This is a genomic window from Blautia sp. TM10-2 (assembly GCF_003480845.1).
Taxonomy (GTDB): Bacteria; Bacillota; Clostridia; order Lachnospirales; family Lachnospiraceae; genus Fusicatenibacter; species Fusicatenibacter saccharivorans.
Genome location: NZ_QUJZ01000012.1, coordinates 775 through 116117, shown reverse-complemented (window position 1 = coordinate 116117; position 115343 = coordinate 775). Strand labels below are relative to the sequence as shown.

The window sequence follows — 115343 nt, the reverse complement described above, 5'->3', positions numbered from 1 at the left end:
TATGCCTTTTCCAGTTTACGGTATCCTGCCATGAAATCGCCTGCAGGCTGATGGATAAACATCAGATCGATGTAGTCGGTTCCAAGCAGTTCCAGACTCTTTTCTACGGTTCCTTCTGTCAGATACTGGCTTACCCAGATTTTGGTGGAGATGAAAATGTCCTCTCTTGCCACACCGGATCTTTTGATTCCGCGTCCGACCGCGCGCTCATTCATGTAAGCCTGTGCCGTGTCGATCATGCGGTATCCGCAGGCTAATGCGTCCACAACCGCCTGCTCTGCCTGGTCTGGTGTCATCATAAAAGTTCCGATTCCCACTGCCGGGATCTGTACCTGATTGCTTAATGTAAAGTTCATCATCATAACCTCCCTGTTTTATTTTGATGTGTGATATTTTGTTATTTCCCTGTCTTTGTAGCTTTAGCTTATCACCCGGGAGTTGCTACCGATCAAGGACTTTTTTTAAAAAATTTCTAAAATCTAATCGTTCATTCCTATTTCGTATCGACTGAAATATTTACAAAAACGTCATATCATGAATTCCGTTGTCCATGATATGACGTTTTTCCTCTCAGCATTCGGTTTTCTATCTTTTTATCTTTTCAATCCTGCACTCATGTTCTTTCGTCTTTTTATTGTAGTTAATTCCCACCAGAAGAATATTTCCTGTATATTCCAGAATAGAATCCGGATATTTTTTATCCCAGATCTGCTCTATGGCGGTATCTGTGCTTTTGTTCCACTTAAGTTCTACCAGCAGCGCCGGATAACTTGTTCTGTATTCCGGTTTCGGAAGATAAACAAAATCTGCAAAACCGCGTCCGGTCGGCAGCTCTCTTACGGGTTGGAAATAATACTGCATAGAGCTTAAATATGCTATCGTAAGCACGCTGCTCAGGGAATTTTCATCATTATATTGGATCACCGAACTGTACTCCTGATGAATTCGCTCTATCCCATCTGCTACCGCTTTTTCATCCATATCCAGGGTTGCATCCAGCAAATCTGCGGATTCCTTCTGAAAAGTAATCATTTCATTCCATTTATTGCGTTTCACCGCATTGTTTAATTCATGTCTGATTTCCTCATTTGGAATAAAAACCTGCTCCCTGTCCTGATCGTAAGCCAGATATCCCAAGTGGATCAGATACGTCAGTACATCATCCCGGTTGGCGAAGCTTACGGTATCATTCTGGAAAGATGTCACATCCACATCCACGGCGGCCCCCGACATCATTTCTATAATTGCCGCCCGCAGTCCGTCGAAATTCATGTTAATCAGTGGCACGATTGCTTCATAGCTGCCGGTATTGGACCAGTAGCTTTTATATTTTCCATTCAGCATCAGGCTGACAACGGCTTTTGGATTATATACCTGATACCCTTCCAGAGAATATCCATCATACCATAATTTCACCTGCTCATAGATCTGTCCGTACCTGTCGCATAAATCATGCACTTCCTCTTCTGTAAAGCCAACATACGGTGCCATTCTTCCTGCATCCAGCATGGTAAATTCTTCAAAATTGTTGAGGGCGGACTGTGTCTTTAATTTCTTGATCGGCAGAATTCCTGTCAGATACGCCAGTGCAATATATTTTGACGGTTCCGATCCTTTGAACATGCCTCTTAAAAAATCAATATATTCTTCCTGCACTTTATGGTTCTGCGCTTCATCTCGGATCAGTACATCCCATTCATCGATGATGACAACAAATTTGTTTCCCGCAGCAGCCTTAATATAGGACATCGCCCCATAAACCGTCTTCACAGTATCCGGAATCAGTTCTCCGTATTTTTCCTTCAGTTCCTGCAGAATTCCGTTATTGATATATTCCACAACGCAATCCGCATTTCCGGCATCCATCATGCACCACTGGACATCAAAATGAATCACATCATACTGGTTCAGATGTTTTTCAAAGGACTCCGCCTTATGAATCGCATAGTCCGCAAACAGTTCTCTGGAATCACTGCCTTTGCTGTAATATGCCGACAGCATCTCCGCTGTGATTGACTTTCCGAAACGCCTCGGACGGCTGCTGCAGATAAATTTTGATGTAGTACTGATCACTCTGTTGGTATATTCCAGAAGCGGTGTTTTATCTACATAGATTTCTGAATGAATGACTTCCGAAAATGCTTCATTTCCCGGATTTAAAAATCTTCCCATGGCGGCCTCCTTCCTGTTCACATTGTGATCTTTCCTGTATTCATTATACACGGAAAGAACTCCGATGGGTAGACTTTATCCTGCAAAAAATGCTGCACCACAGATTCTCCCAAACAATCAAAAAACAGAGCGAAAATCTCCTGGACTTTCACTCTGCTTTTGCTTCTTTTACAGTTTTGCGCGGAAGAACGCACAGATTTCGTCCCACACTTCCTTCTGGAAGAAACGAAGATCTGCGTGGTCGGCATCCTCGATCGAAAGCAGTGTGACGTCACATCCCGCTTTTTCCAGTTCGTCGTGCAGTTCCTCTCCCTGTCCGAACGGAACAGTATGGTCATTCTCTCCGTGGATGATCAGAAACGGCGGTGCGGCTTTTGTCACGAAGCTGACCGGACAGCATGCGAGTGCTTCTTCCGGATGGCGCATCACGTTTTTGCCCATCAGAAGGGATTCCGGAGATGCCGCACACTGCTCCGGATCACTGTACGGGAATCCGCGGAAATCGGTCGGCGGGTACCACGGGCAGGCGGCCTGTACGGCACTGGAATATTCCAGATTTTCTCCCACATCATAAACGGGATCTGTCGCAAGCGCTGCCATGCAGGTCAGATAACCGCCCGCAGACTCTCCCATCACACCGATGCGGTCCGGATCAATGTTGAAGCGATCGGCATGTGCACGCAGATAACGGATTCCTGCTTTCACATCCTGCAGCGATGCCGGAAATTTTGCCTCATTACTCGTGCGGTATTCTACCGATGCAACAACGAATCCCTGCTGTGCCAGTACGGACAGATAGGCAAGATGTGCCGAGCGGTCCATCTGGATCCAGGCCCCTCCGCAAATCCATACCACACACGGGTATTTTCTGGTGTTATCCCGCGGGTAAATCAAATCCAGCTTCAAATCCTGCACCGTGTTTCCAAACCAGGCATCCGCCTGTGCAAATGTAATTCCTGTTGTGACGCAGAATTGTGGTTTTTCTGCTTCTACCTGAATTCTTCTTCTCATGTAATAAAACCCCCATATTTCTGTTTTCCTGACCGTTTGTCGCAGCCTCTGGCCGGAAATCACCTTTTTTGTTTACTTCTCATCCATTGCTTTTTTGATCGCGCCAAGCAGCTCCTCATACGTCTCATACGCCGGGATCTGCGGATAGTCGGCTTTGATTTTATCGGTCGAGCGGAACAGAAAACCTGCCTTACTTGCCTGAATCATGCCAAGGTCATTGTAGGAATCGCCGCTTGCGATCGTCTCAAATCCGATGGACTGCAGTGCTTTTACGGTGGTGAGCTTCGACTGCTCGACTCTCATCTTAAAACCTGTGATCTCTCCGTCGTCTGCGACTTCCAGGGAGTTGCAGAACAGGGTCGGATAGCCAAGTTTTTTCATCAGCGGTGCGGCAAACTCCGTGAAGGTGTCGCTGATCAGAATCACCTGGGAGAAGGTGCGCAGCTCGTCGAGGAACTCTCTTGCGCCCGGCAGCGGATCAATTTTTTCAATCGTAGCCTGAATTTCTTTCAGTCCAAGGCCATGCTCTTTTAAGATTCCAAGTCTCCATCTCATCAGTTTATCGTAATCCGGCTCGTCGCGTGTCGTTTTTTTAAGTTCCGGGATTCCGCTTGCCTCCGCAAACGCGATCCAGATTTCCGGTACCAGTACTCCTTCTACATCCAGACATGTAATATACATTGTTATGATCCCCTTTCCTGCGCTGCCCGCCTTGTTTGCCGACGGGGTTTTGTTTTTTTTCACAGCATCACTTTACCACACTATATCATAGAATCCATATCACTGCAAATTAAAATCACGTTTTATTTTTTTATACGTATATATCTCTCTAAAATTACATTCTTTTTACAAAATCGTTGTTTTTTACAAATTCATATATTTATTTATATGTTTTTTGACTATTGATTTATTTTTTATATATTTATATAATAATTACAAGCATTTTTATTAATTTTCTATTTTATCATCCATATTAACGAACGAATTTACTTTTCAGATAGTGCACTAATCTAAGGATAAATAAAAAACTAAAACCATCCAACAATACTTATGAAAGGAGACCACTCATCATGAAAAAATTAAAAACATGTCTTGCATTTTTTATTTGTTGTATTCTGTCCTTAAATATGGTAATTTGCAATGTAAAGGCAGATAATAATGTTGTTCTATCTAACAAAGCATATCTATTAAAAACCGGAATGCCACAAAAGGAAATAGAAAAGCTGGATGATGACGTCATGCAGTTCATTGTGGATGACTTAAAAAGTGGAGGTAAACATTTTGAATATATTAATTCAAATATCGAAAATCAAATATCGATACTCAGTAGCGAAACTTTAACCGGTATTTCCTTTACTGCATCAGCTTTTAAAAATGCATCAACCATTTATATCTATCCAACATACGAGTTTACTTCTAATAAACAACCTCGCGGAAAAGACAGTTTTTCTTTTCAATTAGGCGCTGCTATGAGACCGTATGAATATGGTGGAAAATTATGGTACAAAGATAATACTATGAACGATTGGAAAGTCGGTGGAACTCTTACTGCAAATAATCAGCAATTATCTGGTGCTGAATTTTCAGGGAGTCAACTAGGAACACCCGACTATGCCATGAAGCTTAAAGGTGTTACATACTGTCACGCTACTGCAGGTAATAGCAGTGATAAAAGAATTGTAATGGGATACTTATATAATCCCCAGAAAACCGGCTACAGTATCTCTTTTTCCTACAACGGTGGTGGAATTAGCTACTCTCCATCAGGAACAGCCTATACTGCATATAAAACAATGAACCTAAGTTATTAAACTTTCATTCACCACATACAAGTACATTTAATTTCTAATTACTCTTTCAAAGTAACAATTTGCCTATCCAGAAGCACAAATTTCTCTGATAGGCAAATTGTGTTTAAGGTATTTTCAAGTAATTTAAGTAAAATCATGAGCAAGTCGCCATTACTCGTAGAAAAACGGGCAGATTATGAATGTTTTAGGAATTGCAGGAACAAAAAGTACAGAACAACCATTCAAAAAAACTTTTAAATCCGGCATCAACTGAATAAAGCCATAAATAAGAGGTAACTCATTATGAAAAAAATCAAATTTTTATTTTTCACCCTGTTATTCTGTTTTTCTGTTCCAGTCAAAGCAGACACTGCATTCGAAAATGACGATACGGTATTGTGCTCTTTTTTAAAAGAAAACGTACCAGAAAATGCTTCGCCAATAGAATCCAGTTTAGAAAACGAGTATCGAAAAACTTCTTCCAAACCTATCGATTTCTATTTTTTTAAACGATCTGAAAAGACAAAAAGTTTCCAAGATCTGTATGCCGCAAATGTACTCACCTATCAGGAAAAATCAGATCGTTCTTTGTTATATCAGACAGTTTTCGATTTTCAAAATATAACCCAGGTAAGAACTGCGAAAGAAGACTTTATCCGTCTGGAGACAGATCCACTGATGTATCTTTTTGAATTAGAAAAAGCAGAATTGTGGACTCGGAACAGCACGGAAGAACCCTGGACGCTGGAACGGAAAATCACAACGCCTGGAAACCCAGATTTTTATCTTCCTTATAGCCAGTTTTCTTCTGATAAAAAATATTTTCGAATTCTGGCATCTTTTTCCTGGAGCCCGAGCCCTGCTGAGGAAAGCGAAGTTTCTTCGCCAGAATATCATTGCATTTATACCTCTGTGTATCCGGTATATCAGATTCCGGTGAAAGTACTCGTTTTGATATGCGGAGGCGCAGCTTTCTTCTTTCTCTACCGGAGACACAAAAAAAATCATATCTCCCAAAAAGATGTTCCGTAAGCTGCGCCTTTTCAACATGTTTTCGTCACTGTTCAGAGCCAACTTCCAAAATGCTACGCATCTCATCGGTGTGGCTTTATCTGCTTTTCATTGCATCCCGAATCCGCTCCAGTGCCTCGGTCAGGGTTGCGCGCGGGCAGGCAATGTTGATCCGCTGGAAACCGCGTCCGCAGTCTCCGAAGATTTTGCCACTGTCAAGCCACAGCTTCGCCTTGTTGATCATCAGGTCTTCCAGTTCATCAACGGATAGCCCCGTCTCGCGAAAATCGAGCCATACGAGATATGTTCCCTCCAGGTCGATCATCTTCACGCCCGGAAGCTGCTCCTCCACATACTGCTTTGTAAATTCTGCATTTGCCTTCACATAGGAAAGCATTGCCTCATACCACTCCTCGCCCTTGTTATATGCCGTCTCGCATGCCACCAGCCCCATCACGCCAAGCTGGCTCGTTCCGGCTGCGTCAAGCTGTTTCCGGAATTTTGCACGGAGTTCCGGGTTGGCGATAAAGATATTCGACATCATCATACTTGCCAGATTGAACGTCTTGCTCGGTGCCGTGCAGGTGATCGTGATATCCTCGTATTCTTTTTTGATTGCGGCAAACACCTGATGCTCGCCTTTGAAGATGAAATCTCCGTGGATCTCATCACTTACAACCGTCACGCCATACTTTATGCAGAGATCTCCGATTGCCGTCAGCTCCTCTTTCGTCCAGACTCTTCCGACCGGGTTGTGCGGATTGCAGAGGAAAAAGAGCTTCACGTTTTCAGCTTTCAGCTTCTCCTCGAAATCCGCCACATCCATGTGATAGCGGTTATCATCGCCGAGCACCAGCGTGCTGCTGACAACTCTTCTGCCGTTATCCGCAATGACTTCCGAAAATGGATAGTAAACCGGTGACTGGATCAGCACGGCATCCCCAGGCGCGGTGTAAGCTTTGACTGCCATCGCAAGTGCAAACACAACGCCTGGCGTTTTGATCAGCCATTCTTCTTTCGGCTCCCAGTTGTGATGGCGTTTCATCCACCCCGCAACTGCCTCAAAATATGGAGTCTGCGCATCGCTGTAGCCGTAAATGCCCATTTTTACACGCTCCACCAGCGCATCCTCGATGTAGGAGGATGTCTCAAAGTCCATGTCCGCCACCCACAGCGGCAGCACGTCAGCTGGCATACCGCGTTTTACTGCGAAGTCATATTTTAAACAGTCTGTATTTTTTCGGTTGATGATTCTGTCAAAATCAAGATTTCTTTCCGTCATTTTTCTCTTCCTCAATTTCTGCAAAAACCTTCTCAAGCTCGCCGATCAGGTCCTCGATATTTTCAATTCCGACGGAGAAGCGAAGGGTGCTCTCCGTAATTCCGTTCCGCTCACGGATTTCCTTCGGCACATCGGCATGTGTCTGCGTCGTCGGATACGTAACGAGTGTCTCCACGCCGCCGAGGCTCTCTGCGAAACGGATCATTCTTACCTTCTCCAGAATGGCAAGGGCAAACTCTTTGCTCTCGAGCTGGATTGTCAGCATAGCACCGAAGCCTCTTGCCTGTTTTTTCATAATCTCATGGCCCGGGTGATCCGGCAGTCCCGGATAGATCACTCTTGTGACTGCTTTCTGCTTCTGCAGCCATGCAGCGATCTGCTCTGCATTCTCCTGGGAACGCTCCATGCGGATGCCTAAAGTTTTCATGCCGCGCAGCACCAGCCAGCAGTCAAACGGAGCAAGACCTGCACCTGTTGTCTTAATCAGGAAACGCAGTTTTTCCTGAATGTCTTCACGGTTTGTCACGATAAAGCCTGCCAGCGTATCATTGTGGCCGCTTAAGTATTTCGTGCCGCTGTGGATGACAACATCCGCGCCGAGATCGAGCGGGTTCTGGAAGTACGGAGACATGAAGGTGTTGTCCACGATCAGAATCAGGTTGTGGCGTTTTGCAATATCCGCCATCTTTCGGATGTCGGTTACGTTCATCATCGGGTTCGTCGGGGTCTCGATGTAGATGGCTTTTGTATTTTCTTTCACATAGCTTTCCACGTCATCACGGCAGCAGTCGATGCCGGAAAATTCGACGCCGTTTTTCTCGTTCACATGGTGGAACAGACGAATGCTTCCGCCGTACAAATCGGAATCCGCAATGATGTGGTCTCCCGGGCGGAACAGCTCCATCAGAAGTGAGATCGCTGCCATGCCGGAGCTTAATGCAAACGCATCAATTCCGTTTTCCAGCACAGCCACCATCTTCTCCAGATGCTCTCTGGTCGGGTTCTGCAGTCTGCTGTAATCAAATCCGGTGCTCTGTCCTACGCCCGGATGCGCATACGTTGCGGTCTGATAAATCGGGTAGCTGAGTGCGCCGTAGTGGCTACACTGTCCCTCGTCCTCTTCTAAATGGATACATTTTGTGTCAATTCCTCTTGCCATATGAATAATCTCCTGTTATTTCGTAATTTTTCTTTCTATACTAATCTGATAGGTTTTGTAACGTAACCTATCATAACAGAAAATGCGGCGTTTGTATATTCCCTTTTTTCTTTGACTTGTTATAAGTTTTTCCTATAACTATCGTAAAAAAACGCCGCCAGAAGATTTTTCTCCCGGCGGCCGCCTCTTGCATCCATATTTTAAATAAGTTCCGCACAGATCGGATCATGATCAGAAAGGCACACACCGTCCTTCTGCTCCGTCCATTTTTCCACCTTTTTCAGTTCCCAGTCCCCTTTGAGAATGATGTAGTCAATCGAGCACTGCGGATCGTTCGGATCATCGCGATGATAGTTGTGGAAGGTAATGCCGATTCCTTCCGTCGCATTCACAAGACCGGCAGTTTCCCTCAGCGGTTTCATCTCTTCGCTGTCCGGCTCGGCATTGAAGTCGCCGCTAAGAATCACCAGCACATCGGCAAATGCTTTCTCTGCTCTCAGATGTGCGAGAATCTGCTCCAGGCCAAGCTTTCTCGCCCCGGCGCACTCGTGATCCAGATGGGTGTTGATGACGCGGAACACTTTTCCGGTCTCCATATCCTCAAATACCACATCCGTCGCAGTACGCGGGCACATACTCTGTACCGGATAGCGGGATCCCGGCACGTACGGTGTCGGTGACAGCCAGAAGGTTTCCAGGCTCACACTCTGAAAACGTTCTTTCCGATAGGCAATGATCATTGCCTCACCGGTCAGATCCTTTTCTCTTCCACATCCGGCAATGTAATATTCTGTCAGATTTTCCTTCAGCCAGGCAGCCACATGCGGCAGTACCTCCTGAAAACCGATGATATCCGGCTTTTCCTGTCTGATTTTTTCCAGAATCAGCGGTCTGCGGTAGATAAAATTATTGGCTCCATCCTGGCCAAAATCACAGCGAATATTAAATGTTACAAATTTCATGGTAAAACCCTCCTTTTATTTGTTTTCCTAACCCTTATTTTTGCTGGAAAGCGCTGTGCTTTCTCTTCTTTTTCTTCGTATTCACACGGCGCAGACACGCATAGCGCAGCTTCAGCCGCATTTTCCAGCTGCAGCCCGGTACCGGCTCCATCAGCTTTTCCAGAAAATGGTTCAGCGTACGTTCCTCATAAGGAGACAGCAGAATCTCACCGTAGATATGTTTCTCGATCAGATGGCAGACACGCGTATATTCGCCTGGCTCGACCGCCGGAAATCTGCGGGCGAGTTCTGCATCGGTTGCTGCTGTTCCCCAGCCAAGACCGGCATCTATGCCCCACAGACAAAGATACTGGTAAATTCTTGCTTCCGTTCTTCGGATCCGCCTGCCCGGCCGCTCCTTCTGCTGTTTCTTTGCCGCCGGTCCAAGACAGATGATCCGCGCCGCCTCCGCCGCAATCACAAGCAGCGTCAGCAGAATCAGAAGCACGCCAAGCAGCCCGAGAAGAAACAGCGAAACACTGCGCAGTACCGGAAGAACGGCTTCGCCTGCCTTGCTCTTTCGGTTTTCCACACCGGTAATCTGCTCCGCCGACAGCGACTTGTTCTCCAGCACCACATTCTTCTGTACAGAATCTGGACTTCCGACCATTCTCTGAAGAGATGCAACATTATACAGGAACAGTTTGTTTTTTAGGTATTTTCTTTCACTTGTTTTTCTGTTGCTCCTTCCTCCATTTTTTGCTCTGCCTTAACTTCTAAAGACCATCCCAGAAAAACGCAAGTATTTTTAGTACTCCAGATACGCCCCTTTCATCGGGCTTGCTGCGTGGAGGCTGAAAAGACGGAGTACGCCTTTTTTGTATTTCGGCTCGCGCGGTTTCCAGTTTTGGCGGCGTTCTTTTAAGATCGCATCGATTTCTTCCATGGACTTGCGCTCACCGGCGATTCCGATGATGTTAAGTTTTCGTTCCTTCACATCAATCTCAATCAAATCCCCTTCCTCGACGAGTGCGATCGGGCCGCCGTCTACAGCTTCGGGACTGCAGTGGCCGATGACCGGGCCGGTGGAGGCGCCGGAAAAACGGCCGTCGGTGATAAGCGCGATGCTCTTTCCAAGCTCTTTGTCGCTGCTGATTGCCTCGGAAGTATAGAACATCTCCGGCATACCGCTGCCTTTCGGGCCTTCGTAGCGGATGAAGACGGCGTCGCCTTTCTGAACCTTATGTTTCAGCACGGCATCGAGGCACTCCTCCTCGCTGTCGAACGGTCGGGCACGGAGGACGGCGTGGAACATTTCTTTCGGGCAGGCCGTGTGCTTGATGACGGCTCCCTCCGGCGCAAGGTTTCCGCGCAGAACAGCGATGCTGCCGTCCGTTCCGATCGCCTTGTCATACGGGCGGATAATATCTTCTTTTATAATCGAAGTTCCATACCGCTCATTGAATTTTGCGAGCCATCCGCTGCACTTCTCATAAAATCCATTTTCACGAAGCTCCGCCAGATTTTCTCCGAGCGTCTTTCCAGTCACCGTCATCACATTGAGATGCAGATGATCTTTGATTTCTTCCATAATCGCCGGAACGCCGCCCGCATAATAGAAGCACTCTGCCGGCCATCTTCCTGCCGGGCGGACATCGAGCAGATACCGCGCATTGCGGTGCAGACGATCGAATGTGTCGCCGGTGATCTCGATGCCGAACTCATGCGCAATGGCCGGGATGTGCAGCAGGCAGTTTGTGCTTCCCGAAATTGCCGCGTGGACAAGAATCGCATTCTCAAAACTCTCTTTCGTCACAAGATCGCTTGGCCGCATATGCTCCATCTGTGCCAGTTTTACCGCCTGGCGGCCTGCCTCCCGTGCATATGCCAGAAGATCCGGGCTTGTCGCCGGCATCAGAGCGCTTCCAGGCAGGGCGAGGCCGAGTGCCTCCGCCATGATCTGCATCGTGGATGCCGTTCCGATAAACGAACAGGCACCGCAGCTCGGGCAGGCATTGCATTTCGCCCAGTCGAGCTTCTCCTCGTCGAGCTCACCGCGCTCAAATTTTGCGCTGTACATGCCAAGCTGCTCCAGTGTCAGCATCTCCGGTCCCGCATTCATCGTTCCGCCCGGCACAACAACCGCCGGAATATCGACACGCGCAAGGCCGATCAGATTGCCCGGCATACCCTTGTCGCAGCTCGACAGATAGACGCCGCCGTCAAACGGTGTCGCATTCGCGTGGATCTCGATCATATTGGTGATCATCTCGCGGCTCGCAAGACTGTAGTTGATGCCGTCCGTTCCCTGGCTCTCGCCGTCACAGATGTCGGTGCAGAAATACCGCGCCCCGAAGCCCCCCGCTTCCGCAACGCCTTTCCGCACTTCCTCGACCAGCAGATTTAAGTGGCCGCTTCCCGGGTGGCTGTCCCCGTACGTACTCTCCACCATAATCTGCGGTTTTTCAAGATCCTCTTTTTTCCATCCTGTTCCAATCCGGAGCGGATCCATCTCCGGTGCAAGTTTCCGCATTTCCTGACTCTTCAGCATTTCCTTCTCCTCCCGCTGTTTTTTAGGTATTAAAAATACTCTTTCTGCTTTTCACTATAGCAATCCCTGTATTTGATTGCAAGACAAAAAAGCTGCAGTCTGCAGGGATTCCCCACAGACCGCAGCCTCTCTGAACAGCTCACAGATTTCTCTGTTTTCTGTTTGCCTGCTTTCGCAGATAATTTCCAATGCTTGTAAAACTAAGCAGCGTCACAATCAGAAAAACACCCGGGATCAGAATGATCCACCATGCCTTTGTCATCAGCGCTTTTTCCGAAAGTGACAGCATGCTGCCCCAGGAAATCACCTCCAGCGGAAGACCGATTCCCATAAAACTCAGTGTGGATTCTGCTACAATCGCACTTCGGATGTTCATAACCACCATAAACATAATAGACGAAAAAAAGTTCGGTGCCAGATGGTGCCATAAAATATAGAAAAAACTGCCTCCCATACAGCGCGACGCAATCACGTATTCACTGTTCCGGATCTGCCGTACTTCGGTCCGCACAACCTTTGCAATGCTTGTCCAGCTTGTCATTCCGATCACGGCAGAAATCGTAATCACATTGGATTTTCCCGCAGCGGCCAGAAGAAAAATGACAAGAAGAAGATTCGGCACCGACAAAAAGATCTCGGTCAGCCGCATCAGAAGCGCGTCCAGCCACGCCGGTGCACATCCGCTGACTGCGCCGAAGAGAACGGCAATCACAGTGGAAATCAGCGTAGAAAGCAGACCGATCGCCAGCGATATTCTGCCGCCGTACCAGATCATCGAGAAAATATCTCTTCCCATCGTATCGGTTCCAAACAGAAATTCCCGGCACGGCATGACGGAACAGTTTTTCAGATCCATATACGAAGGATCCTTCGTCATAATCTGCCCACAGAAAAGACAGCCCAGCACAAGAAGACCCAGAAAAAACTCTGCTGCCACCGGCCGGTCCTGATACCATTTTTTCTTTTTTTCTGCTTCTGTTTTTTCTGCAGGCCTCTCTCCTGCAAATTGAAATAATTGTGTTTTTTCTGTCACAGCATCATTACCTCCGATGTTTCTGCCGCTTCTTTCTCCCGCATCCGCGGATCAATTCTCTCGTTGATGATCTGTGCCGCCATATTGCACAGAATCACAACGATTCCGGACATCAGGCAAAGCAGCATCAGAAGATTGTAATCTTTGTACCGTGCGCTCTCATACGCCAGCGTTCCGATACCGGGATACGAGAAAACCGTTTCTACAATATAGGTTCCCCCCAGCACATGCGGAACAGAAATGGCCATGATGCCAAGATACGACGGAATCGTATTCCGCAGGCAATGCCGGAACAGAACCGTCTTTCGTTTCAGCCCCTTGGCTCTTGCCAGAAGCACATACTCTTCCCGCACTTCATCCAGAATTTTATTGCGGATCATGTATGCGTAATACCACAAATGACTCAGCACTACGACCGTCATCGGCAGGATCAGATGACAGACACGGTCAGAAAAATCTGCCTGTTTTCCAACAGAGTAGGCACCGGAACTCGGCAGCCATTTGAGCTGCATGGAAAAAACAAGAATCAGAAGCAGCGACAGCCAGAATTCCGGAATACATCCCGTGATGGTTCCCACCTTACAGATGATGCGGTCCAGCCATATATCTTCCTTCCATGCACAGAGAATTCCAAGAAGCAGCGCGAGGGTGAAAATCAGCAGAAATCCAATGCCGCCAAGCACCAGCGTATTTCCAATTCTTCCCTCGATCACGCGCGTTACATCCATTTTATATTTGTACGAAATTCCGAAATCCCCATGCAGCGCATTGCCTGCCCAGCGGATATACTGTACGGAAATGGGATCCTTCAGTCCCAATTTTTCTTCGGCCCACGCTCTTTCTTCGGGCGTCATTTTTTCCACGCGGTCTCCGTAATATGATACCAGCGGATCTCCCGGCGCAAGCCTTGAAATATAAAATACGAGCACAGACAACAGCAGAACACTTGCCAGAAATGCCGCTGCTTTTTTTCCATAGTAAAGCACTCTGTTCCGGCTTTTCATCCTGCATCGCCTCCCTCCATCAGCACAAAATGATCTTTTTCCACTTCCCGCAGTGTTCCCGTCCTGGGAAATTCTGTATTGGAAAAATCCGGTACAGCTCTCGCTCTTTCCCTTCGCGGATCCGGAATCGGAATGGCCGCGATCAGTGCTTTCGTATATGGATGCAGCGGATTTTCAAACACGGCTCGCGCCGGGCCGGTCTCCACCAGTTTTCCATGGTACATCACACCTACTCTGTCACACAGAAATTCGACCATATCCAGATCATGCGCAATAAACAGGAACGAAAAACCGTGCTCCCTCTGCAGATGACGGAACAGATTCACAATCTGTGCCTGTATCGACGCGTCCAGCGATGCAATCGGTTCATCCGCCACCAGAAGCTCCGGCTCCATCGTCAGTGCCCGTGCAATCGCAACGCGCTGCCGCTGTCCGCCGGACAATTCTCCCGGATATTTTTTCAGATATTCCGGATCCAGCCCCACGTATTTCATCTGGAATCTGGCTTCCTCCTCATAGCTTCCCCGCAGCGGCCGGATTTTCTGCACGCGCATCGGCTCCTCAATAATGTCGCGGACCTTCATCCCCTGATTCAGACTGGAACCGGAATCCTGAAAAATCATCTGGCGTGTCGTCTGCAGCATTTTTTTATTTTTCCGGAACTGGCCTCTGTCGCAGGTATCAATCCCTTTATAATAAATCTGGCCGGCATATGGCTGATAAATATTCATCACACAGCGTGCAGCGGTAGATTTTCCGGAACCGGATTCTCCTACCAGTCCAAAAATTTCTCCTCTTCGAATCTGAAACGATACATCATCGACTGCCTTGACTGCTGTTTTCCGGGACAGTGGAAAAATATGGGTCAGATGACGCACATCCAGCAAAATCTCATGTTCCATCTGTGTTTCCTCCTATCGGCGGCACAACCTTCGGTGCTCTCTCATCCAGCAGCCATGTTGCCGCATAATGGCTGTCTGTGACCTGGAACATCGGCGGCTCCTCCTCAAAATCAATTTCCAGCGCATAAGCATTGCGGCTGGCAAAGGCATCGCCCTTCGGCGGATGGAGAAGAGACGGCGGCATTCCCGGGATAGACGGCAGGCTTTCTTTTCCCCTCGAAAACGCCGGTATGGAACGCAGCAGTCCCCACGTATACGGATGACGGGGATCATAGAAAATCTCATCCACGGTTCCAATCTCTACTATTTTTCCCGCATACATGACCGCTACCCGGTCTGCGATCCGCGCTACAACGCCAAGGTCATGTGTGACAAAGACCGTCGCCGTTCCCAGTTTTTTCTGAATTTCCCGAAGCAGGTCCAGAATCTGTGCTTGAATCGTCACATCCAGCGCTGTCGTCGGCTCATCAGCAAACAGAATTTCCGGATTGCCCGCCAGCGCAATCGCCAGTACGATCCGCTGCCGCATTCCGCCGGAAAAGTGATACGGATATGCCTTTTTCCGCTCTTCTGCCTGCTCGATTCCCACCAGCTGCATCAGTTCTGTCACTCTCTGTTCCACTTCTTCTTTTCCCATGTCTTTCTGATGCGCCCGCACTGCCTCTGCAATCTGCGCTCCGACTGTCATCGTCGGATTTAAGGAAGTCATCGGATTCTGGAAAACCATCGAGAACAGTTTTCCCCGCAGTTCCCGCATTCTTCGCTCCCCGTATCCTGCAATTTCTTCTCCATTGACCAGAATTTTTCCGTTTTTGATCTTTGCATTCTCCGGCAGCAGCTTCATAATGCTTTTGCAGAGCACACTTTTTCCGCAGCCTGACTCGCCTACAACAGCGAGCACCTCACCTGCATTCAGGGAAAAGCTGACATCGCGGACCGCCTGTACTTCCCCCTCATCCGTAAAAAAGCTGACGGAAAGATGTTCCACTTTTAATCGTTCCTTCATTCCGTTTTTCTCCTGTACAGACAAAAAGGAGGTAACCATACCTCCTTCGTCTGCTTTTTTGTTTTTATTCTTCGATTGTCCAGTCCTGAATATTCCAGAAAATACCAACGCCGTGGTGGCCCAGCACCGTGTCTTTGGAAATTCCCTGAATACCGGAATCTGCCACATAATTTGCATCAATATAACAGATGAATGCATAGGCCGGATCTTCTGCCAGTTCTTCCTGGAATTTTCCGTAATATTCTTTCCGCACTTCCGGATCGTCACTCTGGCGGGCAAGAGACAGATACTCATCTACTTTTTCATTGGAATAGCTCGAATAATTCGCCCCTTTGTCCGTGCCGAAAACCTTATATGTATGATCGTCCGCATCGAACGGGCTTCCCCAGCCGATCAAACAGGCCATCTGTCCGCCCCAGTCCATCTGTGCCGGAATTTCTACGGTACAGTTGATTCCGGTTTCCCGGAGCTGCTGTGCTGCTGCCTGGGCAATATCAATGCGGTCCTGCTCACCGGACATCACGCTGATGACAAAACCGATTTCTTCGCCGTCCCGCTCATAGAAACCATCGCTGTTTCTGGTGCATCCGGCCGCTTCCAGAATTTCCTGTGCTTTTTCCGGATTGTAATCATAATGTTCTACGTTTTCGTTATTGTAAATGTTCCGCTGCAGCGGACTGTATGCCGCCATTCCCTCGCCAAGAAGCACAGAATCGATAATGGCCTGGCGGTCAATCGAATAACAGACGGCCGGAATGATGTCCCTGTTTTTCGTCCAGTAATCATTTGCAAAGTTAAATAAGATTCCGCGGTAATCTGCCGTTGTCATATCGTAGCAGGTAAAACCGTCTTTTTCTTTGAAATTCTGTGCATTTTTCGGGTCAAGCAGCGCCAGATCCAGTTCGCCGGATTCCAGCTGCATTGCCTGTGCATTATCATCCGGTACAATTTTGAAAATGACCTTGTCAATCTTTGGTGCACCGAGGTAATAATTTTCATTTTTTGTCAGAACGATCGACTGGCCTTCATCCCAGCTTTCCAGCTTGTACGGACCTGTTCCGACCGGTGCTCGGAAGAAATCCGACTCCTGCATATTTTCACCTTCCAGCAGGTGCTTCGGCAGGATGGCCATCGTCATGTATTCCAGGAAAGCCACGTTCGGCTCGGAAAGGCGGAAGGAAACGGTGCTGTCATCTATAACTGTAATCTCTTCTACATCCTCATAATTTGGTGCATTTTCAGATCCGTTTTCCGGATCCATGATCGCTTCGATGGTGAATTTCACATCGTCCGCCGTAAATTTTTCTCCATCATGCCATTGGATGCCGTCCCGGATATGAAAGGTGTAGGTGCAGGTTTCTGCATCGTACTCCCATTTTTCTGCCAGACCCGGAACAATGTTGTCATCCGCATCGTGTGCGGTCAGTCCGTTGAACAGCAGTAGATTAATTTCACCGTGCTCATCCATCGCCGGATTAATCCTGGTATAATCAGCAGAACCGTAAACCAGGGTCGTCTCTTCCTCCCCTGTCTGGCCGGAAGAAGCTTCCGTCTCTGTTTTCGACAAATCTGTACTGTTGCTGTTTTTCCCGCTGTCCTGACCGCATGCCGCAAGGGATGCTGCAAGAGACACCATCAGCATCAAAGATAATATTTTCTTTTTCATCCTTTTCCTCCCATTTTCAGACCGTTTTTACCCGGACTGACCGCTTTTTTGCTTTGTACTCCCATGATCTGCGCGCCTGATCCATGTACTGTTCGTTCATTATATTTGATATTTCAGGCTCTCACAAGCCGGGTGGGGGGATATTTTTTTCTTTTCTTGTAAAGTTAATCGTCTCATGCAGAGGGAGTTGCCCGTTTCTTTTTTGTTATCCTATTTTCTTTATCCTATCACATCCGTAACCGCATTCACCGCTTTCGCCACAAAGCTGATCGTCTTTTCATTGAACACTTCCCCGTCTTTTGAGATCGAAACGTGTGCGAGTCCGATCTCATCTTTCTCGCTCGCTTCGGTGCTGCCCATGAGGGTTGTCCATTTGATATGGACATCGTCGGCAGTGATGGCGTGGTCGCATATTACGATGTACTGTGCTTCATCGAACAGCGGCGAATTGGATTCCGCATAGACGATGATGTCGTTGTTTTTTTCCTGATAGACGCGCACGGTATAATTTACCAGGTCTTTTTCATCCGTAATATAGTCCTTGTTCGGCGATACGGTTTCTTCGCAGATCAGGCTTGCATCTTTTGGAATGGTATTCTTCTCTTTCGTTTTGGTCATCCCGATCATCAGCATACAGTTGCAGAGCGCTGCGATCAGAACTGCAAGCAGCAGGATTTTTATTCTATGTTTCATTGTTTTCTCTTCCTTTTCCCATGTCATAGTTTGTCACTGATGTTTCATTTCCATTATACATGATTCCCCAAAAATAAAAAACGTTAAAATACGTCCGTCCCCATAAAAGCTTTTTTGAAAAAATTTCTCAAAGAAAAAGTTTTCCATTTTGTTCCAAATATGTTATGCTATACTATCCGTTAGGCAATTCTAACTTGATGCACTCTCGCAATAAAGGAGGTCCTGCATGCCTTTAAATTTAACCGTTTTCAATCAGTTTTACGCCATCAATAAAATCTGCGGCCAGGAAAAGCAGCGTCATTATCTGGAGTCGCTGGGGTTTGTTCCCGGGGCCAGGATTTCGATTCTAAAGAAAAAATTTTTACGCTTCTCAATAACAGAAGCGAAGAAAAACAGTACGCCTTTCTGATGACGGATGTCGACAATTTTCATCTGCTCAACGATTACTGGGGTTATGAGACGGGTACGAACATTCTGAATTTCATCCTGAAAAAGCTGGAACTCTTTCCGCAGACACTCTTTGTGAACCGCTATCACTCCGATATCTTTGTCGGCATTATCGATATCACCTGGCAGGATCCGGCCGTGGTGCGGGAAAAGATTTCCGCCTATCACAAGCAGGCGATCCGCTTCTTCCACGACCGGAATATCCGCATTTCCATGGACGATTTTGGGTCTGGATATTCGTCCTTAAATTCGCTGAAGGATATTCTGTTTGATGAAGTTAAAATTGACAAACATTTCCTCTCGGCGGGCCTCTCCGAAAAAGGAAAAATTGTGCTGGAAGAGATGTTCCATCTTTTAAAACGCACAGACAAATGGATTGTCTGCGAGGGTGTAGAGACGAAAGAGATGGTAGATTTTCTGATCGCCGAAGGATGCGACGAGCTGCAGGGATTCTATTATTATAAACCGATGGAACAGAAAAAATTTGAAGAGCTGATCGCTTGACAAAGTCCGAATTCTATACTATGGTTATCTTGCCCGGTAGTTACTACCGATTCAATTCTGTTATCAACTTTGTTGGGAGGTATGCATGATGTATTCCATGAAAGAAGCCTGCATCCAGACAGGCATGTCATATGAAACCCTGAAATTTTACTGCAAAGAAGGCCTCGTCCCGAACGTAAAACGCGACAGCCACAACTACCGCGTTTTCGACGACCGCGACATCAAATGGATCCAGAGCCTCGGCTGCCTGAAGCGCTGCGGCATGACGCTGGCGGAAATGAAAGAATATCTCGCCTACTGCCTCGAAGGTCCATCCTCCATTCCGGAGCGTAAAGAAATTCTCGCGGTAAAAAAAGAAGCGCTGCTCGCATCGATGGAAAAACTGCAGAAAGCCATCGATTATATCGACTGGAAACAGAATTTTTACGATGATGTCCTGTCGGGAAAAATCGAATATCACAGCAATCTGATTTCGGATGAAGAGATTGCACAGAAGGCACAGTAGTCCTTCCTATCCTATGCAAAAAACGGCGCCGATCTTTTTACAGATCAGTGCCGTTTTCTCATTTTTTCTCTTCTTTCCTCCACCGTCTCCATGCGTCGTCTGCGGAGCTGTTCATTTACTTCGGCTGCGGTCCGCATACTCCGTCCGAAATCGACGATGTGCCACAGGATTTTTGCTCCCAGGATAAAGGATCCGTAGATGGCTGCATCCAGCGGGCCGTACCAGAAATGCCAGTAATGTGCCAGCGGCAGCAATGTGATTTCCAGCAGGCAGGTATGCAACTCTGTTGAATTTATCTCGTCAATCATGTCATCATCTCGTCACGTAAGTGACGTGATTAATTTTCTCGAATATTATATGTTTTTCCGTCTCAGATCCGATCCAGCACTTCCCCAATATCCCCTTTAATGCACACCGCTCTGTCACGGATCAGATCCGGGACACGCATATCGCCGGTGTTGATGCAGACATAAAGATTATCTTTATCTTCTGCTGTCATGCTGAAAAATGGATATTTGATGATTCCCGGCGTGTTGTATCCCACGCCGAGTTCCAGATACAGGATATGGCCTCTGTTGTGACGAAGCAGGAAATCGATGCGTCGGCTGGATGCCTCATGCCAGCCTTTATCTTCCACAAACGTGTCATCCGCGCGCAGATTCATGCTCATCGGTTTTCCGCAGTGTGGGCAGTACGGCACCAGTTCGGATGGGATCCGCATGCTCAGGTTTCCGTTCTCCGGCGGAACAAGGCTTCCGTCTTCCAGGATCTGATACCCCTGGGCAAGCAGCATCTTTCGAATGATTTCTTCATTGTCATACTTTTCCTTGCAGCACGGCTCAGAGCACTGAAACAGGCCGTAATCTCCCTGCGTGTAAAACAAACGGTTTTTATCAAATCCGGCTTTCTGGAAGCAGTGGTCTACATTTGTGGTGATGACAAAATAGCTCTTATTTTTCATCAGGCTGAGCAGTTTCTGGTAAACCGGTTTTGGCGCGTCCTGATAACGGTTGATGTAAATGTATCTGCTCCAGTACGCCCAGTATTCTTCCAGCGTATCGTAAGGGTAGAAGCCGCCAGAATACATATCGTGGAAACCGTATTTCTGTTCAAAATCTGCAAAATATTTCCGGAACCGCTCACCGCTGTAGGTAAATCCGGCCGATGTCGAAAGCCCAGCCCCGGCTCCTATTAAAATCGTGTTTTTTTCCTGCAGTGCGGTGCGAAAACGCTCCATCTTTTTTTCAAATTCTCTTTCTTTCCAACTTTCAAACATCACAAATTCACCTCTTCTTTTCTTTCTGCTTTTGTTCCCCATTCTTCAGCGATTACTTTTCTCCCAGCAGCTCCTCATAAATCTCCCGGTCGCGGTCCTTGAACACGTTGAAAATGACCTTCTCCACGCTCGTCTCTTTCTGCGCCAGAAACTCTTTCACCGTCGCAACGGCAATCTCCGCTGCTTTCTCGTTCGGAAAATGAAATTCTCCAGTGGAAATGCAGCAGAACGCCACGCTTTTCAGTCCGTTCTCCGCCGCAAGTGACAGGCACGACCGATAGCAGTCCGCCAGCTGCCGGCAGTGTGTTTCCGTCAGATGGCCGCCCACAATCGGTCCAACCGTGTGGAGCACATAGCGGCACGGCAGATTATACGCCGGCGTGATTTTCGCCTGCCCCGTCGGCTCCGCATGGTCCTGCGCTTCCATCATCTCCTCGCAGTACAGCCGAAGCTGCACACCCGCAAACGTATGGATGCAGTTGTCAATGCACCGGTGATTCGGCACGTAACAGCCAGTCATCCCGCTGTTCGCCGCATTCACAATCGCATCGCACCGGAGCGCGGTGATATCGCCCTGCCAGAGATACAGCCCCTGCTGCACCGGCGTAAGGTCGTCGACATTCGTCACGCCCTTTTTTGCCGTCTCCTCCTGCAGATACGCATCCTGAATGTTCAGAAATTCTGCACTGCTCTTTTTCACCATGCGCACATTCATCAGCCCCCGCAGAAGCTGTCTCTGCCCGGTGCTGTCAGACGGAATCTGCATTCCGCGGTACTCCCGGCTCTCTTCCAGCAATGACTGGATCAGAAAATTTCTTCGTTCACTCTGGTTCATGTTATTCCCTCATTTCCATCGTTTCTATAGACTTTATCTTATCACTATTCCCATAAAATCTGTAGCTAAAATAAGGGGACTACTGCCCTCTTTTGCGAATCGTTCCTCTCGGACACGTCTCCGCGCATCGGCCGCAGTGCAGGCACTGGTGCTGGTCGATGACGGCCGGGATGCGGGTGATGTCGATGCATTTCTGCGGACAGACTGAAAAACAGAGCTTGCAGCCAATGCATTCGTTTCCCACCTCGTACCCAGCCATCGACTGCTCTGCGCCGCCGATCAGGATCGTGTCCCGCACGATATGCGACGGATCGCTGATGTCGAAGTATTCTCCCTCGGCCTCGTACACGCGGAACACCTCAAGTGCCGCGCGTGTATCGCCGGGATAAATTTTCTGCATGTATGGATTTTTTCCGAAAATTTCATCCAGCTTTTCACTGTGGATGTTCTGGATTCTGCCGCGGAGAGAGACTGCTTTTTTATCTTTCGTCGCAGAAATTGCCACATAGCCCTGCTCCATGAGCTGTGCATAAAAGGCTTTTCCTTTTGCCGTCAGAAAATACACTCCTTTCTTGTCCCACAGCATCATATCGATCACACGGGTCTGTGGATGACCGTCTGCACCGATCGTCGCCATCGTGGTTGAGTGCATCTCCTCTACTAACATCTTCAGATAATCATTTCTCTCCATAGCGGCAGATTCCTTTCTCTTTTTACTTCAAATTCATAGCGACAGATTAAAACTCGTACGGCGGGTTTCCGGAAAAGTCTGCGATTACACCGTGTGCATTGTTCAGATAGAATACCTCGAAAATCGGGTTGTCAGCGGTTTGGTACTGGCCTTTTACAATCGGATTTCCCATGCACATTTCTTTTGCAGCCATGTTGTTTTCAAATACAGCTTTTCCGTTCAGACGGATCCATGCATAGGATGGGCTGGAAGTGGAAATTTCAATTTCCGGATTTGCCAGCATATCTTTATAAACATCTTTTGTGTTGTTGGTACAAAACCACAGTTTTCCTTCCATTTCGCCAATAAACATAAACGGACGGCATTTTGCTTTTCCATCGCGCCCTACAGTTGCTAAATACTGTACCGGGTTTTCTTTTAAGAATTCTACTACTTTACTCATGATGATGTCCTCCATTTTCGTTTTTTGATTTTGTTTTTGAGCTTGTTTCTTATGATTTGGTTTCGGCCTTTTTCGAATGCGCTCCAGACCTTTTTTCTCGAAAGGATTGCTTTTTTCTTTCGATGGCTTTATAATAAGCCCAAAGCGTCTTAACGTAAAGTAAGCACAATATTGTGCTGTAGTTACCAAAAGGAAACTATTGTGTAAATACAAGGTTTTCCGTGCTTACTTTTACGAGAAAATCTTTATGAAATGGAGGTTTTTTATGTCAGCTTCTGAAAAAAACGCAATATCTTTAGCCGATCTCCCGGCCTGCCCGGTAGAGACTACCTTAACCTTAATCAGTGATAAATGGAAAGTCCTGATTCTCCGTGATCTGATGCCAGGCACCAAACGTTTTGGCGAATTAAAAAAATCCATCGGTCACGTTTCCCAGAAGGTTCTGACGAGCCAGCTCCGTCAGATGGAACAGAGCGGGCTCGTCAGCCGTAAAGTTTATGCAGAAGTTCCACCGCGGGTAGAATATCCCCTCACCGACCTGGGCTACAGCCTACAGCCAATCATGGATGCCATGTGGAGCTGGGGAGAAAATTATAAGAAAAAACTCTCCGCCGAAGAATCCGAAACCGCCTGATATTCATTTGTTTTTTGCAAAAAAAATGTCTCAAAACCAGTCTTTTGTTTTGAGACATTTTTATTTTTTATTTTTCCCGGAAATTCGGACTGTTTTCTTTCAGCACCACTGTTTCCCAGCTTCCGATTGTTCCATCATACTGTCCGTTCCACACCGGATACTGTTCGACCGGAAGTTTGATTTCCACGGCATTCCGATTAAAGTTCTGTACGAACACATACCGGATTCCATTCTTTTCGCGCGTTGTAACCTCCACGCCATCCGGAATCTCTTTCACCACCGATGTGACACCTGCTTCTTCTGCCAGTTTTCCGCAGAGCTCATCGTACAGACCCTGTTCAAAACCGGCACAGATCTGATATGCTTTTCCTGCGCCATACTGGTTTTCTGTCAGTGCAGGCATTCCTGCATAAAAATCTTTTCCATAAGTCATCAGCACTTCTGCTGTCGATGGTTTCACCAGTTCACAGAGATTGCTGCACCGGTACGTCCGGGTCAGATGCAGACGGTTTTGCGGGACCGGAACTCCTTCGTTCCATTCCCCATCGTACAGGCCGTCAATCTCCATGCTCCGAAGTCCCATTACATCCAGCAGTCCGTGCGGCGTTCCGCCAAGGAAACAAAGATCCGTCTCATCTACAATTCCGGACCAGTACGTTGCCAGGAAAGTGCCGCCTCCGGCCACAAACTGCCGTACTTTTTCCACCCATCCTTCCCGCTGCAGATAAACCACAGGCGCTGCCACGATCTGATAGTCCGAAAGGCCCTGCGTTTCATCGATGACATCAACATCCAAGCCGAGTCTGCGGAAGGCGCGGTATGATTTTTCCACGGTTTCTTTGTAAAACAGGCCCTGATTCCGTGGCCCTGCCGCATCTTCCAGTGCCCACCGGTTTTCGGTGTCATAAATCACAGCCACTTTCGGACTGCAGATGGCACCGGAAAGTTCCTGCATCTGCGCCAGGGTTTCTCCTACCTTTGTCACTTCCCGGAATACACGGGTGTCATCTCCTCCATAATGGTCTATCACCGCTCCATGAAACTTTTCGGAAGCTCCACGACTCTGGCGCATCTGGAAATACAGGACGCTGTCTGATCCGTGCGCCACGGCCTGCATGGATGCGGCATGCAGCATGCCCGGCTTTTTCAGTTTGCTGACCGGCTGCCAGTTTGTTGCGGACGGACAGCTCTCCATCAGATAAAACGGCTTTTTCTGGATACTGCGCATGATATCATGCTGCATCGCCGTATCTGCTGCCGTAACTGCTTCCGCTTCTTTGTGCCAGGTCGGATAATTGTCCCAGGAAACAAAATCAACAATGTCGGCAAACTTGTGATAATCCAGTCCCTTGAAATCATACATCATATTGATGGTCGTAGGCTGTTTGGCACCGGCATCCCGCAGCGCGCTGATCTCCCATTTCACAAAATCGGCTGTCTGATCTGTTACAAATCGTTTCCAGTCCAGATTCAGTCCGTGCAGCGATGCGTCTCCTTTTGGCGACGGACTCTCCACCTGATCAAAACTCTGGTATGTATGACTCCAGAACGCCGTGTTCCATGCATGGTTTAAGGCCTGTAAACTGCCATATTTTTGTTTTACCCAGTTCCGAAATGCCTCCTGGCAGAGCGGACAATGGCACTCTCCGCCTAGTTCATTCGAAATATGCCATGCAATGACACCTGGATGATCCCTGAACGCTTCTGCCAGTTTTGTATTGATCTTTCTCGTTTTTTCCCGGTACACCGGCGAGGTATAGCAATGGTTATGACGCTCTCCGTACAGATTTCTCTGCCGCATCGCATCCATGCGGAGTACTTCCGGATATTTCTGTGCCATCCAGCGCGGTCTTGCCGCTGTCGGTGTAGCCATCATGACAGAAATTCCATTTTCATACAGGCGGTCTACCATTTTTTTGAGCCATTCCAGATCAAACACGCCTTCTTCCGGCTCCAGGAATGCCCAGGAAAAGATGCCGAGGGAAACTTCATTTATTTTCGCTTTTTTGAAATACGCAAGATCCTGTTCCAGAATTTCCGGATATTCCAGCCATTGTTCCGGATTGTAATCTCCGCCATGCAGAAGTTTTCCAAAATTTATATTCTGTCTCATGAAAATCTCCTTTTATTCTCAAATGCCTCGGAATGTAAAGGTAAATTCCAGTTTCTGGTCAACCGGAATCAGGTATTCCGGATGGGTCTGTGCACCCCAGCTGTCGTCTCCTCCGACACCCATCTGCTGTTTTGCCACGCGCACAACGGTGTAATGTACCTGCGGCAGTTCATACGGATGCATCGCATTTTCCAGCTCGTGCGGTGTGTACGGCAGTGCGGAAAATTCCATCTTGTCGCCGCTGAACATCATACCACGGCCCTTGCGGTTCGTCACGGTTGCCCAGCGTACACCAACCTTGTTGCCGCACTCCTGCGGAACGAGATATTTCGCCATATTGTCTTCGACTTTATTCTTATAAACGCCAAGCTTTGCTCCGGCGCAGCGGTCCACATACGTCTCCTCCGGTCCCATGCCATACCAGGTAACGTGGTCGTAATCGGCATCCAGCTTGAACATCACGCCGAATTCCGGCATATCGCCGAGCTCTTTCACCGGATCATACGTCAGCGTCGTCTGAATGCTTCCATCGCCGAAGACACGGTAGGTCAGACGGCACTCACTCGCCGGTGTGGTCGGCATTACATAGCGGTAGCTGACTTCTGCGCAGTCCTCGTGTACTTCGATTTCCGGCGCATACAGTCCCGGATAATGGCTGCCGTTCGGATATTTGTGGGACAGATACATCGAAGCAATCTTCCACTGGCTGTAACGCATCGGCATCAGGCTTCCGCAGTCATTGTCGATCGGCGCACGCCAGAAGTTCGGTTTCGGAATCATTTTGATCATCTCAACGCCGCCGTAACGGTACGATACGAGTCCGCCGTTCAGATCGGAGAACATCACATCGAAATTCTCGCCGCGCACACCAAAATCATGGTTGGAACGGATCACTTCAAATTTCGCCGGTTTTTCTGCTTTCGCCGGTGCTTCCACTTCATAAACGCCCTGTCCAAATGCAACTTCATGGCCGCGCTTGCCCCATACGGTATCTTCTTTCAGGCGGAAGGAAACGGTCACCGCATACTCTCCCGGAAGTGTCTGTACCGCGATCGGCAGCTCCACCGTTTTTTCCGAAAGCGGCTCCACCGAAACTTCCATCGGCACTTCTTTCAGTTTCTTTCCTTCTTTTTCGAGAAGTACTACGCATGCAAATGTATCGGTATTCACAAACAGGTTTTTATTTTTTACAACCGCCTTGTCTTTCTGCACGTCAATGGAAATATTCTGATAGCAGAATTTTACTTCCTGCATCTTCGGGGAAGCATCGCGCTCGCCGCCGTATACAATACCATTTCCGCTGAAATTGTAATCACATGGATGATCGTCAAAATCGCCGCCGTACGCCTGAAATTCTTTTCCGTAGCGGTCTTTTTTGTAGATTGACTGGTCGATATAATCCCAGATAAAGCCGCCCTGGAACAGCGGTTCTTCCTCGGCAAGATCCATATATTTCTTCATGGCGCCGCAGGAATTTCCCATCGCATGCGCATACTCACAGCAGACATACGGTTTTCTTCTGTCTTTCGACAAGAATTCACGGATTTCATTGACCGTCGTGTACATCCGGCTTTCCATATCGCTGGTGTCGTTGTATCTGCGGTCGTCATTAACTCCTTCATAATGAACAAGACGGGTCGGGTCCATCTTCCGGTACAGCTGGGACATTTCAAAAATAACTTTTCCGCCAAACGATTCATTTCCGCAGGACCAGATCAGAATCGCCGGATGGTTTTTGTCTCTCTGATACATCGAATTCACACGGTCGAGCATGCAGTCCATCCACTCCGGGCGGTCGCATGGTACAACACCGGAGAAATCTCCGTTTCGTACGGCATCCGTATCTCTCGTTCCATGGGACTCCATGTTGCACTCCGCGATCATGTAAAGACCGTATTCATCGCACAGATCATAAATGCCGACCGCATCCGGATAATGGCAGGTACGGATTGCATTGATGTTGTTCTGTTTCATCGTTGTCAGGTCTTTGATCAGCTCTTCTCTCGAAACGACACGGCCGGATACGGAGCTGAACTCGTGGCGGTTGACGCCTTTAAAGACAATGCGTTTTCCATTCAGCATCATGATGTGGTCTTTCATCTCAAAGCGGCGGAATCCGACTCTCTGCGGAATCAGTTCCTGCACTGTTCCATCCTCTGCGGTGACTTCCAGCAGAAGATCATACAGCACCGGTGTCTCTGCGGACCACAGTTCCGGGTGATCGACTTTCAGAACAAACTGTGTTTCCCCATCCAGCACACCTTCGGTGCTCTGCAGTGCCGTTCCGTCTTTTGACAGGGTAATTTTCACTTTTCCTTTTCCGATCGTTTTCGTATCAATGACCAGATCTGCCTTCGTAAACGTATCATCCAGCAGCGTCTGTACTTTCAGATCCGAAACGTGAACCTCCGGAATCGTGTACAGATACACATCACGGTAAATACCGGAGAAACGGAAGAAATCCTGATCCTCGCACCAGCTTCCGCTCGTCCATTTGAAAACCTGCGCAGCCAGTTTATTTTCGCCCTCTTTCAGATACGGGGTCAGTTCAAACTCGGACGGAGTAAACGTATCCTCGCTGTAGCCAAGGAACGTTCCGTTCAGCCATACGGCAATACCGCTCTCTGCTCCCTGGAAGGAAACAAAAAGCCGTTTTCCTTTCATCTGATCCGGCACTTCAAAATATTTCACATAGGAAGCCGTCGGATTGAACCGCTCCGGAATCTCGCCCGGCTGGATTTCTTCTCTTCCTTCCCACGGATACTGCACATTGGCATACTGCGGTGCGTCGTATCCCTCCATCTGGATATGCGCCGGCACGCGGATATCATCCCATTTTGTGCAGTCATACTCCGGTGTCTCAAATCCCGGAATCGTGCTCTCGTAGTTCTTTGCATAGTGGAATTTCCACAGTCCATTCAGACTGTGACGGAAGTTTTCCACATGCTGCTCCATTTCTTCCACCGATCCATAATACCTGTGATCGGAATGCGCCGGTACCCGGTTCTCTCCATAATACGTCGGGTCCTTCACTTTTTCATACTGAAATACACCCATTTTTATTTTCCTCCTTCTGGAATTTTATTTTCTTTGATCTTTTGAAAAAAGGTGGATATTCATCCAAATATCCACCTTTTCTGTTCGATTCTTTTTCTTATTTTACAGCACCTGTGATACCTTCTGTGAAGCTCTTCTGGAAGCAGAAGAAAATGATTGCTGTCGGGATCGTACAGATGAATACGCCGAGCATCAGCACGCCATAATCTACAGTGTAGCCGCCGAGCAGGTTCGCTACCAGCATCGGCATGGTAATGGAATCATTGTTCTGCAAGATAACCTTTGGCCACAGATAGTTGTTCCATGCATTCATGAAGGTGATAATCGTTGCTGCCGCATAGGTCGATTTCATGGTCGGCATATACATGCGGAAGAAAATTCCTGTCTCGCTTAAACCATCCAGTCTTGCCGCTTCGATGATATCGTGCGGGAAAGAACGGGAAGCCTGACGGAACATCATAATCATAAACGGAGTGGAAATCGAAGGAAGCATAAATGCTACCATCGTGTTGACCATTTTTAACTGTGAAAACATGCGGAACATCGGGATCATGATTGCTGCAAACGGGATCATCATCGCAGTCAGAAGCACGGTAAATACCGCATCTTTCGCTTTGTCATGATAAATTTCAAATCCATAACCTGCGATTGAGCAGACCAGAAGACAAAGGACCGTCAGTACCGTTGCATTCCGGAACGAGTTCCACAGTGCAAGACGCAGGTTCTGCTGCGCAATCAGTGACTTGAAGTTTTCCATCAGATAAGTACCCGGAATCAGTTTTCCGGCAATAACATCAATACTTCTGTTCGTAGACGCGCAGAACATATAGTACAGCGGAAATACAGAAAGGAGGGATGCTACCGTTAAAACCAGATACATGAAGAATTTCTTTGTTTTTCCCATTATCGCTCGTCACCTACTTTCATCTGAAGCAGTGCCAGAATGGCTACCATGATCAGGATCAGGATGGACATTGCTGCCGCATAGCCAAAGTTCGGGCTCTGTACAAAGGACATATTGTAAATATAATGAGACATGGTCATGGTTGATTTTCCAGGACCTCCGTTTGTCAGGTTCAGGGACTCATCGAACAGCTGCAGAGTACCGTTGGTAGAAGTAATTGTGGTCAGCAAAATCATCGGTTTTAACAGTGGAACGGTGATCTTGAAGAAAGTCTGCAGCGGGCTTGCGCCGTCGATTTTGGCTGCTTCGTAGATCGAATATTCAATGTTCTGCATACCGGAGAGATAGAAGACCATGTTGTATCCGGTCCATCTCCAGATCAGGGCGATGATGATAACCGCACGGGCTGTCCACGCATTGGAGAACCACATGATCGGGTTCATGCCGAGGCCGCGGAGAACGGTGTTGATAAAACCGTCATTTGCAAACAGGGAACGGAAGATCATCGCGTAAGATACGAGAGATGTTGCGCACGGCAGGAAAATGCAGGTACGGAACAGTCCCTTAAAACGCAGATCTTTGTTGTTCAGCATGGAAGCAAACATCAGGCCGAGGATCAGCATGATCGGCACCTGAATAATCAGATAAAAGAAGGTGTTGCTTAAGGTCTGTTTAAAGGTCGGGTCTTTTAAAATACGGGCATAGTTTGCAAATCCGTTGAATTTCAGGTTGATGCCCATACCTGTCTGTAAAGACAGGATGAATGCCTGAATCATCGGATAAAAGCTCATCCATGCGATCAGGATCGTTGCCGGCATCAGGAAAGCCCAGCCGGTAAGATTCTGTTTTCTTTCCAAGTTCATTCCTTTTTTCTTCTGACTGCTCATGGAATCTTCCTTTCTTTTTTTACCTGGCGTGTGTTTGAAAAAATCTTTTTGCAGACAACATTTCATGTTCTCCTGCAGAAATCATTTTTCAAACACACACCGCATAGATACAGAACGGGCCTGCTTCTGTCTGTCCAGGAAGCAGACCCGTTTCTTATCGTCCTACTTTTTTATGTATTGCAGGATATCAGCCACCCATGTTGAACTCTACAGTTTCCTGTGCGGTCTGAAGTTCGCTGTCCATATCTGCTCCTGTCTGGATGATATTGGAAAGTGCGGTTCCGACAGCATCACGTGCATCGTAGTAGAATGCTCCAGTGATGTTGGATGGAGTCTTGGTTGCGAAATCAACGATTTTTGCATAAACCGGGTCATCACTGAAGAATGCAACTGGCTGTGCATATGCTTCGGAATCTCCTGCCGGTGCCCAGGTTGCCAGAGCGCCTTTTGCGATGATGTCATCGTAAAGAGCTGTGCTGCCTGCGAAGGTAGATTTCATAAAGTCAATGGCAAGATCGGTTTTCTTGCAGTTGGAAGAAATTGCCCAGGAAGAACCACCGTTGTTGGAGTAGTTGGTTGCTCCGTCGATGCCGTCCAGTTTTGGCATATTGGTGAGCGCCCATTTACCGGACTGATCTTCGTTTGCTGTGATGGAAGCCATAATCCAGCATCCGTTGATAACGCCTGCTGTGGTTCCGTTGTTGATGGATGCAATGTACTGATCCCAGTCAGTAACCTCTACAAGAGTGCCATCTTTTACCATCTGGCTGTAAATCTCAAGGATTGGTTTCAGTGCTTTGTTGTCTACGATGTTGACAGATCCATCTTCGTTGAAAAGGGACTCACCGCAAGACTGCAGCATTTCCATAACAAGGTCCGGAGATCCGGCCTGAGATGTCAGGATCGGCTGGCCTGTTTTCTCTTTGACAACTTTTGCTTTCTCCATAAAGTCATTCCAGGTGATATCTGTGAAATCATCTACGGTGAAGCCTGCCTGCTCCAGCATATCAGTACGCAGGCACTCGATAACGGCACCATTGTCGAACGGAATTCCGTAGTTCTTCCCATCCAGAGTAGAGTAAGCAACTTTTGCGGATGAGAATTCGCTGAAATCAATTCCGGAATCGGTCAGATCGGTGAAGATGTCCGGATAGTTGGTTGCATATTTCTGGAAGGAGTTATCCTGCATCAGGAAGATATCCGGCAGAGTGCTTAAGTCTCCTGCGGAAACTGCTGTGGTCAGACGGGTTTCAATGTCGTCGGACTGTACTTCGCTGACTTCTACTTTGAATCCTTCGTGATCCTGTGCATAAATTTCAGCTGCTTTCTTGATCGCGTAAACGTTGAAGTTCGGGTCCCAGGTCCATACGGTTAAGGTGTTGTCATCATCAGAGCCGCCCTCTACTACGTCGCTGCTCTCTGATTTTGCAGTGGTTTCACTTGCTGCTGATGCATCGTTTCCGCCGTTGCTGGAACTTGTTGTAGTTCCTCCGCTGGAGCCACATGCAGCCAGTCCAAATACCATTGCTGATGCCATTACGATTGATACAATTTTTCTTTTCATATTGCACATCCTCCTTAAGATGTTATTTTACAACCGGAACCTCCGCACTTTTTACAGCACAGAAATTTTTTGGTTGTTTTGTACATTTTTTATGTTTTTATTCCCTCAACATGTACAAAGTATTACATATTTTCCCGTCGTTTGTGCGCATTTTTAACTCTATGTTATGCATTTTCAACCATTTATAGGCATTTTGACGGACATCACCATCCTTCCTGTGTTTTTATATCAAAATTCAACAATTTTCGTTCATAATGTTCCGGTGCACTTCGCCACTGCTGTGGAGATACACCAAGAATCCGGCGGAAATTACGGTTAAATGTAGAAATTGTTGTGAATCCGCTTCGCATTGCAATCTCATTTACAGAAATATTTGTTTTCCGCAGTTCCTTACATGCCGCCCGGATCCGGACCCAGTTAATGTACTCAACCGGCGTCATCCGCATGGATTCCTGAAAAATACGGCGCAGATGTGTTTCGCTGATATGACATACCTCTGCCAGCTCCTCAATTCGAAGAATCTCTTTATAATTTTCTCCAATATAATCCAGCGCAGGCAGAATCAGAGCGATACTGGCATCATCTACAATAGAATTCTTTTCCTGCTCCTCGTCCCTTTCATTCCATCTGGCAATCTGCATCAGAAGCGCTCTGGTCAGTCCTTTCACTTCCTCGAGATAAAATTCCCGTTTTTCACCCATGCATTTAATGATCAGTTTGATCATCTCCGCGACCTCCGGCCTTTCCTCATTTTTCACAAAATGGGCCTTCTGGTTAATACGCGCAATCAGCTTTTGTGCCATGCGCATATTGCCCTTATACAGCTCTGTAATAAATCCTTCCACATCCACAAACACCCATGCCCAGGAACATACACTGTTTTCTTTTGAGTTTGTTGTATGCGGAAAGTTTTTCGGCACCACCGTAAACATACCGCCATGATACGGCAGTTCCTCATCTTCCAAAACAATCGTTCCCTCACCGTAATAGCAGAAACCGATCTCCATCAGGTTATGAAAATGCAGATAATCAATCTGGTACCCATAATTCTGCAACCATTTTTCTCCCTGCAGCACCAGCACCGGGCATTTTTCCGGCACTTCGTAATAGCGGTATTCCATTCTGGGCTTTTTCTTTCTGCTCATATCCGTACCTGCTTATTCTACTTTTTTCTGAATCATCGCCAGAAACACGAGCGGTTCTTCCCCTGCGCAGGAAACCGCATGGCCGCTGCCGTCCTCGCAGAACGTCGTCATGCCCGCCTGCACCGGGTAGGTTTTGTCGTTATCCTGATACATACCCGCACCGGACAGGATGTGATACGCTTCTGTCTCCCCATGATGCTCATGATACGGAAGCTCATCACCCGGTAAAATCGTTACTTTTGCAAAGAGTGTCACCTTTCCGGAAAGGCGTTCGCCCTCCAGCAATTTTTCTGTTGTGTGTCTGTCTGCCATTGTTCATGTCCTCGTTTTCGTAATCTTTTTTTGTTTTCCCTGTCTCCATCCTACACCAAATAGCGTAAGATTCGATCTTCTCTGTGTTTTTATTATATTCTCTGCTTCACCGGAAGACAATGAGATTCACCAAAAACGAGCAACTTTTTTCCGTCAGCCTACAATCTTTCCTCTGTCAATCTCCACCGTCGTATCGCACAGTGCTGCAATGTCTTCCCGGTTGTGGCTGGCAAGAAGAATGGTTTTTCCTTCGTCTTTCAGTTTCAAAAACAGCTGCCGCATCTCCTGCACGCCCTGGTTGTCGAGACCGTTCATCGGTTCATCCAGAATCAGAAGGGAAGGTTCCTCCATAATCGCCTGTGCAATACCGAGACGCTGGCGCATGCCGAGCGAATACTTGCCGACATGCTTTTTCGCTTCCGGATCCAGTCCGACTTTTCGGATGGCCGCATCGATCTCCTTTTTTCCGATCTTCCTGCGGATGCCGGCGAGAAACTGCAGATTCTGTCTGGCACTGTAGCCCGGAAGAAAGCCCGGTGTCTCGATGATGGCGCCAATACTCTCCGGCGCTTCGATCTCTTTCCCAATCTGTTTTCCATCCACAAAAACCGCGCCATCGTCCACCCGGAGAAATCCGCAGATGCACTTAAACAGTACCGTCTTCCCACTTCCGTTTCTTCCGATCATTCCGTGAATTTTTCCTTTTTCAAAGCTCAGGCTGATCCCGTCCAGCGCCGCGTAGCTGCCAAACTTTTTTGTCACGTTTTCTATTCTTATCTTTTCTTCCATTCTTTCAGATTTCCTCCACAAAGTTCAGATCCTTTTTCCGAATCCCGAGATACGAGAGGATCGTGCATGCGCCGATGACAATCGCAAAGACACTGTAAACATATGCCATCGACGGCCCGTTTCCATACCCCTGCCACTTGTAGCTCGCAATGTTCATCCAAAGCGGCGGCGCGCAGTAATAGCCGATTGTGATGTTGGAAAATTTGCTGAGCAGAAGCGCGGTGAGTGCGATGCCGCAGTTGATGACGATTCCAAATCCCCTGTGTACCAGAAAATTTCCGGCATAACTCACAACGCCTGTCATAACCGACAGGCACCAGATTGCAAGCATTGTGAGCCCCATTGCCTCCTGCGGCGAAAATCGCGAAAGGATCAGATAATCCAACGGTTCCTGGTTAAAGGTATATGCCGCATTCGTCTGAGCCAGCGTACTGATCACCTTCCCCCATCCGGTTTCCCACCCTACATTCGGAAACACAAGCAGTACCGGAATCATACTTAAGCATATGGTGTAAAAAAAGGAAACAACCACAATGTATAGCATGTTTCCCCAAAACCAGCTTTTCCGCCCGACCCGCAGAATCTGCCACCCGCTGTTCGGTTCCAGAAACGGAGCATCACAGAAAAGCAGCAGAGCCCCAAGAACGATGATAATCTGGTCTCCATTATATCTGGTCATAAACGGCAGCATCCAAAAAGTCACATCAACTCCGGTCTGCTCGCAGAAGCCTCGAATACCCGCCGTCATTACATGAAAAAGGATCGCAATCCACAACAGCGCAACATAAAACCGTGGTGTTGTGAATGTTTTCCGCAAACGTATCTGACATACCCGAAGGCTCATCCGTATTCTATCCATTCTGCGCCCTCCTCTTTACCACTCGCACGAAAATTACACCTTCCATTCCTGTCAGAATAAGGAAATAACCAGCTATCACAAAAAAATCCTTAAAATTCCGGATACTTCCCCCATGGAGCTGGTACCATCTCATCTGGCCCGGCAGCTGCAGCGCTTCTGCTACAAGCTGGCTTGCATAATAAAAAAGAGCCGGTGTGCTGACCAGCACAAACAGATTTTTTATTTTTCCCGATATCATAAGCGCAAAAACTGCCATAAATGCATACTTGACAGCCTCAACTCCAAATCTTGCGGCAAGGTAAAACGGCAGAACGAGTCCATTTCCATAGCTTAAACTGCCTGTTAATGTTTCAAGCTCTTCTTTTTTTATCCACGGTATTTTTAATGCCAAAACGCCATAAACAACTGCCATTCCCAGAAAAATACTGATCACAGAACCGAAAAAGGCAACCACCAGATGCGACCAGCAATATGCTGTTCTCCCTATGCGTGTCTCAATGCATCTAAGATAGCCATTTCTGCTGTCTTCCCAATAGCTCAGCGCAAACGGCAGCACAGCCAGCACAGAAAACACTTCAAAAAATGCACCCACACCATGGCTGCTGACAACCAGGTAATATACCGATACATTCCACCGGCTCTGCATTGCTTCCTGACTGATGTTCAACACGGTAACCAGCATCGCACCTGCAATGGCAAAATAAAATTTTCCTGATAAAAACATTCTTTTAAAATCCATTTTTATCATTCGAAAAAACTTCATGAAAGATCACCTTCTTTCTGTTTTGATTTTCGAGATGGTTTTACCGGTTGGTACATTCCCTCTCTCGAAACTTCTCTTCGCCTCTATAAAAGATGTGACCCCGCTTAGCCCGGAGCCACATCTTTCACAAAAATAATTTATTCTTTGAGTAAATCATAAAGCTCAGACAAACTCACCCTGCAATTTCCCGTCCATCCAGTGCATTGATGTAAACATACTGTTCGATCTCATCTTCTATAAATCGAAACTGCCACGCAGGAATCATATCGCACATCCAATGCCCCGTTTCATTTCTTCCCGTTGTCATCGGGTAATAAATCAGTTTCATCTGATCCAGCGTAATCGGCTCAGCAATTGCCAAATCATACTTATTTCTCAGCGTTTCCAAGATAATATCTTTTTCCGCAAGAGATACCGGTTCCTTTTCCCGAATAGCATAGTGATTAACTGCTTGAAGATATTGAATTCCGCCCTCCGTTATAACAGCCTGTATTTTAGATGACGGAATATAAAGATCATCCTGCCGGTTAATTTCATTGCATAATACAGGAACCCCATTCAGATAACCCTGAAAAAACAACAGGAAACAATCATCTGCTTTTGACCACTCATATTTCTGAATCTTCTGAGGCTTTAGCAATTCTCCATTCTCGATTGCCTGTTCCATTAATTCCTGCTGTTTTTCCATCTGTTCATACGAAAAACTGTATTTACTGGTCAATTCAACTTTTTCCCAGTCTCCAATCCATCTAACAAACTCTTTTCCTTCCTCTATCAGCTTTTCTTCGTCTTCCAATGAAATTTCCTGCTCATTGTCTCTGACCAAAATCCCTTCACCATAGGCTGATGTAATATATTCAACAGGCAAATTATAATAAACTTTTTTTCCTTCTTCCGTTTCCACTCCTAATATATTGCTGACAGACACCGTTCCATTTTGATTTTTTAATTGTTCGCCAAGTATTCCCTCATACGAATAACAAACGTCCGGCTCTCCTGTGTCTCCTTTTCTTGTTTCCAATCCACTTTCCGGAATTTTCCCAAGTATTTTATTGAACACACTTTCTCCTTGAAATCCATCCACTTCTATCACACATTTTTCAAACTCATTCCATTTTTTGTCCGGCATGTCAACAATCGCATCAATTTTGGCCTGACTGCCAAGCTGAAAACGGATGTGCTCACCATTGCTTAATTCCTGATCATTTTCAGGTGTCACATTTGTTTCCGTTTCATCATTGCTGATAGAACTATTCCGTTCTTCTCCATTTTCCTGTTTTTCTACCTGCTGCAAATTTTCTGACTCATTTCCCATATTCTGACAACCTGTAAAGAACAGTAATATTACCATAATTCCCAATACTTTCTTTCCCATATATCCCCTCTTTTCAAAATTTCGTTCTTTCTCTTCTGTTACTCGAAGCATAGCGAAATTTTTCTCCATCGTCAACGGATCTGGGATATCATGCTCTATCTGGGATAATCAGTACAGATAGCAAAAAATAAAACTTTGTTCTTTGAAATCCGCATTCTTTTTGCTTCCTTCATACAAATAAAGTCTTTTTTATTACGTTTTATCTTATTTTATCGGAAATACTGCCTCTGCGCAAAACAAATCTCCTGTCTCATAATACTTTAACGCGCCACCTACCTTTTGCATCGTCCGTTTTACACTTTTGTGCCCAATCCCGTGGCTGCTTGTATCTTTCTTCGTCGTATTCAAACTTGAATTTTCATTTAAAACAGATTTTTCTATTTTGTTTTGAATCTCCAACCGAAGATATCCCATTTTTTCCTCTACAAAAATTATAATTTCTTTCTTCTCTGTAACTTTCCGCTCTGCTTCAATCGCATTATCCATGAGATTTCCAAACACAGAGCAAAATTCCAAATCATCAATTCCTTCCATTTTGCTCAGAATCGTACACTTCACATCTACTTTTTCACTTCTCGCAAGAGTAATTTTTGTATTAATCATAGAATCCACATAACTGTTTCCTGTCTGAATTAGTGTCTGCACATCTTCAATTTTCTGATTAATTTTTTCCCATACCTTTACCATTTCCGACTGCGGCATGGTCTCCATTGCCTCTTGCAGAGGTAAAAGATAATTTTTCAAATCATGTTTAAATTCTCGTAATTCTTCATTACTTCTCTTAATAATTTCCATACTTTCCTTTGAATATTTCTCTTTTTCTTTCATCAGTTCATATTCTAGCTTTGTTTGATTATCCTTGCTCATTTGCTGTACTATAAAGTACATAATCAGGCACATCAGCCAGATACAGCATACGCACAGCAAAATCCATTTCTGTTCCTGCATCTGCACACTTGGCAGATCTCTTACTACCAAAATAATAGTATTTCCCGCAATAATTGAGAAAACAAGGTTGCATCCCATGACAATCCATTGCCAGCTTATCAGATTCTCTCGTTCAAACAAAAGACTATTTAGTAATTTACCAACAAAAAAATAAGAAATTTTTGATAATAGCATGATCGCAATTCTTACTGTATCCTGATCTTGAATAAACGATGCAACACTTTCTTGAAGGATAAAACTGCCGCCGAAAAGGATCGCTGTGTTTACCATCATCAATACTGCTCTCGCAACTACCGCTGCAGTAACCTTTCTCAGAACACTTCCCTGTGTACCCACCATCAAATAGACAAAAAGCCAAATCAATGTGATCCACATTTCCCACCTGTCATATAACGCAGGATACTTTTCCAACGCAGGAAAGATTAGCCCAAATAGCACTGCAATTCCCCACAAAATTTTACCTTTTTTCCCTTTGGGTTTCTGCTGCATAAAATCCATGCAGAATTCCAACAAAAGTATGTTTTCCCAAACAGAAATTGCAAGTTCAAAAACCTTCCAAAATGTTGCACTCATTCCATCACCACTCCCATAATTTTCATTCGAACCTGATTCAGATAATTTCTGCTGACAGGAATGCTTTTCCCGTTCAATAGCAGAAGTTCTTTTTCGCGCAACCGATATACATAGTTCATGTTAACCAAATATCCTTTATGTGTCCTTACAAATTTATGCGCTTCTAGTTTTTTCTCCGCTTCTGACATTTTCATTCTTACACGAATCGCCTCATCCCTCGTATCTTTTTCCCGATAGAAAAGCAGATAGTTCTTCTCGCTCTCCACAAACCAGATATCACGCAATGCAAGTTTTACACTCTGACGCCCTGTCTGCAGTTCTATTTGGGGAACTTTCTTTCCTGCCTTTTTCTGCAGTTCCAGCAACTGCGGCTCCAGTTCCTCATCCAGATGTGCCTTGCGGATAAAAAAGAATGGATGATACACCAATGACTGAAACACCAGATCATCCTTATTCGATACAAACACAATACAACATTCTCTGTTCCACTTTTTCAGATACGATGCAACCTCAAATCCATTCACTTCCGGCATATCGATATCAATAAAAAAAACAGAAATCTCATCAAGATTTTTGATTCCTTCCAGCATCTCCTTCGCAGATACGTAGCACTCCATTTTCACTGCAATCTTATGTTTCTGACATAAACCTCGAATTCTGATTTCCAGTTTATTTAAAAACACTTTATCATCATCACATAAAATTAAATTCATTATTTTCCCCCGTGCTTCTTATCGAAGATTCTACTTCTCAATAGCATACCAAATTTTTTCTTTTCTCTCAAGTAACCTGGGATAACATGAATGATCTGGGACAAACATCAGATCATTCTGCTCTGAGAGCTTTTTTGCCTGACGGGAAAATGTAACGAGATTTTCCCTCGAAAAAAAACAACACCTGAACCGTTTTGCCAACTCAGGTGTTGTTACAATAAATTTATATCGCCCGCAAAGGCTGTTACGCAACTATATCCTCAAACTGCGAATTGTAAAGGTTTGCATAGAACCCATTCTTCGCAAGCAGTTCTTCATGGTTGCCCTGCTCGATGATATCTCCGTCCTTCATGACAAGAATCAGATCCGCATCACGAATCGTGGACAGCCGATGGGCAATGACAAAGCTTGTTCTACCCTTCATCAGGTTATCCATTGCTTTCTGGATCTCGATCTCTGTTCTGGTATCAACGGATGAGGTCGCCTCATCGAGAATCAGGATCTTATTGTCTGCAAGAATTGCTCTTGCGATCGTCAGAAGCTGTTTCTGTCCCTGGGATACATTGCTTGCATCCTCATTCAGCTCCATCTGGTAGCCGCCCGGCAGGGTCTGAATGAAATGGTGTGCCCGCGCAGCCTTCGCCGCTGCAATAACCTCCTCATCCGTGGCATCGAGCCGGCCGTAGCGGATATTTTCCATGATACTGCCCTTGAACAGCCACGTATCCTGCAGCACCATACCAAAGGCATCGCGAAGCTCTCTGCGGTTGAAATCCCTGATATTGTGGTCATCCAGAAGAATGGCTCCGCTGTTTACATCATAATAACGCATCAGCAGCTTAACCATTGTCGTTTTTCCTGCTCCAGTCGGGCCGACAATGGCAATTTTCTGACCCGGTTTTACCTTCGCACAGAAATCATGGATGATGATCTGATCCGGATTGTATCCGAACTGTACATGGTCAAAGGTTACTGCTCCTGTTACCGTCTCAATGTCCGCCGGATTTTCCGTGGTCTGATCCTCTTCCTCTTCGTTCAGGAATTCAAAGACACGCTCGGATGCCGCCGACATCGACTGTACCATGTTGATCACCTGCGCAATCTGCTGGATCGGCTGGGTAAAGTTTTTCACATACTGGATAAATGCCTGGATATCACCGATCGTGATCACGTTTTTGATCGCCAGAAGTCCGCCGGTCAATGCCACGCAGGCGTAGCCTAAATTTCCGACAAACATCATAATCGGCTGCATCATACCGGATAAAAACTGGGATTTCCATGCGGAATCGTAAAGAATATTGTTGGTTTTTTCAAACTCTTCGATCGTATCCCTCTCGCGGTTGAATGCCTTGATGACGAGATGGCCGCCGTAAACCTCCTCAACCTGTCCATTGATGTGACCCAGATATTCCTGCTGGTCACGGAAGAATTTCTGGGATTTCTTCGTCACCAGTCCGATCAGCCCCATAGAAATTGGCAGGATCACAAGTGCGATCAGCGTCATCAGCGGAGAGATACTCAGCATCATGATCAGAACGCCGACCAGCGTTGCCACGGATGTGATGATTGTGGTAATGCTCTGGTTCAGTCCCTGACCCAGTGTGTCGACATCGTTGGTAATACGTGAGAGCACTTCGCCATAGGTGCGGCTCTCAAAATATTTCATCGGCATGCGGTTGATTTTCTCCGAGATTTCCTTCCGGAGACGATAGCATACCTTCTGGGTAACGCCGGTCATAATCCAGCCCTGGATGAAGCTGAACAGGGCGCTCATCAGATACAGGCCAAGTACAAACAGCAGAATCGTTCCGATTCTTGCAAAATCAATGCTTCCTGTGCCCCGGATCTTTTCCATCAGTCCCTCGGACAGTGCGGTCGTAGCTTTTCCGAGAATCTTTGGTCCGGCAACGTTGAACACCGTCGAGCATGCGGCACAGATCATAACGATAAAAATCGCAATTTTATATTTTCCGATGTACTGGGCGAGCTGTTTGATCGATTTTTTCAGATCTTTCGGCTTCTCGCCCGGCTGCATGCCGCGGCCCATCCGTCCCATCGGTCCTCTTTTGCGCGGCTGCTGGTTCATTTCATTACTCATGGTCAGCCACCTCACTTTCCTTCAGTCCAAGCTCTTTCTCTGACAGCTGAGATTTCGCAATCTCCTGGTAAACCTCGCAGCTTCTCAGCAATTCCTCATGCGTACCTTTTCCGACTACTTTTCCGTCATCGAGCACCAGAATCTGCTCCGCATGGAGAATCGTGCTGATCCGCTGTGCCACGATGATCACGGTGCTGTCTTTGACATTCTCCGCCAGTGCTTTTCGAAGCGCCGCATCCGTTTTCAGGTCAAGTGCAGAAAAACTGTCGTCGAAAATAAAGATTTTCGGGTCTTTTGCAATCGCACGCGCAATCGCCAGACGCTGTTTCTGTCCGCCGGATACGTTCGTTCCGCCCTGTGCAATCGCGGTTTCGTATTTGTCATCTTTTGCCTCGATAAACTCGGTTGCCTGCGCAATTGCGGCTGCCTTTTCGATCTCCGCATCCGTCGCATCGTCTTTTCCGAAGCGCAGGTTGGATGCGATCGTTCCCGAGAACAGCACACCTTTCTGCGGCACGAAACCGATCTCATCGCGCAGATCCTTCATCGTAATGTTTCGAATATCTTTTCCATCGAGCGTAATCTTTCCGCCCGTCACATCATAGAGACGTGGGATCAGGTTGACCAGCGTCGATTTACCGCAGCCGGTGCTTCCGATGATCGCTGTCGTCTTGCCAGGCTCGGCAACGAAGTCGATGTCATGCAGCACATCCTCCTCGGCGCCCGGATAACGGAAGTTGACGTGATCGAAGCGGACAACTCCGTTGTGAACCTCCAGCTGCTCCGGATTTTTGACATCCTGAATGGAGGATTCTGTCTGAATGACTTCATCGATACGGCCGGCGGCAACAGCGGCACGCGGCAGCATGATTGACATCATTGTCAGCATCAGGAAAGACATGACGATCATCATGGCGTAGGTAATAAATGCAGTCATTGCACCGACCTGCATCGTGCCGGCATCGATTTTATGTGCACCGACCCATACGATTCCGACGGTCAGCACGTTCATAATCATCATCATACCAGGCATCATAAAGGTCATGACGCGGTTGGTGAACAGGGTTGTTTTGGTCAGTTCCTTATTCGCACCGTCGAAGCGCTCTTCCTCTTTGTCCTCTCTTCCGAACGCACGGATGACAGAGAGTCCGGTCAGGATTTCACGCGATACGAGGTTGATGTTGTCGACCAGTTTCTGCATCAGCTTGAATTTCGGCATCGCAAGGGAGACAAGCAGCATCACGTAGCCGAGAATGACGATGATCGCAAGAACAATGATCCATTCCATACCGGCTCCCGTTTTCATGACTTTCAGCACACCGCCGATGCCAAGGATCGGTGCGTAGGCAACCATTCGCAGTACCATGACGGAGACCATCTGGATCTGCTGGATATCGTTCGTGCTTCGGGTAATCAGCGATGCGGTGGAGAACTGATCCATCTCCACATTGGAGAATCCGACAACCCGTTTGAATACTTTTTCGCGCAGATCGCGGCCGATTCCGGCGCCGACGCGGGAGGCAAACAGTCCGACGAGAACAGTTACCACACCCATCAGGAGTGCCATGCCGACCATCTTGAGGCCTGCGGTCAGAAGATACGTTTTCTGAATCTGGTCTAGATCGAGGCCCGCCGCTTTGTCTGCGGAAACTGCATACGCAATGCCCATCGATTTTACCAGGGAGCTTCCCATCGTATCAAGCGTTTTTTCCATGCTGTCGCGCATCGAGAGCACGGTGTCTTTATCCATCTGTCCGCTCTCGAGCATCGCTGCAAAGATTGGACGGACATCCACACAGGTGACTTTGACTTTGTTTCCATCGTCATCCTCTTTTTCCTGTTGGAAGCTCTTCAGCTCCACATGCATCATCTCGCCGATCTGCTCAATCGTCATGTTTTCAAACACCGACGCATCCTGACCGGTCTGCTGTGCCATGAGTTGTTTAAAGGTATCCTCCTCCATCGCACCCATCTGGTAATTCATCAGCAGTGCAACGGTCAGTGTATCGTCTGCTTCATCAAGTTCTTTTTCAGAAGCTTTGTTCCGTTCATAATAGCCGTCCTTTTTCGTATAGAGGCTTTCCCATAAATCCACCTCATCATCCGTCATGATAAACTCGGCCGTCTGAAATTCTTCCTCTGTGATTCGTTTCGGTGTAACGTGCTCAACACCACTGTTCTGAATGCCCACATCGATGATGTCGGATGTGTACGACGGGAGCGACAGGTCGCACCACGCCTGGACAAACAGAAGCACAAGAATCACGAGAATCGATTTCCAGTACGGGATCATGTTCTTGAAAATCTTACTCATTTTTTCCCCTTTCTGTCTTTTTTTGTGTACCAGCTTGCCGGCACACTAATTCTGTCGTTTTCGGGTGTCAATTTCTTTTTCTGCGATCTCATAGATACGATCCAGATAAGCAACCAGCTGATCTATATCCTCTTCCTTTAACTGTGACATCACAGAGCAGCCAAAGTCCTGCATTCTGTCCCGTACCTCTTCCCCTTTTTTCCAGCCCTTCTCTGTCAGACTGATATATGTATTTCTGCGGTCTTTTTTGTCAACGCTCCGCTCTACATATCCTTTTTCCTCCAGTCCGCGCAGTGTGCGCGACACAGCCGGCGGAAGTGTTTTGGTCTTCGCCGCCAGCTCTGAGCTTGTAATTTTTCCGTTTTCTCCCATTTGCAAAATCGCACCCATAACGGAAAATTCGGAACTGCTGAGTCCCGGAATCAGGTCTGATACGTTCAGTTTTTTAAACTGGTGCACCGCACGAAACAGTTTTTCAAATGCATCTTTCATGTTTTCCCCCTCCTTTTGCCGCAAATGCTTAACAGTGTTATTTATTTACGCGCGTTAAATAATAACACCGGCAAATTTCTATGTCAAGAAATCTGCCGGTGTTTATGTTTTTTTTAGAATTTACGCCACTCAAATAGAATTTGACAAACGCTGCCATTTTGTTTAGATTAGAAGCAAATACGAAAGGACATCTTCATTCCCATGCCAGGTTTTATCTTACATCTTACCGCAGCCCAAATGCTGTTAAAGCACCTCCCGTCCCACCCGGATTTTCCATATCCGATTTCATCGGTAAATGATTTTCTGATCGGAAATCTTCTGCCGGATGCGACGCAGCAGAAAGAATCCTCCCATTTCCGCGATCCGCTTTACCGCGAAAAAATGATGGTATTCCCGGATCTTACACGGTTTACAGCGAAATACCGTTCACTTCTGCCAGATTCGAGCGCACTGGGATATTATTTTCATCTTTATATTGACCGGAAATTTTTTAAGGATTTCATTCCTCAGATTGTGGAATTTTATAATGCGGATGGGGAAATTACAGATATGAGAGATGAGATTGCAACGGTTTATATCAAAAAATCGCGGACATCCATTCCTTTTTCCAGATATCTCACGGAGGAGTATTATTACGGGGACTATACACGAATGAATACATATCTTGTCAACCGCTATTGCATCCCGCTCGATCTCAATCCTAACGTCACGAACCCTGGAATCACAGAAATTCAATATGAGAACGTCCAACAGGTACTTGACCTCCTCCATCACTTCCTCTCCGTCCCGCCGGAAGCTGCGCAGGATCTGAAGGTCTTTCCGCTTGAAGAACTGCTTGCGGCACTGGAGCAATATGTAGAAGAGTTTTTGGCTGTGCCGAATAAGTATATTCCATAATTTTCCATTTAAAAAGGAGCAGAACCCACACCAGATTCCGCTCCTTTTTCAGAATGTAATTTTTTCGTTTCCTCTTACACTACATCTTGAACGATCCATTCTCTGTCATCCGTATCCATTTGTTTTTTTCTTCGATATTCCGTTGGTGTCCTCCCATAATATTTCTTAAATGTCTTGCAAAAATAATCCATATTTTCAAATCCCGTCTCGCCGGAAATTACAGTTATCTTTTTCTCCGTCGTGGCCAGAAGCTTTGCAGCCTCCTGCAGACGATACTTCACCAGATAATGCACCGGCGTATCGTGAAGATATCTTCGGAACAGATTCAATGCCGTACTCTTGCTCACCATAGCCTGCCCGGCAATATCCTCCAAGGTAAGATTCTGTCGGAAATTTTGATGAATATATTGCATCATCAGCTGTGTTCTTCCCTGTGAGGATGCCGTATTTTCTCTTTTTTTCTGCAGCACTTCCGAATCCATGTGCAAATAAAGCAAGTGCCACAATTCCTGCGTCAGAAATAAAGTAACCAGTTCCCGGTCTTTGTCTGATTCCTGCGCTTTGAGAATTTTCTGCATGAGCTCCAGTGCTTCTGCCTGCCATTTTATTTCCCTGCAAAAGACAATGCAGTCCACCTTACACGCCTGTATCGGTGCAATGTATTTTTTGTAAATCAGGCTGTCTGCCGGAGCGAGAAATGTCGGTTTCAGAACAAAATTTGGCATAATCGCATGGCCTTCAGAAAAATAGCGATGCAAAATCTTTGAGTTAATAAAAATGCCCGTTCCCTGTCCCAGTGAAAACTGCTTTTCGCCAACCCAGAAGGTTGCTGTTCCCTCCTGTACAAAAACAAACTCAAACTCCACATGCCAGTGCCATTCTACACAATGAAAATCAAACAACGCAAGATCGTCGTAATACAATTGAAACGGATACTCACTGTTTCCATGCTGTATCGTTTCCATCATGCTTTCATCCGTTTGGATCTTGTTATAAAATGTATTAAATTCCATCTTTCCCCGCCTCCGTTTTTCAGGCACGCCCCTCTCTATTTTACGATATTATACAATAAACAGACGATATATTCCAGTGAAAGCGACACTATTTTACGTTATTATACAAAAAGAATCGTTGTCGCTCCATGGAACACGGTGAACGGCAACGAAACGAACACTACGGCCGCAGCAGTTCTGCCATTTTAAAAAACGGAGTATATCACTATGAAAAAGAACTACCACAAAACCTTAATTGCCTGTTATCTTGGATTTATCACGCAGGCAATTTCTGCAAATTTTGCACCTTTACTATTTCTTACCTTTCACAGAACTTACCATATTTCTCTTGGAAAAATTGCGTTTATCTCGACAATATTCTTTTTCACACAACTTCTTGTCGATTTGTTCTGTGCCAGATATGTCGATAAAATCGGTTATCGCAGGTGTGTCGTTGCTTCTGAGATTCTTTCCGCCTGCGGCCTGATTGGACTTGCCTTTCTGCCCAATATTCTGCCAAATGCCTATGCAGGAATTTTGCTCAGTGCCATGATCTATGCCGCCGGAAGCGGACTGATTGAGGTTCTTGTCAGCCCAATCGTAGAAGCTTGTCCGTTTGACAATAAGGACAGCGTTATGAGTCTGCTTCATTCCTTTTACTGCTGGGGGTCTGTAGGCGTCATCTTACTCTCCACTGCTTTTTTGGCAGTTTTTGGTATGGAACGCTGGCCGATCCTCGCATGTATCTGGGCTGTACTTCCACTGTACAATACGTTTAATTTTCTTTCCTGCCCGATTGAATCACTGACCGGAAGCGAAGAAGGACTTACCATTCGTCAGCTGTGCCGTCTTCCCATTTTCTGGATTTCCCTTGTTCTTATGGTCTGCGCCGGAGCAAGCGAGATTTCGATGGCACAATGGGCTTCCGCTTATGCCGAGTCTGCATTAGGTCTCTCAAAAAGCATTGGAGACATTGCAGGACCGTGCCTGTTTGCTGTGATGATGGGCATCAGCAGAACCTTCTATGGTAAATACGGGGAAAAAATTGACTTAACAAAATTTATGATCGCATCCGGTACACTTTGCCTGATCTGTTATCTGGCTGCAGCTCTCGCACCATATCCTCTTTTAAATCTTATAGGCTGCGTTGTGTGTGGTTTCTCCGTAGGAATTATGTGGCCGGGAACCATCAGTATTTCATCCTCTAAAATTCCACTCGGCGGAACTGCACTGTTCGCACTTCTCGCCATGGCCGGAGATATGGGTGGTTCCATTGGCCCATTTGTTATTGGATTTGTCACACAAAACACCGGCGACGATCTGAAGGCAGGTATGCTGGCCGGCTGCATTTTCCCTGCTGTACTGATTTTGTCTGTTTTTCTGCTCCGACAAAGGAACGCAGAGCAAAAATAAGCACAAAAGAGATACCGTAACGTGTCTCAGACACAGGAGCCGGACAGTCCGACTCCTTTTTTTCATGTCTCTGCAATATTTCTCACAACTCCCGAAAACAGAATCGATCCGTCCTGCCCCGTGACAAGAAACAGGAATGGACGATCCAGTACGAAGTCGATTTCGTCGTCCGGTATTTCTGCTGCGGTTTCTGAAATGCCGAGTTCTGTATACGCTGCTCCGGTTACTCCGTTTTCGTCGATTTCTAGCGTGGCGGCATGATCTGCTTTGCTCAGGTATAAATTCTCTTTGTCCCCTGTTAATGGACTGAAATCTGCCAGATCCGTATCCAGCGCATCCGTTACACCTAGTGCGCGCACCGTTTCGATCAGGTCTGTTTTTTCCGATACTTTAAATTTAGGAACAGACAGGTTCACCATAGGGGAATACCAGTTATCACTGCTTTCATCCCGCCGTATAACCTTCATCAGATCCGGCGATGATACCAGTTCATTGACATCGGTATTTTCATCCGGAAGCAGGAAATACATGGAGCCGCTGTCCTGAAGGCTAAGGCTGACTGCACGGAAATGTTCGCCCTGGTAGACATCCATCCATTCCGTTTTCTTCATCATGTCCACAGTGGTATCTCCCGCAGCTCCGTGGAAGGTTTCCTTCTCTGTATTCACTTCCCAGAAATTCTCCCGCCACATCGCCTTATAATAGATGGTTGATACCAGTTCAAATACCGTTTCCGGGGCGATCGCCATATTTTCGGTGTATTCTTTTAAAAGCCCTCCGGTATTATCATCCGTCCAGGTCCGCAGAGCCTGATTCATCTCTTCCGATCCGGGAGTCCCACGGAAGGTCGATGCATAATACTGTTCCGCCAGCCGCTGCAGCGTTGTGTCATTGTATGTTTCCTCACCATCCAGCCACAGCGAATTTGCCAACACACTTTTCAGCGCGGGCGTGTCTGCATAATTGCTTTTCCAGAGCGAAGAAATATTTTTCCGTAAGGTGTCCATATCCTGCGCACCAAGCATATCCAGAATCTGCTGCCGCGTATTTCCATCCGAAGTTTCCGCCAGCATCGCAAACGCGATATACAGATTGATCGGCGAGCAGACGGTATTTTCATTATCGGAAACCAGCATCTGTTCCATCAGTTTCTGATAATACGCATCCATTCCCGACTGCAGTTCCGCTGATTTTGTCGTCAGTTCCCTGTAGGAATTCCACCAGTCCCAGTGCGCATCACTTTCCATAAATTCCTGTGCATCCATCGTCTGCGCCACAGATGCCGGATAAGCTGCCATAACCGTCTTTAGCCCCGACGGGTAACGGACTGCCGAACTCTCCTGTCCATTTCTCCATGTCGTAACCCCCAGCACAGCTCCGCCGATGATCACCGCGCAGGCTGCCGCGGCCGTCCATTTTTTCCATGCAGCCCCTTGGGAACGCTGATAGTCCCGCGCCTTTTTCACCATAGCAGGATCCAGGTCACTCAGTGTTTCAAACAGTTCTTCTTTCTTCATACTTCGAACCCCCTTTCCGTCAAGTGTGTATGCAGTTTCCCACGGATCCGGTTCAGCGTAACTGAAACATAGTTTTCGCTTCTGCCCAGACGCCCCGCGATTTCGCTGATACTGTCCACATACCAGTACCGCAGGACAAACATGCATCGTTTCTCCTCCGGCAGCTTCTGCAGAAACTGATTGATCTCCGCGATCAGTTCTTTCATCTCCCACTGCCGCTCAATATTATCTTTCCCCGAAACGCATTCTTCCAACTCGTCCAACACCGCATCAACCTGACTTCCTCCGCGTTTTCCGCGATGCATTTTTCGATACAGATCAAACGAAAGATTTCTCGTTATTTTTCCAAGAAATGTGGATAACAGAGACGGCCGGTGCGGCGGCATAGCATTCCACGCGTGAAGCCAGGTGTCGTTGACACATTCTTCTGCATCCGCCGGATTCTGCAGAATATTCTGTGCAATGGACGTACAGTATGTACCATATTTCATCGCAGACTCGCTGATCGCTGTTTCGTTCCTGTCCCAGTACATTTGGACAATATGAGTATCCTCCATATGGAAATCCCCCCTTTCATCTATCATCACGCCATTTTGCAGAAAATCTTACACTTTTCAAAAGAAATTTCAGTTCAAAAAAGGGCGTGACCGAAGCCACGCCCTTCCATTCTTTTATTTTCTTTATGCCAGAATCGGTTTTAAAGCCTCTGCGAGTTTTTCTTTCTCTGCTTCTGCCTCTGCCAGATCCTTACCAAGTGTTGTGTAGTATACTTTGATCTTCGGCTCTGTTCCGGACGGGCGGACGATGACGGTTTCACCGTTTGCCAGTTTGTAGATCAGAACGTTTGCTGCCGGGAGTCCGGTCTCTTCTGGTTTCTCGTAATCGGTTACTTTGACAACAGTGGAACCTGCGATCTCGGTCAGCGGCTGTTTTCTGAGGCCATCCATGATGCCGGCCATTTTGTCCATTCCGCTAAGTCCCGGGAACTCGAAACTGTCTACTTTGTTCAGGTAGCGGCCATACTCGGCATAGATCTCTTCCAGTCTCTGTTTCAGAGAGCTTCCGATGCTTCTGTAGTAAGCTGCCATCTCGCAGATCAGCATGGAGCCGATGACTGCGTCTTTATCTCTTACGTACGGTCCTGCCAGGTATCCGTAGCTCTCCTCGAATCCGAAGATGAAGCGGTCTACTTCGCCGTCTGCCTCAAGGTTTGCAATCTGATCGCCGATCCATTTGAATCCGGTCAGAACGCTGCGGAGCTCTACGCCGTAGTGCTCTGCAACTGCATCTGCCAGCGGTGTGGACACGATGGATTTTACAGCAACTGGTTTCTCCGGCATGGTGCCTTTCTCGATGCGGCCTGCGCAGATGTAGTCGAGAAGCAGAACGCCGACTTCATTTCCGGTTACCAGCTCATAACTTCCATCCGGGCATTTCATGGCGATACCAACGCGGTCTGCATCCGGGTCGGTTGCCAGCATCAGGTCTGCGCCGGTCTCTTTTGCAAGATCCAGGCCTTTTTCCAGTGCAGCAAAGATTTCCGGGTTCGGATAGCTGCAGGTGGTGAAGTATCCGTTCGGATACTCCTGCTCCGGAACGATGGTGATATCAGTGATGCCGATGTCTTTTAATACACGGGTAACCGGTACAAGACCAGATCCGTTCAGCGGGCTGTAAACGAGTTTCAGTCCAGCGGTCTTGCAGAGGCCTGGACGAACCTGACGGGATTCGATGGCTTCGTACAGTGCATTCTTGCAGTCATCGCCGACGAAACGGATCAGTCCCTCTTCTACTCCCTGTGCAAACGGCATATATTTTACGCCGGTCAGGATATCGGTTTTCTGAATCTCTGCGTATACGATTGCTGCAGCATCATCGGTCATCTGGCATCCGTCCGGGCCGTAGGCTTTGTAGCCGTTGTATTTTGCCGGGTTGTGGGATGCAGTTACCATGATACCTGCATTGCAGTTATAGTAACGGGTTGCAAAGGAAAGTGCCGGTACCGGCATCAGTGCATCGTAAATTCTGACTTTGATTCCGTTTGCAGCCAGAACGCCTGCTGCTGTTTTTGCGAAAACATCGCTCTTGATACGGCTGTCATAGCTGATGGCTACGGTCTGGTTTCCGCCCTGTGTTTTTACCCAGTTTGCAAGGCCCTGTGTTGCCTGACGCACTACATAGATATTCATACGGTTTGTTCCTGCGCCAAGTACACCACGAAGTCCTGCGGTTCCGAATTTCAGAGATACAGCAAAACGGTCCTTGATCTCCTCATCGTTTCCTTCAATCCGTGCCAGCTCCGGGTTCAGATCTGCGTCTTCCAGATCAGCTGCCAGCCATCTCTTATACTCTTCCAGATACATATCTTTTTTTCTCCTGTTCTATTCTTTATTTGTAACTATTCAGCGCCATGCGAAAGAGAAGAAAATCGTGAATCATGCTTGCATGAATGCGCGGTTTTCTGGAATTTCATATGGCGAGAAGCAACATCGAGATGCAGCGCAAGCGGAATCGAGATGGGGTTCTGAATAGTTACCTTTCTTTTATGTCTCACTCTTATGTCCCCATTCAGCGCCACATAAATGTATGTATAGTCACAATATACCATAACCGCCCCAAAACAGCAATTATTTTTGGTAATTTAAGCAAAATTTTACCGATTCTTTTTCTCTTTTTTCGACTCTATCCGCCGTTTTCAGACAGAATTAGCTAAAACTCTTTTCGTCCAGCCATATCTTTTTGTCATTCGAATATAAAATTCCCGCTGCAAGTTATCCTTGCATTTTTCCATAATGATAATATTATTGTTCCAACTAATTTCTCGCACCAGTGGTGCGAGTTTCTATCCTTCCGACAACTTTCCATTCCGACAAGCTCTGGTAATTATGATATCGCTTAGTGGGTTACAAAAGCAGAAATCTGCACGTCTCGCGAAAACGCAAATTTCTGCTTTTGTTATGGTATTTATATTAGTTTTTATTCCTCTCCCGGTCTGTGATTGTAGTCAAATCCGCATTTCTCCAAAAACGCCCGCGCAATCACGGTTGCACCGATCTGGTTCGGGTGAATCCGATCCCATGCAATGTAGGAAGAATGACGGTATTGGAAGTAATCATTAAAAACAGCCTGCAGATCGATAAAACAGCAGCCATATTTTTCGGCCAGCTCACGGCAGATTGCCCCATACGTATCCATACGTTTTCTCATCCAGTCCTCTGCATTTGGCTCCATATAATATGGGGTCATGAGAAAAACACCTTTTACGTTATCTTTTACGGAGAGAATCATCTGTTCGACGTTAGAACGGTACTCCTCCGGAGATACCTGGACATCCGGCATAGCCGGGCTGTCGAACTGTCTCCAGACATCGTTGATACCGATGCAAATAGAAACCCAGTCCGGGTTCAGGGAAACAACGTCGCGGTCAAACCGCTGCAGCAGATCGCGGCTTGTGTTTCCACTGATACCGGAGTTTGTCACACGAATGTATACCTCCGGGTAAAATGCAGACAGCATGTTCTCAACAATTCTGACGTAGCTCTTTCCGACATTTTCAAATAAACCTTCCCCCACCGGCTGTGCACTCTCCATATCCGTTACGGAATCCCCTGCAAATACAATCCGGTCCATGTGTTTAAAAATCATTTTTTTGCCTCCCATAAATTTAGAAAAACCATCTGAACCCATTATAGTCTTACAGTTTCGACCGTGCAAGGCAAATTTTGTGTAAAAAAATCCGGCCGCGAAACACTGTTTTTCAGTGCCCCGCAGCCGGGAATTTCATTTTCTTTTCTTACTCAATTCCATCCATATACGCATTGTAAATCGCCGGATCAATATTCTCTTTGATCGACTCATACACGCTCTGGGATGCCTCGCGGATGTCAGCTCTTGTCTGGTCATCGAGTGTCAGAATCTTCGTTCCGCTCTCCTCGATTTTCGCGATCTTGTCGACAATACGGGCATCGGACTGCTCTCTTGCGTACTCGGTCGCAATCTTTGCGGCCTCGGTCATGATCTCCTGCTCGTCTGCAGGCAGATCCTGGAAGAAATCATCGTTGACGATCAGGGAAATCAGATGCGGCAGATGGTTCGTCTCCACTACGTAATCCTGCTGCTCATACAGATTATTCGAAACGATGACCTCATACGGGTTCTCCTGTGCATCAATCGTGTGCTGCTGCAGGCCGATGTAAACCTCACTGAAGCTCATCGGCGTCGGGTTGGCACCGATGGCTTTCCAGAATGCCAGATGGTAGCTGTTCTCCATGGTACGGATCTTCTGACCCTTGAAATCCGAAAAGCTGTAAACCGGCTTATTCGTACTCATGACACGAAATCCCTGATCTGCCATACCGAGCAGGTGATAGCCTCCCTCCGTATAAACGTTGCTGATCAGCTCGTAAAACTCCGGATTATCGATCTTCTCACGGCATTCATCGAGAGAATCAAACACACACGGCAGATCAAACACGGCAAGATCACCCATAAAGGAAACCTGCGGTGCCGTATTCTGTACGACAAACGGAATATCGCCGTCGGCACACGTTTCCAGCAGATCGCGGTCGCCGCCGAGCGTTGAGTTTGCGTAAACCTGAATTTTCATCCTTCCATCGCTCAGCTCCGAAATCTCTTCCGCGAACTTCTCAGCGAAGATCTGTGTTACCGTGTCCTCCGGGCTCGCCGTTGCCAGTGGCCAGGAATAGCGCTGTGTCGTCTCTTCTCCGGAAGAGCCGCAGCCGGCAAGCGATGCGCCAAGCGCAACGACAGCGGCAAGTGCCGTCACTTTTCGGAAAAGCTTTTTCTTTTTTGTCATCTTTTTCATTGTCCTTCGCTCCTCCCTATAAAATTCCAATCGAAATCGCCGGAATAAATGTAATCAGCAGCAGTGCCGCGAGGAAGAAACCGATCATCGGCATAGCCTTCTTTGCGATCTGCATGACCGGAACCTCGGTCAGGGAGCTTGCCACGAACAGGTTGACGCCGATCGGCGGTGTTACGAAGCCGATCGCAAGGTTGACAACCATGATCACACCAAACTGAATTGGATCCATACCGATTGCCTGTACGATCGGCAGAAGGATCGGGGTCAGAATCAGGATTGCCGGTGTGGTATCCATCACCATTCCGACAATCAGCAGGAATACGTTGATGATCAGAAGGATCGCAACCGGGCTGTGGAAGTTGTTCAGGATAAACTCGCTGACCGTCTGCGGTACCTGCATCAGCGTCAGCACACGGGAAAATGCCGTCGATGCCGCCAGAATGAACAGGATCGGAGTGAAGGTGCGAATCGCCTCAACCAGAATGGACCAGATGTCGCGGATGCGGATACTCCTGTACACAAAAAGGCTGATGATCAATGCATAGAATACGGAGATAACAGCCGCCTCAGTCGGGGAAGCGACACCGCTGTAGATACAGCCAAGAATGATCACCGGGCTGAGCAGTGCAAAAAAGCTCTCTTTTAAAACGCAAAGCAGGCCTTTGTCATGCAGCACTTTGACTTCTGCATGGATCTTCTCTTTGTCCTCCCCATACCGTTTGCAGTGATAAACGGCATAAACCATCAGCAGCAGACCGATCATCAGACCCGGTACAATTCCGGCAAGGAACAGGTCACTGACCGAAGCGCCGGAAGCCATACCGTACATGATGAACGGAATACTCGGGGGAATGATAACGCCAAGGCCGCCGGCAACTGCCACAATCGCTGTGGAGAATGTCAGATCATAACCAAGAGTAGTCAGAATCGGAATTGTCATGCTTCCGACAGCAGCAACGGTCGCCGGAGCGGAACCGGAAATCGCACCATAAAAAAGGCAGGTGACGATAACAGCGCACGGCATACCTGCGGTGAATTTTCCGAGAAAATAGGCAAAGACATCAAACAGTTTTTTGGAGATGCCTCCCTTAGCCATGATGATACCGGAGAGGACGAACATCGGAACTGCCAGCAGGGGGAAGGAATCGAGACCTCCGAACATGGCACGGATCAGATATTTGGCTCCTACCGTAAAGGACGGGTCAAACACCGACGGAAGCACAGATGTGATTCCAAGGGTAATCGATACCGGAACAGCGATGACCAGCAATGCAACAAAAATCAAAAATAATACTACGACCGGCATTAGCGTTCCTCCTCGTTTGAATTTTTAATCGTATGAATGCGGTTGTCGATACCCGCGTTCAGGGCATTTTCTGTGGCGTTATCTGCTCCGGCATTTGCCTCAATGAAGGATTCCGGCGTATTGCGCTCCGGATGGGCCGGGTCGAAAACGTTCTCACCGCGTGCCACGCGGAACTCGATCATCCACCGCTGCAGAACACGAAAGGCAACCAGCACAAAGGAGACGAGCGGTGCTGCCTGGATAAAGTACATCGGAATTTTGCAGGCCGGGGAAAGCTGGCCGCTTTTAACCGACGACATCATATAGGAAAAAGCAAACGGAATCATATAGATGAAAAAAATCAGTTCAAATGTATGATTCACAATTTTGAAGATGGCTTTTCCTCTCCGCGGGAAAATCGCAACAAACTGCTCGATCTTGATGGAAAGGCATTTCTTACTGCAGTAGCTGACGCTTAAAAAACCGCACCAGATAAAAATATATCTGGTCAGCTCTTCCGACCACGACAGCGACATGCCAAGAACGTAACGACAGAAAACCTGGACTCCCATGATCAGCGTCATGGCGATCAGACCGATCACAAGAAGAAATTCTTCGAGATTTTCATCCAGCCAGTGAAATATTCTCTTCATAAAAGGCATACCTCCGTTAAATTTATAACAGAACAATAATACAAAAGGGACATCGGCATCAACAGCAAAGCTAAAAATACCGGTGTCCCCTAAAGAAAAAACGGTTACATGGCTTTGTGAAGCAGATCCAGAACGGTGCTCAGATCATTCACACCCATCTGACCCGGTGCGGATGCTTTCTTTGCCGCGCCGAAGGTCATGGAAGAACCGAATACCTCACCGCAGAGACGGCTGATTACACCGGTGCCTGCCATAGACATGGTGATGATCGGTCTGTCCGCATAATTGGTGGCCATTTCCTCTGTTGCCGCAAGCAGGGTCAAAACGTCTTTCCTGTTCTGCGGCATAACAGCAATCTTCGGAATATCTGCGTTCATATCCTGCATTTTGCGCAGTCTGTAGATGATGTCTGCTTTTGCAGGAGTTTTGAAGAAATCATGATTGGAAGCGATAACCTTTACACCTGCTGCGTGTGCACCATCGATGATTTTTTTTACGATCTCGTCTCCGGTAAAAATTTCAACGTCGATCAGATCTACATATCCGGTCTGTGCTGCTTTGATGTTCAGCTCCGCATAGGCTGCCGGCTCGATAGCTTTTTCGCCGCCTTCTTTGGAGGTACGGAACGTCATCAGAAGCGGAATATTGCCGAGTGCTTCGCGGAGGTCTTTTAACACGTCCTCTACCTGCGCAAAGTCGAATACGCCTTCAAACCAGTCTACACGCCATTCTACAACATCAACCGGAATCGAATGGAAGGTTTTTGCTTCTTCGATGATATCGTTTTTGGTAACACCTACGATCGGAACGATGATTTTCGGTGCGCCGGCACCGATTTCAATATCACGAACTTTTACTGTATTCATGTGTTTTTCCTTCTTTCTTCAATTTAACCCTGACTTTTCTTTGCAGGCTTTTCTTTTTCACGTCCGGATTCCTTGGTACTTCGTACTTCCGCAATCCTTAACCTCATTTTAATTGTCCTGCTGTGCAAGTTCAACCATTTTTTTATAGCGGATATTTACAAACAGTCCAAGTGCAACACCAACTGCGGTCAGAACGATATTCATGGTCATAACGCCGGACGGCTGCATTTTAGATGCTGCGGTCAGGATGGTGTAGTTGCAGAGAGAAGATGCGATCATAACCAGTGCGGTTACGGTTCCTTTGATTTTCGGGAACAGCATGTTGCAAACGGAAGTTGCGATCTGAAGCAGTCCGCCTGCACCAGCCCATCCGATAATGAAAGCACCGGCGATCATCAGCGGTTTACTCTGTCCCATCAGGACAGCGATCATTGTTACAAGGCAGATAGCCGGGTAAACAACGATGAAACGAACGTCTTTGATTTTTCTGGTCAGGAATGCGGTTACAACGAGTGCCAGCATAGTTCCTGCAGAATAGTAGGTCTGCATGATGGACGGATTCGCCCAGCCTACATTTTCTTTTGCAAAGTTCTGCGCGCAGTTCAGCCACAGCTGGAAGGTACCGGTGCAGGTGAATCCGATCAGGATCATGGCGATGGACTCGAAAGAGAAATGGGTATGCTTCAGGCTGTCGATCAGACCCTCTTTTTTGCCGGATGCTTTCTGGTCAGCATCTGGCAGCGGGAACAGGAATACCAGTACAAAAAGTACGATATACGCAATTCCGCATCCATAGAATAACGGATTGTAGGAGGTAAAGCCGGCTGCGGTAGAAGTAACCGCTACACCAAGAACAAATGGAAGCAGCATCTGTGCGATTGCGATGAAGAATTTGATTCCCATAGTAGCAACGCTCGGAGCTTTGTAAATAATTTCGGATACTGCCGGGTAAATACCGGTATCCAGAAAGGAGTTTGCGATACCGCCGATAATGGCGCATACGTAAGCGATGGTATAACCACCGTGTGTTCCTGCATTAAATGCAAGGGCAAGGCCGATCAGATAAATTGCATAAGAAGCACTTCCGATTGCGGTGGAAATGCGACGTCCGAGCTTGTCGGACAGAGGACCTGCAAATGGCAGTGCGATCAGACGGCCAAGACCGAGTGCTGCGGAAATTGCGGTAATTGCCATTGCTTCCACTCCCCATGCTGCTGCCAGAGCCTCTTTGATGACTGCCTGGCCCAGAATAGAGCATCCAACACCGTGGATAAAGTAGTTCAAGTACAAAATTAATGCACTTGGCAGGTATTTCTTGTTCATGGTTTCTCTCCTTTTTAAATAGATCATGTGTTGAGGTCAAATTGTCTTTTTCCTCTGTTCGGTTCATCCTTTTGTTTTGTCACAAACAACAGATTACCAGTTTCGTGAATGTTAAAAAAATAACATTTGCCTTTATTTTAACAGTGAAAGTGTGTGCGGTCTAATGCTTTTAAAGGAAAAAATCAATGCATTGAATGCATTGATATGGTATACTTGAGTTATCATAATAAGAGGAAGCAAAGACTTTCTTACGGAACCATTTTTTCAGGAGGAAAAACCACATGACACTGAATCAGATTCTCTATTTCCGAAAGGTCGCCCGGCTGGAAAATTATCACCAGGCGGCAGAGGAGCTTTATATTTCCCAGCCATCCCTGAGCCGTTCGATGGCCGCCCTTGAAAGTGAGCTTGGAATCACGCTGTTTGAAAAGAAAGGGCGCGGTGTTGTCCTTACCAATGCCGGCCGTCTTTTCCTGGAGCATGCAGACCGGATCGCAGGCGACTGTGACATTGCGGCAGGCAAGATGAAAGAACTCGCCTCCGGTGGCGGAAAAATCAACATCGGTTATATTTTTCCACTTGCCGGACATTATATTCCGCACAATGTCCGCACCTTTCTGGACCAAGAAGAAAACAAAAATGTTGCCTTTAGCTTCTGGCAGAACCATACCCCGGCCATTGCACAGAAGGTGAAATCCGGCGAACTCGATCTTGGGTTTGGCGGCTTTTTAAAGCGCGACGACATGGAGTTTTTTCCGTTGATCCAGCAGCCGCTTGTCATCGTGTCCCCGGAACAGCATCCGATTGCCGACGAACCGGAGGTTCCGCTTGTAAAGCTTACCCGTTATCCGGTGATCGGCTACGACCGCGCATCCTGGATGGGGGCCTACACCGGTCATCTCTACCGCAAATATCAGCTTCATCCCAATATTATCATGGAATGCCCGGATGAATATTCGATTGTGGCACTGGTACGCGAAAACTTCGGCATCGCGCTCATGCCGCGAACCGATATTCTGGAACAGGCAGACGGTATCCGCATCCACACACTGAAAGGTCTCGAGATTTATCATCAGACTTTTATGTTCTGGATGAAGAACCGCTACCGGCTTCCGGCTGTCGAACGGTTTACCGAATACATGAAACAGCACGCTGACATTATCGAAGAGTCCAGAAACGATAGCGAAAACGTATCAAAAGTTTATCTGAAAGATATTGTTAATTTTTAGTCGAAAGAGTTATGATGGATTTGTCACAAACAGAGGATTACCGCTCATGTAATGAATAAGGAGAAATTTTCATGAAGAGTGCTTACCCAAAAATTTTCGAGCCAATTACCATCAAACGAACAACGATTAAAAACCGTATTGCAATGACCCCGATGGGAACCAACTACGGTGAGACAAGCGGTGAAATGAGTAACCGTCATATGAACTACTACTCTCTCCGCGCAAAAGGCGGCGTTGGTCTTATTATTCTGGAGAACGCCAACATCGAGTACCCGGTCGGTTCCAACGGAACCAGCCAGATCCGTATCGACCACGACAGCTTTATGCCGCGCTACTATCAGTTAGTCGAAAACCTTCATAAAAACGGTGCTACCGTAGCGATCCAGATCAACCACGCCGGAGCTTCCGCATCTTCCGCAAGAACCGGTATGGAAACCGTTTCTTCTTCCAACATCCCGACAAAAGCCGGCGGAGAAACCCCTCGCCCGATGACAAAAGAAGAAATCATGACAACCGTGAAAAAATACGGCGAGGCCGCAAAACGTGTGCAGGCCATCGGCTTCGATGCCGTTGAAATCCACTGTGGTCACTCCTATCTGATGAGCCAGTTCATTTCCCCGTATTACAATAAAAGAACCGATGAATTCGGTGGTTCCGTAGAAAACCGCCTGCGCTTCCCGCGTATGGTTCTCGAAGAAGTACGCAAAAACGTCGGACCGTGGTTCCCGATCATCGTTCGTATCTCTGCTGAGGAGCGTGTTCCGGGAGGAAATACTCTGGAAGATACCCTCGAGTACCTCGAGTACCTGGATGAGTTCGTAGATATGTATGACGTATCCTGCGGCCTCAACCCATCCCTGCAGTATCAGATTGACTCCAACTTCCTGCCGGATGGATGGCGTTCCTACATGGCAAGAGCCGTAAAAGATAAATTCAAAAAACCGGTTATCAATGCTGGTAACTACCGTGACCCGAAGGTCGTTGAAAAAGTTCTCGAGAGCGGCGATGTAGATATCGTCGGAATGGGACGCGGCCTGATCGCTGAGCCGAACTGGGTGAAAAAAGTTGAGAACGGCGAGGAAGATCTTCTTCGGAAATGTATCTCCTGTAACGTTGGATGTGCCGGAAACCGTATCGGTGTCAACCGCCCGATCCGCTGTACCGTAAACCCGGCTGTTCCGGAAGGCGATGTTTACAAAGCACTGAAAGTAAATAAAAACTGTAACGTTGTTGTTGTCGGCGCCGGTACTGCCGGTATGGAAGCAGCCTGCACCGCAGCAGAAGTCGGATGCAACGTTTTCGTACTTGAGAAAAACGATCACATCGGCGGTCTTTCCACTTTCATCTCCGATCTTCCAAGCAAGACCCGTATGAAAGACTTCCCGAAATACCTTGAGGCAAGAGCCGCCAGACTGAAAAACCTGTATATTTTCCTCAACACCGAAGCTACGGTGGATAAGATCAAACAGTTCAAACCGGACATCATTGTAAACTCCACCGGTTCCGTTCCGCTTGTTCCGCCGATCAAAGGCCTGAAAGAGAACATCGATGCCGGAAACGTAAATACCATCTTTGGTATGATCAACAATGTAAACGCCGGAAAATATCCGGAAGAAGCCTGTCAGGGCAAGAAAGTCGTTGTAGTCGGCGGCGGTTCCGTAGGACTTGACGTTATTGAATACTTTGCACCGAGAGGCGCCGAGTGTACCATCATCGATATGCTGCCGCAGATCGGTATGCTTGCAGACCCGATCACCAAATGCTCCATGCGCGAAACACACGACAAATACGGCGTAAAAGAATATGTCAACACTGCTCTTCAGGAAGTAAAAGAGAATGCATTCACAGTAAAACTTCCAGATGGAACCATTCAGGATCTTGAATTCGATTACGGATTCAACTGCCTTGGAATGCGCTCCAACAACCCGGTTCTGCCGGAGATCCAGGAAGCATTCGCTGATACCAATACTTATGTATACACCATCGGCGATTCCGTACGCGCACGCCGTATCATGGAAGGTACCATGGAAGGCCGCGCTATCCTGAACGTACTGGAATCCCAGGGATACCTGCATCTGGAGCCGCTTGAGTAAGTATCGACTTTAAGCAGCCCGACAAAAAAACTGTATATCATCTGCTGCGCTGCCTCTTTTTCAAACCGAAACAGCGCAGCATGAAAAAAGAAAAGAGGAAAATATCATGCCAAACGTAACAGGACATACCGAATTAGTTGGATTAATGGCTTACCCGATCCGTCATACCCAGTCTCCGACAACCCACAACCTTGCATACGACAAAAACGGAGATGATGTCATTCAGCTTGCTTTCGAAGTTGATAACGATTCTTTAAAAGATGCTGTGCAGAGTATCCGCGCGCTGAAAATGCTCGGTTCCAATATTTCCATGCCAAACAAAACTGTTGTCCACAAATATCTGGACGAAGTAGATGAAGCAGCTAAGTTATGCGGCGCTATCAATACCGTAGTCAACCTCCGCGACGAAAACGGTCAGGTAACCGGAAAACTGAAAGGCTACAACACCGATGGTATGGGATACTGGCAGGCACTGACCGAAGAAGGCATCGATTTCAAGGGAATGAAGATGGTCCTGATCGGAACCGGCGGTGCCGCTACTGCAATTGCAGTACGCGGTGCTCTGGATGGCGTTGCAGAAATCGAAATCTTCAACATCAAAGACAAATTCTACAGCCGTGGAGAGGAAATTGTTGATCTGATCAACAAGAACACCAACTGCAAGGCTACCATGAACGACCTGGCAGACAAAGATCTCCTGAAAGAAAAAATGCACGCAGCTGACCTGTTCTGCGATGCTACCGGCGTAGGAATGCATCCACTGGAAGACCTTTCCAACATTCCTGATCCTTCCTTCTTTAAAAAAGATCTCATTGTAACGGATACCGTTTACGCTCCGCGTGAAACTGTTATGATGAAACAGGCAAAAGAAGCAGGATGTGAGAAAGTATTCAACGGCATGGGCATGATGCTGTTCCAGGCACTCATCGCAATCAAGCTGTACACCGGAAAAGATACTCCGGTTGACTACATGAAAGAGAAACTTGGAATCTGATTTCCGGGCGAATCTTTTCCATCTTAAACCTTAATCAAAAACCAACACGAAAAGAGGAAATGAACTTTGCGTCATTTCCTCTTTTTTTCTTGCTTTCTTTCGGCATCTGGAGTATAATTCACTTCATATAGTAGCAGTTTAAAGTGCTACAGCACGATTTATCATCATGCGGAAATACGAGGAGAGAGAGGATTTCAAACTATGTCAAAACACATCACAGGACACACCGGATTATTATGTTTACTCGGAAGCCCGGTTGCACACAGTGTTTCTCCGGAAATGCACAACGAAGCATGCGACCAGCTCGGCCTTGATTATAGCTACCTTGCCTTTGATGTACCGGAAGACAAAATGCCGCAGGCAGTCGAAGGACTCCGCACCATGGGTGCAAGAGGCTGGAACATCACCATGCCTGGCAAAAATATCATGTGCAAATTGGCAGACAAGGTTTCTCCTGCTTCGGAGATCTCCGGCGCATGTAATACCATCGTCAACGACAACGGCGTTCTCACCGCTTACACCACCGACGGTGTCGGCTTCATGAGAGCAGTTGCAGAAAACGGCGTAGACATCATCGGCAAAAAGATGACTCTGCTCGGTGCCGGCGGCGCTGCTACTGCAATCCTGGTACAGGCAGCCCTCGACGGCGTAGCTGAGATCAATGTATTCAACGTCAGAGACAATTTCTTCGGAAGAGCCGAGGAAATCGTTGCAAAACTCAATGAGCGTACTTCCTGCAAGGTTACCCTGCACGACTTCTCCGATCCGGAAGTCCTTCGCGCATCCATCGCAGACAGCGCCATTCTTGTCAACGGAACTTCCGTCGGAATGGCTCCAAAAACCGAGAACACCATCATCACCGACACAACGATGTTCCACAAAGACCTCTTCGTTTTCGATGTGATCTACAATCCGCAGGAAACCCGCCTGCTGCGTGAGGCAAAAGAGGCTGGATGCAAGACCGGAAACGGTATGTACATGCTGTTATACCAGGGAGCTGCTTCCTTCAAACTGTGGACTGGCGAGGATATGCCGGTTGAGATCATCAAAGAGAAATACTTCTCCGGAAAATAAGAAGAACTCCTGCTTTGCCGAATTTTCCGCCTGCGGCGGGTCGCTTCGGCGACACGCGCAAAAAGCGACACGAACAAGAAACGGCAAAAGGCTTCTGCCACGGATTTTTATCCGCTGGCAGAAGCCTTTTTTATAATCTTTTTTATGATCTTTTTTTGATCAGCCCGCTTTCTGTACTTCATCAAGCTGTGCTGTATACAGTTTATAATAATGGCCTTTCTTTGCCATCAGCTCATCATGTGTTCCGCTCTCCATAATACCGCCGTTATCGATATACATAATCTTATCGCAGTTGCGGATCGTAGACAGACGATGCGCAATGATAAATGAGGTTCTGCCCTTCAGCATGGCATTGAGTCCCGTCTGCAGTGCTTTTTCGGTCTGTACGTCAATGCTTGAGGTCGCCTCATCGAGAATCAGAATGGCCGGATCGGAAAGCAGGGTACGCGCAAACGAAATGAGCTGCTTTTGTCCCTGGCTCAGCATGGAACCACGCTCCCTTACCTCCGTCTGATAGCGATCCGGCATTTTGCTGATAAACTCGTCCGCACAGACAGTTCTGCTCGCCTTCACAATCTCCTCATGCGTTGCGTCAAGCTTTCCGTAACGGATATTATCCTCAATATCTCCCGAGAAAATAAAGCTGTCCTGCATCATAATACCCATCTGCTCACGCAGGGAATGAATGGTCACCTACGAGATATCCTGTCCATCGATCAGGACGCGACCGCCATTGACATTGTAAAACCGTGAAATCAGATTGACAATCGTACTCTTTCCGGCTCCGGTCGGTCCGACAAGCGCCACACTCTCACCCGGTTTTACCGTAAACGAAACATCGTTTAAGATCTGTTTTGACGCATCGTACGAGAAATTTACGTGATCGAAGGTCACCTCACCGCGGATTTTTGGCATTTCAACGGCATCTTTTGCATCCTTTACCGTCACCGGCTCATCCATCGTCTCAAAGATACGTTCCAGATACGCAATGTTGTTGATAAAGTTATTGAAGATGTTTCCAAGGTTCATGATCGGCTGCCAGAAATACGATGCATAGCTCGAAATCGCTACAATCGTACCAACCGACTTATTTCCCTGCCCGAAAAGGATCAGACCGGACAGAAAAATGGCAGCACGCACGCAGACGGAAATTGAATCGATACCCGGCCATACCAGGTTGGAATAGCGAACTGCTGTATTCCATGTTCTGCGGCAATCCTTGGAAAGATCTTTGAAAATCTCCGCATTCTCATCCTCTCGTGCAAAGATCTGCGTAATGCGGGCTCCGACAATATTCTCCTGCAGATAGGCATTCAGGTTTGAGTTCTTGTTCGAAACTGCCTGCCATGCACGTCTCTGTTTATTCTTGATCCAGACCATGAAAACGCACAGCACCGGCACGCCGCAGAGCACGACAAATGCCATCTGCACATCAACCAGAAACATGAAAATCACGATAAACAGAAGGTTGAAGCTCTCCAGAACGATGTTGATCAGACCATTTGACAGCATATCCGATACCGAGTTGACGTAGTTGACAACCCGAATCAGGATCTTGCCGTGCGGGCGGTCATCGTAATACTGGAACGGCAGCTCCTGCAGATGTGCAAACAAATCTTTTCGGATATCATAGATGATACTCTGACTGACATCCACCATAATGCGGCTTCGGATTGTTGTGAAGATCACGCTCACCAGATAGATGCCGACCAGCATTCCCACAAGAGAAAATAAAAGCCTCTCGTTTTTCTCCGGAATTGCAAGGTCCAGCGCCCGCTGGATAACCATCGGCGCCACATAGCCGGACGCACCGCCGATGCCACTCAAAAGGATCGCAAAAACCATCCGTTTTGCATATTTTTTGATATAGGATGAAGCTCTGAGCAGATGCTTGATGTCAAACGGCTCTTCGAGCACTTCATCCTGCTTGTATGTATTTTTTGCCATTGCTTCCCCTCCTACAGTTCATCCACACCGGTCTGCAGCTTCACCAGTTCATAATAGTAACCCTTCTTCTCCATCAGTTCCTCATGTGTTCCCATTTCTTCAATATAGCCATTTTGCAGAACAATAATCTTGTCCGCTGTTTTCGTTGTCGAAATTCGCTGTGCAATCACAATCTTGGTACATGGAAAATCAAGCTCCCGTAAGGACTGCTGAATCTGTTTCTCTGTTTCCATATCAACCGCCGATGTTGTATCGTCAAGAATCAGAACCGATGGACGGATCGCCAGTGCTCTTGCCAGAGAAATTCTCTGCTTCTGGCCTCCGGAAAGACCAACACCGCGCTCTCCGACCAGGGTATCGTAGCCCTCCGGCATCTTTGAAATGAAATCTGCCGCAGCGGAATACCTTGCAAACTTGACAACCTCGTTCATCTTGATCGAATCATCGCCGTAGGCAATGTTTCCCTCGATCGTGTCAGAATACAGCAGAACATCCTGCGTGGCAAGTCCGATCTGTTTTCGGAGATCATACAGCTTCAGCTGTTCTACAGGAATTCCGTCAATCCGGATCTGTCCTTCTGTCGGCTCATAAAACCGCGGGATCAGATTGATCAGCGATGTCTTGCCGCAGCCGGTCTCGCCCATGATCGCAACCGTCTCGTTCGGATGGGCCGTGAAGGAAATATTGTGCAGAACCGGCAAATCACCATCCTCGTATTGGAAGGAAACGTTATCAAACTCGATTTTGCCTTCAAACCGCTCCGGATGGGAAACGGCATTTTCTTCGTCCCTGATTTTCGGTTCGGAGTAATACAGCTCCATGACCTTTTTCGACGCTGCTGAGAACCGCTGAAATTCGTTCATGATATTTCCCATCTGACGCATCGGATTGGCGATTGCCCAGATGAGGCCTGAAAATGCCACATAGTCTCCCATAGTAAGCTGTCCTCTGATCATAAAAACACCGCCGACTGCGAGCAGGACAACCGGCATCAGGTTCGCAATACTCTCGACAATCGGGAAAAATTTCAGCCATACCATTCCGGTTGCCTTATTCGTCTCCGCATAGTCGGTATTGGCACGGTCGAATTTCTCGATTTCGTAATCTTCTCTTGCAAACGCTTTGACAACGCGGTTTCCGGAAATATTCTCCTGTGCGCATGTATTCATCTGTGCCAGTTTTTCACGCAGCGCCGCATGCATCGGGGCAACGCGGTTCCGGAACAGATAGATAATCCAGAATACAAACGGTGAAATCACAAGAACGCACAGTGCCAGCTTCCAGTTCGTATACAGGAAGAAAACGGCCGCTGCAGCAAACAGAGAAAATGACTCAACCACCATTCGTACAACCCATGCAACCATGTGACGCACCGCATCCAGGTCTCCTGTCTGCCGTGTCATCAGATCTCCTGTCCGATAGGTACTGTAAAACGTCATATCCTGACGCTGAAGCTTGTCGTACAGATAATTCCGCACCCGGTACAGAACACTCTGCGACACCGTCTCATAGATCATACAGCTGCCATAAACAACGATAACACGCAGGAACGTAAAGCCGACCATCGCAAACAGCAAGCGGTAAAGCAGGTCACGGTGTACCTGAAGATTTGTCGCCGCGTTCTCCCCAGTTAAAAACAGATCCACAATTTTTCCCGAAAAATAGGGAATCGTAAGCTGCAGAATATTGTACAAAACGGTTCCGAGAATACCGACAAAGTACAGCGCCCGTTTTCCCTCCATGTTTTCCCACAGCCACGCAATTTTGTTTTTCGGGAATTGTTTCGTGTTGCTTTTCATGTTTTCATATCCCCCCTTATCTTAGGAAATTGAGTTACCAAATTCAGCATTAATTTTCTTTCAAATGCTTTCGCCATTGTATCAATTTTCATTTGGATATGATATAATGCGACTGTACAAAAATAGAATGTTTCTATTTTTCCGAAACTGATATTCCCAGAAAAATACTGAATATTTTTTACCTGAAGGGGGACTTTTCCGTTGAAGAATCTTTTTGAATACAGTGACATCCTGCACTCGCCGATTGAAGCCTTTTCCTGCTGCTCCGACAGTTTTTCCATGCCGGTCAAATCCCACTGGCACTATTTTACGGAGGTTCTTTATCTGCAGGAAGGTTCTCTTCTCGTGAGCTGCAACGATTCCGTCTACCACATAAAACCGGGCTCTTTCATCCTGTTTCCTCCACAGACGGTCCACGCACTTGCCGCAGACCAGGATCGGCCATTCCGCTATTTCTGTATCAAATTCAACCTGAACCGCATCCAGCTCACCGGAAGCTACCTTCCGAACCTGAGCTTTGCTTTCCATAAAATCGCCACGATGACCTATCCTTCGCTTTTGTTTACGCAGGAAGATCTCTCAGAGCTGAATCTCCATGATTTTTTTGTAACCCTTGAGAGGGAGGCTCTTGAAAAGAAATACGGTTATGATGCCTATATCTATTCTCTCTTTTCCACACTGTTTCTCCGGCTTCTGCGTATCTGGCACTGCCAGGGAATCTGTTTCAATCCCGAATCGATTTCCGAGAGTGAGGAACAGAGTATGCAGGATATCCTCGTCTATCTCGACCGCCATTCCCAGGAAAACATCAATATCGAGGCACTGGCACATAAATACAACATGAGCTACTCCTATTTTGCCAAACTTTTTCTGAAGCATTACGGGCAGAGCTGTAAGCAGTATATCGAGTTTATCCGCCTGAACAAGGTTGAAAACCTGCTTCTTTTTACCGACTATGACCTGAACTATATTGCAGCCGAGACCGGCTTTGCGGACTGCAGTCATCTGATCCGCACCTTTAAAAAGCGGTACCAGATCACCCCGCGGCAATTCCGTCAAAAGCATCAGACCACGGTTTCCTCGTCTCTCCCGGCGAAGCTGGGATAATCTGAAAATGAAAAAACCCTGCAAAAAAGAGCGTTGCCATAAGAAAACATGAAAAAAACCAGTAAAATCAATGTTTTTTAGGGCAGCGGAAAACGGGGCAGGTCAAAACAACTGAATAATCAGACAGAAACAGGGTGTTGTCAAGCATGACAGCGCCCTTTTCTGTTCCCCGGCTAAGCCGCAGATTTTGAAAAAGTCTGCGGCTTTTCTTTTTGCCCAAACGCAGAAAGGAGGCGACGGCCTATGTACTTCACTTCCGGCAACGACCGGGCCTTTGAACAGCCCCAGCCCCGGCCAGAGCAGCCGGACGAGGCGGCACCGGGATTGGAAAACTCGGTGTTGGAAAATCCAACATCGGATAATCCGACACCGGGAAACCCGACATTGGAAAATCCAATGCAATTAAATAAAGATATATCAAGTAAAGAAAAAACAACTACGGATGTATCAATTACCGATTCCATTCCTATCCTTTCCCGACCCTTCCCCTCGGAGGACGAAGCGGCACAGCCGCCGGAACGGAAAGGAACGGGAGCGAAATCACAGAGCGCCATAGAGATTTATCGTGAGATCATCATGGACAACATCGAGTACGAACACCTTTGCCAGCACGCCAAGGGCATTGACCGGGAAACGCTGGACGAGATCGTGGACTTGCTGGTGGAAACCGTGTGCAGCGTCCGCAAGACCATCCGTATTGCCGGGGACGATTACCCGGCAGAGCTGGTGAAATCCAAGTTTATGAAGCTGGACAGCTCTCACATCGAGTTTGCTATGACATAATCGGCAATTATCCAAAACGCCGGGCGCGGAGGTGTCAAAGCCTCTGCGTCCGGCGCTCTTTTTTCTTATGCCTGCCCCATTGGGAAGTTAGGCAGTTCTTCCAACAGTTTCAGAATAAGGTGCTGCTTCATATCTTCGTCAACGGCCAACTCGTCGATCATGGGAGTGTAGTGTTCGATCACTTTTTGTTTAGCCCATAGCTCACCGGCGACGGCGGCCCTGATGGTAGCTGTGTCCAGTAACATTTCCTGTTCGGCCATCGTGTCAACTCCTGTCGTTTTTTGTCTTATTCCAGCATACCACAGAACCGGCGGGAAAACCAGCGCCGGAAAGATTTTTCTACGCATTTCAAAGCCCGTTCCGACGGGTATTTGATAAATCATTCTGCCACCCCATCGACCACCGCCGAAAAGCCTTGATTTCCGTGGGCTTTTTGCCCCCTAAATGCGTAGACAGGAGGGGCTTTTGCTGGCTTTTGGTTTCATATTTCCAGTGTACCCAGCAATAGAAATGTGTTCTTCTAACATCTAATAATTCATATTTTATGCCTTGTATTCTCTCCTGAAAGGAAATATAATTAAATCTATTAGAGATAAAAAGTGTAGTACAATGCTGACATAAGGCAGGTGAACATAGAACAACATGAAAATTTTGATTGTTGAGGATGATTTAGAGATCAGCAAATTGCTGGCTGATTTTTTACAGGGAAATGGATATGAGGTGCTTTGTCAGTATGATGGGCTTCATGTGTTAGACTGCATACAAGAACATCAGATTGATCTTATTCTGCTTGATATAATGCTGCCTTATCGGAGTGGTGATACTATACTTGCGGATATTCGTAAATTCTCAACGATTCCTGTCATAGTAATTTCAGCAAAGGAAACAACACAGAACAAGATTGATTTGTTGCGGCTTGGTGCGGATGATTACATTACAAAACCTTTCGATATGGAAGAAGTTCTCGCCAGAATTGAAAGCAACTTACGCCGGATTCAATTTCAAAACAGCACGCCGTCATCTTTGAAGTGCAATGATTTGGTTTTAGATTTAGACGGCAACAGAGCTATGCTACAAGGGGCGGAGTTACCTTTAACTGCGAAAGAATTTGCTATACTGGAATTGCTTATGAAATACCCGGACAAGATCTTCTCAAAGGCGAATTTGTTTCAAAGTGTTTGGAATACAGAGTATATCAGCGAGGACAACACCTTAAATGTCCATATTAGCAACTTGCGAAACAAGATGAAAGCCATTTGCCCGGATAAAGAGTTTATAGATACTGTGTGGGGCATTGGATACCGTTTGCATAAAGCCGAGGGGTAAGCTCTTGGCTTTATGCTTTTTTTATGGTTTCCAAATAGAAATTAAGAAATTCTTTATGATTTCCCCTTACACTAAAATGTAAAGGAGGATGACAACATGAGTTCTGTTATTTTGGAAGCACATGACTTAACAAAAGAATACCGGCACACAGTTGCCTTAGATCATATTGATTTGAAAATTGAAAAAGGGAAAATTTATGGCTTCATAGGCCAAAATGGAGCAGGAAAGACCACCTTTTTGAGATTGGTTACAGGATTAGCGTTTCCGACAAGCGGTACCTTATCGTTGTGGGGGAAAACCGTCGAAAAGGAATTGCAGGAACAGAGAAAGCGGATCGGTTGCATGATCGAAACACCTGCGCTTTTTCCGACAATGACCGCTTATCAAAATATGGAGATACAGCGTATCCAACGTGGTATCCCTGACAAAGCAGTTATCCAAAAAACTTTAGACATGGTAGGTCTGAAAGATACCGGGAAAAAAGCTGTCCGTAATTTTTCGCTGGGGATGCGACAGCGATTGGGTATTGCAATCGCACTATTAAATACACCAGAATTTCTTATTTTGGATGAACCGATCAATGGGCTTGATCCTGCTGGAATTGTGGAAATTCGTAATTTGCTAAAGTCCTTGAATAAGGAATACGGAATGACGATATTGGTATCCAGCCATATCTTAGAGGAACTGTATCAGACAGCATCAGAGTTTATTTTAATAGACAAAGGCAAAATTATCGAAGAAATATCAGATCGAGAACTAAATGATCGTTGCAAACGGCATATCGCAATAAAGGCAACTGATCCACAAAAAGCTCTGATCGTTTTGGAAGAAACGCTACACACAGATAGTTTTAAGCTGATGCCAGATGGCATAATTCGCCTATATGATTATCTCGATGATATGGAAAAAGTGGCTGCTGCTTTGTCAGATGCACATATTCTCGTTACAGGTCTTTCTGTGGCCGGTGATACATTAGAAGATTACTTTTTAAGCAAAATAGGAGGGACAGGAAATGTCAAATCTCCTAAAAGCTGAATTTTATAAGCTGTTCCATAGCTGGTATTTTTGGGGGATAGGATTGTTTAATCTCCTTTTAAGTAGTGTGTTGTTACTGGATAGCGTTGGGGAAACATCCAACCTTTTCTTTGCTTCGATATACAATATGCCAATCCTATATTTCCTCACAATCATCTTTTCTGCCCTGTTTGTTGGAAATGATTTTGGCAGAAGAACATTACAATCATATATCAATGCCGGACATCGACGCGGAAAGATACTATTTGCGAAGCTGGTAGTTCATCAAATCGCCTGCATGGTTATCCTGTCTTTTCCACTGTTGTTACATAGCATAATTGGTACGTTTGTCACTAAAGGAGCATTGGCAAGCATCGGCATAGTTGTAATGGTGATTGCTTCGCAATTTGCAATGTGCCTATTACCTTTTTTCTTTGCCTTCATTTTCCGTGATATAGGAAAGAGTATGGCTGTGCCGATGGTACTCTTTTTCTTAATGGTCTTTTTGATGAATGGAGATCAAGTGCAGCTTATCTCACAAATATTGCCTATGGGCCAGCTTCGGCTTATGGCATTGCAACAATCCAACATATCCGGCGGGCAATTCATGTTTTCAGATTTTTTATGGGTACTGGCATTATGCTTAGGTACTTATCTGTGGTTCCGACGCTCGGATTTGAAATAACAAGGAGGTGTGGGAATGAACAACTTACTGAAAATGGAAAAATATCAATTATCACATAATATCTTTTATTGGTGCGGTTTAATAGGGATATTTTTGATTGGTTTTTTTACCGCAGATACTTATGTCCCGGAAGCTATGGGGCCTATGGGTGGGGCTGCTACATCCCTCGCAGATATTTTTAATGGAATGGTTTACGATTCAACCTTTCTCCTGATTATTATATCCAGTATTTTAGCTCTGATTTTAGGACAGGAATTTTCCAGTCGGACGATTGATCTTGAGGTCAATGCAGGACATTCGAGAAAAACCATTTTCTTTGCTAAAGTAATCTCATACTTAATTGCATTTAATATCATGGCTCTTGTTTATCCTGTGGCTGGTTGTATAAGAGAAAGTGTCCGCTTTGGTATTACCGAAGCAGGCAACCTTTGTTATCAGGTCAGTAAGGCGATTTTATATTCTCTGCTTTTGAACAGTGCGACTTTTCTTATTGCAATCTGGATTGTTTTTTGGTTAAGAAGCTCTGCAAGAGCAATAGCTGTTACCGCTTTAGTCACTTTTGTTCTTAGCCTTTATCTTGGGTATGGAATGATGTTTGATCTTCCTGTTGCATTTTTGGCAACCTATCAGATACGGGAAGCGGTTTTTTCTGTGACCTATTTTTTGCCATGGGCCATTTTAGTTGGCGTTGTTTGGATAGTTGCTTTGATAACCTTTTCATGGATTAGCTTTCGCAAATGTGAACTCAAATAACAAGGAGGGAGGTGTCTGGAATAAAGCTGTTGTTAATTTTAGTTATCGCAGTCTTGATAGTAGTGCTTTTCAAATATGTGCAAATCAAAAGACAAATCCGTAATCTATCGAAACAAATGACCGATCTTACAACTGGAAAATCGGAAAAGATGCTGGACATCTCTCTTGTTGATAAAGATATAGAACAACTGGCCGCAGTATTAAACCAGTATAATGAAAAGCAAAGACAGTCCATTGCAAGCACATTACGGCACGAAATGTATTTGAAAGAGTCCATTGCTAATATTTCACATGACTTGCGTACCCCTCTGACGGTAATACTTGGCCATTTACAATTATTAAAAAAGGAGAATTTATCAGCAGGTCAAACACAGCGTATAGAAACCATTTATAATAAAGCAGAAAGAATGAAAGCGCTGATACAAACCTTTTACGATGTTTCTGTAATAGACGCAAAAGAAGTAACTCCTGTGCGTGAAGATTTCAACTTAACAAATTTGCTGATAAATCTTATCACAGAGAACGCCCCAGCATTGGAAGCAAAAGGCATATCTCCTGTAATTGGTCTGCCAGATCATTCCGTTTATCTCCATTCGGACTATGGTATGGTAGAACGTATTTTTCAAAATCTTATTATAAATGCTATTCGATATTCCTCTGGCTCGATTAAAATTGACTTGAAGCAAGGCAAAGAAAAGAGTGCTATTTTTATCATTGAAAATCCCATTGATAGTAAGGTGGAAATAGACCCAAACCGACTATTTGAAAGATTTTATACCGGGGACAAATCAAGGCATAATAGCGGTACAGGAGTGGGGCTTGCTGTGGTAAAACTATTAACTGACAAGCTCGGCGGCAATGTGTTCGCTAAAATTGAAAATGATACACTAACCATTTCATTGGAAATCAAATAAACAGTATTGTTTCAACTGCCGGGCGACGGCAAAGAAAAAAAGCCGTCGTACAACAGCCCTTTTGACACGCCCATAAAACCAGCGGCGGCTTTGAGAAATCAAGGCCGCCGCTTCTCTTTGCCCAGCGCAGGATCGGCGGCCCACGGAGGGAGCCGCCATGCTGATATACTGTCCCGTGACTATGAATTGGAACAGACTAACCTTACAAACCTTGTCGAATATCTTCGGCAAGAAGTCAAGGAACAGGAAAAGCAGAAAGTCAATGTCAGACAGTTTATTGCAGCGGTCAGGAAGTACACTGATATGCAGCAGCTTGACGCCTCTGTTCTCCGGGAGTTTGTGGAGAAAATTTATATCTCCGAGGTTTATACGCCGGACGAGAATGAGCCGCGCATCAAGGTCAGAGAAATCGAGATCGTCTATAACTTCATTGGTGCATTTGATTTTGAGGACGCAAGGGAGCAATCCCAAGCAGCCCAAAAAGAAAAGAAAACCGGCGTAGCCTAAACTACGCCGATTCTCTCACATAAATGTTTTCTTACGTCACCGCCCCTAAGCAGGGCTTTGTCTATAGTCTGAAATCTCCCGGAGTTTTTCCGGGAGATTTTTTTCACAGGACGCCTTTTCTGATCAGAAAATAACGCTTTTAGATATTGAGCAGATCACTGAATACCTTCAGTGCTCCGTCTGTCTCATGAGCCAGAACGCGTTTTGCAAGGACTTTACCAAGCTGGACGCCCTCCTGGTCGAAGCTGTTTACGTTCCACAGGAATCCCTGGAACATGATCTTATTCTCGAAGTGTGCAAGCAGTGCTCCCAGCGTCTTCGGATTTACCTGATCTCCGATGATGATGCTGGACGGACGGCCGCCTTCGAAGTTTTTGTTTTTATTCTCATCTGCTTTACCGCAGGCAAATGCAACGATCTGAGCTGCTACGTTTGCGCAGAGTTTCTGCTGGCTGGTGCTGCCCTGGATGTCGACATCGGTCTCCATCTGGTTATTGCGGAATCCTACAAACTGCAGCGGAACGATATCAGTTCCCTGATGCAGCAGCTGATAGAAGGAATGCTGTCCGTTGGTACCTGGCTCGCCGAAGAGAACCGGACCGGTCGGGTAATTGACCGGCTCGCCGAAGCGGTTGACCGATTTACCGTTGGACTCCATATCTACCTGCTGTAAGTGAGCCGGGAAACGGTTCAGTGCCTGGGAGTACGGAAGAACTGCAGTGCTTGGATAGCCAAGAACGTTTCTCTCGTAAACACCGATCAGCGCATCGAGCATCTCCGGGTTCTGTAATACGTCTTTGTTTGCAGAAAGTTTATCTTCTGCTGCAGCGCCCTCGAGGAATGCTGCGAATACTTCCGGTCCGAAAGCCAGGGACAGAACAGCGCCGCCGACTGCGGATGTGGAAGAATAACGGCCTCCGATGTAGTCATCCATGAAGAATGCTGCCAGATAGTCGTCGCTCTTTGCCAGCGGAGAAGTCTCACTGGTAACGGCGATCATGTGCTTGGATGCATCCAGGCCTGCATTTTTCAGAGCGTCTTTTACGAAGGACTCGTTGGTCAGAGTCTCCAGTGTGGTTCCGGATTTGGATACCAGAACGAAGATGGAATGTGCTACGTCGATCGAATTCAGAACAGCTGCTGCGTCATCCGGGTCAACGTTGCTGATGAATTTTGCTTCCATTTTGAAGCAGCCGTTTTTCTTTGCCCAGTTTTCCAGAGCCAGATACATCGCACGCGGGCCAAGGTCGCTTCCGCCGATACCGATCTGCACAACGGTGGTGAATTTTTCACCTGCTGCGTTGGTGATCTCACCTGCATGTACTTTGTTCGCGAACTCTGCGATGCGGTTCTGCTGCTCTACGTAGAAAGCACGTTTGTCTACGCCGTCTGCCGTAACGGTGTTTCCGAGCTGGCCGCGGGTCAGCTGATGAAGCACGAGACGGTTCTCTCCGGTGTTGATGACAGCACCGTTGTAAAGCTCCTCAAATTTTTCAGAAAGCTGTGCCTCTTCTGCCAGTTTTACGAGTGCGGCAAGGACATCCTCATTCACCTGTTTTGCTGCGTAGTTATACGCAAGTCCTTCTGCCATCGGAACGCTGTAAGATTTTACGCGCTCTGCTCCGTTTTCACCGGACATAACCTCGGCAAGATTGACACGCTCCACTTTTTTCAGCTCCTCAAAAGAAGCCAGTTTATCAAGATTGTTCCAGGTAACCATTGTTAAGTTCCTCCTGTTTTTTATTTTGTCTCTCTATTCCGTCTGCGGAAACATTTTTATTCCCGCTATTATACCAATGAAACAGACTGCTTGCTAAAAACAGTCTGTTTCGTGATATTTTTTTATTTTGTATAGTTATAAGAAAGAGCTCTTGCGATCTCCCACTGATATTCCGGCAGAGTCTTTGTCATGGACAGTGCCTCATCAATATCGTAATCTACATACTCACCGTTCTTGTATGCAACAACGCGGTCTGTTTTGCCTTCCAGAAGAAGGTCAACTGCGTAGGCACCCATGATGGACGCATATACACGGTCTTTACATGTCGGGCTTCCTCCACGCTGCATATGTCCAAGGATCGTTGCACGGGTCTCGATGCCGGTTGCAGCTTCGATTCTGCGCGCCATGCTGGTGGAATGGCCGATGCCCTCAGCATTTACGATGATATGATGTTTTTTGCCTTTTCTACGGTTCTCGATGATGTTGTTGATGATCTTCTGCTCATCGTAATCGTATTTCTCCGGAAGAAGAATATCCTCTGCGCCGTTTGCGATACCGCACCAAAGAGCGATATATCCGGCATTACGTCCCATAACCTCGATGATCGAGCATCTCTCATGGGAAGTGGAAGTATCTCTTACTTTATCAATGGCTTCCATTGCAGTGTTTACCGCGGTATCAAAACCGATGGTATATTCTGTGCAGGCGATATCCAGGTCGATGGTTCCCGGTACACCTACGGTGTTAATTCCAAGAGCTGCCAGTTTCTGCGCTCCTGCAAAAGATCCGTCTCCGCCGATAACTACCAGTCCGTCGATGCCGTGTTTTCTGCAGACATCTGCAGCACGTTTCTGGCCTTCCGGTGTACGCATCTCTGCGCAGCGGGCGGTATAAAGGATGGTACCTCCGCGCTCGATGGTGTCGGATACATCGCGGGCTGTCATGTCGATGATTTCTTCGTTCATCAGTCCGTCGTAGCCTTTCAGGATACCTTTCATCTGAACGCCCTTCTGCAGACCTCTTCTTACGGCTGCACGGATTGCTGCGTTCATACCTGGTGCATCACCACCGCTGGTAAGCACTCCGATTGTCTTTACCTTGTTAGTCGTTGCCATATGAATTCCTCCATCTCATCACACACATTAATAAACGAGTAGTTTTATTTATTAATCACACACAGTTTTATTTTAAAGCATTCAGGCCCTTTTTTCAATACTCTTTTCTACAACTTTCACGTTTCCGGTACCGAATTTTGCCTGAAGTGACGCCACCAGACGGGCATCTGCCTGCACATTGCGGCTCGGCGGCAGTTTTTTCATTGCTTTGATCGATTTGATGTAGAGAATCACGCTGTCCTTGCCGTCGGATTCATGCAGCATCTGGTACAGATCCGCCACTTCTCTCTCGTACGTTTCCTTGTCCGGGAACTGGATCCAGAGCTCTTTCGGGATGCCTGCAAACGGGAAAATTTTCTCGCAGATCAGCTTGCTCGGCTTATCATCCTCCGCGGAAACACGGCCCTGGATGAAGACACGCGCATCGGTCTGCATCATCGCTGCGTTTTTCTCGTAATCGCGCGGGAATACGACGATTTCCATACTGCCGACGAGGTCCTCGAGTGTGAGAAATGCCATTGTCTTGTTATTCTTTGTATATTTGATTTTTTTATCCGTGATAATGCCGCCGACAATCTCTTTCGCGCCGTCGGTGACGGATGGGAAACCCGTCTCCTCATCCGGCTGGAAGTCTGTCGTTACCGCGGAAATGTTCTTCCGCCAGCACTCCTCCTGCTCCTCGAGCGGATGACCGCTGACGTAGATGCCGAGCACCTCTTTTTCGAGCGCCAAAAGATCACTCTTTTCGTATTCTCCGACATCCGGGTACACCGTTTCATACGACCGTTTGGTCGTCTCATCTACAAAATCAAACAGACTCATCTGGCCGCTTAACGAATCTTTTTTCTCACGCGCCACATCATCGAGCACATTGGCGTAGACGAACATGAGCTGCTTTCTCGTCACGCCGAAGCAGTCGAATGCACCCGCCTTGATAAAGTTCTCGACAGTCCGCTTGTTGACTTCTTTTCCGCTCAGGCGCTCCGCAAAATCCTTTAACGAGCGGAACGGTCCGTTTGCACTCCGCTCCTCCACGATCGCCTCCATGACCGGCTTTCCGATGCCTTTGACCGCCGCCATGCCATAGCGGATCGCCTGGCCGTCCACCGTGAATTTTCCTTCGCTTCGGTTGATGTCCGGCGGCAGAATGGAAATGCCCATCTGGCGGGAACTCAAGATATACTCTGCGACTTTTCCCGGGTTATCGATGCAGGAGGTCATCAGAGCCGCCATGAACTCAACCGGGTAATAGTATTTCAGCCATGCCGTCTGGTACGATACGAACGCGTACGCCGCCGCATGGGATTTGTTGAAGGCGTATTTCGCGAAGTCGATCATCTCGTCGTAGATCTTGTTCGCTGTCTTCTCATCAATGCCGTTTTTGATACAGCCCGGCACGCCCTCGGCCTCGTTTCCATAAACGAAATTCTGGCGCTCTTTTTCCATGACGGATGCCTTTTTCTTCGACATCGCACGGCGCACCAGATCAGCCCGTCCAAGCGAATAGCCCGCCAGTGCCTGTACGATCTGCATAACCTGTTCCTGGTAGACGATACAGCCGTACGTCGGCTCCAGAATCGGTTTTAAGAGCGGTGTATCGTACGTAACGGATTCCGGGTTGTTTTTTCCTTTGATGTACTGTGGAATAAAATCCATCGGGCCCGGCCGGTACAGGGAAATTCCGGCGATGATATCCTCGAGGCTCTGCGGTTTTAACTCCTTCATGAAGTTTTTCATTCCCGCACTCTCGAGCTGGAACACACCGACCGTTTTCGATGCGCCGATCATGCCGAGCACTTTCGGATCGTTGTAATCGATGTGAAGCAGATCAATTTTCTTATTGCTGTAACGCTCTGCGAGCTTTGTCGCATTCTGAATGACGGTCAGGGTCCGAAGTCCTAAGAAGTCCATTTTCAGAAGTCCCAGTTCCTCGAGCGTCGTCATCGTGAACTGCGTGACGATCGTTCCGTCGCTTCCTCGCGAGAGCGGCACAAATTCCACCAGCGGACGCGAGCCGATGACAACACCGGCGGCGTGCATCGACGTGTGGCGCGGCAGACCTTCAAGTCTCCGTGACATGTCGATCAGATGTGCAACCTCTTCATTGCCCTGATACAGCTCCCGCAGCTCGTGGTTCATCTGCAGTGCCTTGTCGATCGTGATATTCAGTTCATTCGGAATCATCTTCGCAATCGAATCGACCTGTGCATACGGCATATCCAGCACACGGCCGACATCGCGGATGACACCGCGCGCCGCCAGTGTACCGAATGTGACGATCTGTACAACGCGGTCCTTGCCGTATTTTCTCGTTACATAGTCGATGACCTCCGGGCGGCGTTCGAAACAGAAATCCACGTCGATATCAGGCATGGTAACTCGTTCCGGGTTCAGGAAACGCTCGAACAGGAGCTGGTACCGCATCGGATCCAGCTGTGTGATGCCAAGGGTGTAGGAAACAATACTTCCGGCCGCCGATCCTCGTCCCGGTCCGACCATGATGTCGTGGTCGCGCGCAAATTTGATGAAATCCCACACGATCAGGAAGTAATCGACGTAACCCATCGTTTTGATCGTATCAAGCTCGTATTTCAGCCGCGCTTTCAGTTCATCCGTCGCCGGGTAATACCGTTCCTCGAGGCCGTCGTAGCAGAGCTTATTTAAGTATTCCCAGGAAGTGTATCCTTCCGGCACATCGAATTTCGGAAGTTTTGTGACACCAAATTCGATCTCCACATTACACCGGTCTGCAATTTTCTGTGTATTTTCGATTGCCTGCGGTGCATACGGGAAGAGCGATGCCATCTCCGCCTCGGATTTCACGAAATACTGGCCGCCCTCGTAGCGCATGCGGTCCTCATCCGTGATCTTCTTTCCGGTCTGCAGGCACAGAAGAATATCGTGGGAATCCGCATCTTCTGCGTACGTGTAGTGAATATCATTCGTCGCCACCAGCTCGATGCCGGTTTCTGCCGAGAGGCGCATCAGCTGCTGATTGACCATCCGCTGCTCCGAGATGCCGTGATCCTGCAGTTCCAGGAAGAAATTGCCTTTTCCGAAAATCTTCTCATACCGCAGTGCGGCCTCTTTTCCCATCTCGTACTGGTTCCGCACCATCGCACGCGCCACCTCACCTGCAAGGCAGGCGGAAAGCGCGATAATGCCCTCGTGATACTTTTCCAGAATCTCCATGTCGACACGCGGCTTATAGTAAAATCCATCGATAAAGCCCGCCGAAACAATCTTCATCAGATTGGAATAGCCCGTATTATTTTCCGCCAGCAGAACCAGATGGTAGTACCGGTCCTCTCCGCGGCTGGTTTCGCGGTCGAAACGGGAACCCGGCGCCACGTAAACCTCACAGCCGAGGATCGGCTTGATGCCCTGCGCGCGGGCTTCTTTATAAAAATCGATACAGCCGAACATGACGCCGTGATCGGTGATCGCGGCGCTGTTCATGCCAAGCTCCTTGACTCTGGCAACGTACTCTTTGATCTTGTTCGATCCGTCCAGAAGGCTGTATTCGGTATGTACATGTAAATGCGTAAAACTCATCGTTTTCTCCTCTATTTTCCAAAGGCATGTTCCGCTGTCTCCAAGATCGTCTGCACCAGGCTGTCCGGCTCGATCGGCTTGGTCAGATGGCTGTTCATGCCCGCTGCGCGGCATCCCTCTTTGCTCTCTTCGGAAGACTGCGCCGTCATCGGGATGATCGGGACTTGTTTTGCTTCCGGAAGCTCCATGGCGCGGATCTGCCGCGCTGCCTCAAGGCCGCCCATCACAGGCATCATCAGATCCATTAAAATCACATCAAATTCCTGCGGATTCGCCGCATACTTTTCGACCGCCTCGCGGCCGTTCCATGCCTCTTCCACCGTCGCACCGTGATCGGTCAGGTAAAACTCGGCGATTTCCATGTTGATCTCATTATCCTCGACAAGCAGAACGTGGAAGCGGACAAGCTCTTTTCCTGCGATCCGTGTCTTTACTTCCTGAATCCGCTGTCCCTCGCAGTCAATGTAAAACGGAAGCCGGAATACATACGTCGTTCCGACGCCCTGCTGGCTCGTTACCTCGATCGTGCCCTGCATTTTTTCGATCAGTTCTTTGACGATCGACATGCCAAGGCCCGTTCCCTTGTACTGCGTTCTCGCACCGGACTTCTCCTGTGTGAACGGATGGAACAGCTCTTTTTCGATAAATTCGCTGCTCATTCCGATGCCGCTGTCCGTGATGCGGAACTCGTAGACGACCCGGGTTCCGTCGCAGGAGACTTCGCCCGCATACGTATCGATCGTTCCGCCCGGCTTGTTGTACTTGATTGCATTGCTGAAGAGATTCAGCATAATCTGCCGCAGGCGCAGCGGACTGCCGATCAGTCTCGTGTGCGTCAGCTCACCGCGGTGCGTACGGTGGGTAATGCCCATCTCCGTAATCTGCGCATTGACAAGGGATGACACATCATCCATCAGATGCGTCAGGTCAAAAGAAACGCTCTCGATCGTCTCTTTTCCGGACTCCAGCTTATTCATATCGAGCACATCGTTGACGAGTGCCAGCAGATGGCTTGCGGAAAGATTGATTTTATCGAGGCAGTCGTCCACTTTTGCCTCATCCTGCCGGTTTTTGCGGATGATATCCAGCATGCCCATAATGCCATTGATCGGCGTGCGCACATCGTGGCTCATGCGGTTCATAAATTCTGTTTTTGCACGACTTGCACTATCTGCAGCTCTAAAGGCATCCTGAAGCTGTATCTTCTCCCTCTCTTCCCGGCTGTGGAACTCTGACGTATCACGGAAAAGGATCATGCCGTGTACCACAACGCTCTCCCGCTTTGTCTTTCGGTCGTAGACGGTATCCTGTGACATAAGAACCGTCTTCTGCAACCATATTCTTCTGCCGGACTCATCTGTTTCCTGATACTCCACGACTACCTGCTTATCTCCGTTTTCAAAGCGCTGCAGCAGTTTCTTCGAGGAATCCACAATGCGGTATGATTCCAATGTCTCCTCCGCGACAAACGCACTGCATTCCCCGCAGTATTTCTCGTAGGAACACGGCAGATCTATATTGAGGTCAAATTTCTTCTGCCCGCTGTGGTAAAAAATCTGCTCCAGCGAATCATTCGTCAGATCAACGGCGAACACGGCCTCGGCCGTCTCGAGAAGTGCCTCGGCGTAGTGGCTGTTTTCAATGATCGACTGTTTCATCTGTTCATAGTATTGGTCGAGCTGTTCTTTTTCATTCCGAGCAGCTTCCCCATTGGAGCGGAACCGCTCAAAGCCCATCAGAAAATGGTGCAGTCCGCCGTCCTCGGCCGCGTCGTAGAATAGAATGGTGACTTTTCCCCGGCAGAGCGCTTCCCCTTCGCTGCCCTCCTGATACTCGTACAGAATTTCTACGCTCTCTTCTCCCTTCTGATAGCACTCCTTCAGATGGGTAAGATCCAGCATTCTACGCATTTCCTTTCTCTTTTCCTCATCCGTGATGCCCTGCACAATATGCTCGGCCGCACCGGTATAGCTGCCGTCCTCGGCAAGGAAAAAGCCCGAAACGGCACGCAGAATCCGGTACTGGTCCTGTCTTGCATTGCAGTAAATACAGTTGGAAAAATGGTATCCCTTTTTCTTTACGACGTCCAGCGCTTCCAGGCTGATCTTCCGCTCTGCGGCGGATTCTTCCATCTTCGCGCGGTTTTTGTCGATATACATGTTCTGGTCCGCATGGCGGAACAGTTCCCGGATATCACAGTCTTCAAATTCCGTGGACAGTGCATAGCCTCCGGCGTAGCTGATCGGCATCTCCGGGTGCTGGCGGGAATATTCTGCCGTCTGCGTGCGGATGTGATTCATGCACGCTTCCACTTCTTCGCGGTTCAGTCCGCGCAGAATGGCAAGAAACTCATCTCCGCCGTTTCTTCCGACGAAATACTCCTCCGGGACTGCTTTTCGAAGCTGAACGGCAAAGGAACGGATATATTCGTCTCCCTTGTCGTGACCCAGACTGTTGTTGATCGTGCGCAGATTGTTGAGGTCAAACACGCAGACCGCATACACGCCGGAAATTTCTTCTCCTCCGTCGCTTTCCTCCAGAATCTCTTCGCATTTATTTTTATTTGGCAGGCCCGTCGCCTCATCGAGATAGACTTTCTTCTGCAGAATACGGTTCATCGCCGCATAGCGGACGGCCTTGATCAGCTCCATGCCGATGACAAACACCAGGCCGATGATATCTCCTACTACCACCTGCTCCAGCTTCTTCAGCGAAGACGCCATTCTCTGCGAATACGCTTCCGCAAGGCCCGTCGCCTCGTCACAAATTTTGAAAAAGGTCTCACTCTTTTCGATAATCGCGGTATTCTCATATCCTTTTTCACGCACCAGCAGAATCTCTGCCTTCAGCTCTTCAAAATATGATGCCAGCTCAGTCATCTTATCCTGAAAATCCCGGTCATCCAGGCGCACCAGATCCAGCTCGCTGCTTCCGTTCTGCAGACCGTCGATATAAGCGTTGATGTCTGCAATCATCGTATCCTGCGGTTCTCCCGCATCCTCCAGCTTGATAATCCGCTGCGTTTTTCCGCGTACCAGACCGGCATAGTTGACAACGCGGGCCGTTCCCTGTATTTTCTCGACCATCGACATAATGCAGAAAAACAGAATAATCAGAATGATCGTCAAAACCGTCATTGCGGTTTTGGAAATAAAGGATGTTTTTTTCTTACTTTTCTTTTTCTTCATCGCTCTCCATCAGATCCTGTGTCATTTTTTGTCATATAGATCATATTATAAGCGCAATCCTCTCTTCGCGCAACCGCAAACCGGGCGCAGAAAAAATTTCAAAATTTTATCTGCTGTCTGACACAAAAAAACGGACACCGGAGAGGATGTGCTTCCTGTCCAGTGCCCGATCTTTTCTTATTTTGCTTTTTCTGCCGTCCAGATTTTACCGTCGCGGATGACAACCTGTTTTTCTTTCATCAGATGGCCGACCGCGCGCTTAAATGCTGCTTTGCTGAGGCCAAATTCTCTCTGAATCACTTCCGGTGATGCTTTGTCATCAAACGGAAGGACACCTGCAAATTCCTCGATCACAGAAAGAACGCTCTCTGCATCGATTGCGATCTGCTCGTACGCTTTTCCGCGTGCGGACAGGGAGAGTTTTCCGTCCTCTTTGACTTCTGTAACGCGGCACTCAAGTTCCTGGCCGACATGATAGTCTGCCTGTGCTTCTCTCTTTGGAATCAGGCCGGAGTAGCGGTCATCAACAGCAACGAAAACGCCGAAGTTTCCGCTGATCTCGTAGATTCTTCCCTTTACGGTATCGCCTACGACGTACGGAGAATTGGTTTTCAGGAAATGGTAAACCTTCATCGTTGCGCAGAGACGGTCGCTCTTGTCGATGTAGAGGGAAACCAGAACCTCGTCACCTGGATGGAGGCGGCGGGTCTGCTGTTTAAACGGAAGAAACAGATCTTTTTCCAGACCCCAGTCCAGAAATGCTCCGATCTTTCCGGTAGCAGCTACGTTTAAGACAGCCAGCTCTCCAAGCACCAGCTTCGGCTCTCTGGTTGTCGCAATCAGACGGTCGCTGGAATCGCGGTACAGAAATACTTCCAGCTCATCTCCCTCTTTTGTTCCTTCCGGCACCTGTTTGATCGGCAGAAGAACGCGTTCCTTCTCGCCTGCTTCCCGGGTCTCCCCAAGATAAATACCGAATTCTACTTTCTTTACTACTACCAGCCTTTGCTTTCTTCCTATATTTAACATTTGACTTCCTTTCTTACTGCTCGCCGAGAGCCTTCATGCTCATCTCCTCGAGCAGGTCGCTCTTGATGTGGTACAGCTTGTCGGACAGATCCACGTAAACCTCATGCGGATTGACCAGACGTTTGGACTCCTCCCAGAGGGTATCTTTCTCTCTGGTGCAGATGTCGCGGATCTCCATAACGGATGGAGAAGTGTAGACGCATGCGCCCTTCTGGAAAATCGGAACGAGGAGCTCGCGTAAGGTGTAGGTTCCGCCTTTGATCTTCGTCTTTTTCCAGGTCTCGATCGGGTCGAAGATGATCATATCTTTGCTCTCGTCGAAGGTCTCGTCTGCAAGGCAGATCAGGTCGGCACGGATCTTTCCGGTTTCTTTATCATAAATACGATAAATCGTCTTATTGCCCGGGTTTGTTACTTTCTCGGAGTTCTCGGACAGCTTGATCTTCGGTGTGAATTCTGCATCATCTTTATCTTTTGCTGCTGCCAGCTTGTAAACGCCGCCGAATGCCGGCCAGTCACCGGATGTGATCAGGTTGGTGCCGACGCCCCAGGAATTGATCTTCGCACCCTGGGTTTTCAGGCTGTCGATCAGGTACTCATCGAGGTCGCTGGATGCGGAAATGATGGCATCGCCGAAACCTTCTGCCTCGAGCATCTGATATGCTTTTTTCGACAGGTAAGCCAGGTCACCGCTGTCGATGCGGATGCCGTAGCCCTTCATCGGTAAGCCCTCTGCTCTCATCTCTTTGAAGACGCGGATCGCATTCGGAACACCGGATTCGAGAACATCGTAGGTGTCTACGAGAAGAATGCAGGCTTCCGGATACATTTTCGCATACGTTTTGAATGCGGTGTACTCATCCGGGAAGCTCATGATCCAGCTGTGTGCGTGGGTTCCCTTGACTGGAACGTCAAACATCTGTCCGGTCAGGACATTGGAGGTTCCGATGCAGCCGCCGATCATGGCAGCACGCGCGCCGTAGATACCGGCATCCGGTCCCTGTGCACGGCGGAGTCCAAACTCCATGATGCCGTCGCCCTTTGCCGCGTAAACAACGCGGGATGCTTTCGTCGCGATCAGGCTCTGATGGTTGATCATGTTCAGAATCGCGGTCTCTACAAGCTGTGCCTCCATGATCGGAGCGACAACTTTTAAGAGCGGTTCTCTTGGGAATACGACGGTTCCTTCCGGGATCGCATAGATATCTCCGGTGAAATGGAAGCCTCTTAAATACTCCAGGAAATCATCGTTGAAAATATGGAGGGAACGGAGATAGTCGATGTCATCCGGTGAAAAGTGAAGATCGCGGACATACTCGATTACCTGCTCAAGTCCTGCACATACGGCGTATGCGCCGCCGCATGGATTCTTTCTGTAAAATGCATCAAATACCACGATCTGATCGGACGGGTTCTCGTAGTAGCCCTGCATCATGGTAAGTTCATATAAATCGGTTAACAGTGTAAGGTTCTGCGCTCTCATGCAAAATCCCCTTTCCTCATTGTGTTGTAACGGTTCCGAGTTGTATTATATTTTTGTTTTTGTTCTTTCCGATTGTACCACAATCATTGAAATTCCACAACTACGTATGACTGGCCTTTTTCGTCGTTTAAAGAGACAAAACAGCCATTTTCCATCTCTGCACGCCGCGGGCACAGGATGTCACCAAGATGCGCCTGCTGCTTGTATTCGGCACGCATCCGGTGAACGGAAAAATCCTTCGGCAGACACTCAATGGCCAGGGAGATAAACTGCGCATTGTTGACATGATGATTCGTATCGAGGTTATGCGGACGCACCGGAAACGGTTCGCCGATAAAATCTGCCTCCGGCATTTTCACCTTGCGCTCCCCAAACTCTTCGTCAAGCGGATCCTCCACTCCGTATGCGTCCATCGTCTCTTTCGGCGCGCGGACCGGATGGCCTGTTTTCATGCTGACGTATGACCAGATGGAATTGGCACACGCAAGCATTTCACCTTCTTCTGTCTCCAGGGTGAAGTTACGCATTCCCAGAAATCCCCGGAAGCCGTTGGCCCATGTGGTGATTTTCACTGCTTCGCCAAGAGACGGATAGCGGCGAATATGAATCTGCCACGCGGACAGTACCCAGGCACAGCCTCGTTTTTTAAGTTCTGCAACGCCTTCACCGATCGCCTCTGACTGAAAGGTGCTGCAGTCCTGGAAGTAATTGATCAGTCCCGGCAGGGTAAGACAACCGTCCTCACCGATTTCACTGTAGCGGATTCTGCTTGTAAAGGAATACTTCATCGTTTGGTTCCTCCTGCTGTATTTTTAATCTTTGACCGAAAATGTTTTGTCAATCGGATATTCGCCAAAGTTTCGAGCAAACACAGACTTTGGCTCATTGCCTGCACAAATCGAAAAAGGCCTCAGGTACGAGACCTGAGACCTTTCAATGAGCTGGGCTACCTGGATTCGAACCAGGAACTGACGGAGTCAGAGTCCGTTGCCTTACCGTTTGGCGATAGCCCATTGCCTTGCGACAAGATGTATAATACACTATCGCAAGAGAAAAGTCAACACCTTTTTTGAAATTTTTTTATTTTTTTCAAAAAACTGACTTTTGGAACATTTTGGAAGGGATTTGACGGCTCAACCCGGCCGTTGTCACTCTCCCGCCACGTATTTTTTGTCGATGTTGACGACACATTCATACTTCTCATCCATTTCCTTCATCAGCGCCCCGATCTGCCCGATCACGCGATCACAGTCTTTCTTCTTATAAGAATACGGGATTTCAAGATCAAAAATCAGCTTCTTTTTCTCCGCCCCGTTGATCATACGGAAATCGTGGAAGGAAAGCTCCGGATCGAGAATGGAAATTACGTTTCTTACCTTCTCCTTTGTCGCAAGAACCGTCGCATCGTGGATCTCCACCGGATCCATGTGGATGACCAGTAGAATTCCCAATTTTTCACCGACCTCATGTTCAATGCGGTCGATAATATCATGCGATACCTCGATATCGACATCTCGCGGCACCTCCGCATGGATCGATGCCATACTTCTGCCAGGCCCGTAGTTGTGGACAATCAGATCATGGGTTCCTACAATTCCTTCATAGGAAGCAACCTCTTTCATGATCCGTGCATACAGATCCGGATCCGCGCCCTGCCCGATCAGCGGTTCCAATGTATCTTTTGCAATGGAAATACCGGACCACATAACGAGTACCGCCACAACAAGTCCTGCGATTGCGTCGATATTAACCGAAAGGAAATGGCAGATCAATGTAGAAGCGATCGTTGCGCTCGTCGTGATCACGTCGCCCATGGAATCCGCCGACGTTGCCAGCATCACCTTCGACTGAATGCGGTTTCCCAGTTTTCGGTTGAAAAGCGCCATCCACAGCTTTACACCAACCGAGAGCACCAGAATCAAAAACGGAACCATCTGAAATGTAATCTCTTCCGGATTGCGAATTTTCTCCAGGGAGCTCTTTAAAAACGTAAAGCCGACTTCAATAACCAGAAACGAAACGATCAGCGCTGCAATATACTCGATCCGCCCATGCCCGAACGGATGCTCTTTGTCGGCCGGTTTGTTTGCCATCTTGACACCGACGAAGCTGATCACAGACGATGCCGCGTCCGAGAGGTTGTTGAATGCATCCGCCATAATCGCCAGAGAGTTCATTCCGGCACCGATCAGCAGCTTTGCCGTAAACAGCAGAATGTTGCAGCAGATTCCCACGATGCTTGACAAAATGCCGTAGCTCGTGCGCACATCCGCGTTGTCGGTTTTCTCATAATCTTTTACAAAACGTCTTACCAGAAAATCTGTCATGGTTCCCCCTTCTTTTAAAAAAAGGCCTCCTGCATTGCCGCGGAGCCCTTACGTTTTCTCTGTCTTTTTCTATAGTAGGCAGTGTCGGAAAAAAAGTCAAGCCTAACATATTTTCGGGATTTCTACTAATAATTACAGGGGACTCTTCCGGCAGCATTTGACAATTGAATGAGAGTTTTTCTTTTCCCTCTGCCTTTTGAGTCCCCTATAATTTGATTTTTATTTTACTTTGTAAATTTTAGTCATATCCTGCACATACAGCGGATAGAACCGATAGCCCGCAAAGTCGCTCCGAAGTGCAACCTCACATGCCATATCCTCGATATACAGGTTTGCCGCATCGTCACAGAGCAGTGTTTCCATTTTTTTGTAAAGCTCAACCTGCTCCTCTTCATCCGTACTGGTCTTAACCTGCTGATACAGTTTATCATACTCTTCGTTGCTGTAGTTGATAAAGTTCTTGGATGATGTTGAGGTAAACCGTTCCAGCAACGCGCGTCCGGTCAGATATGCCGCGTCAACGCCGACAACCGTGGACTGGAACTTCCGGTCTGCATATACATCCGACAGCCAGCTGTCCCACTCGACCTGCTGAATTTTGGCAGTAACACCGATCGCTTTAAGCTGCTCTACCAGAACCTGGGCTGTATCGATATGCTGCTGATAATTGTTCGGCACTGTAATCGTAAGCTCAAATCCATCTGGGTATCCGGCTTCTTTTAACAGTTCTTTTGCCTTCTCAATATCCTGATTATATCGCTCTGACAGTTCCGGCACATAATATTTTCCAAATGCCGGGAACATGCTGCTTCCGATGATCGTTCCTTTTCCGTCCGCAATCATATCCAGCACTTCCTGACGGTTTGCTGCATAGCAGAGCGCCTGGCGCACCTTCACATTGTTGAGCGGTTCCACGGCATTGTTCAGATACAGCGCCTGTACTAGGTTCATACCGCCGTCATAAATCGTAAAATCGGAATCTTCGGCAAGCTGCGCTGTCTGTGTGGAACTGAGACGTGCATACATGTCCAGTGTTCCGGATTTCAGGTTTGTTACGACTGCATTGCTGTCCTTGACAATTCGAAATGTTACCTTGTCCAGATACGCCTGATTTTCCGTATCCCAGTAATCGCTGAATTTTTCAAGGACAATGTTTTCCTGCGGGGACCGTGATACATAGTGGAACGGGCCTGTTCCGACCGGATCTGCTTCCAGATCTTCCACATGCTCAGGTACAATCGCCACCGTCAGATAGGCAAGAAACTCGGTGTCTGGCTCTTTTAAATAGATGTCGATCGTGCTCTCGTCCGGAATTTCAACCTTGTCTACATTGGAAAATGCCTCTACCAGAGGCGTTCCGTCTCCGTTGATACCCGCACAGCGTTCGATTGAATATTTTACATCCTCTGCAGTGACGGTCGTTCCATCGTGGAACTTGACACCATTCCGGAGCTTGAAGGTATAAACCTTTCCATCCTCCGAGATCGAATGGCTCTCTGCCACCGCATCGTTCAGATTTCCTTCTTCATCGGGCTTTACAAGGCCCTCATAAATATTGAATAGGATTTCTTTCGTTCCTGCCGCAACAGATTTGTGTGGGTCAAGACTATCCTCAATGTCCTGAGGAATTCCTACCGTGATGGAACCTCCCATAACAGGTTCCCCTGTCGGGGTTGATTCCGTTGATACCTGAGAACTTGTGGTATCGGAAGAATCTGCTTTCCCATCCTTGCCATCCTGGCATCCGCCAAGTACAACAGTAAGAGCTGCAACTAAAAGCAGCGCAAGTACGCTTCTTCTTTTCTTCATGATTTCTCCTTTTGATACGAGTTCTCTCATTTTGTAATTGTCACGCCTATTGTATCCGACCTGTTCCCAAATAGCAAGTACATTATTGTATACAATTTATTTTCCGAATCCTAAAATCACGTATATCCGCCCGCGTATTCCGGATTCTTTCCCTCGGAATGTGCCGGAAAAGATAAAAATTTTGCCGCCCGGGAATTTTAACATTCCCGGGCGGCAAACGCTTTTGCTTTTTTTCTTTTATCCTTCAATGGAGATTGTCTTTTTCTGCTCCACAGCCGGTTTTGCTTCCTTCTTCGGTACGAAGAGTTTCAGCAGACCGTGTTTAAATTCAGCCTTGATATCCTCTTCGGTAATATCCTCACCTACATAGAAGCTTCTGCTGCATGCACCTGCGTAACGCTCTTTGCGGATGTAACGGCCGCTCTCTTTTTCTTTCTCGTCTTTGTCGAGACCTTTCTCGGCACTGATGGTCAGATAACCATTTTCCAGTGTGGCCTGAACTTCATCTTTTGTGAATCCCGGAAGGTCAACCACTACCTCGTAGCCATTGTCCAGCTCGCGGATATCTGTTTTCATCACATGGCTGGCTTTGCGGCCATACAGTTTCTTTTCTGTATTCTTCATCTCTTTGTCATAATCATAGAACGGAAAATCGTTGAAAAAGTCATCAAATAAATTTTCTCCAAAAATACTAGGCATTAACATAAGTCATCGCTCCTTCTTATTCTTCTCATGGAACCTGATCCATGCTTTTTCTCCGGTTTTTCTTTTCACCGGATCTTTTTGTTTACCTGTTTCTTTGGAACGGAAAGGCTTCCGGATACCGGAGGTTTTCTTCTTTTCCTCTCTTTGTATCCCTCTTCCTTTGTTCTAGCTGTAATATAACACTTATTATTAGCACTGTCAAGAGGTGAGTGCTAATTATTTTGTGAAGATTTTGTGAAGCCTTGATTTTACGGGCTTCACAGGGATTTTTCACTTACTTTCGCACTCGATTTTCTTGATTTGACCACATTTTGACCACAAATTCTTGGAAAAATATATTCGTCTGATTTTCTTACCACATTTTACGACAACGACTTCTGGTTTATACCACAGCAGGTACGGTTTCTGGCAGATTCATTTTAGACATCTCGTTCTCCACATGAGACTTCTCTGCAATATGATTGTAGACATTCATTGTGATCTGTGCATCTGAATGTTCTTCGCTCCGCTACGGTCGGTGCTAAACGGATGTCCCCCGGACATCCAGCACCCCATCACATACTGCATAACTTTGGGATTGACATTATTCTCACCCAGTCTGGTACATCCCGTATGACGAAGGGTATGCGATGAAATAGGAGGCATCAGCTCCGGCTCTCGCTTCTCTCCTTCTGCCAGTTTGCTTTCTTTCTTATTATAGGCATTAACAATGTTTTTCAGAAAGCTGTTCACTCCCGCTGGCATAATCGGACGTCCATACTTTGTATTGAAGATGAATCCACTGCGTCCACCAATCTCTACATTACTCTGCAAACCAAGCATCAGGTTCAGCTCTCTCTGTTTACGGAACGCATCATATACCATCTGTGTCATAGGAATGTCTCTGATTCCTGCATCCGTTTTGGTTTCTGAATCATGGAAACAATATCCTTCTTCACCTTCATAATATACAAGCTGTCCACCTACATGGATCTCCCGACAAACGGTTTTCAGTGCTTTTTTCATGTTTTTCCTATTAAATTTTCCTCAGACACCTACATAAGTGAAACTTAGATTATGCCCAATACACAGTATTATTACTTATAACAACTAAATTACTTCTTGTCGTGCAATCTATTATTTATTCCAATACATCAGGTGTCCACCTTGTTCCAATATCGTTAGTTGGAAGTCGTTTTGTCTTGTATACAAAAGCCACACTATACCGTGCTCTCGTCACTGCAACATAAAACTTAGAAAGACTTTCATCCTTCATGTCTTTGGACTTTCCTGACAACCAATCCAGCATTGGTTTCGTCGGGTATATCAAGACTCTATTAAAAGTAAGTCCCTTGGACAATCCAAAATTCATCGTTTTTGGGATGGGATTTACCTTGGTTCTTTTATCATACCGCAACTGAACAGGATTATATATATCTACATATTTATCAATATCATTCTCGTGAACCCAAAATATTCCATCATGTCCCGTTTTTTCATTCATGGCAGAATCGCATGGCTTCATATCAGGATACATCTGATTTGCAAGATCACATATAATCTGATTATTTCTATGAGATGTCGATAATGTTGTGGTATCAATATTCATTCCGGCAATATTATCCTGCACAAAAATCACTATTTTCCCACCTGCATATTTTTTATATTTTGCTTCATAATGAGTTCGATACGTCGTCTGACGAGGATCTCCTACTAAAGTCATGTTGCAACCAACCTCATGCAACTTTTTTATAACTTCTAAATCATATCCAACAAAATCTTGTATTTCATCTACAAAAACATAAGAAAAAATTTTTCGTATTCTGCGAAATACACATCCATTCGATAATTCGTCCAAAACACAGGGCAATTTTGAAATCATATTTGAATATACATTACCGGAAGCCGTGACATATTTTTTCTCATTTGTATCCTTTAGTCTCAACAAATTTTTATCTGCCTTATTCACTAATAACACACCGGATACCCTATTATTTATAAGATAGCTTTGGTAAGGTCGTATACCATGCTTGATTAGCAGCAAAAACCACGGCATAATAGTTACATTAGATGGAATACAACCATTTATTTCGTAAAATTTGTCTCTAATGCTTTGTTCATTAGCATCGGTATAAGTTGTTATCAAAACATTTTCAGAAATCTCCAATGCCTTTTTTACAAGAAATGTTGTTTTTCCTGCCCCTGCCGCCGCAATAATTAGACTACTCATTTTTTATCGCCCTCATTATATACTCAGGATATTTAATTTTCGTAGCCGATTCAAAAATTGCTATGGCACAATCCGTCTTATGAGCGTGCATATATTTGTGCATCTCATCATCCGTATCGTAGTTAGTTCCAAAAATATTGTTCATTGCTTCTCGTCCATTTTCTTTTAATATTTTCGGCTCTAAGGTATTATAATTAAAATCCTTATCTGACAGTTTCAAATCACCTGTATCCACTACCTCATCAACACATATATGAATACATTGTATTTCTTCATATTCTTTGTACTTTTTCTTAACAGCTTCAATATTTCCATCATTATCCGTAACAACAGCTGTTTCTTTGTTTAGTGTCTGTGCAATTTCAAGATACCGCTTAAATGTCACCCCACCTACGGTCATTACATCTATTCCATCTTGGATAGGAAGCCGCCCCTCATGAGTATCCATATATGCCCGCTGAACAACCAGCTCATCTGAATCGCCCTCTACTAAGATTGATTTTTTACAAAGAATCAATCGCAGTGTATCATAACCTGCCACTTTTTTGAAAAATTCAAAAGTTTCCTTTTTGAGCGATTGCATCGAGCAACAATTATCGCCTGAAAGCAAAATTAAATTTTCCAGTCCGAGTTTATTAGCGACAAAGCTACTATGCGTTGATGCTATAATTTGTCTACCAGATGCAGCCTTTTCAATAACTCCCATTAGTTCGCTTAATCGGGAAAAAGACAAATGACTTTCAGGTTCTTCAATCAAAATAATACTTGCTTTTTCTGCCTGTTTATGACTTAAAGCTAATTGTGTTTTTATGATACATTGTGCACCTTTTCCAGCATGAGCAAACGGGATTCCATCCACCTGCGTAACCAAACTTGACTCCCAAGAATTTTGAACTCCCTGATCGGCACTCAATGATAATTTTCCATTCATAACAGTAGACGCTGCACTAATTTTCTCATTGATTGACTGAATTGCTTCATTTTGTGCAAACTCATCTATCATATTTCTATGGGCTTGTGTTATTGCTGTTATGTCCTCTGGTTCAAGGAAATCCTTTACTACTCTGGAAATATATACATCAGACCCATTTTGGTATCTGTAATTTGACGAATCAATCATTACAGACTTTATTGGTATGAATCTGGGCATTTTTTCATCTCGGCTAAAAGAAAACCATTTAGCTTCATAAAATTCAATAGGCAAACTTATAATTTTTTCTGTTTTCAGCAAACTTTCATATTCTGAATTAAATTTATCAGAAAAACTAATTGTGAATCTGATTCCCTCTATACCATCACTTTTTTCGGAATTACCATTTCCTTCATATTCAGGCAATGTTCCACTTTTGAAATATAACTCAATCATTATTTCTGGAGGTGCAATCGGCTGTCCATTTTCCACTGATGCCAGGTATTCCTCAACTGCTTCTCTATTAAATAAATATGTTGATAGCTGATTTCTAATATTTCGACCAGCATACATACCCGTTAAAGCCACATGAATGGCTTCAAGAATAGTAGATTTTCCAGATTCATTATCACCAACCAGAAGATTGATATTTTCATTAAATTTTACTTCAAACGGATTTTTAAACTTCTTAAAATTTTGAATGATTACCTTCTCAATAGCCATTCGTAGCCTCCTATCTTCGATTTTACTCTACCCCTAACGCCTTAAACACTGCATCTTCCGCACTCTGATACGGAATCAGCTGAAATGCACTCATCAGATCAGCTGGAACACTTGCAAAATCAACAAACGATGTACTTGGAATCAGCACCTTCTTTGCGCCGCTATCCAGACACACCTGAAGTGTATTGGCAAGTTCATCCACCTTTATCATTGTGCCACTAATTGTTATATCTCCCAACACTGCCAAGTTGCTGACAACAGGCTTTCCAAGAGCAATCGAACAAAGTGCTATCAATGTTGGAAGTGCCAATTTGTCTGTCATACCGATACCCTGCAAATCCTGATAATTGATGATGTAATCCTTGGTCGAGGTGCTGATAGAGCCACTGATCCGATTGCCGTTGGCTTTCAGATAATTAAATGCCGTGTTCACCGCTTCCTTGCATTTAGAATCACTGCCTAAGCCAGTCCGTTCAATTTTGCCATTGCCTGGAAGCATCTGACTTTCCAAACGGAATACACCAATCATGCCACTTTTTCCTCTGGATACGGTATAAACCTGTCCCGGATTACACATTCCATCCGGTATCAGCTTACCACCACCCTGTTCTGGTACGGAAACATAATGTTCTGACATATCTTCTAGATCTATATAAGAGAAGTTCACATCATAAAACTCCATACCACCCAGCTTCTTCAATTGCTCCTTGACACGGCGACGCATTTCCAATGCAATCTGAATAATTTCTTCCAGTTCTTCTTTGGTAAACTCACCATTTGGGTACATCAACTTCAGATAACCGTCTATCATACGACGAACCGCAATTGTATCACGCTGATTCAGATTTCTCCCCAGACGGAAGTAGTGATCAAGTGCATCTCCATACTGCTCCTTGCGAAGCTCTCGGATGAACTCTGCCAAATAGTCACTGATAAAACCATAATCATTAGTAAAATGCTCCGGTCTGAACTTCGGTATCTCCCATCCTGGAAGATAACAGTGCATACGATCAAGAAATGCTGTATCTGTTCCCATTTCCTGCGGGAAAGGTGCAAACAGACTGGATGTTTTCAACAGCACGTCCACACTCTGATTGATATTTCCCACAAATACCATGGACGCAGTAGCAGCTTTTTCTTCTTTGCCACGGGCAAAAGAGCCGGATGCCATGTAATCCTTCATAATCTGAATGCCATCTTTATCTTTAAACTTGATACCTGCCACTTCATCAAAGGCTACACAGTCCCATAAGCCGACCAGTCCGACCGTTTTGCGTCCCATATTGTAAAACAGGTTTGCAACCGTCGTCTGTCCACCGGAAATCAAAATACTGTTTGGTGAAATCTCTTTGTAAAGATGAGATTTACCGGTGCTTCTCGGTCCAAGCTCACAAAGATTAAAGTTATTCTCAACTAATGGAATCATACGGGTCAAGAGCAACCATTTCTCACGGTATGTAAATTCATCCGGTTCCATTCCGATAGAACGAAGAAGGATATCCAACCATTCATCTTTCGTAAAAGCTTTTCGTCCCTGCTTCAGTTCATCAATATCAATGTGCGGCATCTGGATCGGTGTCAGCTTACGGATACTGATTGGTGAAATATCTTTCTGCTTTTTCTGTTTGGAACGAAGTGGATTTCCATCAATATCCTCAATGCCAAAATTATTGTCGCCTTCAACCTCATAATCCAGCTGAACAATACACCAGATACCGCCGCAGAGCAGGCGATCAAATTTTTCTGGATATTCATCGGCAATCGGTACATTACCAATGCCCAAATTAGAAAACTCTGCAAAAAAGCAATCCTTTTTCATATCCAGTCGAACAGTCACCATATCAATGATTGTGTAACTGCCTTTTTTACGCAGCTGAGACAGAATTTTCTGTGATTCATCCGGGCGTACAAAGTTGTCAGCAAGAATACGCTTCACATTCTGTACGCCTTTCTCTATAACCGTCTCATCATCTGAACTGCAATACTGTCCCAACAAGAACTCAAGAACATACACTGGGACATTCGCCCCTTCTTTAATTTTCTTTGTCAGGTCTTTCCGAACAATCTTACCGTCAAAGTTCTGACGGAGCTTGTTCTTTATTTCTTCACGGGTACTTTCACCCTCTGCAAATTGCTCCATCTTTCTCTCCTCCTGCGGCATTAACTAAAAAAATCAAACTCGTCCACCGCAAAGGCGATGTCAATCTGGAATGGCTCCCGCTGTGGCAGCTGTAATCCCTGTTCATCTGCAATTACCAGATAATAAGTAGCGGTATTGCTGTATTTTAAAGATTTTAGATTAAACTGACAACGGAAAGTTCTTTCTGCACCGTTATCGCTGGTCTTATCTGCAATAATCTTCTGAATATCACTAATCTGTTTGCCGTCCTCATCTGTAAAATAAACTTGATAGGTTGCTGCTTCACGATTTGTACTGACCGCATCTTTTTGATAGAAGTTCAACGAAAAAATCATATTGCTGATCTTACGGTTTGCGGACAGTAAATTAACCGTTACCGGCTTAGTATCATATTTCTGCTTATTTCGCTTATATTCCATAGAATCGTTGCGGAGATAATGATACTCAATCACTGGAACAACCATTTCCTGCAAACTGATACCACCATGCACAAAATTCATACCGCCGCCATTCATTTTGATACGAATACTTTCTCTCGGTGCAAATCCATCAAATTCCGTATTTCCGCCCAGGAATTTTACAGGCATCAAGTAATCTGGTTGCACACCTTTCTGCATAATTGCATATCTTCTGCCATATTCTACACATCGCTTGATACTTTCTTTTTTTGTAATGTCAGAGTTTGTTACATCCACATCAAAAAATCCTCTTTTATCTACTTTGTCCTCTTCCTTCAAAGGACTGTATGTATAAAGAAATCCATGATCTGCCGTAATTAAAATATTCGTTCCACCAAATTCATTTACGATAATACGCACAAGATTCTTCAATTCTGAAATCGCCTTGTCACAGGCAGCAAAAACAGCAGTATCCGAAGTGTGGCTGGCTTCATCTATGGTATCGTGGTAAATATAGACCACATCCATCCCTTTCACCAAAGCACTTCTTTCCGCTCGTTTCATAGCAATGATGTCATTATACTTTAAAGCCACGCTTGCCGAATCTTCTGTTTTCAGAACCTTATCCCTATAAGTACTTGCCGTAGACTGTCCATCTGCCAAAACCGTCAAAATATCGTTCCGAACCTCTACTGTCAGTTCTTTGTGCGGCAACAAAGCTGCCATACCAAACTTTGTAGTAGAAGGAAAGATGCTCTGCATACTGCTGATAGAAACCTTACTTTGCGTTTCTCGCTGAAGCTGATCTGCCATCGTAGCCGCCACTTCATAACGCATGGCATCTGAGATAATTACAAATACTTTCGTATCTGAGGTTTGGATACGGGAACGGTAAAAATCCTCCTGTTGCGGTACTTCCAGAACTTTACCGTAAGTTGCCAGTTCATCCGCACATACATCCGACCAGTTGTTGCCCAACTCACCTAAGAACCAGTGTGTATAAAGTCCTTCCACCTTATCGACAACATGCTTGAACAAATCATCCAGCAGAATATTGGAAGTCTCCAAACTCTTTTGAAAACTAAGATGGAACAAACGGTAATAAGTGTCCATCTGATAGTAGCTCTCAGTATATTCTTTCCAGATACTTTTCGCTTCTGCGGTATGGAATCCGGCAGAATGTTCCTTAAAGAAACTTTGCATATTCGCCACTTGTAAGATACCGTCATAAAAATTCTCAAATGGCTCATACCATACACAAGTTCTCCGTTTTTCAACGGTATTCGTAATGGTATCCACATCAATAATATGGTCACTGATCTCTGTCATTATCTTTGTCAGAATCACTTCATTAATACACGGAAAGCACTCTGTTCCTACCAAATCTTCTACTGTCAGCTTTTCAAAACGCTGATACAGACAAGCTTCATCCTCAACATAACGTGCCACATCATATAATTGCGGAATGTTGTCACTATGAAGCCATTCAGAAATAAAATCATAGCAATATGCCTGATGTGGTATGGAAATAAAACTGTCTAGTCCGGCAAGATATTCCTGCCGCATGGTACGGGTCGCCGCGGTTAAAAGTAGATGAATTGCTAACCGCTCAAGGTCTGGTTCCTCCTCCACAAATCCGCATCCCTGACGAACCATCGCCCAAAATGCTGCGTCTGCATGATATTTTACAAAATCCTGATAAACCGTATTATTATTCAAATCCAGTCCCGCCTGGAACACACTACGGAGAATCATATTAGGCTGTGCATCTTTCAATCCACAGATTGCCGCCATGACAGCCATGTGTAACTGTGCCGGTGTTTCCGGAACTTTATTCTGTGTGCTGACTTTCAAACGACGATCTTTCGCATTGAAATAAGCACGATAATTTTTAACCTGTTTCCTCATTGCCGGATTTGATATAAGTCCCATCTCATCCATCCAAATAGAAATCAGATCCGCCCGAAACTCTTCGCTGTAAAGCTCCACATCCAGAAGCCAGTTATCATCTGGGCGGTTATAGACACACGGACTGTAAACCAGATAATTTGTGGTCAAATCATCTACTGAAAGCAGTTTTTTTACAGAAAACGCATTATTTCCTGTCAGCGCAATCACCTTTGCATTTTCCAAAACCACTTCATCCAATTTATCCTCAAATTCCTTATCTTCATCGTACCAGAAAATGATACGACGCTGATAAAACTCAGGAAGAGGTGCAGCAAACCTGCGATTTAAATCTTGTATTATTTTGTCTGTATCCATGCTGCATTATCTCCCTTCCGTATTTTTTACATAAATAGTGCTTCGTGCCGCACCCTCTTTTCTCAAATAACCATCCTTAACCATATTCAGCAAGACAGCTCTGGCTCTACGATGTTTTACATCTAAAATCTCTACTGTTTCAGCAGTAGTAATAGAGCCATTTTCCAATACATATTTATAGATTTGTTGTTCCTGTTCACTATCCGGCATTTTCTTTGTCGTATCTGGCACTGTTTCTGTTTTATCCGGCACTTCATTGCCACTATCTGGCATTTTATCAATAGTATCCGGCACTTTAATGGCGTTATTGAGGTCATTGAGGTCAACAGTGCCGTCAACCTGACCTCGATAAATATTGATACGCAAATCCACTTCGCCACCAATAAACTCCGGCTCCCGAAGTCCGGCAGCTTTCACTTTATCAATAATTCTCGGAATACCGCTTCCCCAATGCTCGATCAGATTCATGTAAGCAAACGCATGGGCAAGGGCTTCATTTCTGATTTTGGAATAACCTTCTTTCATACGCTCCATCGTTTGTCCCATTGGCAGCTTCCCAGGAGAAGTGATTTCCAATCGGTTGTCATATACCGCTACCTGTATCGTACCATGATCCAGATAACTACGATGTACCATAGCATTGATAATCAACTCACGAATGGCATCCGGTGGAATCTCATAAACATCCTGGCGATAAATTCCCACAATAGTAGCACCCAGATGAATATTTCTTAAGACAAACTGAAATGCTTCGTCTATCTGTTCCCAAAGCGGTCCGGTATATTCTCTACGATCAACAAATACCGCTTTCGTTGTACCTTTGAACACACCACATTGCGTTGCAACATGAAGGCCTCCGTTGCCTGTCAAAATTGCAAACGCATTGGATGGAAAATCTTTTCCATCACGCTCGATTAAAATTCCCCAGGAACGCAACTGCTGTCTGCCTACATCTTTAATCGATGCTTTCTGTTCCTCTGTCCGAGCATTTCTGACAGCCTGCTCTTTCATAGCTTTGCAAAGGGTATCAATATCTTCATCTGTAACATTTAACCCAGTACATAAAGCCTGATCATAGTAGCGGTTACTGCCCTCAAACAACAACTCCTTTACCATATACTCATCGGCAAGGCGGGTAGTTCCGGCAACACGGACATATACACCGCCATCTCTACCAAGGGCTTTGATATAATACGGGCGCTGTCTGCCCTCAAAAACCTCTACCACAATGACAGTCTTACCATCAACCGTCTGTAAAGTGATATCTGGGATAATTGCCGGTTCACAGCTGTCTGATACGGCATTGGCAATGGCATCCATTTTCTTGAACACATCTTCCTTGTCAAAGCCAACAACCTCTCTGGTTTTATCGGCAATTCCGAAAATGATTTTTCCGCCGGTTCCATTGGCAAAGGCAACCACAGATTTCATATATTTGAGGCTTTTCTCCGGCAGGTTCTCTTTGAACTCCACATCCTTCGATTCTCCTGCAAGAATTTCTTCTATAGTCATTGTAACACCTCGCTCTCTTTGGCAGCTATTGCCACCATTCATATTATAAAATACCCGCAGTTTTCTTATTTACCACTTTGGAAATCAGCTCATTCATCAAGTCGTTCTTAATATCAATCCACGTTTTCGTATTGTCGATAGCGAGCTGACATTTAGATTTCTGCATAATTGCAGTAATAGTCTGACGAACATAATTTTCCATTTCAATGAGTTCTTGCTTTGAGATATTGCTTCCATCACCTTCATGTAAGGATTCTGAGCGATAACGATAAAAGTCCAGCATCTTATCATGTATTCCTACAACTTCTGCATCATTCTTTCCAAGCAAAACTGCAATGCGATTGGATAACATTTGTTTTTTACCTGGTTGATTTACCGGCAAAAGTGCCATTTCTAATGCTGTCGTATACTGTTCAAATCCAGTTGGAGCATCTGTCTGCTCCAATCCCCACACAAACTCATCAATAATAGGTTTCATCATGGAATAAATTTGTAATTTATAATCTCTTAAAAACTGATTACAGCGTTCAACATCTTCTGTTGCAAGTATATATTTTCGTTCATCATAAGCATTTCTGGTACTATTCTTGCTCGTATGGTTCTGAGTATTATTTATAAAACCCAACACCTTAAATCTGTAATTGAAAAATGTTTGATATAATCCAATGTTCCCGTTTTTATATAAACGCAACAACGAAAATATTTTATGCAAATATTGTACCTCTTGCTCTTGGTAAGCTCCAATTTCATCTTCACATTGGCAAGTCTTATTCGTGATTACAGCACCCGGAACAATCTGAGGACCATCTATCAAAAATACATCTTCTTTTTTTAGGCAGATAAAGTATGAACCATTTTCATCATGTAAACGTGAGCCTATATACTCAATACATAGTTGATTTTTTCCATTTTCAATTTCTGATTTGAATGGGAAATCATCATAATAGCACTTCTCGATAGTATAACCATTTCCCAATTCAAGATTAAGTATACTTTCATCGCAATACATTATAATCGCTGTAATTTTCACAGTAACATCAATCAAAATACCACCCCCATTAACGCAAGCCCTTATCCTTCAAATATTGACCAAGACTAAGTTTCTTTTCAACTTTCCAAGCCTTATACCCATTTGTACTTCGCCCCGTCACAAACTGAGCCGCTGTTGAAGAGCTGGTAAACTCACAGTTTTTAAGAATATTACCATTCTTATCCACATACTCTGGATTGTCTCGATATGCTTTAGCGGTTTTCCCACCTCTGATATGATTTGCAAAATCCGGACTTATTTTGCCACCTGCCAGAACAGTAATTATCTTTCCATCATATTCTGCCGTTGCATATGCAACTCCTGTACGCTGTGTAAGTGTAACCATAATTTTCATGATTCTTCGTCTCCTATTTATAATTTTTTTAATACTGTATCAAATATTGCATAATTCTTCTTCACACCATCATCCAGATCAATGGAAATCATCTGGTCGGCAAGGTGATGAATCTTTTCCTCGTAAATTCTGATTTCAGTATCCTGCGCCTGCAAGGTATTCAACTTTTTGTTCAGCTTCACACGCTCGCCAGTGGAAGCATTGACCATACGCTGTTCCAAATCCGCAATAGCAGTACGATAACGAGCCTGCTGTTCATGCACATAATCGGTACGGATACGGGCAATGGTGTCCGGCTGATAGCGGTGCATATAAATCAGAGCCTTAAATCCATTCTTCTTGCCGCTGTCAAATAGCCAGTAAATCGGGCGTTTCTGATAAATCTTACAATGATCTTTATAAAAATCATTCAGAAAATAATTCCGAATCACATCTTTCGGCTGACCTTTTCCCCCCAGTGCATCGGCAATGAATTTCAGGTTTTCGTCTAAGGTATCTACACCGTAAACAGTTTTTACGAACTCCACGAATAGACCGACAATATCATCCTCAAAATATTCATCGTCGCAAATCGGGATAATGTTATCCTTATCCGCAGCAAAAGAACTATATTTGCTGTTATCCCATTCTCCACCTGCATAGACAAGACCATCCGCATCCAGAGAGTGGCGACCGAACATACAGCCAACCGCATAGGAAATGAACGAGCGAATATCTCTGCCAAGATCAGCTTTGCGGACAGTAACGTCCTTGTCCTCAACCTCTGGTGTCAGCTCATCCTGTAAACCGTAAATGTCGATGAAAATACGGTTCAATTTTTCCTCATTGGCTTTCAGCTGGTTAAAACGGTCATTGCATTCAGTCTGCCACTGGTCAAAGGCTTCCGCAATGGTAGAAACTTTGCGAAGCAGTGGATGCTTTTGAAAATCCCATGAGGTTTCAAAAGCATCCCAATCCTGCTTTGAAATACTAATATTATATTGGACTAAGGATTTAACCTGCGGATAAAAATTCATATCTTTGATAAATGGCATATTGAGTATATCTTTGATATTATTATTCATTGTCGGGTTTATAATTCTTAAAAGTGCTTGTGACACCTTGGAATTTAAAAATCCTAACACATAATCTATAATAGTTTCATCATTAAACAATATTGTTGCTGCCGCTTTATTAAATGTCAAATTTTTACCAAGTTCTCTTACGCCAAACAAAGGATTCATCGAAACAAGGGTCCATGTGATTCCTCTCCTAAAAAGGATTTCATCTTTGGGGAATCGTGCAATTTTATCTCTTTTATAATGCTGAATCGTGATTGGATCAAACTTTACTACGGTATCAATATTGCCATACCATCGCCTAAATTCACCTCCTTTAGCGTGTAACGCCCACTTCCTTGCTTCAATATCATGAGCATTCACTTCCCACAACAATTTCAAATACTTGTCATTATTACCAGTTAAAATTTGTCCATCAGAAAATGCAACTTTCTCCAATAACTCATTATCATAACAATTAGCAAACTGTTCACTAATCCAATAAGCTATCGGTTCACCTGGTATCTTTTGAAATCGTAGTTGATTAGATATATACCGTTCTTTTCCTTTAATGAAGAGTTCCTCTTTTCCAGTTTGTGTCGTCGGATCAACAAGTCTGCAATATGTACCAAGATAATTGTTCAAAAATGTGTTTCCTATTACAAAGCTGGTTGTTTGTACAATTTCTCCACCAATTTCTTCAAAGGCACGAGCTCCCAAATGCGCCATATTTATAATAGCTTTTTTAGAAATTTTCTTTCTAATATTCTCATAACTTGCAAGGAACATCCAAGCGTGTTGTGTAATCATTGCCTGACAGCCATTTTTCTTTGTCATTTGTCCGCAACGTTCAATAAACACAGCAAACAAATCACTTTTACTATCTGGGTAATCACTTTTAACATAATCAGAGAGCTTTATACTCATACCAGAGCTACCCATATACGGCGGATTTGTCACTACCACATCATACTTCTGCGCCAGTGCTTCTGCCACCTGCACCAACGGCAACAATTCTCTCAGTGCCGTCTCACGGGACATATTTATATCTTCCGTAATCTCTGCAAAACGGTCATACAGTGTAGACCAATCCTGCGGTGTTACGGTCAGAATCGAGCCGTATTCTTTTGCATCATGCAATTCTTTAATGATGGTATCCATAGCTGTCGTGAGCTTTGCATCCCCATTGCAGAAATAGTCCACGGCAAATTCATCTACATGATTGCTCTCTACAATAGCATACACATGGGGCTGAATGCCACGGCTGAAGAAGCGTCGGTCATACTGACGGGCTTTCATCATTACCGCAAAGTAAGCCAGCTGTGTTGCACGGTCATCAATATCCAGACCATAAATATTGTTCTCTACAATGCTTGCCACTGCTTCACGGGTGGTATAACCGTAAGATTCATATATCTTCATCAGCACATCAAACATATACGCAAGAATATGACCGGAACCGGAACATGGATCAATAACTTTCAGCTGATCCGGTGTCAGCGCGGCGTATTCCTTGCGAATCTCGGCAAGCTGTGCCTGCACTTCCGGCTCCTGCTCAGCTTCTTCCAGATAGTAGTGCCATTTGGTATCTTCCGGATCACGGTTTCCGGCAGCATAGGCAGACTGTTCTTCCTCGGTAGGAAGAAGCTGCTCTTTCACATCCGGATGTCCCTCCAGCCATAAACGACCAAGACTGTTCTCTACCATGTAGCGAACAATCCAGTCTGGTGTGAAAAGCTGAGTTGCTGCGGGGATGTTTTCTTTTGTGATTTTCACATTCTTTTTCAGTGCTGCGAAAACGTCATCCTTTTTCTCACTGTTATAATACTGATACAGCCAGCCGATGATCTGGACAGCATCCTTCCAGTCATCCTCCGGTATCAACTCGATCATCTGCTGAATGACACTGCCTTCACGGAGCAGATTGTCCGGCAGAAGAAGCTCGGTGTAGTCCGCAATCTTCTGGAACATTCCCGGCAGAATCTTATTCAAGGCGTTACACTGCACGATCAGCAGATATTTATACAGTTCTTCGGTCTTTTCGGCATCTTTCAGTTCATAGACCTTTTCCATATCCAATCCATCCAAATCCAGATGAATGGCTTCGGTTATAATCTGCGGCTTAAAGTTGTTTTCCTCGTCCGTGAATACACGCACATGGGAAGGAATGTAACCGTTGACTTCCATAAATCGTAGAGCAGAGAAGCGGTTGAACCAAGTGTAGGCAACCTCCTCCATGACCTGCTTATAGCCTTTATCGTTAATCTCGGCAATCAAAGCCTGACGTTGTTTCTTTTCATCAGCAGTGAGGACTTTGCCGCCAACGCTGTCCGCATTGGCGGCCTCGATATTATCCTCTGTGATACCGTATTCCACGCCTTTTAGGGAAACACGGGCGATCAGCTCTGTTCTTGCCCAGACAGCAAATTTTTTAATCGCATTCTTATCCATACTCGTCTCTCCTCGTTAGTTCAGCTTGATCTCATCGCAATTTTTCAAGAGTTGCTTCAGCTGAGAACGAATCTTCTCTACATAATCATCAATGTCTTCATCCGTTTGTAAGGTCTTTGCCTGGAATACAACCTGTCGGTTATAAGCACGGACAACCTTTTTCTTTGCCGGAGCAGTTTCTTTTCCTGGCTGTGTCGGCTGTACCTGCGGCTTCGGTGCAGGCGGAGCCAGAACTGACTCGATATTGCTGATAGTATCATCCTTGTACTGGCACATCGGCAAGAACATAGCATCCAGAAGGGCAAGGCTCTTTAATTCTGCGATTTTCTCCTTGCACTGACTGAAATACCGATCCGATTTTTCAATCAGATGGGATGCCTTGGAATCGCCGTTTGCAGCAGTATGGGTCGCTTCCATACACTGACGAACCGTTTCCAGAACCTCAGCACGTTTTTCTTCCAGCATCTTGTCATGGGCGGTGCGAACCGTATCCATCAACGGATTCAGTTCACGAATCCGGTTATAGTTGAACTTGCTTCCGGTCTGAACCATCGTAATCAATCGAATAGTATTCAGTGCCTTATGTGCTTCCTCATTTTCTGCAATCCGGTCAAGGTCATCATGCAGAGATTTTTCAAACTGCACTGCCTGGTCGAATACTGTTACCTGGGTTTTGAAGAAGTTTTCAATGCCGTTGCTCATGGCTTCTTTATTGTTGAAAAGAGCATCCTCTTTTTTCAGCACACGCTCAATCAGGGCAATATTGTCTTTCTTCTGAGAAAGAACATCATCCATCAGATGAATAGCTTCCTGCACTAATGCACGATCCGGGTATTTATGTCCGTCATAACAAGCATCCAAAGAAGCATAGTAATCACGCTGCTCGGTAAACTTCTCCGTCACAAAGCGAATCAGACCATCTTCATCATCCGGCACATCCATAATGTCGAAATACTCTCGGAGCATCGCTTTTACATCACGCATCATCGTAGCAGAAATGTTTTTACGCTTGCTGATGGAAGTCTTGCCGATCTCACTCTTTTTGCGGAGCATATCCGGCAACTTCGGGTCATCCGGCTGAATGGTATTGCCTGCATACTTGATGGTTACTTTCTGGGAATAAATCAGTTGTGCCGCAACCGCAGCAATATCGATTTCTTTCCATCCATACGGAATCGCACTGTATTTGCTTTGCACATCTGCCATAGAAGTCGGCAACTTTTTCACATCCTGCATTTCCAGATATTCTTCCATAGCAGAAGCAGCATCACGGTTCGGTTCCATGCCCGGAAGTGCCGTTACCGCACCTGTCAGAATCGCAATAATATCTACATCACTGCCTGCATTATCTGTAATCAGGTCGAGCTTGCTATATACATGGGCAACCAGATATTCAAGCGACTGGTCAATCTTGCTCTTAGCATTTCCAGCTCTGATTTCCAGATGCTCACCGTCTACATAGAACTGCGCCCCTTCAATAGCATTTTGCAATTCGCTCATGGCACTCAGCTCATATTTTCCGGCTTCGTCTTGCTGGTCACTGATAATTTTCTGCACAGTTTTTGGAAGCTGGCTTACATTTCTCTGCTTTACGTACTTACGAATCTTCATAGCAGATTCCAGAGATTCATAGTAAGGCGTATCAGCCAGAACCACGATTGCTTCATTACCTTTGGACTCCGCCATCAGACGGTAATCTGTTTTTTCAATAGCATCGGTAGCAACGGTCAGGAAACGCAGACGCATACCACCTGTTGCCACTCCAACTGTAATGCCGTCCACCATCTGATCGAAAGCAAAGTCATATTTTCCATAACGGAACTTCTTGGTTGTGAAAATATCACCGTAAATCATCTGAGCGATACGCTCTACGATAGAAGCGGTATCTACATTGGTATCCCGGATTTCACGCTGAATATCCTGTTCTTCATCCGTCAGGAAGTTATAAGTGTCTCCGGTTCTGCCGATATAGTTCTGGCTCATCAGACGGTCAAGGCATCCACGGACAGCTTCACGCATGATAATCTTATCCACACGAATATCATCTGCCATAAGGATAACGATATTGTCCAGATTGGAAGGAATATCATCAATATACCGAATCAGATACAGGAGTTTCAGTACATCTACATCCTGCTGTTCGATGCCATCACCGTTGTCGGCAGCTTTTTGGCAACGTTCAATTACACGACGAATTGAACCATCCAGAAAAGTATGTACGGTATCATAAAAACGGAAGAACGGAACAAGTGCATACTCATCCTTCTCCTGAATTTTCTGTGCAGCTTCCTGGAAACCGGACAGCATGGAACGCTCACCACCGGAAAGGTGCTTGCCGGAATTTCCGTGCTTGCGGATTTCAGCAAATACCTTCTGCATAATAATAAACTGATACGGCACGAACGGGAAGTTCTCAGTAAATTCCCTCGGACCGGAATAGCCTTTAATATCCAGAATAGAGCCATTGAAGCTGAACAGGTTACGCAGGACAGAATCATTCTGCTCATAAACGGTTTCCAAATCCATTGTTGCTTCCGGTTTCTTTTTCAGAATACGCTTCTGGATGACTTCATCCACGGAGGAAGAAGATAAGCTCAGTCTTGTTTTGAAACGAGCCTGGATACGGGAGAACTCATCGGCACGAACTTTGATGATTTCATCAATGGCTTCCTGTCCGGTGCAGATCACCCAAATCTTTCCTTCACACTCACTTCCGATTTTTTCTGTCAAAGACTGGAGGTTCAAAAGCATATCGGTGTCTGTGCCGACATACTGACCAACTTCGTCGATCATAAACAGCAGACGGAAGTTCGCTGGTTTAGTATCCACATAGGCTTTCATATCTTCCACAAGCTGAGCAATAGATATTTCTGTTGCCGTTTTATCATTGAACCATGCCTTGGCATCGTCCTCACTCATATCCAGAACTTCCATTAAAGTCGGAATAATAAACTTTCCATTGAATGCAAAGGCACGGCGCATTTCCATCCAGGACTTGCCTTTCTTTTCTTCAAAAACTCTGCGAAACTCCTCAGTTTTTCCCTGCTGGTCAATATAACGCTCCATCATGGCAACTTTCAGATTCTCACCGTAAAATCCCAGATGGTTGTAGAACATTTTGGCAAATACACGAAGAACCGCAGTCTTATCTTTATTGCTGAATCCCTCAATATCAATATTGAACAGAATTGTCTCGGTCTGTCCCTTTGTGGCACGATCAATCAGCATAAAGGTTGCCGGGTCGTCCTCAAACTTTTTACGGAAACGCTCCACACTGCGAATGCCTTTTACCTCTTTATTTTCCAAAAGGTAGGAAAGCATTTTCAGGAAGTGAGATTTACCACTTCCAAAGAAACCGGAAATCCAAACACCCATATCGGCTGTCGGCTGGTCAAAAGCATCACCGTAATAATTGAAGAACGTAATGAAATGTTTCTTCAATTCTCTGGTAATGACATATTCATTTAACTCCTGCTCGATTACATCATCAGCAGCCTGATCTACTTTAATTACACCATTGATTTTGCGGTTAATGTCATCCGCAAACATATCTCGAATCATCATGGCTTTATCCCCCTTAATCTATGACATTGAATGCCCGGTAATAATCATTTGGTGTCAGACGATTAAACAGTTTTACATGACGACCATCAAACTCACCCGGATACATAACCAAAATCGGAACATCCGAAAAATACGGTTGCAAGGCTTCCAATAACGTATGGATTCTCATAAACGGGAACACCTCGCCCACACCTGTCAGCATCAGCACATCACCCGGTTCGTGTGGCTCATACTGGATTTTATCAATGAACTCTCCATTGCCGATTGCGGAGTTAAGCTGCTCCAGAAGATAAGCACTTCCGTCAGCTTCTTCCATATCGGGAATTGCATCTGTGATGTCCATATCATCGCAGATAGAGAGAAATGTTTTATATAAATTACAAACGATCAAATGGCAATCTAAGGACTGATCAGTTTCCAGCTGATTCACAAAATGACGGACAACCATTTCATTCTCCGGTTCATAACAGAAGATTCTGATATTCACCTCATTGCTGAGTCCTTTGCCTTCCAGGAACTCCGGTTCCTGAATCAATGCCCGAACTTTGTCCAGGCGTTCTTTTATGTCACTCATTGGCTACCTCCTAAGAAAAGCAATTAAACGCCGGCAGTATCGCCATATCACCATTGCTTCTGATGGCATTCTCCAAAACAGGATGCAGCCATACTGGATTCAAATGATCTGCCCCCCGGTTGTCGAGATATTCTGTTTCAACAAGCACTCTGGCAATTATCTGTTTTAACTTTGTTATTGTAGTATCGCTCCAGGAAGCCACGGTATCATTCTGCTCCTGCAAGCGCATAAAAAATGTATTCAAATCTATCTTACCAAAAGACGTGTCCCTTAATCTGTACTTCTCGCCAATGACGGTCAGCATAAATTCCCAGACCAGTCGGCTCTGCTTCATCAACGCATACAAACAAATCTGTTTTGCCACATCCGTCGGCTGTGAAGCAATCGCAGAAACCAGAGAATCATCTTCCAGTGCCTGAAGCCGTTTGATGCAGGCTTTCGCCATGCGTGTAATAGATTTTTCCGTTGGATACTGAAAAAGATTCTGCTCTACAATTTCTTTAACAATTGCATCATCGGAATTTCCTTCTGCCATTAGCTTTGCGGTAGAACGCATTTCGTAGAAAAGGAACGGCTCTCTGGTCAAAGACGCAATATAAGGATAAGAATGATCCATGTTCCCGTACCTCCTTACTGCTCCTCTTTTTTATCAGGAACAAATTCCATGATATCTCCCACATCACAATTCAAAGCAGAACATATCTTTGACAGAATCTCTGTACTTACATTTTCATCTTTTGATAATCGAGACATCGTTGTTGTACTAACTCCTGTCATTGCACGCAAATCTTTCTTCATCATTTCTTTATCAATTAACAATTTCCACAATTTCTTGTAACTAACTGCCATTTTTTCACCTCAATCTTATTTGCTTGAAATATCTGTTCACATGGTATTTATCATCATATCATAAAAATGCGTTTCAAACAATCTAATCTACCAAAAATCGTAATTCAATTCTGAAATATCGCATTTAAAATCACAAGAAACACATCTTAATAAGACAAGCTGAAAGTACAAGTGCCACTATATATCCGATTCCACAGAAAAATTTTATCTCGTTTATTTTCTCTGATTGCAATCTTATCCTTTTTTTCAATTTTTGCACTTCGTTCTCAGCTGTCTTTCTATTCTGTTCCGCCTGATACTTTAAACTTAACATCAGCGATAATAGACCTTTCGCTTTCAATGTCAGATTCTTATTCTTGAAATGATGATTACTCATTACCGTAAAATTCTTAGTTCTCTCTACACGAAAAATCTGTGCCATGCTCCCATCCTTCTTTCCAGTTCAAAAGGAAAAGACGCAAGCCATATCTTATGACTCACGCCTTACTTCGCTCACAATATTCTATTTTTATCAGTTACCTGCCAGATTAGTTACTGGCAATCCTTATACATAAATCAATTCTTTCAGGATAATCTCTTCTGCAATCGCTCTGTGCTGATTGGCAGCTCTTACCCATGCCATCTGATCTTTCTCCTTATCCGGCAGTGGTTCTTTTTCTTCCAACTGTTTCAGAATCACTTCTTCCCGTTCCCTGGCTGCCTTGTCCACTTCCAGAAGATGCTCTCCTATCGTATCCTGCAGAAGCATCACCTGATAGGTTGAATTTCGATGGTTTTTCAGATAATCTCTGCGAAGAAAACCATACTTGCCAAGTTGCTCCATCTGTTCACCGGATTTATAGGTGAGATTCGGGATTACTTCAAACTGTTTTACTCCACTTCCTCCAGTTCTGTTCCTTCTGGAAGAATATATCCGCAGTTATCACATACTCCATCCTCTGCAAGTATCCCGTCTTTCACAAAGGCTTCAATGCCTCCCGGTTCATGACAGTGTGGACAATCTAATTCCTGTATCTTTTTCTGATTTCTTACATCCTGGCAATTGGCAAATTCAATTTTACCCATAGTGATTCCTCCATTTTCATTCCATATCAATTTGTCTTCGCAAAAAAGTTCCTACTATACGGGAAAAATTGCTGATATTACGAATATAGGCAAAGTCTTTTCCATAGATTCTCTTTTCCACGGAGAGCTCTTCTTCATTCCCTACAAAAATACCAATTACGAAAATTCCCTGATTTCTGGCCCGACGTACCTCATATGCAGTATCTTTCACAGCTTTTTCTCCGTCATAGATCTTGGGCTGGCGGGTTCCTGGTCGTTGTATGCTCATATCACAGGGTTTTCCATCACTTAATACGATTAAAATCTTATTTTTTTCCGGTCGCTCCATGAGAGAGGAACCGACTGTTTTCAGTGCAAGCCCATCTCTGTTATTGGCATATGCACGAAATTGAAAGATTCTTTCATTTGTTTCCCTTGGTTCTTCATAATTCCGAAATCTCTGAAGAGGCAAAAGCATATCTTCTCCAGCAGAAAAATGTAATTTTTTCATCAAATACATGCCAAGTTTCTTCTGATCAAAATATCGTGCAAAGGCACCCTGCTTCACTGCCTCATACAGAACCGTTTGTTTTGAATAAACATATTTTTCTGTATCCGGTTCAAATTCCGTATCATAATCACCACTGACTGTCCAAAAAAGATTTCTGATACGATTGCTGATCTCCAGATGATGTTCTTCCAGTTGTTCCGCCGGCCATCTGACATCCTCCATACAAGTTTACCCCCATATGTCTTTTCCGGTCCAGGAAGATGGGATTCTGGTAGAAACCACATCTTCTACGATCTCTTTTTCAAATACATCAAAACTTTTATTTATGATTCCCATCTGGATTGCATCAATTGGAGAAAGTCCGCTTCTTGTTGCTTTTACAGCAGAAACCAATCCTCTCAGGTCAAGAGATTTTGTTGAGATTTCTCCATGGTAAGCTTTGATCTGCAAATCCAGAAACAGTCCTGCAAAAGCTTTCAGTGCACTTTTTTCCCCATCTGGAAAATGTTGCCTTAATACAAAAAGAACACTATCCTCATCCATTTCAGGCATATCGATTACCATAAACCTTGAAACCAATGCTTCATTTAGCTCTCTGGTACCTGCGTAACCATAATTCATCGTGCCGATAAATCGTGTTGCCGGATGAAGTAAAATCCTGTTATATCCTGGAATATTGATTCTGCGCCGATGATCCAGTGTGGCATGCAGTACAGAAACCGCATCATTTTTTGCCATATTGATTTCGTCCAGGATTCCAAATCCTCCAAATTCCGCGCATTGGTAGATGGAGCCTTTCCGAAGGCGAACCTCATTATTTATAAAGGTGTCCGTTCCAATCAGATCGGCACTGTCTGTATTTACATGAAAAGAAATATCGTATTCCGGTCTTCCGAATATCCATGCCAATGTCTCACATAGTACATTTTTCCTGTAGCTTTTGCACCGGAAAGTAACAGATTATCTCCCTGAAGAAGCGCTGCTGTTGACATTTCCAGAATCTTTTTCCCATAAAATAGGATATCCGGTTTTTCTACTCGTTCCTTTACCTGATCCTCTACCTCATAACGCATGTGAAAATCTCTCAGTTCTCCAATCAGTTCCTGCGCTACCTTCTGGTCTTCTAAATATTTTTCTATTTCTGTCCAATGACTTCTCATGAAGATTTTCCCTTCTTTGCAATTGGTTATATCAAATCAGATAATATTTCTGTTTACTCAATCGTGAACCTCACATGACTAAAGTCACGTGCTTCCGGCCGCTTTAAGCGGCAGACCAAATATCGGCGGATACGCCTGTTACTTAGATTTTGCACAGATATGTGCTTCTTCCATGCCGGATACGGCGGGTTTCCACATAACAGGTAATCCACTGCATATCTGCCTGTGTTTATGCTGCTTTACGCAGTTCCATTTCTGAAATCAGTTCTCTCAGATCTGCATAAACACATGAGGTTCTACGCTTTACTGCAGGAACTTTTGCCTCCAGCAAAGACCTTTCCGTTTCCGGCAAGGGTTTTAAAATTTCACGGATAAAATATCTTGCTCCGATATTATACGATGCCGACAAATCACAGTTGTATCTTTTTCCAGTCTGAAACGTACACAGACGATGATCCCGTGTATCACGGGCAATCTCTCCTGATCCATCAAAGGCAAGCCTGCTCGTGTTCCAGGCACAGATTCGGGAAATTCGGATTCCCTTTCTGTGTGCCTGCTGTCCGCACCGTTTCTGGATATCACGTTTTCTCCACATCTGCAGTTTCTGCTTTTTCTTCCCGGAAAGTTTTCCTTTCATTTCCAGATATTCGAAAACAATCACATCTGCCTTCTTTTCTGATGCATAAAAAACGATTTCCTTTGCAATTTTTCTGCCAAGCTCTGTATTCAGACGTTTTGCATATGCCCATCTTCCCTGCGCCTGACGCGATCCATGTTCCCGCTGAAATCTTCGGATCCGTCCCAGCGCACGGTACATCCGGTCTTTGTCACTGGAAAAGTTAATAAACTTTCTTCCCAGGATAGTTCCGTCTGGACGCATGATGGTACAGACTGCATCCGTATTGATGCCGAGATCCACACTGCAGATCGTTTGTTCTTTGACAGGTGTCCGGTTTAAAGATACCTCTTCCGCATACGTAAAACGCAGGAAATATTTGTCGTGCTTTTTCTCCAACGTTGGCGCCGAAGCTTTTTTGCCCGACCAGTGTTTTCTTAAATATTCCATATCCGTATGTTTCAGCCGCACAGCAAACCATTTCCAGTCATGGCCATCGTACAGTTTTAAAAAGGCCGCATCTTTCTCTTCTGTGTTTTCACGGTACATGATATCGTGGTAAAAAACAGGCATGGCATACTGTTCACTTTTCAGATACGGCTTTCCC

General features: G+C 46.0%; 95 protein-coding genes, 1 tRNA gene and 4 pseudogenes (1 of these 100 running past the window's edge). 20 read left to right on the top strand and 80 right to left on the bottom strand.

The window, feature by feature from the left end:
- The 4 genes from DXD92_RS13405 to thrH form a co-directional block, all read right to left on the bottom strand.
- Positions 1 to 356: the 5' end (the start) of an aldo/keto reductase gene (locus DXD92_RS13405; protein ID WP_243104903.1), read on the bottom strand. Its footprint begins 487 nt before the window's first position; the window shows 356 of its 843 coding nt (coding positions 1-356); it begins with the start codon at positions 354 to 356; its stop codon lies off the left edge, out of view.
- A 229-nt stretch (positions 357 to 585) separates the two neighbouring features.
- Positions 586 to 2172: an AAA family ATPase gene (locus DXD92_RS13400; RefSeq protein WP_118595806.1), complete on the bottom strand. Its 1587-nt coding sequence runs from the start codon at positions 2170 to 2172 to the stop codon at positions 586 to 588.
- 168 nt (positions 2173 to 2340) lie between these two features.
- Positions 2341 to 3183, bottom strand: a complete 843-nt coding sequence (locus DXD92_RS13395; protein WP_117801893.1) for an alpha/beta hydrolase — start codon at positions 3181 to 3183, stop codon at positions 2341 to 2343.
- A 72-nt stretch (positions 3184 to 3255) separates the two neighbouring features.
- On the bottom strand, positions 3256 to 3864 hold the full coding sequence (gene thrH, locus DXD92_RS13390; RefSeq protein ID WP_055227856.1) for a bifunctional phosphoserine phosphatase/homoserine phosphotransferase ThrH: 609 nt from the start codon (positions 3862 to 3864) through the stop codon (positions 3256 to 3258).
- A gap of 389 nt (positions 3865 to 4253) precedes the next feature.
- On the opposite strand from thrH, the gene DXD92_RS13385 reads away from it, so the two are divergent.
- Positions 4254 to 4994, top strand: coding sequence for a hypothetical protein (locus DXD92_RS13385; protein ID WP_022462533.1), 741 nt, complete (start codon positions 4254 to 4256; stop codon positions 4992 to 4994).
- 282 nt (positions 4995 to 5276) lie between these two features.
- Entirely contained in the window at positions 5277 to 6005 is a 729-nt protein-coding gene (locus DXD92_RS13380; RefSeq protein WP_022462534.1) for a hypothetical protein, read from the top strand.
- 76 nt (positions 6006 to 6081) lie between these two features.
- Here the strand turns inward: DXD92_RS13380 and DXD92_RS13375 are convergent, their stop codons facing one another.
- From DXD92_RS13375 to DXD92_RS13325, 11 genes are all read right to left on the bottom strand, one after another.
- Positions 6082 to 7266, bottom strand: a complete 1185-nt coding sequence (locus DXD92_RS13375; RefSeq protein ID WP_117801892.1) for a MalY/PatB family protein — start codon at positions 7264 to 7266, stop codon at positions 6082 to 6084.
- A complete protein-coding gene (locus DXD92_RS13370; RefSeq protein ID WP_117510969.1) occupies positions 7247 to 8425 on the bottom strand; it encodes a trans-sulfuration enzyme family protein in 1179 nt (392 codons plus the stop codon). Before DXD92_RS13370 ends, DXD92_RS13375 begins: the two co-directional genes overlap by 20 nt.
- 200 nt (positions 8426 to 8625) lie before the next feature.
- Positions 8626 to 9387: an endonuclease/exonuclease/phosphatase family protein gene (locus tag DXD92_RS13365; RefSeq protein WP_118595805.1), complete on the bottom strand. Its 762-nt coding sequence runs from the start codon at positions 9385 to 9387 to the stop codon at positions 8626 to 8628.
- 34 nt (positions 9388 to 9421) lie between these two features.
- Positions 9422 to 10036 carry a hypothetical protein gene (locus tag DXD92_RS13360; protein ID WP_118595804.1) on the bottom strand — a complete coding sequence of 205 codons (615 nt, stop codon included), beginning with the start codon at positions 10034 to 10036 and terminating at the stop codon, positions 9422 to 9424.
- A gap of 138 nt (positions 10037 to 10174) precedes the next feature.
- Positions 10175 to 11917, bottom strand: coding sequence for a dihydroxy-acid dehydratase (gene ilvD / locus DXD92_RS13355; protein WP_118640710.1), 1743 nt, complete (start codon positions 11915 to 11917; stop codon positions 10175 to 10177).
- A 139-nt stretch (positions 11918 to 12056) separates the two neighbouring features.
- Positions 12057 to 12950 carry an ABC transporter permease gene (locus DXD92_RS13350; RefSeq protein ID WP_330415444.1) on the bottom strand — a complete coding sequence of 298 codons (894 nt, stop codon included), beginning with the start codon at positions 12948 to 12950 and terminating at the stop codon, positions 12057 to 12059.
- Positions 12947 to 13954 (bottom strand): ABC transporter permease, encoded by a 1008-nt coding sequence (locus DXD92_RS13345; RefSeq protein WP_117762214.1) that lies wholly within the window; start codon positions 13952 to 13954, stop codon positions 12947 to 12949. Before DXD92_RS13345 ends, DXD92_RS13350 begins: the two co-directional genes overlap by 4 nt.
- Complete coding sequence (locus DXD92_RS13340; RefSeq protein ID WP_118640708.1) at positions 13951 to 14856, bottom strand: ATP-binding cassette domain-containing protein; 906 nt, start codon at positions 14854 to 14856, stop codon at positions 13951 to 13953. The genes DXD92_RS13345 and DXD92_RS13340 overlap by 4 nt, the downstream gene beginning before the upstream one ends.
- The gene (locus DXD92_RS13335; RefSeq protein WP_118640730.1) at positions 14846 to 15862 is read right to left on the bottom strand and encodes an ABC transporter ATP-binding protein; all 1017 of its coding nucleotides are present in this window, start codon (positions 15860 to 15862) and stop codon (positions 14846 to 14848) included. The genes DXD92_RS13340 and DXD92_RS13335 overlap by 11 nt, the downstream gene beginning before the upstream one ends.
- Before the next feature lie 64 nt (positions 15863 to 15926).
- Positions 15927 to 17528, bottom strand: a complete 1602-nt coding sequence (locus DXD92_RS13330) for an ABC transporter substrate-binding protein (RefSeq protein ID WP_199696578.1) — start codon at positions 17526 to 17528, stop codon at positions 15927 to 15929.
- A gap of 219 nt (positions 17529 to 17747) precedes the next feature.
- Positions 17748 to 18221 carry a hypothetical protein gene (locus DXD92_RS13325; RefSeq protein ID WP_117510953.1) on the bottom strand — a complete coding sequence of 158 codons (474 nt, stop codon included), beginning with the start codon at positions 18219 to 18221 and terminating at the stop codon, positions 17748 to 17750.
- Between the two features lie 226 nt (positions 18222 to 18447).
- Here DXD92_RS13325 and DXD92_RS13320 point away from each other — a divergent pair, with 226 nt between their 5' ends.
- From DXD92_RS13320 to DXD92_RS13310, 3 genes are all read left to right on the top strand, one after another.
- Complete coding sequence (locus tag DXD92_RS13320; protein ID WP_117801888.1) at positions 18448 to 18630, top strand: FeoA family protein; 183 nt, start codon at positions 18448 to 18450, stop codon at positions 18628 to 18630.
- Positions 18630 to 19172, top strand: a complete 543-nt coding sequence (locus DXD92_RS13315; RefSeq protein WP_117801887.1) for an EAL domain-containing protein — start codon at positions 18630 to 18632, stop codon at positions 19170 to 19172. Before DXD92_RS13320 ends, DXD92_RS13315 begins: the two co-directional genes overlap by 1 nt.
- A gap of 85 nt (positions 19173 to 19257) precedes the next feature.
- The gene (locus tag DXD92_RS13310; RefSeq protein WP_238046113.1) at positions 19258 to 19677 is read left to right on the top strand and encodes a MerR family transcriptional regulator; all 420 of its coding nucleotides are present in this window, start codon (positions 19258 to 19260) and stop codon (positions 19675 to 19677) included.
- A 44-nt stretch (positions 19678 to 19721) separates the two neighbouring features.
- On the opposite strand, the gene DXD92_RS13305 is transcribed toward DXD92_RS13310, so the two are convergent.
- The 5 genes from DXD92_RS13305 to DXD92_RS13285 all read right to left on the bottom strand — a co-directional run bounded on the left by DXD92_RS13305 (position 19722) and on the right by DXD92_RS13285 (position 22921).
- Complete coding sequence (locus tag DXD92_RS13305; RefSeq protein WP_118595796.1) at positions 19722 to 19985, bottom strand: hypothetical protein; 264 nt, start codon at positions 19983 to 19985, stop codon at positions 19722 to 19724.
- Positions 19986 to 20047: 62 nt separating this feature from the next.
- Complete coding sequence (locus DXD92_RS13300) at positions 20048 to 20953, bottom strand: SIR2 family NAD-dependent protein deacylase (protein ID WP_243038045.1); 906 nt, start codon at positions 20951 to 20953, stop codon at positions 20048 to 20050.
- A 52-nt stretch (positions 20954 to 21005) separates the two neighbouring features.
- Positions 21006 to 21788, bottom strand: coding sequence for a protein-ADP-ribose hydrolase (locus DXD92_RS13295; RefSeq protein ID WP_118595795.1), 783 nt, complete (start codon positions 21786 to 21788; stop codon positions 21006 to 21008).
- A gap of 79 nt (positions 21789 to 21867) precedes the next feature.
- On the bottom strand, positions 21868 to 22479 hold the full coding sequence (locus DXD92_RS13290) for a pyridoxamine 5'-phosphate oxidase family protein (protein WP_117801883.1): 612 nt from the start codon (positions 22477 to 22479) through the stop codon (positions 21868 to 21870).
- A gap of 46 nt (positions 22480 to 22525) precedes the next feature.
- Positions 22526 to 22921, bottom strand: a complete 396-nt coding sequence (locus DXD92_RS13285; RefSeq protein WP_117801882.1) for a pyridoxamine 5'-phosphate oxidase family protein — start codon at positions 22919 to 22921, stop codon at positions 22526 to 22528.
- 265 nt (positions 22922 to 23186) lie between these two features.
- On the opposite strand from DXD92_RS13285, the gene DXD92_RS13280 reads away from it, so the two are divergent.
- The gene (locus tag DXD92_RS13280; protein WP_118595794.1) at positions 23187 to 23555 is read left to right on the top strand and encodes a winged helix-turn-helix transcriptional regulator; all 369 of its coding nucleotides are present in this window, start codon (positions 23187 to 23189) and stop codon (positions 23553 to 23555) included.
- 67 nt (positions 23556 to 23622) lie between these two features.
- On the opposite strand, the gene DXD92_RS13275 is transcribed toward DXD92_RS13280, so the two are convergent.
- The 16 genes from DXD92_RS13275 to DXD92_RS13200 form a co-directional block, all read right to left on the bottom strand.
- Positions 23623 to 25668: a beta-galactosidase gene (locus tag DXD92_RS13275; protein ID WP_118595793.1), complete on the bottom strand. Its 2046-nt coding sequence runs from the start codon at positions 25666 to 25668 to the stop codon at positions 23623 to 23625.
- An 18-nt stretch (positions 25669 to 25686) separates the two neighbouring features.
- Positions 25687 to 28725 (bottom strand): glycoside hydrolase family 2 TIM barrel-domain containing protein, encoded by a 3039-nt coding sequence (locus tag DXD92_RS13270; RefSeq protein WP_118640706.1) that lies wholly within the window; start codon positions 28723 to 28725, stop codon positions 25687 to 25689.
- Between the two features lie 97 nt (positions 28726 to 28822).
- Positions 28823 to 29629: a carbohydrate ABC transporter permease gene (locus tag DXD92_RS13265; RefSeq protein WP_243001871.1), complete on the bottom strand. Its 807-nt coding sequence runs from the start codon at positions 29627 to 29629 to the stop codon at positions 28823 to 28825.
- Complete coding sequence (locus DXD92_RS13260; protein WP_022461293.1) at positions 29629 to 30516, bottom strand: carbohydrate ABC transporter permease; 888 nt, start codon at positions 30514 to 30516, stop codon at positions 29629 to 29631. Before DXD92_RS13260 ends, DXD92_RS13265 begins: the two co-directional genes overlap by 1 nt.
- A gap of 187 nt (positions 30517 to 30703) precedes the next feature.
- Positions 30704 to 32080, bottom strand: coding sequence for an ABC transporter substrate-binding protein (locus tag DXD92_RS13255; RefSeq protein WP_117801878.1), 1377 nt, complete (start codon positions 32078 to 32080; stop codon positions 30704 to 30706).
- A 203-nt stretch (positions 32081 to 32283) separates the two neighbouring features.
- Positions 32284 to 33225, bottom strand: a complete 942-nt coding sequence (locus tag DXD92_RS13250; protein WP_022461295.1) for an AraC family transcriptional regulator — start codon at positions 33223 to 33225, stop codon at positions 32284 to 32286.
- 12 nt (positions 33226 to 33237) lie between these two features.
- On the bottom strand, positions 33238 to 33537 hold the full coding sequence (locus DXD92_RS13245) for a cupin domain-containing protein (RefSeq protein ID WP_022461296.1): 300 nt from the start codon (positions 33535 to 33537) through the stop codon (positions 33238 to 33240).
- Positions 33538 to 33690: 153 nt separating this feature from the next.
- Positions 33691 to 34326, bottom strand: coding sequence for an ABC transporter ATP-binding protein (locus tag DXD92_RS13240; RefSeq protein WP_022461297.1), 636 nt, complete (start codon positions 34324 to 34326; stop codon positions 33691 to 33693).
- Between the two features lie 4 nt (positions 34327 to 34330).
- Positions 34331 to 35185: a hypothetical protein gene (locus DXD92_RS13235; protein ID WP_118640704.1), complete on the bottom strand. Its 855-nt coding sequence runs from the start codon at positions 35183 to 35185 to the stop codon at positions 34331 to 34333.
- Entirely contained in the window at positions 35178 to 35948 is a 771-nt protein-coding gene (locus DXD92_RS13230; protein ID WP_118640702.1) for a hypothetical protein, read from the bottom strand. The genes DXD92_RS13235 and DXD92_RS13230 overlap by 8 nt, the downstream gene beginning before the upstream one ends.
- 172 nt (positions 35949 to 36120) lie before the next feature.
- Positions 36121 to 37323, bottom strand: coding sequence for a hypothetical protein (locus DXD92_RS13225; protein ID WP_118640700.1), 1203 nt, complete (start codon positions 37321 to 37323; stop codon positions 36121 to 36123).
- A gap of 204 nt (positions 37324 to 37527) precedes the next feature.
- Entirely contained in the window at positions 37528 to 38844 is a 1317-nt protein-coding gene (locus DXD92_RS13220) for a GHKL domain-containing protein (RefSeq protein WP_022461301.1), read from the bottom strand.
- On the bottom strand, positions 38841 to 39557 hold the full coding sequence (locus DXD92_RS13215) for a LytR/AlgR family response regulator transcription factor (protein ID WP_022461302.1): 717 nt from the start codon (positions 39555 to 39557) through the stop codon (positions 38841 to 38843). The genes DXD92_RS13220 and DXD92_RS13215 overlap by 4 nt, the downstream gene beginning before the upstream one ends.
- A gap of 244 nt (positions 39558 to 39801) precedes the next feature.
- A complete protein-coding gene (locus DXD92_RS13210; protein WP_118640698.1) occupies positions 39802 to 41655 on the bottom strand; it encodes an ABC transporter ATP-binding protein in 1854 nt (617 codons plus the stop codon).
- The gene (locus DXD92_RS13205) at positions 41648 to 43969 is read right to left on the bottom strand and encodes an ABC transporter ATP-binding protein (RefSeq protein ID WP_118640696.1); all 2322 of its coding nucleotides are present in this window, start codon (positions 43967 to 43969) and stop codon (positions 41648 to 41650) included. The genes DXD92_RS13210 and DXD92_RS13205 overlap by 8 nt, the downstream gene beginning before the upstream one ends.
- A 45-nt stretch (positions 43970 to 44014) precedes the next feature.
- Positions 44015 to 44461 (bottom strand): MarR family winged helix-turn-helix transcriptional regulator, encoded by a 447-nt coding sequence (locus tag DXD92_RS13200; protein WP_022461451.1) that lies wholly within the window; start codon positions 44459 to 44461, stop codon positions 44015 to 44017.
- A 201-nt stretch (positions 44462 to 44662) separates the two neighbouring features.
- Here DXD92_RS13200 and DXD92_RS13195 point away from each other — a divergent pair, with 201 nt between their 5' ends.
- On the top strand, positions 44663 to 45358 hold the full coding sequence (locus DXD92_RS13195; protein WP_022461452.1) for a hypothetical protein: 696 nt from the start codon (positions 44663 to 44665) through the stop codon (positions 45356 to 45358).
- 74 nt (positions 45359 to 45432) lie between these two features.
- Here the strand turns inward: DXD92_RS13195 and DXD92_RS13190 are convergent, their stop codons facing one another.
- The gene (locus DXD92_RS13190) at positions 45433 to 46371 is read right to left on the bottom strand and encodes an AraC family transcriptional regulator (RefSeq protein ID WP_022461453.1); all 939 of its coding nucleotides are present in this window, start codon (positions 46369 to 46371) and stop codon (positions 45433 to 45435) included.
- A 207-nt stretch (positions 46372 to 46578) separates the two neighbouring features.
- Here DXD92_RS13190 and DXD92_RS13185 point away from each other — a divergent pair, with 207 nt between their 5' ends.
- Complete coding sequence (locus DXD92_RS13185; protein WP_022461454.1) at positions 46579 to 47763, top strand: MFS transporter; 1185 nt, start codon at positions 46579 to 46581, stop codon at positions 47761 to 47763.
- Between the two features lie 62 nt (positions 47764 to 47825).
- Here the strand turns inward: DXD92_RS13185 and DXD92_RS13180 are convergent, their stop codons facing one another.
- The 10 genes from DXD92_RS13180 to DXD92_RS13135 form a co-directional block, all read right to left on the bottom strand.
- A complete protein-coding gene (locus tag DXD92_RS13180; RefSeq protein WP_118640694.1) occupies positions 47826 to 49280 on the bottom strand; it encodes a serpin family protein in 1455 nt (484 codons plus the stop codon).
- Positions 49277 to 49837 (bottom strand): RNA polymerase sigma factor, encoded by a 561-nt coding sequence (locus DXD92_RS13175; protein ID WP_118640692.1) that lies wholly within the window; start codon positions 49835 to 49837, stop codon positions 49277 to 49279. Before DXD92_RS13175 ends, DXD92_RS13180 begins: the two co-directional genes overlap by 4 nt.
- Positions 49838 to 49960: 123 nt before the next feature.
- A complete protein-coding gene (locus DXD92_RS13170) occupies positions 49961 to 51643 on the bottom strand; it encodes a phospho-sugar mutase (protein ID WP_022462793.1) in 1683 nt (560 codons plus the stop codon).
- A 332-nt stretch (positions 51644 to 51975) separates the two neighbouring features.
- Positions 51976 to 52107 carry a DUF1016 N-terminal domain-containing protein gene (locus tag DXD92_RS19535; RefSeq protein ID WP_278311623.1) on the bottom strand — a complete coding sequence of 44 codons (132 nt, stop codon included), beginning with the start codon at positions 52105 to 52107 and terminating at the stop codon, positions 51976 to 51978.
- A gap of 149 nt (positions 52108 to 52256) precedes the next feature.
- Positions 52257 to 52925, bottom strand: coding sequence for an SGNH/GDSL hydrolase family protein (locus DXD92_RS13160; RefSeq protein ID WP_055218948.1), 669 nt, complete (start codon positions 52923 to 52925; stop codon positions 52257 to 52259).
- A gap of 148 nt (positions 52926 to 53073) precedes the next feature.
- Positions 53074 to 54105 (bottom strand): TRAP transporter substrate-binding protein, encoded by a 1032-nt coding sequence (locus DXD92_RS13155; protein ID WP_082424515.1) that lies wholly within the window; start codon positions 54103 to 54105, stop codon positions 53074 to 53076.
- Between the two features lie 16 nt (positions 54106 to 54121).
- Positions 54122 to 55411 carry a TRAP transporter large permease gene (locus DXD92_RS13150; protein WP_055218950.1) on the bottom strand — a complete coding sequence of 430 codons (1290 nt, stop codon included), beginning with the start codon at positions 55409 to 55411 and terminating at the stop codon, positions 54122 to 54124.
- Positions 55411 to 56043 carry a TRAP transporter small permease gene (locus DXD92_RS13145; RefSeq protein ID WP_055218952.1) on the bottom strand — a complete coding sequence of 211 codons (633 nt, stop codon included), beginning with the start codon at positions 56041 to 56043 and terminating at the stop codon, positions 55411 to 55413. Before DXD92_RS13145 ends, DXD92_RS13150 begins: the two co-directional genes overlap by 1 nt.
- Positions 56044 to 56147: 104 nt before the next feature.
- Positions 56148 to 56909 (bottom strand): type I 3-dehydroquinate dehydratase, encoded by a 762-nt coding sequence (gene aroD, locus DXD92_RS13140; protein WP_055218954.1) that lies wholly within the window; start codon positions 56907 to 56909, stop codon positions 56148 to 56150.
- A 108-nt stretch (positions 56910 to 57017) separates the two neighbouring features.
- On the bottom strand, positions 57018 to 58232 hold the full coding sequence (locus tag DXD92_RS13135) for an MFS transporter (protein WP_055218956.1): 1215 nt from the start codon (positions 58230 to 58232) through the stop codon (positions 57018 to 57020).
- A 281-nt stretch (positions 58233 to 58513) separates the two neighbouring features.
- Between DXD92_RS13135 and DXD92_RS13130 the strand changes: the two genes are divergently transcribed.
- From DXD92_RS13130 to aroE, 4 genes are all read left to right on the top strand, one after another.
- The gene (locus DXD92_RS13130) at positions 58514 to 59461 is read left to right on the top strand and encodes a LysR family transcriptional regulator (RefSeq protein ID WP_055218958.1); all 948 of its coding nucleotides are present in this window, start codon (positions 58514 to 58516) and stop codon (positions 59459 to 59461) included.
- Between the two features lie 71 nt (positions 59462 to 59532).
- Positions 59533 to 61554, top strand: a complete 2022-nt coding sequence (locus DXD92_RS13125; protein ID WP_118640690.1) for an oxidoreductase — start codon at positions 59533 to 59535, stop codon at positions 61552 to 61554.
- 103 nt (positions 61555 to 61657) lie between these two features.
- On the top strand, positions 61658 to 62548 hold the full coding sequence (locus DXD92_RS13120; RefSeq protein ID WP_334294803.1) for a quinate/shikimate dehydrogenase: 891 nt from the start codon (positions 61658 to 61660) through the stop codon (positions 62546 to 62548).
- 201 nt (positions 62549 to 62749) lie between these two features.
- Positions 62750 to 63622 (top strand): shikimate dehydrogenase, encoded by an 873-nt coding sequence (gene aroE / locus DXD92_RS13115; protein ID WP_055218962.1) that lies wholly within the window; start codon positions 62750 to 62752, stop codon positions 63620 to 63622.
- A gap of 159 nt (positions 63623 to 63781) precedes the next feature.
- On the opposite strand, the pseudogene DXD92_RS13110 reads toward aroE, so the two are convergent.
- Positions 63782 to 65467: pseudogene (locus DXD92_RS13110) on the bottom strand (ABC transporter ATP-binding protein).
- Between the two features lie 113 nt (positions 65468 to 65580).
- Positions 65581 to 67368 (bottom strand): ABC transporter ATP-binding protein, encoded by a 1788-nt coding sequence (locus DXD92_RS13105; protein WP_055267790.1) that lies wholly within the window; start codon positions 67366 to 67368, stop codon positions 65581 to 65583.
- Positions 67369 to 67569: 201 nt separating this feature from the next.
- Here DXD92_RS13105 and DXD92_RS13100 point away from each other — a divergent pair, with 201 nt between their 5' ends.
- Together DXD92_RS13100 and DXD92_RS13095 are read left to right on the top strand one after the other, a co-directional pair.
- A complete protein-coding gene (locus DXD92_RS13100; RefSeq protein ID WP_055267788.1) occupies positions 67570 to 68475 on the top strand; it encodes an AraC family transcriptional regulator in 906 nt (301 codons plus the stop codon).
- A gap of 273 nt (positions 68476 to 68748) precedes the next feature.
- Positions 68749 to 69252: pseudogene (locus DXD92_RS13095) on the top strand (DUF6017 domain-containing protein); the annotation flags it as partial.
- Positions 69253 to 69323: 71 nt separating this feature from the next.
- Here DXD92_RS13095 and DXD92_RS19700 read toward each other — a convergent pair.
- Positions 69324 to 69641: a helix-turn-helix domain-containing protein gene (locus tag DXD92_RS19700; RefSeq protein ID WP_242998350.1), complete on the bottom strand. Its 318-nt coding sequence runs from the start codon at positions 69639 to 69641 to the stop codon at positions 69324 to 69326.
- 259 nt (positions 69642 to 69900) lie between these two features.
- On the opposite strand from DXD92_RS19700, the gene DXD92_RS13085 reads away from it, so the two are divergent.
- The 6 genes from DXD92_RS13085 (at position 69901) to DXD92_RS13060 (ending at position 74457) form a co-directional block, all read left to right on the top strand.
- A complete protein-coding gene (locus DXD92_RS13085; protein WP_118640688.1) occupies positions 69901 to 70584 on the top strand; it encodes a response regulator transcription factor in 684 nt (227 codons plus the stop codon).
- Positions 70585 to 70680: 96 nt separating this feature from the next.
- Positions 70681 to 71619: an ABC transporter ATP-binding protein gene (locus tag DXD92_RS13080; protein ID WP_055267784.1), complete on the top strand. Its 939-nt coding sequence runs from the start codon at positions 70681 to 70683 to the stop codon at positions 71617 to 71619.
- Positions 71597 to 72283 carry an ABC transporter permease gene (locus DXD92_RS13075; protein WP_117510060.1) on the top strand — a complete coding sequence of 229 codons (687 nt, stop codon included), beginning with the start codon at positions 71597 to 71599 and terminating at the stop codon, positions 72281 to 72283. The genes DXD92_RS13080 and DXD92_RS13075 overlap by 23 nt, the downstream gene beginning before the upstream one ends.
- A 15-nt stretch (positions 72284 to 72298) precedes the next feature.
- Positions 72299 to 73036 (top strand): ABC transporter permease, encoded by a 738-nt coding sequence (locus DXD92_RS13070; RefSeq protein ID WP_055267780.1) that lies wholly within the window; start codon positions 72299 to 72301, stop codon positions 73034 to 73036.
- Between the two features lie 11 nt (positions 73037 to 73047).
- Positions 73048 to 73950: a sensor histidine kinase gene (locus DXD92_RS13065; RefSeq protein ID WP_055267777.1), complete on the top strand. Its 903-nt coding sequence runs from the start codon at positions 73048 to 73050 to the stop codon at positions 73948 to 73950.
- 6 nt (positions 73951 to 73956) lie between these two features.
- Positions 73957 to 74457 (top strand): DUF4368 domain-containing protein, encoded by a 501-nt coding sequence (locus DXD92_RS13060; RefSeq protein ID WP_117510059.1) that lies wholly within the window; start codon positions 73957 to 73959, stop codon positions 74455 to 74457.
- Positions 74458 to 74596: 139 nt separating this feature from the next.
- On the opposite strand, the gene DXD92_RS13055 is transcribed toward DXD92_RS13060, so the two are convergent.
- The 30 genes and pseudogenes from DXD92_RS13055 to DXD92_RS12910 all read right to left on the bottom strand — a co-directional run.
- Positions 74597 to 76177, bottom strand: coding sequence for a glucose-6-phosphate isomerase (locus tag DXD92_RS13055; protein WP_022462042.1), 1581 nt, complete (start codon positions 76175 to 76177; stop codon positions 74597 to 74599).
- A gap of 122 nt (positions 76178 to 76299) precedes the next feature.
- Positions 76300 to 77292 (bottom strand): 6-phosphofructokinase, encoded by a 993-nt coding sequence (pfkA, locus tag DXD92_RS13050; protein ID WP_022462041.1) that lies wholly within the window; start codon positions 77290 to 77292, stop codon positions 76300 to 76302.
- 81 nt (positions 77293 to 77373) lie between these two features.
- Complete coding sequence (locus DXD92_RS13045) at positions 77374 to 80847, bottom strand: DNA polymerase III subunit alpha (protein ID WP_118640686.1); 3474 nt, start codon at positions 80845 to 80847, stop codon at positions 77374 to 77376.
- Positions 80848 to 80858: 11 nt separating this feature from the next.
- A complete protein-coding gene (locus tag DXD92_RS13040; RefSeq protein ID WP_118640684.1) occupies positions 80859 to 84035 on the bottom strand; it encodes an ATP-binding protein in 3177 nt (1058 codons plus the stop codon).
- A gap of 177 nt (positions 84036 to 84212) precedes the next feature.
- Complete coding sequence (locus DXD92_RS13035; protein WP_118640682.1) at positions 84213 to 85064, bottom strand: CvfB family protein; 852 nt, start codon at positions 85062 to 85064, stop codon at positions 84213 to 84215.
- Positions 85065 to 85077: 13 nt separating this feature from the next.
- The gene (locus DXD92_RS13030) at positions 85078 to 86547 is read right to left on the bottom strand and encodes a nicotinate phosphoribosyltransferase (RefSeq protein WP_055218976.1); all 1470 of its coding nucleotides are present in this window, start codon (positions 86545 to 86547) and stop codon (positions 85078 to 85080) included.
- 83 nt (positions 86548 to 86630) lie between these two features.
- Positions 86631 to 87335, bottom strand: a complete 705-nt coding sequence (locus tag DXD92_RS13025) for an acyl-[acyl-carrier-protein] thioesterase (protein WP_055226261.1) — start codon at positions 87333 to 87335, stop codon at positions 86631 to 86633.
- Positions 87336 to 87488: 153 nt separating this feature from the next.
- Positions 87489 to 87560: transfer RNA gene (locus DXD92_RS13020), tRNA-Gln, on the bottom strand.
- Between the two features lie 135 nt (positions 87561 to 87695).
- A complete protein-coding gene (locus DXD92_RS13015; RefSeq protein ID WP_055226259.1) occupies positions 87696 to 88874 on the bottom strand; it encodes a cation diffusion facilitator family transporter in 1179 nt (392 codons plus the stop codon).
- Between the two features lie 219 nt (positions 88875 to 89093).
- Complete coding sequence (locus DXD92_RS13010) at positions 89094 to 90683, bottom strand: ABC transporter substrate-binding protein (protein ID WP_118640680.1); 1590 nt, start codon at positions 90681 to 90683, stop codon at positions 89094 to 89096.
- 237 nt (positions 90684 to 90920) lie between these two features.
- A complete protein-coding gene (locus DXD92_RS13005; protein ID WP_117510053.1) occupies positions 90921 to 91388 on the bottom strand; it encodes an Hsp20/alpha crystallin family protein in 468 nt (155 codons plus the stop codon).
- Positions 91389 to 91859: 471 nt separating this feature from the next.
- Entirely contained in the window at positions 91860 to 92393 is a 534-nt protein-coding gene (locus DXD92_RS13000; RefSeq protein WP_242857239.1) for a tyrosine-type recombinase/integrase, read from the bottom strand.
- A gap of 115 nt (positions 92394 to 92508) precedes the next feature.
- Positions 92509 to 93597 carry a UvrD-helicase domain-containing protein gene (locus DXD92_RS12995; protein ID WP_055268227.1) on the bottom strand — a complete coding sequence of 363 codons (1089 nt, stop codon included), beginning with the start codon at positions 93595 to 93597 and terminating at the stop codon, positions 92509 to 92511.
- A complete protein-coding gene (locus DXD92_RS12990; RefSeq protein ID WP_055268225.1) occupies positions 93590 to 95230 on the bottom strand; it encodes an ATP-dependent nuclease in 1641 nt (546 codons plus the stop codon). Before DXD92_RS12990 ends, DXD92_RS12995 begins: the two co-directional genes overlap by 8 nt.
- A gap of 22 nt (positions 95231 to 95252) precedes the next feature.
- Positions 95253 to 97370 carry a protease Lon-related BREX system protein BrxL gene (gene brxL / locus DXD92_RS12985; RefSeq protein ID WP_118601700.1) on the bottom strand — a complete coding sequence of 706 codons (2118 nt, stop codon included), beginning with the start codon at positions 97368 to 97370 and terminating at the stop codon, positions 95253 to 95255.
- 20 nt (positions 97371 to 97390) lie between these two features.
- Positions 97391 to 100033: a BREX-1 system phosphatase PglZ type A gene (gene pglZ / locus DXD92_RS12980; RefSeq protein ID WP_118595775.1), complete on the bottom strand. Its 2643-nt coding sequence runs from the start codon at positions 100031 to 100033 to the stop codon at positions 97391 to 97393.
- Positions 100034 to 100039: 6 nt separating this feature from the next.
- Positions 100040 to 101545, bottom strand: coding sequence for an RNA-binding domain-containing protein (locus tag DXD92_RS12975; RefSeq protein ID WP_118595776.1), 1506 nt, complete (start codon positions 101543 to 101545; stop codon positions 100040 to 100042).
- Between the two features lie 43 nt (positions 101546 to 101588).
- A complete protein-coding gene (locus DXD92_RS12970; protein ID WP_118595777.1) occupies positions 101589 to 102590 on the bottom strand; it encodes a hypothetical protein in 1002 nt (333 codons plus the stop codon).
- Between the two features lie 13 nt (positions 102591 to 102603).
- Entirely contained in the window at positions 102604 to 102930 is a 327-nt protein-coding gene (locus tag DXD92_RS12965; protein WP_118595778.1) for a DUF4357 domain-containing protein, read from the bottom strand.
- A gap of 17 nt (positions 102931 to 102947) precedes the next feature.
- Complete coding sequence (gene pglX, locus DXD92_RS12960; RefSeq protein ID WP_118595779.1) at positions 102948 to 106418, bottom strand: BREX-1 system adenine-specific DNA-methyltransferase PglX; 3471 nt, start codon at positions 106416 to 106418, stop codon at positions 102948 to 102950.
- A 15-nt stretch (positions 106419 to 106433) separates the two neighbouring features.
- Entirely contained in the window at positions 106434 to 109982 is a 3549-nt protein-coding gene (gene brxC, locus DXD92_RS12955; protein ID WP_055219000.1) for a BREX system P-loop protein BrxC, read from the bottom strand.
- Positions 109983 to 109995: 13 nt separating this feature from the next.
- Positions 109996 to 110556: a DUF1788 domain-containing protein gene (locus DXD92_RS12950; RefSeq protein WP_055219002.1), complete on the bottom strand. Its 561-nt coding sequence runs from the start codon at positions 110554 to 110556 to the stop codon at positions 109996 to 109998.
- Between the two features lie 10 nt (positions 110557 to 110566).
- The gene (locus DXD92_RS12945; RefSeq protein ID WP_055219004.1) at positions 110567 to 111172 is read right to left on the bottom strand and encodes a DUF1819 family protein; all 606 of its coding nucleotides are present in this window, start codon (positions 111170 to 111172) and stop codon (positions 110567 to 110569) included.
- 14 nt (positions 111173 to 111186) lie between these two features.
- The gene (locus DXD92_RS12940) at positions 111187 to 111405 is read right to left on the bottom strand and encodes a helix-turn-helix domain-containing protein (protein ID WP_002578407.1); all 219 of its coding nucleotides are present in this window, start codon (positions 111403 to 111405) and stop codon (positions 111187 to 111189) included.
- A gap of 301 nt (positions 111406 to 111706) precedes the next feature.
- Positions 111707 to 111826: pseudogene (locus DXD92_RS12935) on the bottom strand (helix-turn-helix domain-containing protein); the annotation flags it as partial.
- Between the two features lie 123 nt (positions 111827 to 111949).
- Positions 111950 to 112318, bottom strand: coding sequence for a TnpV protein (locus tag DXD92_RS12930; protein ID WP_118595780.1), 369 nt, complete (start codon positions 112316 to 112318; stop codon positions 111950 to 111952).
- Positions 112276 to 112470 (bottom strand): hypothetical protein, encoded by a 195-nt coding sequence (locus tag DXD92_RS12925; protein WP_118247149.1) that lies wholly within the window; start codon positions 112468 to 112470, stop codon positions 112276 to 112278. Before DXD92_RS12925 ends, DXD92_RS12930 begins: the two co-directional genes overlap by 43 nt.
- 16 nt (positions 112471 to 112486) lie before the next feature.
- Positions 112487 to 112969, bottom strand: coding sequence for a cobaltochelatase CobT-related protein (locus DXD92_RS12920; RefSeq protein ID WP_243037621.1), 483 nt, complete (start codon positions 112967 to 112969; stop codon positions 112487 to 112489).
- Positions 112970 to 113188: 219 nt separating this feature from the next.
- Positions 113189 to 114120: pseudogene (locus DXD92_RS19530) on the bottom strand (AAA family ATPase).
- A gap of 229 nt (positions 114121 to 114349) precedes the next feature.
- Positions 114350 to 115343, bottom strand: a 994-nt coding sequence (locus DXD92_RS12910; protein WP_243104901.1) for a transposase, incomplete at its 5' end; no start/stop codon positions are given.

Excerpts from the sequence above, each read along its gene's own strand:
- DXD92_RS13345 (WP_117762214.1), bottom strand. The coding sequence starts at position 13,954 with ATGAAAAGCCGGAACAGAGTGCTTTACTATGGAAAAAAAGCAGCGGCA.
- DXD92_RS12920 (WP_243037621.1), bottom strand. The coding sequence starts at position 112,969 with ATGTATTTGATGAAAAAATTACATTTTTCTGCTGGAGAAGATATGCTT.
- DXD92_RS13175 (WP_118640692.1), bottom strand. The coding sequence starts at position 49,837 with ATGGAGGATACTCATATTGTCCAAATGTACTGGGACAGGAACGAAACA.
- DXD92_RS13070 (WP_055267780.1), top strand. The coding sequence starts at position 72,299 with ATGAACAACTTACTGAAAATGGAAAAATATCAATTATCACATAATATC.
- DXD92_RS13085 (WP_118640688.1), top strand. The coding sequence starts at position 69,901 with ATGAAAATTTTGATTGTTGAGGATGATTTAGAGATCAGCAAATTGCTG.
- DXD92_RS13245 (WP_022461296.1), bottom strand. The coding sequence starts at position 33,537 with ATGGCAGACAGACACACAACAGAAAAATTGCTGGAGGGCGAACGCCTT.
- brxL (WP_118601700.1), bottom strand. The coding sequence starts at position 97,370 with ATGGAGCAATTTGCAGAGGGTGAAAGTACCCGTGAAGAAATAAAGAAC.
- DXD92_RS13185 (WP_022461454.1), top strand. The coding sequence starts at position 46,579 with ATGAAAAAGAACTACCACAAAACCTTAATTGCCTGTTATCTTGGATTT.
- DXD92_RS13190 (WP_022461453.1), bottom strand. The coding sequence starts at position 46,371 with ATGGAATTTAATACATTTTATAACAAGATCCAAACGGATGAAAGCATG.
- DXD92_RS13290 (WP_117801883.1), bottom strand. The coding sequence starts at position 22,479 with ATGGAGAGAAATGATTATCTGAAGATGTTAGTAGAGGAGATGCACTCA.
- DXD92_RS13205 (WP_118640696.1), bottom strand. The coding sequence starts at position 43,969 with ATGAGTAAGATTTTCAAGAACATGATCCCGTACTGGAAATCGATTCTC.
- DXD92_RS13320 (WP_117801888.1), top strand. The coding sequence starts at position 18,448 with ATGCCTTTAAATTTAACCGTTTTCAATCAGTTTTACGCCATCAATAAA.
- DXD92_RS13310 (WP_238046113.1), top strand. The coding sequence starts at position 19,258 with ATGATGTATTCCATGAAAGAAGCCTGCATCCAGACAGGCATGTCATAT.
- DXD92_RS13125 (WP_118640690.1), top strand. The coding sequence starts at position 59,533 with ATGAAGAGTGCTTACCCAAAAATTTTCGAGCCAATTACCATCAAACGA.
- DXD92_RS13400 (WP_118595806.1), bottom strand. The coding sequence starts at position 2,172 with ATGGGAAGATTTTTAAATCCGGGAAATGAAGCATTTTCGGAAGTCATT.
- DXD92_RS13325 (WP_117510953.1), bottom strand. The coding sequence starts at position 18,221 with ATGAAACATAGAATAAAAATCCTGCTGCTTGCAGTTCTGATCGCAGCG.
- DXD92_RS13230 (WP_118640702.1), bottom strand. The coding sequence starts at position 35,948 with ATGAAGTTTTTTCGAATGATAAAAATGGATTTTAAAAGAATGTTTTTA.
- DXD92_RS13295 (WP_118595795.1), bottom strand. The coding sequence starts at position 21,788 with ATGAACCAGAGTGAACGAAGAAATTTTCTGATCCAGTCATTGCTGGAA.
- DXD92_RS13360 (WP_118595804.1), bottom strand. The coding sequence starts at position 10,036 with ATGGTCGGAAGTCCAGATTCTGTACAGAAGAATGTGGTGCTGGAGAAC.
- DXD92_RS12925 (WP_118247149.1), bottom strand. The coding sequence starts at position 112,470 with ATGGGTAAAATTGAATTTGCCAATTGCCAGGATGTAAGAAATCAGAAA.
- DXD92_RS13340 (WP_118640708.1), bottom strand. The coding sequence starts at position 14,856 with ATGGAACATGAGATTTTGCTGGATGTGCGTCATCTGACCCATATTTTT.
- DXD92_RS13150 (WP_055218950.1), bottom strand. The coding sequence starts at position 55,411 with ATGCCGGTCGTAGTATTATTTTTGATTTTTGTTGCATTGCTGGTCATC.
- DXD92_RS13045 (WP_118640686.1), bottom strand. The coding sequence starts at position 80,847 with ATGAGTTTTACGCATTTACATGTACATACCGAATACAGCCTTCTGGAC.
- DXD92_RS13395 (WP_117801893.1), bottom strand. The coding sequence starts at position 3,183 with ATGAGAAGAAGAATTCAGGTAGAAGCAGAAAAACCACAATTCTGCGTC.
- DXD92_RS13280 (WP_118595794.1), top strand. The coding sequence starts at position 23,187 with ATGTCAGCTTCTGAAAAAAACGCAATATCTTTAGCCGATCTCCCGGCC.
- DXD92_RS13040 (WP_118640684.1), bottom strand. The coding sequence starts at position 84,035 with ATGAAGAAAAAGAAAAGTAAGAAAAAAACATCCTTTATTTCCAAAACC.
- DXD92_RS13075 (WP_117510060.1), top strand. The coding sequence starts at position 71,597 with ATGTCAAATCTCCTAAAAGCTGAATTTTATAAGCTGTTCCATAGCTGG.
- DXD92_RS13200 (WP_022461451.1), bottom strand. The coding sequence starts at position 44,461 with ATGAAAGATGCATTTGAAAAACTGTTTCGTGCGGTGCACCAGTTTAAA.
- DXD92_RS13010 (WP_118640680.1), bottom strand. The coding sequence starts at position 90,683 with ATGAAGAAAAGAAGAAGCGTACTTGCGCTGCTTTTAGTTGCAGCTCTT.
- DXD92_RS13025 (WP_055226261.1), bottom strand. The coding sequence starts at position 87,335 with ATGAAGTATTCCTTTACAAGCAGAATCCGCTACAGTGAAATCGGTGAG.
- DXD92_RS12945 (WP_055219004.1), bottom strand. The coding sequence starts at position 111,172 with ATGGATCATTCTTATCCTTATATTGCGTCTTTGACCAGAGAGCCGTTC.
- DXD92_RS13385 (WP_022462533.1), top strand. The coding sequence starts at position 4,254 with ATGAAAAAATTAAAAACATGTCTTGCATTTTTTATTTGTTGTATTCTG.
- DXD92_RS13305 (WP_118595796.1), bottom strand. The coding sequence starts at position 19,985 with ATGATTGACGAGATAAATTCAACAGAGTTGCATACCTGCCTGCTGGAA.
- DXD92_RS13000 (WP_242857239.1), bottom strand. The coding sequence starts at position 92,393 with ATGAAAAAAGCACTGAAAACCGTTTGTCGGGAGATCCATGTAGGTGGA.
- thrH (WP_055227856.1), bottom strand. The coding sequence starts at position 3,864 with ATGTATATTACATGTCTGGATGTAGAAGGAGTACTGGTACCGGAAATC.
- DXD92_RS12950 (WP_055219002.1), bottom strand. The coding sequence starts at position 110,556 with ATGAGTGACATAAAAGAACGCCTGGACAAAGTTCGGGCATTGATTCAG.
- DXD92_RS13105 (WP_055267790.1), bottom strand. The coding sequence starts at position 67,368 with ATGAAAAGCAACACGAAACAATTCCCGAAAAACAAAATTGCGTGGCTG.
- DXD92_RS13005 (WP_117510053.1), bottom strand. The coding sequence starts at position 91,388 with ATGTTAATGCCTAGTATTTTTGGAGAAAATTTATTTGATGACTTTTTC.
- DXD92_RS12975 (WP_118595776.1), bottom strand. The coding sequence starts at position 101,545 with ATGACTATAGAAGAAATTCTTGCAGGAGAATCGAAGGATGTGGAGTTC.
- ilvD (WP_118640710.1), bottom strand. The coding sequence starts at position 11,917 with ATGCTGAAGAGTCAGGAAATGCGGAAACTTGCACCGGAGATGGATCCG.
- DXD92_RS13215 (WP_022461302.1), bottom strand. The coding sequence starts at position 39,557 with ATGAATTTAATTTTATGTGATGATGATAAAGTGTTTTTAAATAAACTG.
- DXD92_RS13365 (WP_118595805.1), bottom strand. The coding sequence starts at position 9,387 with ATGAAATTTGTAACATTTAATATTCGCTGTGATTTTGGCCAGGATGGA.
- DXD92_RS13300 (WP_243038045.1), bottom strand. The coding sequence starts at position 20,953 with ATGTTTGAAAGTTGGAAAGAAAGAGAATTTGAAAAAAAGATGGAGCGT.
- DXD92_RS13235 (WP_118640704.1), bottom strand. The coding sequence starts at position 35,185 with ATGGATAGAATACGGATGAGCCTTCGGGTATGTCAGATACGTTTGCGG.
- DXD92_RS12995 (WP_055268227.1), bottom strand. The coding sequence starts at position 93,597 with ATGAGTAGTCTAATTATTGCGGCGGCAGGGGCAGGAAAAACAACATTT.
- DXD92_RS13285 (WP_117801882.1), bottom strand. The coding sequence starts at position 22,921 with ATGAGTAAAGTAGTAGAATTCTTAAAAGAAAACCCGGTACAGTATTTA.
- DXD92_RS12990 (WP_055268225.1), bottom strand. The coding sequence starts at position 95,230 with ATGGCTATTGAGAAGGTAATCATTCAAAATTTTAAGAAGTTTAAAAAT.
- DXD92_RS12965 (WP_118595778.1), bottom strand. The coding sequence starts at position 102,930 with ATGAAAATTATGGTTACACTTACACAGCGTACAGGAGTTGCATATGCA.
- DXD92_RS13145 (WP_055218952.1), bottom strand. The coding sequence starts at position 56,043 with ATGAAGAGAATATTTCACTGGCTGGATGAAAATCTCGAAGAATTTCTT.
- DXD92_RS13080 (WP_055267784.1), top strand. The coding sequence starts at position 70,681 with ATGAGTTCTGTTATTTTGGAAGCACATGACTTAACAAAAGAATACCGG.
- DXD92_RS13195 (WP_022461452.1), top strand. The coding sequence starts at position 44,663 with ATGCCAGGTTTTATCTTACATCTTACCGCAGCCCAAATGCTGTTAAAG.
- pglZ (WP_118595775.1), bottom strand. The coding sequence starts at position 100,033 with ATGGATACAGACAAAATAATACAAGATTTAAATCGCAGGTTTGCTGCA.
- DXD92_RS13370 (WP_117510969.1), bottom strand. The coding sequence starts at position 8,425 with ATGGCAAGAGGAATTGACACAAAATGTATCCATTTAGAAGAGGACGAG.
- aroE (WP_055218962.1), top strand. The coding sequence starts at position 62,750 with ATGTCAAAACACATCACAGGACACACCGGATTATTATGTTTACTCGGA.
- DXD92_RS13260 (WP_022461293.1), bottom strand. The coding sequence starts at position 30,516 with ATGAGCAGTCAGAAGAAAAAAGGAATGAACTTGGAAAGAAAACAGAAT.
- DXD92_RS13155 (WP_082424515.1), bottom strand. The coding sequence starts at position 54,105 with ATGAAAAAGATGACAAAAAAGAAAAAGCTTTTCCGAAAAGTGACGGCA.
- DXD92_RS13255 (WP_117801878.1), bottom strand. The coding sequence starts at position 32,080 with ATGAAAAGAAAAATTGTATCAATCGTAATGGCATCAGCAATGGTATTT.
- DXD92_RS13250 (WP_022461295.1), bottom strand. The coding sequence starts at position 33,225 with ATGAGCAGAAAGAAAAAGCCCAGAATGGAATACCGCTATTACGAAGTG.
- pglX (WP_118595779.1), bottom strand. The coding sequence starts at position 106,418 with ATGGATAAGAATGCGATTAAAAAATTTGCTGTCTGGGCAAGAACAGAG.
- brxC (WP_055219000.1), bottom strand. The coding sequence starts at position 109,982 with ATGATGATTCGAGATATGTTTGCGGATGACATTAACCGCAAAATCAAT.
- DXD92_RS13265 (WP_243001871.1), bottom strand. The coding sequence starts at position 29,629 with ATGGGAAAAACAAAGAAATTCTTCATGTATCTGGTTTTAACGGTAGCA.
- DXD92_RS12940 (WP_002578407.1), bottom strand. The coding sequence starts at position 111,405 with ATGGCAGTTAGTTACAAGAAATTGTGGAAATTGTTAATTGATAAAGAA.
- DXD92_RS13180 (WP_118640694.1), bottom strand. The coding sequence starts at position 49,280 with ATGAAGAAAGAAGAACTGTTTGAAACACTGAGTGACCTGGATCCTGCT.
- DXD92_RS13315 (WP_117801887.1), top strand. The coding sequence starts at position 18,630 with ATGACGGATGTCGACAATTTTCATCTGCTCAACGATTACTGGGGTTAT.
- DXD92_RS13220 (WP_022461301.1), bottom strand. The coding sequence starts at position 38,844 with ATGAGTGCAACATTTTGGAAGGTTTTTGAACTTGCAATTTCTGTTTGG.
- aroD (WP_055218954.1), bottom strand. The coding sequence starts at position 56,909 with ATGAATACAGTAAAAGTTCGTGATATTGAAATCGGTGCCGGCGCACCG.
- DXD92_RS13275 (WP_118595793.1), bottom strand. The coding sequence starts at position 25,668 with ATGAGACAGAATATAAATTTTGGAAAACTTCTGCATGGCGGAGATTAC.
- DXD92_RS13030 (WP_055218976.1), bottom strand. The coding sequence starts at position 86,547 with ATGAGAGCGCAGAACCTTACACTGTTAACCGATTTATATGAACTTACC.
- DXD92_RS13375 (WP_117801892.1), bottom strand. The coding sequence starts at position 7,266 with ATGACGGAAAGAAATCTTGATTTTGACAGAATCATCAACCGAAAAAAT.
- DXD92_RS13270 (WP_118640706.1), bottom strand. The coding sequence starts at position 28,725 with ATGGGTGTATTTCAGTATGAAAAAGTGAAGGACCCGACGTATTATGGA.
- DXD92_RS13380 (WP_022462534.1), top strand. The coding sequence starts at position 5,277 with ATGAAAAAAATCAAATTTTTATTTTTCACCCTGTTATTCTGTTTTTCT.
- DXD92_RS13210 (WP_118640698.1), bottom strand. The coding sequence starts at position 41,655 with ATGAGTAATGAAATGAACCAGCAGCCGCGCAAAAGAGGACCGATGGGA.
- DXD92_RS13015 (WP_055226259.1), bottom strand. The coding sequence starts at position 88,874 with ATGACAGATTTTCTGGTAAGACGTTTTGTAAAAGATTATGAGAAAACC.
- DXD92_RS13240 (WP_022461297.1), bottom strand. The coding sequence starts at position 34,326 with ATGGAAGAAAAGATAAGAATAGAAAACGTGACAAAAAAGTTTGGCAGC.
- DXD92_RS13035 (WP_118640682.1), bottom strand. The coding sequence starts at position 85,064 with ATGTTAAATATAGGAAGAAAGCAAAGGCTGGTAGTAGTAAAGAAAGTA.
- DXD92_RS13335 (WP_118640730.1), bottom strand. The coding sequence starts at position 15,862 with ATGAAGGAACGATTAAAAGTGGAACATCTTTCCGTCAGCTTTTTTACG.
- DXD92_RS19700 (WP_242998350.1), bottom strand. The coding sequence starts at position 69,641 with ATGATTTATCAAATACCCGTCGGAACGGGCTTTGAAATGCGTAGAAAA.
- DXD92_RS13330 (WP_199696578.1), bottom strand. The coding sequence starts at position 17,528 with ATGAAAAAGAAAATATTATCTTTGATGCTGATGGTGTCTCTTGCAGCA.
- DXD92_RS13160 (WP_055218948.1), bottom strand. The coding sequence starts at position 52,925 with ATGATTTTTAAACACATGGACCGGATTGTATTTGCAGGGGATTCCGTA.
- pfkA (WP_022462041.1), bottom strand. The coding sequence starts at position 77,292 with ATGGCAACGACTAACAAGGTAAAGACAATCGGAGTGCTTACCAGCGGT.
- DXD92_RS13130 (WP_055218958.1), top strand. The coding sequence starts at position 58,514 with ATGACACTGAATCAGATTCTCTATTTCCGAAAGGTCGCCCGGCTGGAA.
- DXD92_RS13225 (WP_118640700.1), bottom strand. The coding sequence starts at position 37,323 with ATGGGAAAGAAAGTATTGGGAATTATGGTAATATTACTGTTCTTTACA.
- DXD92_RS13170 (WP_022462793.1), bottom strand. The coding sequence starts at position 51,643 with ATGTATCTGGAAGAGTATAAGAGATGGCTGGCAGCTGATCTGGAAGAC.
- DXD92_RS13135 (WP_055218956.1), bottom strand. The coding sequence starts at position 58,232 with ATGAACAAGAAATACCTGCCAAGTGCATTAATTTTGTACTTGAACTAC.
- DXD92_RS13055 (WP_022462042.1), bottom strand. The coding sequence starts at position 76,177 with ATGGTTACCTGGAACAATCTTGATAAACTGGCTTCTTTTGAGGAGCTG.